Source organism: Streptomyces sp. S063, assembly GCF_002832675.1.
Classification (GTDB): Bacteria; Actinomycetota; Actinomycetes; order Streptomycetales; family Streptomycetaceae; genus Streptomyces; species Streptomyces sindenensis.
Genome location: NZ_CP021707.1, coordinates 2,336,535 through 2,449,976 on the forward strand (window position 1 = coordinate 2,336,535; position 113,442 = coordinate 2,449,976).

Consider the following 113,442-nt stretch of genomic DNA (forward strand, 5'->3'; position numbering starts at 1 on the left):
GTTCCGGGCGACGGTGGAGGCGCTGTCCGGCCGGAGCGCATCCGCGCTGGAGCTGCTCGGCCGGGCGGACGCGGCGGCCCGGCGCACGGGGGCGGCCGGGATGCGGACGGCGGTGGCGCTGGACGCGGCCCGCCTGGAGCTGGACGAGGGCCGGGAGGACCGGGCGGCGGAGCGGCTGGCGGGCGTCGGCGACGCTTCCGGGCTGAGCCGGGCGGACGCGGTGGACCTGGCGGGGCTGCGGGCCCGGCTGACGGCGCGGGACCGGCCCGAGGAGGCGGCCGGGTGGGCGGAGCAGGCGGTGCGGGCGTCGCTGCTCACCGATTCCCCGCTGGTGCAGGCGACGGCCGAGCTGGACCGGGCGCACACGCTCGCCGTGCTGGGCCGGCATCCGGAGGCCGGGGCAGCCGCCCGTGCGGCCGGGGCGCACTTCACGGACAAGGGGCATCTGCCGGGGGTGCGCCGGGTCTCCGGGTTCCTCGCGCGCCCGCCCCTGCCGATGGCCACGACGAGGGAGAGGAGCTGACCGATGACGACCACGGAACCGGCACGAGCACCGGCACAGACACGGGCGGAATCGGTGCGGACCGGGGCGCGTGCGGCCCCGGGACAGGGCCTGACCTGGAGTCTGCGCGGGCGCGGTCCCGACGACGTACCGGTGCTGGCGGACGCCGGGCCGCCGCTCGGCCGCCCCGCCGGGCCCGCCACCGGGCGCGGCGTCCGCGTCTGCGTCGTGGACTCGGGCGTGGAGCGCGACCACCCGCTGGTCGGCCCGTTGGCCGGCTCCTGGGTGGTCGTCAAGGACGGGGAGAGCGGCGGGATCACCGTCGAGCCGACCACGACCGGCGACACCTGCGGCCACGGCACCGCGTGCGCGGGCATCATCCGCCGGACCGCCCCGGAGTGCGAGATCCACAGCGTGCGGGTGCTCGGGGAGCGGTTCTCCGGCACCGGCGACATCCTGATGGCCGGGCTGCGGTGGGCGGTGGAGCAACGGTTCGACGTGGTCAACCTCAGCCTGTCGACGACCCGTACCCGGTTCGCGCAGGAGCTGCACAGTCTGGCCGACAGCGCCTACTTCGCCCGTACGGTGATCGTCGCCTCGGCGCACAACACCCCGGTGGAGAGCTTCCCCTGGCGGTTCGCCTCCGTGATCTCGGTGGGCAGCCACCAGGAGGACGACCCCGAACTGCACCTGTACAACCCCGAGCCCCCGGTGGAGTTCTTCGGGCCGGGCCAGAACGTGACCGTGCCCTGGCTGGGCGGCCGGACGATCCGCACCACGGGGAACAGCTTCGCCACGCCGTACGTCGCCGGGCTCTGCGCCCGTGTGCTGTCCGCGCATCCGCGGATGACGGCCTTCCAGCTCAAGAACGCCCTCTATCTGTCCGCGGCCAACGTGCGCCACGCGCCGCGTCCTTCTTCCCCTCCGGCAGGAGATACAGGAGATACCCGTGATGACTCAGAGAACTGATTCCGCCCTGTCCCCCGTCTCCCCCGCCTCTCCCGTCATCGACGCGCCGCGCAGCGAGCTGCTCCAGTCGGTCGTCGACGTGGCCCGCGCCATCTTCGGGGCCGAGGCCAGTTCGGTGTTCCTGCTCGACGAGGAGGCGGACGAGCTGGTCTTCCAGGCCGTGTCCGGGCAGGGCGAGGAGTTCCTGGTGGGCCGCCGGTTCCCGGCCGGGCGCGGGATCGCCGGCTGGGTGGCGACCTCCGGCGAGCCGATGGTGGTCGACGACCTGAGCGCCGACCCGTCCTTCGACCGCTCGCTGGCGGAGTCGACGGCGTACGTACCGAACGCCCTGATGGCGGCCCCGCTCATCAGCGACGCCCGGATCCTGGGTGTCCTGGAGGTGCTGGACCCCTCCCCGCAGGCCCGGTCGGGGGTACGGGAGCTGGATCTGCTCGCGATGTTCGCCCGGCAGGCCGCCGCCGCCCTGCGGGTGATCACCCCGGAGCGGGTACGGGAGGCCGGGGAGCACCCGGTCCTCGCCGGGCCCACGCTGGCGGGCGCGCAACGCGAGGACGCGCTGAAGCTGCTGGGTAGCCTGGAGCGGCTGCTGCGGGGCGTCGGCTGAGGCGGAGCGGTACGGAACCGCGCGCGGGAGTAGCCACCGGCCCGGCGGGCAGGAGCGGGACGTCGGCACAAGGGAAGGACACGCACGATGAAGCTCGCTTTCTCCACCCTCGGGGTGCCGGGGACGCCGGTCGCCGAGGTCGTCCGGCTCGCCGCCGAGAACGGCTACCAGGGGGTGGAGCTGCGCGTCCATCCCGAGGAGCCCGTGCACCTGGGGCTCTCGGCGCTGGAACGGGCCGACGTGGTCGAGGCGTTCAAGGCGGGCGGGGTGGAGATCCTGGCTCTCGCCGGGTATGTTCGGGTGGCCGCCGAGGGGGACGACGAGCCGGTCCTCGCGGAGCTGTCCGAGCTGGTGAAGCTCGCCCGGGACCTGGGTGCGCCCTTTGTCCGGGTCTTCCCCGGCGGCGGCGACCAGGAGCGGGAGGAGGCCGACGCGACGGCCGCCCGGCGGCTCGGTTCGGTGGCCCCGGCCGCCGCCGACATGGGCGTGAGCATCCTGCTGGAGACCCACGACTCGCACCGAGCGGGGCTCGACGTCGCCCGGGTCGTCGCCACGGTCGGGCACCCCCGGGTCGGCGCGATCTGGGATGTGCTGCACACCTGGCTCGCCGGTGAGGAGCCCGCGGCCGCCCGGGCGGTGCTCGCTCCCCACCTGGGCTACATCCAGGTGAAGGACGTCGCCTCCGCGGAGGACCTCACTCCGCTGCCGCTGGGCTCCGGGGTGCTGCCGCTGGCGGAGTGTCTGGACGAGCTGGGTCCGGACACGTGGGTGTGCTGGGAGTACGAGAAGCGCTGGCACGCGGGGGCGGCGGAGCTGCCGGGCCTGCTGGACGCCGGACGCGACCACCTGCTGCGGCTGGGAGCCCCGAAGCAGTAGCGGATCCGGCGGTCGTCGCAGCGGCCCCGGCGTCCGGCTCCTGCCGGGGCGCCGCGGTCCGGAGTCCGACGCCCGAGGTCAGCGCCACCCCGCCCACCAGCAGCGCCGCCGCGCACCAGCGCAGCGGGCTCACCTCCTCGCCCAGCGCGAGCGCCGCCGAGGACATCCCGAAGACCGGCACGAGCAGGGTGAAGGGCGCCACGGACGAGGCGGGGTACTGGCGGAGCAGGAAGCCCCAGGCGCCGAAGCCGAACACCGTACTGACCCAGGCGACGAACAGGATGATGCCGACCCCGCTCCAGTCGAGGGCGGCCAGCGCCTCCGCGTCCCGGTCCGGGCCCTCGAAGAGGAGGGACAGGCCCAGCAGCGGCAGCACGGGAACGGCCGAGACCCAGACCATGAAGGTCAGGGCGTCCTCGGGCGCCGCCCGGCGGGTGAACACGTTGGACACGCCCCAACAGGCCGCAGCCCCGACGACGAGGACGAACGCGAGCACCGGCCCGCCCGCCCCCTCGTCCACGGCGGCCACCGCGATGCCCGCGAGCGCGACCGCCATGCCCGCCACCCGGATCCGGCCGGGCCGCTCGGAGAGGGCGAGGGCGGCGAGCAGGGCGGTGAAAACGGCCTGGACCTGGAGGACCAGGGAAGAGAGCCCGGCGGGCATCCCCTGGTCCATGCCGATGAACAGGAGCCCGAACTTCCCCACCCCCAGGACGAGTCCGACCCCCACGACCCACTTCCAGGCGACCGACGGCCGGCCCAGGAGGAAGATCGCGGGCACGGCGGCGGCGAGGAAGCGCAGCGCTGAGAAGAGGAGCGGCGGGAAGTGGTCGAGCCCCAGCTCGATCACGACGAAGTTCACGCCCCAGAGTGCCGCGACGAGCACGGCCAGGGCGATATGGCGTGGACGCATGCGGCGAGCATTCAGCAGGATGACCGTGTAGCACCAGCGCGGGCTTCTTCATGGTGGGGTTCAGCGCTGCTGAAGAATGCCCCCGAAGGAATTGAGGTCACCGTGCTCGATCTGGCCCGGCTGCGCGCCCTGCACGCGGTCTTCGTCCACGGCTCCGTCGCGGGCGCGGCGACCGCCCTCGGCTACACCCCGTCCGCGATCTCCCAGCAGATCACCAAGCTGGAACGGGAGACCCGGACCACGTTGCTGGAGCGTCGCGGGCGCGGGGTGGCACTGACCGAGGAGGCGTTGCGGCTGGCCGACACGGCCCAGCGGCTGCTGGCCATCATGGAGCAGGCGGAGACGGAGCTGGAGGAGCGCCGGGGGCTGCCGACGGGCCGGCTGACGATCGCCGCGTTCGCCTCGGCCGCGCGGGGACTGCTGCCGGGGGTGCTGGCCGAGCTGGACCGGGACCATCCGGCGCTGGACGTCCGGCTGGACGAGGTGGACCCGCATCTGTCGGTGGACCTGGCCGCGAAGGGGGTCGTCGATCTGGCCGTGGCACACGACTGGGACATCGCGCCGCTGCCCGCCCCGGAGGGCCTGGCCCAGGCGGTGATCGGGCTGGACCGGTGCGATCTGCTGGCCCCCGAGGGGCATGCGCTGGCCGGGCGGGACGGGGTGCGCCGCGAGGAGCTGGCGCGCGAACGGTGGATCTGCCAGCCGCCGGGGACGGTGTGCCACGACTGGCTGGTGCGGACGCTGCGCACGGCGGGGTACGAGCCCGACATCCGGCACCGGGCGGAGGAGAACCACACCCAACTCGCCCTGGTGGCGGCCGGTCTGGGCATCGCGATGATGCCCAGGCTGGGGCGGGGGCCGCTGCCGGACGGGGTGGTGGCGGTGCGTCTGGACCCGGTGCCGGAGCGGCGGCTGTACGCGCTGTGGCGCAGGGAGGCGGCGAGGCGTCCGGCGATCACGGCGGCGGTGGACGCGCTGCGGGCCCACGGGGCGGCGGCCGGACTGGCGTGAGACGAGTCCGGCTACGGACGCGGAATCTTTTGGCGGCACGTCACCCCGGGCCCCGGCACGGCCTCTTGACCGGAAGTTATTTTCCCTATAAGCGTACTTCCTTGGAAGTTTCTTTCACCCCGGGAAGGAGCTCACGTGCCCCACCGCACCTCAAGACGCACCCTCCTCACCGCCACTGCGGCCGTCACCGCCGCGGCGGCGACCGGCGCCCTCACCCCGCCCGCCGTCGCCTCCGCGCACCCCACGAACGCCTCCACCGACCGCCGGTTGCGGCGGATCATCGCCGGGATGAGCCTGGAGGAGAAGGTCGGCCAGCTCTTCGTGATGCGGGTCTACGGGCACTCCGCCACCGACCCCGACCAGGCCGACATCGACGCGAACCTCAGGGAGATCGGGGTCCGCACGGCGGCCGAGCTGATCTCCACGTACCACGTCGGCGGCATCATCTACTTCACCTGGGCGCACAACACCCGCGACCCGCACCAGATCGCCGACCTCTCCAACGGCCTCCAGCGCGCCGCGCTCGCCGAGCGCCACCGGGTGCCGCTCCTCGTCTCCACCGACCAGGAGCACGGCATCGTCTGCCGGGTCGGCGAACCCGCGACCCTGCTGCCGGGCGCGATGGCCCTCGGCGCGGGCGGCTCGCGCTCCGACACCCGGCGGGCCGCCTGGATCGCGGGCGCGGAGCTGGCCGCGCTCGGCATCAACCAGAACTACGCGCCGGACGCCGACGTCAACGTCAACCCGGCCAACCCGGTCATCGGCGTACGGTCCTTCGGATCCGACCCCGACGCGGTGGCCGACCTGGTCGCGGCGCAGGTCAAGGGCTACCAGGGCGCGGGCATCGCCTCGACCGCGAAGCACTTCCCCGGTCACGGCGACACGAACACCGACAGCCACACCGGACTGCCCGTCATCAACCACACCCGCGCCCAGTGGGAGGAGCTGGACGCCCCGCCGTTCCGCGCCGCGATCCGGGCCCGGATCGACTCGATCATGACCGCGCACATCGTGGTCCCGGCCCTGGACCCGTCCGAGGACCCGGCCACGCTCTCCCGGCCGATCCTCACCGGCATCCTCCGAGAGGAGCTGGGCTACGACGGGGTGGTGGTCACGGACTCGCTCGGCATGGAGGGGGTGCGCACGAAGTACGGCGACGACCGCGTGCCGGTCCTCGCCCTGCTGGCGGGCGTGGACCAGCTGCTGAACCCGCCGAATCTCTCCGTCGCCTGGAACGCCGTGCTGGAGGCGGTCCGCGGCGGCGAGATCAGCGAGGCGCGGATCGAGGAATCGATCCTGCGGATCCTGCGGCTGAAGAGCCGACTCGGCCTGTTCCAGGACCCGTTCGTCAGCCACCGGGGCGTCGAGCGCACGGTCGGCAGCCGCGCCCACCGGGCCGCCGCCGACCGGATCGCCGAGCGCACGACGACCCTGCTCTCCGATCCGGGCGCGCTGCTGCCGCTCTCCCGGCGCACCCACCGCAACCTGCTGGTGGTGGGGGCCGATCCGGCCTCCCCCTCCGGGACGACGGGCCCGCCGACCGGCACCCTGGCCCATACCTTCGGCGAACTGGGTTTCAGCGCACGGGCGCTGTCCACCGGTACGGCCCCGAACCGGGCGAAGATCGACGAGGCGGTCGCCGCCGCCGAGGGCAAGGACGCGGTGGTCGTGGCGACGTACAACGTCACGGCGAGCAGCTCGCAGCGCACCCTGGTGACCGCGCTCGTGGCGACCGGCGTCCCCGTCGTCACCATCGCGATCCGCAACCCGTACGACATCGCCCACCTCACCGCGGCCGGCGTCGCGGCGAGTCTCGCCGCGTACTCCTGGACGGATGTCGAACTGCGGGCGGCGGCCCGGGTGATCGCGGGCCGCGCCGAGCCGGAGGGCACCCTGCCGGTCCCGGTGCAGCGCGCGGACGATCCGACGCAGGTGCTGTACCCGGTGGGCCACGGGCTGTCGTACTAGCCCTACGACGACCGGACGGCCCCGGCCTCCGGTCATCGGCGCAAAGCACCCCCGCACCTGGCGTGGCCCCGCTCCGGCGGGCCGCGCCGGGTGTACGTCTTTGAAGACGTATTGGGGAGTTTCATGGATGACCACACGTCCTCGGGGGCCCGGAGCCGACGGCCCGCCGCCGCCCCGTTACCGGCCCGCGTGTTCCTGCCGGCCCGCGTCGCGCCGGCCGTGGCCGCCTTCTTGGTCGTGGTCGCGCTCCTGCTGACGACGGCCTGCGAGGCCCCGGGCCGTACGGTCACCGACGACCGGGGGCCCGCCCCCGCCTCGCCCGGGCCGTCCCCGTACGGAGTGGTGTTCCTCGGGCCCGGGGACTGCAGTTCGCGGGGCCCGGTGATCCGGGAGGTGTTCTGCCGCAGCGAGAAGGCCGCGGCCACCGTCCTCGCCCGGCACCTCGGCACCCCGTCGTCGGGCCCGCCCTGCCCGGACGCCACCGACTTCGTCCTGCACGTGTCCGAGACGGGCACCGGGGCCCGTTCCCGGCTCACCACCGGCTACGCCTGCATGCGGAACCTGGAGCCCCCGCACCCGGGCGACCCGGGACAGGGCGGCGGACCGCTGACCGTCGCCGGCGACTGCGTCACCGCCCCCCGCGCGGGCGAGGTCACGGAGACCGCGTGCGCGGACGCGGGCGGCCGCGCACCGCGCTACCGCGTGGAGTCGGCGGTGCGGCGGCGGGCCCAGTGCCCGGGCGACACGGACCTGTTCGTCTCCCTGCGCGGGGAGAAGCCGGTGGGCTGCGCCCGCCGGTCCACCGGATGGTGACGGTGACCGACGGGCACAGCCCGGCACGAGCGGCTACGACAGCCGCGAGCGACTACGGGCGCAGCGTGGCCTCGTCGCGGTCGACCTCGCCGTTGCGCTGGTCCAGCCTGGTGTCGAACGTGGCCAGCGGCTTCGCCTTCGCCGGGTCGTTCTCGACGGCCGCCGGGGCGACGCCCGCCCAGCGCAGGATGTCGGCGGTGGCCTTGGCCCGCTGGGCCTCGGGGAGACCGGAGACCCGCGCGCCGTGGTTGCCGCCGGGGACGGTGTAGACGGCGCTGTCCTTCGCGCCGCCGCCGAGCCGGAACGGCTCCGCGCTCCACGGGTCGTTCTCGCCGTTGACGTACATCATCCGCCGGGCGTTGTGCTTGACCCAGCTGTCGATGTCCCGCATCGCGCGCCGGTCGAACTTCATGGGGATGGAGCGGGGCACGAAGTTGCGCGGGGGCTGGTAGCCGTAGCGGCTCAGGTTGCCGAGCCAGGGCTGCTTGATGTCCGGCGAGCCGAGCTGGGTGCCCGCCTGGTAGTAGTACGGGGTGTACCTCTCCAGGCCCTGGTCGGCGTAGGCGGAGAAGCCGGAGATGGCGTCGACGGAGTTCCAGATGTCGTCGTCCGTGGCCTTCTTGGCGTCGGCCGGGATGTCCACGCAGTCGGCGACCAGGCTGTACTGCCAGAAGGCGAACACGTAGTCCAGGACCGTGGCCTCGTAGGCGCGGTCGAGGGAGCCGACGGTGTTGAAGGTCCAGCCGTTGGCGGCGGCCTGCTCCTTGTACTTCTTCTGGAGCGGGGCCCGCCGGATCAGCGCCTCGCGCTGCACGCCGGCCAGCTTGTCGCGGCACTCCTTGGTGCCGACGTTGCGGAAGAACCGGTCGTAGGCCGAGTCCTCCTTGTCGTTGACGTCGTTGGGCGCGACGTAGGCGACGACGCCGTCCATGTCCTTCGGGTAGAAGCGCTCGAAGTACGTGGCGGTCATGCCGCCCTTGGACCCGCCGGTGGCCAGCCACTTCTTGTCGTAGATCTTCTTCAGCGCGGTGAACACCCGGTGCTGGTCGCTGGCGGCCTGCCAGATGTCCAGCTTGGACCAGTCGGCCGGGGCGGGGCGCGACGGGGTGAAGAAGCGGTACTCCAGGGAGACCTGGTTGCCGTCGACGATCTGCGTCGGCTCGCTGCGGCTGGGGTTGGTCGAGACGTTGTAACCGCTGGTGAAGAAGACCGTCGGGCGGCTCACGTCCTTGTGCAGCAGGGTCAGGCGCTGCTGGAACGTGCCCTTGGACGGGCGCCGGTGGTCGACCGGCTGGGTGTAGTTGAGGACGAAGTAGCGGTAACCCGCGTACGGCTTCTCCTCGATCAGGCTCATGCCCGGGATCGCCAGGATGCGGTCCTTGATGTCCTCGGTGCCCGCTTCGCTGCCGGCCGCAGCTCCGCTGCTCCGGATGGCGGCCGGTTCCGCGGCGGTGGCCGCACCGGCCGAGGCCCCCGTGGCTCCGACCGTGCCTATGAGCACGGCGAGCGAGAGAACCCCTGTGAGTGACTTGCGCATGCACGCTCCCCTTGATTCACGACAGTCGCCGTGAACTTATCGGGGCAACACACGGCACGCCAGACCCGGTTGTCCGTGTCATCCGTGTCAGCAGAGGATCCATCCGGTGGAGACGGACTTCTTGCCGATCGCGCCGGTGGCGCGGACACAGCGGTTCAGCGCGTTGACCGTGACCGGGCCGGCCATCTTCGTGTACGAGCCCTTGTCGGAGACCACGCGACCGCCGCGCGCCTGGAGGGTGACGCTCATCGTGCGTCGCTTGCCGGGCTTCTTGGCCACGGTCACCGCGCAGGCGTGGGCGCGGGACTTGTAGACGCGCAGCTCTCCCGTGGAGAACTCCACCGTCTTCGCCGGGCGGCCGGAGCAGCCGGAGGCGGCCTGGGCGGGGCCGGGGGCGGCGAGGAGAGGAACGAGTCCGCCCAGCAGGGGCAGGACGAGGAGGCCGACGAGCGGCAGCCGTCGCCGTCGTATCGGCTTCACCGCTCCGGCCGGTCCCGCGGCCCCGTCCCGGCTCACCGACCCCAGCGTTGTGTCGAACACGTTCGCCCCCACCTGACATCTGTACGCCCATGCGTCCCTGGCTACGACGCAGCAGACGCCCGAGAGGTTGCACGGGCGTGTCCGGCCCCCGGCGGCAGACCACCGGGGCGGCAGCCCACCGGGGCCACCGGGCCCTCAGACGGCCGCAGGCTCGTCCTCCCCCAGGCCCTCTATGCCCTCGCCCATGAAGGTGCGCCACAGCCGGGCGTACTGCCCGTCCAGGGCGAGCAACTCGGCGTGCGTACCGTCCTCGGCGACGCGTCCGTGGTCCATCACCACGACCCGGTCGGCGCGGGCGGCCGTCGTCAGCCGGTGGGCGACCACCAGCGTGGTCCGGCGGCCGGTGAGCCGGTCGGTCGCCTGGTTGACGAGGGCCTCGGTGGCGAGGTCGAGGGCGGCGGTGGCCTCGTCCAGGAGCAGGACGTCCGGGTCGACCAGCTCGGCGCGGGCCAGCGCGATCAGCTGGCGCTGTCCGGCGGAGAGGTTGCGGCCGCGCTCGGCGACCTCGTGGAGGTAGCCGCCCTCCAGCGTGGCGATCATCTCGTGCGCGCCGACCGCGCGGGCCGCGGCCTCCACCGCGGCGTCGGTGGCGTCGGGCAGCCCGTAGGCGATGGCGTCGCGGACCGTCCCGGCGAAGAGGTACGCCTCCTGCGGGACGACACCGAGGCGGTGCCGGTAGGCGGTCATGTCGAGCTTGCGCAGGTCGGTGCCGTCGGCGGTGACCCGGCCGCCCGTGGGGTCGTAGAACCGGGCGACCAGCTTGACCAGGGTCGACTTCCCGGCCCCCGTCTCCCCGACGAAGGCGACGGTCTGACCGGCCGGGATGTGCAGGTCGATCCCGGTGAGGGCCTCCTCCTCGTCCCCGTACGCGAAGGAGACGTCCTCGAACGCGATCTCGCCGCGCAGCGAGGGCACGTCGAGCGGCTCGTCCGGGTCGGCGGTCGAGGTGGGCTCGCGCAGCAGCTCCTGGATGCGGCCGAGGGAGACGGTGGCCTGCTGGTAGCCGTCGAAGACCTGGGAGAGCTGCTGGACGGGGGCGAAGAACAGGTCGATGTAGAGGAGGTAGGCGACCAGGGCGCCGACGGTCAGCGTGCCGTTGTCGATCCGGCCCGCGCCGACGATCATCACCGCGGCGGCGGCGACGGAGGCCAGCAGCTGGACGAACGGGAAGTAGACGGAGATCAGCCACTGGCCGCGCACCCGGGCCTCGCGGTACGCGTCGCTGCGCTCGGCGTAGCGGGCGGCCCCGTCGTGCTCGCGGCCGAAGGCCTGGACGATACGGAGACCGGCGACGGACTCCTGGAGGTCGGCGTTGACGGCGCTGATGCGGGTCCGGGCCAGTTCGTACGCCTTGACGCTGCTGCGCCGGAAGAAGAAGGTGCCGATGATCAGCACGGGCAGGGTGGCGAAGACGACCAGGGCGAGCTGGATGTCCAGGACGAGCAGCGCGACCATGATGCCGAAGAAGGTGACCACGGAGACGAAGGCGGTGACCAGACCGGTCTGGAGGAACGTGGAGAGCGCGTCCACGTCCGTCGTCATCCGGGTCATGATCCGGCCGGTCAGCTCGCGCTCGTAGTAGTCGAGTCCGAGGCGCTGGAGCTGGGCGAAGATCTTCAGGCGGAGCGAGTAGAGGATCCGCTCGCCGGTCCGGCCGGTCATCCGGATCTCGCCGATCTGGGCGGCCCACTGCACGAGCACGACGACCAGCGCGATCGCGGAGGCCGCCCACACCGCGCCGATGGAGAGCCGGCTGACGCCGTCGTCGATGCCGTGCCGGATCAGGACCGGCAGCAGCAGGCCCATCCCGGCGTCGACGGCGACGAGCCCGAGGCTGATGAGCAGGACCGCGCCGAAGCCGCGCAGCAGCCGGCGCAGCCCGTACGACTCCTCCGGGCGGACGGCGGCGGCCTCGTCGACCTCGGGGGTGTCCGTGGCGGGCGGCAGCGCCTCGACCTGGGCGAGCAGCTCGGGGGTGGCGGGCATACCGGCGACGGTGGTGTCCCGCTCCTCCTCCCTGCGGATCCACAGCTCGGGGGTGATGCCGCGCTCCGCGTCGAACTCGGCGTCCAGTTCCTCCTGGAGGACGCGGTCGTCCTCGGGGCCGGCGTCCGGGCGCGACGGCCGGTGGCCGGGCGAGGTGGCGCCCAGCTCGTCCGGGTCGGTGAGCAGGCGGCGGTAACGGGCGGAGGTGCGCTCCAGCTCCTCGTGGGTACCGATCGCGGCGAGCTTCCCGCCGTCGAGGACGGCGATGCGGTCGGCGAGCTGGAGGGTGGAGCGGCGGTGGGCGATGAGGAGGGTGGTCCGCCCCGCCATCACCTGCTTCAGCGCCTCGTGGATCTCGTGCTCGACGCGGGCGTCGACGGCGGAGGTCGCGTCGTCGAGGAGGAGGAGCCGGGGGTCGGTGAGGATGGCACGGGCGAGGGCGACGCGCTGGCGCTGGCCGCCGGAAAGGGTGAGCCCGTGCTCGCCGACGGTGGTGTCGTAGCCGTTCGGCAGGTCGGAGATGAACCCGTGGGCCTGGGCGGCGCGGGCGGCCGTCTCGATCTGCTCCTGGGTGGCGTCGGGGAGGCCGTAGGCGATGTTGGCGCGGACGGTGTCGGAGAAGAGGAAGCTGTCCTCGGGGACGAGCCCGATGGCGGCGCGCAGGGAGGCCTGGGTCAGCTCGCGGACGTCGTGGCCGCCGATGAGCACGGCCCCGTGGGAGACGTCGTAGAAGCGGGACAGCAGGAGCGAGACGGTGGACTTGCCGCTGCCGGAGGCGCCGACGACGGCGACGGTCTCGCCGGGTTCGACGGTGAGCGAGAACCCGTCGAGGACGGGGCGTTCGGAGGCTCCGCTTCCAAGGTCCGTTTCTGTGGCGGAGGCGGAGCGAAGCGGAGCGTAGCCGAACCGTACGTCGTCGAACTCGATCCCGGCCGGGGCGTCGGCGGGCAGCTCCTTCGTCCCGTCCTGCAGGGAGGGCTCGGTGTCGATCAGCTCCAGGACGCGTTCCACACCGGCGCGGGCCTGCTGGCCGACGGTGAGGACCATGGCGAGCATCCGGACCGGGCCGACGAGCTGGGCGAGGTAGGTGGAGAAGGCGACGAACGTGCCGAGGGTGATCTCGCCCCGGGTGGCCAGCCAGCCGCCGAGGGCGAGCATGGCGACCTGGCCGAGGGCGGGCACGGCCTGGAGGGCGGGGGTGTAGCGGGAGTTCAGCCGGATGGTGCGCAGCCGCCCGGCGAAGAGGCGTCGGCCGACCTCGCGCAGCTTGCCGGTCTCCTGGTCCTCCTGCCCGAACCCCTTGACGACCCGGACCCCGGAGACGGCCCCGTCGACGACTCCGGCGACGGCGGCGGCCTGGCTCTGGGCGTACCAGGTGGCGGGGAAGAGGCGGGTACGGGAGCGGCGGGCGATGAACCAGAGGGCGGGGGCGACGGCGAGGGCGACGAGGGTGAGCGGGAGGGAGAGCCACGCCATGATCACCAGGGAGATGAGGAAGAGCAGCACGTTCCCGATGGTCATCGGGAGCATGAACAGCAGCCCCTGGATCAGCTGGAGGTCGCTGGTGGCCCGGCCGACGACCTGCCCGGTGGACAGCTCGTCCTGACGTTTCCCGTCGAGCCGGGTGATCGTCGCGTACATGTCCGTACGCAGATCGTGCTGGACGTCCAGGGCGAGCCGGCCGCCGTAGTAGCGGCGGATGTAGGTGGCGATGTAGACGAGGACGGCCGCGCCGATGAGCAGCCCGGTCCAGACGGCGAGGGAGCGGGTGTGGTCGGTGACCACGTCGTCGATGATCACCTTGGTGATGAGCGGCACGAGGGCCATGACGGCCATGCCGGCGAGCGACGAGCCGAGGGCGAGCACGACGTTCCGCCGGTACCGCCACGCGTACCCGGTCAGCCGCCGGCCCCACCCCTGTTGCTCTGCGCCCGTCACGCGTTGCCTCCCCGTCCCGTATCGGTCTTCCGGAAGGCCGTCCCGTATCGATCTTCCGGAGGCACCAACACGGCGGGGAGCGGATTTCATCCCTCCGCAACCATGCCTCGCCGATTGCCGGGTCAACGAAGCGCGCCCCCGCCACTCGGCCGACGGACTTCCCTCCCGGAAGGTCGCCGCGAGCATCACGGAGGGCGAGGACAGCGCCGAGCCCGCTCCGCGCTCTCGGCGGCGCCGGGAGCTCGATCTCGCCTGGGACCTCGGGCAGGCGGTCTACGACCGCCGTACGGCGTTGGGGCTGGCCCAGACCGAGCTGGCGCGGCGCGCGAACATGCCCCAGCCGCAGGTCTCGAAGCTGGAGCTGGGCGGCTCCATGCCCACCGTGCCTCTGCTGGTCCGGCTCGCCCGGGCGATGGACGCGGACTTCAGCCTGCGGCCCGACGCGGAGGACGTCGTCCGGATCTCCTTCGTCCCCCACACGGCCACCGGGGAGGAAGCCACCCCGGAGCCGCCCTCCGCGGAGCCCCTGTCCGCCGCCGAAGCAGGGGAGGCGGACGCGGGCACGGAGAGGACGACGGCCACCGGCTGAGGGGGCCGAGGCCTGGTCCCGCCCGCCTACAGATGCGTCGGCTCGAACATCCGCAGCAGCGCCGGAAGCACGACGACCGAAGGCCCCGGGGCCGCCAGCGCCTTGCCCAGGTCGGCGGCGAGCGACTCCGGACCGGTCCGGACGGCGGGCACGCCGAAGGACTCGGCGAGGGCGACGAAGTCCGGGCGGGCCAGCTCGGTGCCGGTGGTCTCGCCGAAGGCGTCCGTCATGTACTCGCGCAGGATGCCGTAGCCGCCGTCGTCGACGATCAGCCAGGTCAGCGGCAGATCGTACTGGCGCGCGGTGGCCAGCTCCGCGATGGAGTACATCGCGCCGCCGTCGCCGGAGACCGCGAGCACGGGCTTCGTCGGGTCGGCGGCGGCCGCCCCGATGGCGGCCGGGAAGGCGTAGCCGAGGCCGCCCGCGCCCTGGGCGGAGTGCATGGTGTTGGGGTGCCGGGCGTCGAACGCGGACCAGGCCCAGTACGCCAGGATCGTCATGTCCCAGAAGCTGGGCGCGGCGTCGGGCAGCGCCTCGCGGACGGCGGCGAGGACCTGCTGCTCCAGGGTGAGTTCCTGGGCCTCGATCCGGACCCGTACCTTCTCCAGCACCGTACGTACGCGATCGGCGGCGGCCGGGTCCTCGCGGCGCTCGACGGCCTCCAGCAGGTCGGCCAGGGCCTCGCGGGCGTCGGAGTGGATGCCGAGGGCGGGGTGGTTGGACTCCAGCTTCCCGGCGTCCGCCTCGATCTGGATCACCCGTCCGCGCGGGCGGAAGGTGTGGTAGTTCGAGGAGAGTTCGCCGAGGCCGGAGCCGACGACGAGCAGGACGTCCGCGTCCTCCAGGAAGTCGGTGGTGTGCCGGTCCTCCAGCCAGGAGCGCAGCGACAGCGGATGCTCCCAGGGGAACGCGCCCTTGCCACCGAAGGTGGTGACGACCGGCGCGTCGATCTTCTCGGCCAGGGCGCGCAGTTTGCCGGAGGCGTCGGAGCGTACGACTCCGCCGCCCGCGATGATCACGGGCCGCTCGGCGTTGGACAGCAGATGCGCGGCGGCGATCGTCAACTCCGGCCGCGGGTAGAGCTCACGCGGGGTGGCGTCCATGGCGCTGACGACGGGGAGAGCCGTCTCGGCCAGCAGGACGTCCTGCGGGATCTCCACCCAGACCGGCCCGTGCGGGGCGGTCAGCGCGGACTCCCAGGCGGCGGCGATCGCGGAGGGGATCTGCGACGCGGCCCGCACCGTGTGCACGGACTTCACGATGTCGCGGACGGACGCCTGCTGGTCGCGCAGCTCGTGGAGATAGCCGTGCCGCCCGCCGCCGAGCCCCGCCGTCGGGATCTGGCTGGAGATGGCGAGGACGGGGGCGGAGGCGGCGGCCGCCTCCTGGAGCGCGGCGAGCGAGGTGAGCGCGCCGGGACCGGTGGAGAGCAGCAGCGGGGCCGCCTCCCCCGTGATCCGGCCGTACGCGTCGGCGGCGAACCCCGCGTTGTTCTCGACGCGGAGCCCGACGTACCGGAGCGGGGAGCGGCGCAGCGCGTCGAACATGCCGAGCGCGTGCTGACCGGGCAGGCCGAAGACGGTGGTCGCGCCGAGCCCCTGGAGGGACTCGACGACGAGGTCACCGCCGTTGCGGCCGGCCGGCGGGTTCAGTACGGCGGCGGCCTGGGCGGCGGTGAGCTGCGGCCGGTCGTCGTGGTCGTGACTCACTTGGCGCCCTCGGCGCTCCGGGGGCTCCTGGAAGCCGCGATCTGCCGGGACATGATCGTCGTCAGCTCGTACGCGGCGTGGGAGGCGGCCACGGAGGTGATCTCGGCGTGGTCGTACGCGGGGGCGACCTCGACCAGGTCGGCCGAGACCAGGTGGCAGGAGGAGAGCCCGCGCAGGATCTCCAGCAGTTCGCGGGAGGTGAGGCCGCCGGCCTCGGGGGTGCCGGTGCCGGGGGCGTGCGCGGGGTCGAGGACGTCGATGTCGATGGAGATGTACAGCGGCCGGTCCCCGATGCGCTGCCGCAGCTGGTCGGCGATCTCGTCGACGCCGCGCCGCATGACGTCGGCGGAGGTGACGATGCCGAAGCCCATCTTCTCGTCGTCGGTCAGGTCCTGCTTGCCGTAGAGCGGGCCGCGGGTGCCGACGTGGGAGAGGGCGGAGGTGTCGAGGATGCCCTCCTCGACGGCCCGGCGGAACGGGGTGCCGTGGGTGTACTCGGCGCCGAAGTAGGTGTCCCAGGTGTCCAGGTGCGCGTCGAAGTGGAGCAGGGCGACGGGCCCGTGCTTCTTGGCGACGGAACGCAGGAGGGGCAGCGCGATGGTGTGGTCGCCGCCGAGGGTCATGAGGCGTGCGCCGGTGCCCAGCAGGTCGTCGGCCGCGCCCTCGATGGTCTCGACGGCCTCGTTGATGTTGAACGGGTTCGCGGCGATGTCGCCGGCGTCGGCGACCTGGGCGAGCGCGAACGGGGAGGCGTCCTGAGCCGGGTTGTAGGGGCGCAGCAGCCGGGAGGCCTCACGGATGGCGTTGCCGCCGAAGCGGGCGCCGGGCCGGTAGGAGACCCCGGTGTCGAAGGGCACGCCCACCACGGCGACGTCGGTACGCCCGACCTCGTCGAGCCGCGGCAGCCGGGCGAACGTCGCGGGCCCGGCGTACCGGGGGACGCGGGAGGAGTCGATGGGGCCGCGCGGCGAGTCGGTGCTGCTCATGGGGGGTGTGCCTTTCCGTGGTTCGGTCCGTACGGACGGTTCGTGTCGGTTCCGCTTCCGTGCGGCCTCCAGTGTGCGGGGTGCCGTGCACTGCTCGCCGGACGCGGGCGCGAGGACGACGGTAGGTGGCCGGGGAGCGGGACTGAAGTGTACATTTCCTCCACTTGCACCACCATGAATGGACGAATCATCCATGACCTCCGCCCCGACGGCCGCCCCCGGCCCGCCGACCCCGCCCGTCCCCCTGTCGGAGCTGCTGGCGACCAAGGACCTGGGCCTGCGCCGGATCGCGGGCCCGGCCGAGACCGAGCTGCTCTGGGTGCACACCTCGGAGATGGCGGACCCGTACCCGTACCTCCTCGGCGGCGAGCTGCTGCTGAGCGCCGGGGTGCTGCTGACGGATGCGGACCACTACGTCGGCCGCCTGGTGGAGGCGGGGGCGGCGGCGCTGGGGTTCGGGGTGCGGCCGGTGCACGAGACCGTGCCCGGGGCGCTGATCGATGCGTGCGACCGGCAGGGCCTGCCGCTGCTGGAGGTGCCGCCCGAGACCCCGTTCACGGCGATCGCGCGGACGGTGTGGCGGCTGATGGCCGAGGCGCGCCACCGCGAGCTGCGCCGGGTGACCCGCGCCCAGCAGGCCCTGGCGACGGCGGCGGCCCGCCCCGACCCCGTACCGGCGGTCCTGCACCAGCTCGCGGCGCAGCTGGGCGGCCGGGCGGTGCTGCTGACGGCGCGGGGCGAGGAGATCCACGCGGCGGGCCGCCGCCTGCCTCCGGAGGCGGCCGGAGCCCTGACCCGCCTGGCCCGGGTGGTGGCCCGGGAACGCCCCGGCTCCCCCGCGTCGGCCACGGACACGCACGGCGACACGCACGTGTCGGCGTACGCGCTGGGCGGCGGCGAGGGCCTGGTCCTGGCGCTGGCGACCCGGCAGCGGGAGTCCGGCGACCACACGGTGGCGGGCATCGCGGTGGTCCTGCTGTCGCTGCTGGCCGCCCCGCACCAGGGCGCGGACGCGGCAGGCCGTTCGGCGGCCCTGGTCCGCATGCTGCTGGGCGCCGACCCCGCCGAGGTGGCCCCGCTCCTCGGCGCCACCGGGCCCTGGACGGTGGTCCACGCCCGCCGCACGGACGGCACCCCGGCGGACGCCCTGACGGCCGGCGCCCTGGGTGCGTCACTGGGCACGGCCCTGGTCGACGCGAGCCGCAGCGGCGGCGAGGCGGTACGGCTGCTGCTGCCGGGCGCGGCGGCGGAAGGCAAGGCGGGCGACGACGAGACGGCGAAGACCGAGGCGGTGGAGGCACGGCCCGGGTCGGAACCGGCACGGCCCGGGTCGGAACCGGCACGGCCCGGGTCGGAACCGGCACGGCCCGGGTCGGAACCGGCACGGCCCCCGAAGCCCGTGTCGATCACCCCGCAGCCCGGCTGGACGCTCGGCGCGTCCGCGCCCACCCCCGTCACCGCGCTCGACGCCGCCGACGCCCTGGCCGCCCGCGCCCTGGCCCACGCACGGGCGACCCGCGCCCCGCTGACGGTAAACGCCCCCGTGAGCGGCCTAGCCGCCCTGGTCCCGCCCGAAGATGCGGCCGCCCACGCCCGCGCCCTCCTCGCCCCGCTCACCGCACCGCTGGCCGACACCCTGCGCTGCTGGCTCTCCCTGCACGGCAGCTGGGACCGTACGGCGGTGGCGCTCGGCGTCCACCGCAACACCGTGCGCCAACGCATCGGGCGGTGCGGGGAGTTGCTGGACGCGGACCTGGACGACATGGACGTGCGGGCGGAGCTGTGGTTCGCGCTGCGGCAGGGGTGAGCGGGAGGACCGGGCCTACGAGTCACCGATGAGTTCCGGTGCCCGCCCCCGTCCCACTGGTGAACACCGCGACGAGCCGCGCCGCGGGCTCACGGACAGGCGGTACGGACCATGGACAAGGAATTCACCGCGACTCTGCGGAAGAGCCCGAGCAAGGGCGGCTGGACCTATGTGGTGTGGCCCGAGTCGGCCGAGTTCTTCGGCACCCGTGGCCTGGTGAAGGTCCGGGGCACGGTCGACGGCCACCCGTTCCGGAGTTCGTTCATGGCCCTGGGGGACGGCACGCACAAGCTGCCCGTGAAGGCGGACGTACGCAAGGCGATCGGCAAGGAGGAGGGGGACACCGTGACCGTCCGCCTGGAGGAACGCATTTCCGGCTGACCCCGGGGGACGGCCGGGAGCCTGCCCCTCTCCCCGGCCGCCTCCCGCTTCGGCGAGATCGCGTTCGCTGTCGGGGCCCTTCTCGTGGGGGTCGCCGCGGCCGTGGCGGGAGGGATCCTGATCGCAGGCTGACGCCCGCCACCCCTGACAAGCCGGCCCCGCGGCTGGGGCGCCGTCGGGCTCCGTTGCGAGCAACCAGCTCAGCCCCGCGTCGCGTCGCCGTCCAGCTCGCGGCGTTCCCGCTTGTTGGGGTGGCGGATGACCACGCCCGCCATGCCGCCGGACCCGGTGAGCCGGATCAGCGGAGTGCCCGGGAGGCGGTCGGACGTGGTCTTGTCCTTCAGGCCGCCGAAGCCGGGGTCCATGCCGGTGGTGTCCGCGGCCCAGCCGTCGGGGATGACGATCGTGACGCCGGAGGTCTCCCCGTACGCCTCCACCACGACCTCCACGAGGCGGCACTCGACCCGGGTGAAGTCGAGGCTCACGCCTCCCATACCCGCGTGAGCGATCACGTGGCCGGGCACGTCCCAGCGGCCGGGGCCCCGGGACGCGCCGTACATGCCGCCCTTGAGCACCAGCGGTGGCAGGTTCTCCGCTGCCGACGACGGCGACTTCGGCAGGTCGGCTGTCAGGACGGCCAGTTGGGCGTACGTCTTCGACGTCAGCGCCTGTTCCAGGCGGGAATCCAGCTCATCGAGGTCGATGCGCCCCTCGGCGGCGGCATCGCGCAGTTGCTCCACCACTGCTTCCCGGTCGTCGTGGGAAGCGCGGAGTTCTCCTGATGGGACGGGGCGCGGAGAAGGCTCCGGGGGCTGGGCAGTCATGATCCCAAGAATAGGCAGTCGGCGGGCCGGGCGACCAGGGTCCGCGCAGCGTCAGCGCCGCCCCCGGGCGGGCGCGCCGCAGGGCGGCGCGCCCGCATCCGCCGGTGACCGACGGCTCCCGGGGAGCGGAACCGTCAGCCCAGCCAGTTGCCGAAGCGGACCGCCGACGGTGTCACGCCCAGGCTCGCCTCGCCGAAGGAGACGCTGCCCTTGGTGACCGGGCCCGTGCCGCTGCCCTTGAAGAGCCAGACGCCGCCCTGGTCGGTGTTCTCGCCGGGGGCGGCCACCGACGTCGTGGCCGGTACGCCCTTGGCTCCGGCCACGACGTGGACCTCGCCGCCGAAGGCGTCGCCCTGCTCGTCGACGCCGGGGACGTTCGCCGTGGACTGGCCGATCACCTTCGTGTCGGCGCCCGTGATGCCCGTGGCGCGCCCCTTGAAGATCAGGACCCCGCCGGCGTTCTTCGCCGTGCCCACGTCCTCGCCCGGCAGGCCCACGACGACCTCGCCGTAGCCGTCGCCGTCCAGATCCCCCACCGCGGCGCTCGCACCCATGGCGTCGCCCGGCTCGTCGGCGCCCGGCACCCCGGCGGTGGCCTGGGTGATCCACTTCGGCTTCACGGAGGTGTTCTGCCCCTTGGGTCCACCGAGGGCGACCGCCACCGCGCCGCCCTTGCTCGGGAAGTCCACGTCGCTGTCCAGGCCGGTGGGCTGCCGGGTGAAGACCAGGTCCGGGTACGCGTCACCGTTGACCGAACCCACCGTCACCGAGGCGTGGTGGAGATACGTTCCCGGCGCGGTGACGATGGGGGTGTGGGTGAAGCCCGTGCCGGTCGACAGGTACAGCGACGTCCCGCCGCAGTCCGGCTCCTCGCTACAGCCGGTGCTGACCAGCAGGTCGTCCTTGCCGTCGTTGTTGATGTCCGCGGCCCGTACGCCCTCGTAGGTCTCGACGCCGTCGGCGGTCAGCGCCGTCCGGGTGCTCCCGACCGAGCCGTCCGCGCCGATCTTCTCGCTCAGAACGACCTTCCCGGCCCAGTCGGCGTTGTCGATCCCGGCCACGTCCGCCCGGCCGTCGCCGTCGAAGTCGCCCACCGCTTCGCCCTGGCCCCGGCCCTGGAACTCGACGGCCCGGGTGCCGAGACCGCTCTTGCCGCCGAACAGGATGATCGGCCGGCCGTTGCCGGCCGAGACCAGCAGGTCGGTGTAGCCGTCGGCATCGATGTCGGCGGGCGCCGACCCGCCGAAGCGGGCGTTCGCGGTGGCCGAACCGGGGATCCCGGCCGTGTTCTGGCTGATCACCTGGTGCCGGGCCGGGTTGATGCCCTTCGCGTCGCCCGGGTAGACCGCCAGGTAACCGGCCTTCTTGATGCCGGACACGGTCCCGTCGGGCACCGAGGCGACCATGTCCTCGTACCCGTCCCCGTTGAAGTCGACCGGCTGCCGTACGACCGAGGTCGGCGCGGCCGCCACCGCCGTACCGGAGAGGACCGGGGCGGCGGTCGCCGTGGCGGCGAGCGTCACGAAGATCGCCGAGACGGTACGGAGTCGAGAAGTCTGCATGGGTCATCCCCCGGATGTGCGCGTGCGTACTGCGAGCGGGCCCGCTGCCCGCCATCTGCCCAGAGAGACGATCCGTGCGGCGAATGGTTGTACACCTCGGCCCCGGACCCTCACCTGCGAGTTCCCCGCGCGTTGCCTGCGCGGCCGACTTCGACGCCATCTCCTTGCGTTATAGGCAAAGTCGCATGCGTCAGACGCAGGAGACCGTACGCTCGATCGCATGGCTCACGCACACCAGCACCACCACGAGGTGCCCCACGCCCCCGCCCGTACCCACGCCCACGACTCCGGCGCGACCCCCAACGGCCTCCCCGAGATCCTCGATCTCGACGCCGCCCTGTTCGCGCCCCAGCTGACCGCGCTCACCGGACGCATCGCCTGTCTGGCCGGTGACGACGTCCGGCACATCGTCGACCTCGGCTCGGGTACCGGAACCGGCACGTTCGCCCTGCTGGAGCAGTTCCCGACCGCCCGCGTGACCGCCGTCGACAGCTCCCCCGCGATGCTGGAGCGGCTCGTCTCGGCGGCCCGCGAACGGGGGCTGGGCGACCGGGTGCGCACGCTGGAGACCGACGCCGGTGCGGGGCTGCCGGGAGTGGTCGACGCCGACCTCGTCTGGGCGTCGGCATCCCTGCACCACCTGGACGACCCCGCGACCGCCCTGGCCGGCATCCGCGCCGCGCTGCGCCCCGGAGGGCTGCTGGCCGTCGCGGAGGTGGACGGGATGCCGTACTTCCTGCCCGCGGACGGGGAGCCGGGCGAGCTGGAGGCCCGCTGCCGCGCGGCGCTCGACGGCCTGCACGCCGAGCGGATGCCGCACCGGGGCGCCGACTGGGGCCCCCTGCTGACGGCCGCCGGCTTCTCCGTCGAGCAGGAGCGCGCCGAGCCGTGGGAGCTGCGCGCGCCGCTGCCCGAGGGGGCGGGGCGGTACGCCTTCCTGGTCTTCGAGCGGATCCGCGGCTCGCTCGACGGGCGCGTCGACACCGGTGACCTGGCCGCGCTCGACCGGCTCGTCGACGGCGGGCCCGAGGACGTACGCCACCGCGACGACCTCGTCGTACGCTCCACGCGCCGGACCTGGATGGCCCGCCCCGCCCGGGAAGACATGAAGGGGTAGTCGCGACCAGGCGGCCGGACCGCCAGGGCGCAATGGTCTCCCGACGCCCAGGACGGCGGGGCCGGTCATGACCGGCCCCGCCGTCCTGTCACGGCTTGTCGATCAGTTCCTGTACCTCCGGCGGGAGTTTCGTGCCGGAGTAGGAGACGACGAGCACCGCTTCGTCCGGTGAACTGCCCACGGCGATGGCTGTCTCCGGGGACAGACCCTTCACCGCGTAGGCGGGTTCCTCGGTCTCCTCCGCCTCGGCCTCCTCCCGGCCGCCGGTGTCGTCGCAGGGAGGCAGGGTGGCGGTGCCCAGCTTGTCGGTGACCGTGAAATCCACATTCGCGACGTCCTTGTAGGTCAGCCCCTCGTAGCTGACCTCGAATGCGCAGCTTGCCTCCCCCTCGCCGCCGCTGTCGGCAGTGCACCCGGTCACTGTCAGTACCATGGCCGCCGCCAGTAGGGCGCCCGCAGATCGTCCGGACCAGCTCATGTGCGTGCTCCTTCAGTAGATGCTGCGAAGGGCGAGGACGTCGCCCTTGCCAAGAGTGCTCGCCTTCGTCGTGCAGGTGAACGAATTCGTGTACAGGGTGAGGTTGTGGTGTCCTGATCCACCTCCCTCACGGCAGCGCCGCTAGCATCCGGGTGAGACCCGAGCGGATGAGGAGCGGCACCATGCGATTCGCCCTGGAAGCACTGTTCGTGGACGTGCCCGCCGAGCAGATCGCCGAGGCCCGGGAGTTCTACCGGTCGCGGGTGGCAGGCCGTGGGCCCGCCGACTTCGCGGAGCTGGAGGAGGCCCGGACGAAGAAGCCCGCGCCCCGGGCCGTCGTTCCACCACCCCTCGAAGAGACGGTCGAGGCCGCCGGCGTACGCGTCCCGGTCCGCGTCTTCCTGCCCGCCGACGGCCCGCCCCGGGGCGTCTACCTCGGCATCCACGGCGGCGGCTTCTACATGGGCACCGCCGCCCAGGGCGACGAACGCCACCGCGCACTCGCCGACGCCCTGCGGATCGCCGTCATCGGCGTCGACTACCGGCTCGCGCCCGAACATCCCTGGCCCGCCGCCCCCGACGACTGCGAAGCGGTGGCGCTCTGGCTCATCGAGCAGGCCGAAACCCGCTTCGGGACCACGCGGCTCGCGATCGGCGGAAGCTCCGCCGGAGCCACCCTCGCCCTCGCGACCCTCCTGCGGCTGCGGGACCGGGGCGTCGCCGACCGGTTCGCCGGGGCCGCGCTCCGCTTCGGCACCTACGATCTGAGCGCGCACACCCCGAGCGGCCGCCTCATCGCGGACGAGTACTTCATCCAGGCGTACGTCGGCCACGTGCCGGACGGCGACCGCACCCTTCCCGACATCTCGCCCCTCTACGCCGACCTCACCGGCCTGCCCCCGGCGCTGCTCGTCGTGGGCGCCGAGGACATCCTGCTGGAGGACAACCTGACCATGGCCGGGCGGCTGTCGGCCGCCGGGAACGACGTCGAGCTGCGCGTCTACCCCGCCTCGCCCCACGGCTTCACCGGCCACCCCACCGCCCTGGCCGCCACCGCCATCGACGGCGTCAACTCCTGGCTGAACGAGCGGTTCGGCTGAGCGAACGACTCAACGGTCGCCCCTGATCCGGGCGTGCAGGTGCATGGCGTGCCGTCCGTCGTCGTGCACCGCCGAGCTGCGCTTGGTGCCCTCCAGCAGGTAACCCGCCTTGGTCGCGACCCGGCAGGAGCCCTCGTTACGCGTCGAGTGGTCCAACTCCAGCCGGTGGAAGCCGATATCGTCCAGCGCCCAGGCGCTGACCGCCGCGAGCGCGCGGGAGGCGATCCCCGCGCCACGTGCGGCCGGGAGCACCCAGTACGCCGCGTTCGCGACGCCGTCGGCGAAGTCCACGCCGCGCAGGGCCATCCGGCCGAGTACCTCGCCGCTGTCGCGGGCGACGGCCCAGTGGCAACCCTTCTCCCGCTCCCAGTCCTGGCGGTACCCGTCGAACCACTCCTCCACCTGGGCCACGGTCGAGGGCCGGTGCGTGTGCCAGCGGCGGGTCTCTTCGTCCTCGTACGCGGAGAAGAACGCCCGCGCGTCGGCCCGCTCCCATGGACGCAGCAACAGCCCGCCGCCGCCGGCCACCGGGAGTACGGGTTGCGGGGCTCCGGCGAGGCAGCCGGGGGCGAGGGTGGGCGGCGTCGACAACGTACGGTGCATGGCGTCATGATCGCCTGCCGGGGAATCGGTTCGTCAAGGTCACGGGTCCGCCGGTACCCGGCCGACAGCCAGGAGACACCCCGCGCGAGCGGGCGGCGGCGAAGGACCGGCTGCTGTCCTGCCCGGGCCGGAGGACGCCGCGATGACCTCGTGCGTACGTCATCGGGTGGTGGACGCCCTGCCGTACTGCGCCGGGTGCGTGTTCTGCGCGGCCGGGGTCTGAGGCCTGGCCCCAGCAGCCCCGGCGCCCCGGCAACCTGGCAGCCCTTACAGCCCCAACAGCCCCGGCCGGTGTGTCAGTTCCGTCCGCCACGCTCCCAGCGCTGCGCCGTGAGAGCCGCGGGAAGTCCGCCGGCCAGCCCCTCCGCGAACGGCCGGACCAGGTCCCGCGCCTCGTCCGGGAGCGCCCGCACGGCCGCGACCACTCCCGTCGTGCCGGTCCCCCCGTCGTCGACCAGAGCGGCCATGAAGACGAGCCGGCTGTCCGCCTCCGCGCCCGACAGCCCCCGGGGCCCGACATCACCCGGTGCGCCCGCCGACAGCGGCCACTGAGCGGTGACGAGGGTGTAGGGGACGTCCGCCTCGGGTTCACGGCTCAACAGCACGTCCGCCGCGACGATCGTGAGGTCGCGGTAGAGGCCCGCCTTCCAGAACGGCTCCTCCCGCGCGAACCGCTCTGCCGCCGCCCGGTCCGCGAGGTCGACGACGTGGACGCTCCCCGTGTGCTCCTCCCCGTCGTCGGACACGGTCGGACCCCGGAGTATCAGCCGGTCGTCGAACCGGTCCATGTAGGACCAGTGCTCCTCGCACCACTCCATCAACTGGTCCGCGACATCGGGCTGGTCCTGGGCGTATACGTAGAACGGCATGCCGCGACCGTACCGAAGACCGGGCGACCGCCGCCGCGGGCGGGTCAGGGCCGCAACGGGGCCAGCCCCGGGCCCGACGGGTGATCCGGCTCGAACACGTCGGGAATCCCCAGCCGCAGGCCACGGCTCCGGGCGACCCGGTGCACGTCCCGCAACGAGTGCGCCAGGGCGGCGGCGACATGGCGGAGCTGGACGGCCGTGGACCCGTCGTCCGCGACCAGGTCGTCGGCGTGGTCGAGAAGGTCGTACGCCATGCCGAGCTGCATGGCCTCGACCTTGTCGGCCTCACGCGAGACCTTGCCGTCGCCGTTGCCGACGACGTAGCAGGGCCTGCCTGCCGTACCGGCCCAGGGGAGCAGGCGAACGGTGTTCATCGGCTGTTCTTTCATGGGGGCGTCAACTCCGTGAGCAGTGGGGGTGAATTCTTCGCTGCGTAGCGATCCACTCACAGCGTGCGAGCGGCGCGGCTAGGCTCGCCAGGGGTCTGTGGTGACACCGCGTTCGTCACACGGGAGTTGGCTGTGAGTAATACCTATGGCGAGCGGTTGAAGGCTCAGCGGGAAGCGGCCGGGCTGACCCAGCAGGAGCTTGCGGAACTGGCGCTGATGACGCGGTCGCACATCTCGCACATCGAGGCGGGGCGCCGCATGCCGAGCGAGGAGGACGCCCGGCGGTTGGACAAGGCACTGGGCACGGGGAATGTGCTCACGAGCTTCCGGCCGGGAGCGGAGGACGACGGAATCCTCGCGGACTACTTCGGCGCGGCGCGGCACCTCGAACAGCAGGCGACGATGATCCGGGAGTTCGCCCTGTCCTTCCTTCCGGGCATCCTCCAGACCGAGGCGTACGCGCGCGCCGTCCTCGGCATGGCGTTCCCACCATTGAGCCCGACGGAGTGTGACAAGGCCGTCGTCGCACGACTGAATCGCGCAAAGATCTTCCAGAGCGCCAAGCCACCTGTGGTCTGGGCGATCCTGGACGAAGCATCGCTCCGACGTCCGATCGGTGGGCCGAAGATCATGGCGGAGCAGCTGGACCACATCGTCGAGCTCACCGAAGCAAAGCTCATCCGCACGCACGTGCTCCCCATGTCGATCGGGTTCCACTCATTACTGGAAAGCATGCTGACGTTGATGTGGTTCGATGACCAGCCGCCAGTCGCCTACAGCGAAGGAGTGCGGGTAGGAAAGTTGCACGACTCGCCAGCCGTGGTCGAGGCACTTCAGAGCCGTTACGCTCTCTCCCTGAGCGACTCCCTGTCACGAGACGACTCTTTGGCAGTGGTGAAGGCAACAGCGAAGGGCTACAGAGAACATGGCCAGGCGGAGTACCCCGACCAACTTCTCGCCCACCCGCTGGCGTAAGTCCTCCTACAGCGGTAGTGAGTCGGGCAGCTGCCTCGAAGTCCAGGACCACCACCCCACCGCCGTCCCCGTCCGCGACTCCAAGGTCCCCGGCGGGCCCACCCTGATCGTCCCCGCCGCCGGGTGGACCTCCTTCGTGGACGCGGTCAAGCGCGGGGCTCTCTCCGCCTGACCCGGACGGGCAGGCGGAGAGAACGCGGGCCTCACTCCCCCACGTACTCCGCGAGGTGTTCGCCCGTCAGGGTCGAGCGGGCCGCGACCAGGTCGGCGGGGGTGCCCTCGAAGACGATCTTGCCGCCGTCGTGGCCCGCGCCGGGGCCGAGGTCGATGATCCAGTCGGCGTGGGCCATGACCGCCTGGTGGTGCTCGATGACGATCACCGACTTTCCGGAGTCGACCAGGCGGTCCAGCAGGCCGAGGAGCTGCTCCACGTCCGCGAGGTGCAGGCCGGTGGTCGGCTCGTCGAGTACGACGACCTGCCCGCCGCCGCCCTTGTCGCCCATGTGCGTCGCCAGCTTCAGGCGCTGGCGTTCGCCGCCGGACAGGGTGGTGAGCGGCTGGCCGAGGCTCAGATAGCCGAGGCCGACGTCCACCAGGCGGTCGAGGATCTTGTGCGCGGCCGGGAGGGCCGCCTCGCCGGAGCCGAAGAACTCCTCGGCCTCGGTGACCGACATGGCGAGGACTTCGCTGATGTCGCGGCCACCGAGGTGGTAGTCCAGGACCGAGGCCTGGAACCGCTTGCCCTCGCAGTCCTCGCACGGGCTGGAGACGCTCGCCATGACGCCGAGGTCGGTGAAGATGACGCCCGCGCCGTTGCACGTGGGGCAGGCGCCCTCGGAGTTGGCGCTGAACAGGGCGGGCTTCACGCCGTTGGCCTTGGCGAAGGCCTTGCGGATCGGCTCCAGGAGGCCCGTGTACGTCGCCGGGTTGCTGCGGCGGGAGCCCTTGATGGGGCTCTGGTCGACCGAGATGACGTTCTCGCCCGCCGGGATCGAGCCGTGGACGAGCGAGCTCTTTCCGGAGCCGGCGACGCCCGTGATGACGGTGAGGACGCCGAGCGGGATGTCGACGTCGACGTCCTGGAGGTTGTGCGCCGTCGCGCCGCGGATCTCCAGCGCGCCGGTGGGCTTGCGCACCTCGTCCTTGAGGACGGCCCGGTCGTCGAGGTGGCGGCCGGTGACGGTGCCGGAGGCGCGGAGCCCTTCCAGGGTGCCCTCGAAGCAGACGGTGCCGCCCGCCGTACCGGCCCCGGGGCCGAGGTCGACCACGTGGTCGGCGATGGCGATGGCCTCGGGCTTGTGCTCGACGACCAGGACCGTGTTGCCCTTGTCGCGCAGGCGCAGCAGGAGGTCGTTCATGCGCTGGATGTCGTGCGGGTGGAGTCCGATGGTCGGCTCGTCGAAGACGTAGGTGACGTCGGTGAGGGAGGAGCCGAGGTGGCGGATCATCTTGACGCGCTGGGCCTCGCCGCCGGACAGGGTGCCGGAGGGGCGGTCCAGGGCCAGGTAGCCCAGGCCGATCTCGACGAAGGAGTCCAGGGTCTGCTGGAGGGCTTCGAGGAGCGGGGCGACCGAGGGTTCGTCGAGGCCTCGGACCCACTCCGCCAGGTCGCGGATCTCCATCGAGCAGGCGTCGGCGATGGAGATCTTCTTGATCTTCGAGGAGCGGGCGCCCTCGGTGAGCCGCGTGCCCTCGCACTCGGGGCAGGTGGCGAAGGTGACCGCACGGTCGACGAACTCCCGGATGTGGGGCTGCATCGCCTCGCGGTCCTTGGACAGGAACGATTTCTGGATCTTGGGAATGAGCCCTTCGAAGGTGAGGGTGGAGCCCTCGACCTTCACCTTGGTCGGCTCCTTGTAGAGGAAGTCCTGCATCTCCCTCATGGTGAACTTGGCGATCGGCTTGTTCGGGTCGAGGAAGCCGGACTCGGCGTAGATCCGGACCGTCCACCAGCTGTCCGACTTCCAGCCGGGGATGGTGAACGCGCCCTCGGCGATCGACTTGGAGTCGTCGTAGAGCTGGGTGAGGTCGATGTCGGAGACCGTGCCCCGGCCCTCGCAGCGCGGGCACATGCCGCCGGTGCGGCTGAAGGTCGCCTTGACCGCCTTCTTGTTGCCGCGCTCGACGGTGATCGCGCCGCTGGCGGTCACCGAGGGGACGTTGAAGGCGAACGCGCCGGGCGGGCCGATGTGCGGCTTGCCGAGCCGGCTGAAGAGGATGCGGAGCATGGCGTTGGCATCGGTGGCGGTGCCGACCGTGGAGCGGGGGTCGCTGCCCATGCGCTGCTGGTCCACGATGATCGCGGTCGTCAGCCCGTCGAGCACATCGACGTCGGGGCGTGCCTGGGTGGGCATGAAGCCCTGGACGAAGGCGGGGTAGGTCTCGTTGATCAGCCGCTGGGACTCGGCGGCGATGGTGGCGAAGACCAGCGAGCTCTTGCCCGAGCCGGAGACCCCGGTGAACACCGTCAGCCGGCGCTTCGGCAGCTCGATGCTGACGTCCTTCAGGTTGTTCTCCCGCGCACCGTGCACGCGGATCAGGTCGTGGCTGTCGGCAGCGTGCGGCGCGGGCGGCTGCGGGGTCTTCGTTCTCGGAGCCATGCTCGTCGTCTCTCCATTACCGGATTACTGGTGCGCACTGGATTGCTGGATCACGGACTGCTGGACCGCTGGTGCGCGGAGCCTACTGTCCGTGCGTGGGGGCCGGGGCCTGAATGACCGGCTCCGGCCCCCGGGGCGGGTGCGGGTGCTACTTCTTGGCCTGGGTGATGCGCAGCATGTTGCCGGAGGGGTCCCGGAAGGCGCAGTCGCGGATGCCGTACGGCTGGTCGATCGGCTCCTGGAGGACTTCGCCGCCCGCGGCGCGGACCTGCTCGAAGGCCGCGTCCACGTCGTCGGAGGTGAGGATGACGCCGCGGAGCATGCCCTTGGCGAGCAGCTCGGCCATGGTCTGCCGGTCGGCGGCCGGGGCGTTCGGGTCGGCGAGCGGGGGCTCCAGGACGATCTCCACGTCCGGCTGCGCGGGGGACCCGACGGTCACCCAGCGCATGCCTTCGAATCCGACGTCGTTGCGCACCTCCATTCCCAGGGCGTCGCGGTAGAAGGCGAGCGCCTTGTCGTGGTCGTCGACGGCGATGAAGCACTGCGAGAGCTTGATGTCCATGGGTTTCACGCTACGGGCGGGGCTTTCGATCCGCTTCTCCATTCCTGACCGGTCGGGTGAGCATCTTGGCGACGCACGCGGGGATGGTCTCGCCGGCCTCGTGAGGGCGGGCCCGGTAGGCGCTGGGGCTCTCCCCGACCAGCTCCGTGAAGCGGGAACTGAACGAGCCCAGCGAGGTACAGCCGACGGCGAAGCAGACGCCCGTGACCGACAGGTCGCCCCGGCGCAGCAGCGCCTTGGCCCGCTCGATGCGGCGGGTCATGAGATAGCTGTACGGGGTCTCGCCGAAGGCGGCACGGAAGCTGCGGGAGAAGTGGCCCGCCGACATCAGGGCGTCGCGGGCCAGCGAGGGGACGTCGAGCGGTTCGGCGTACTCGCGGTCCATACGGTCGCGGGCCCGCCGCAGCCTGACCAGGTCCTCCACCCTCACGTCCTCACCTTCCTCCCGCCGCCCTCGCCGTCTCCCTTCGATCCTCCCCCACGCCACTGACAATCGGGCCGCCTCTTGGCCTCCGCCGGTTCGACGCGTGCCGAGCATCACCCTGGACAGCGCCCACAACCGGCGGGTAACTTCGAAGGAAGTCTGAGCAAGCGCTTAGCCATGTTCCGCGAGTTTCCGCGAATCGACCGCCGATCTAGGAGGCATTCCGTGCGCCGTACGGTATTCAACGAGGACCACGAGGCGTTCCGGGAGACCATCCGCGCCTTCATCGCGGCCGAGGTCGTGCCGGTCTACGACGAGTGGTTCGCCGCGGGCCAGGCTCCGCGCGACTTCTACCTCAAGCTCGGTGAGCTGGGCGTCTTCGGCATCGAGGTCGACGAGGAGTACGGCGGCGCGGGCATCGAGTCGCACAAGTACGAGGCCGTCATCTACGAGGAGACCGCCCGCGCAGGTGTCTCCTTCGGCGGCTCCGGTGTGCACACGCTGCTCGGCCTCCCGTACATCAAGATGCTCGCCACCGACGACCAGAAGAAGCGCTGGCTGCCGAAGTTCGCGACCGGCGAGGAGATGTGGGCCCTCGCGATGACCGAGCCGGGCACGGGCTCCGACGTCGCGGGCATGAAGACCACCGCGAAGCTCTCCGAGGACGGCACGCACTACGTCCTCAACGGTGCGAAGACCTTCATCACCGGCGGCGTCCACGCCGACCGCGTCATCGTCTGCGCCCGTACCGCCGCCCCGCGCGAGGACGACCGCCGCTTCGGTATCTCCCTCTTCGCCGTCGACACGAAGTCCGAGGGCTACTCGGTCGGCCGCAAGCTCGACAAGCTGGGCCTGAAGGTCTCCGACACCGCCGAGCTGGCGTTCGTCGACGTCAAGGTCCCGGTCGAGGACCTGATGGGCGAGGAGAACAAGGGCTTCGGCTACCTCGGCACCAACCTGGCCTCCGAGCGCTGGGGCATCGCCTTCGGCGCGTACGCCCAGGCCGCGGCGGCCGTCCGGTTCGCCAAGGAGTACGTCCAGGACCGCACGGTCTTCGGCAAGACCGTCGCCTCCTTCCAGAACACCAAGTTCGAGCTGGCCGCCTGCCAGGCCGAGGTGGACGCGGCCCAGGCCGTCGCCGACCGTGCGCTGGAGGCCCTGGACGCCGGGGAGCTCACGGCGGCGGAAGCCGCCTCCGCGAAGCTGTTCTGCACCGAGGTCGCGCACCGCGTCATCGACCGCTGCCTCCAGCTGCACGGCGGCTACGGCTTCATGAACGAGTACCCGATCGCCCGCCTCTACGCGGACAACCGCGTCAACCGCATCTACGGCGGCACCAGCGAGGTCATGAAGTCGATCATCGCCAAGTCCATGGGTCTGTAAGGGATTACCTTTCCCCCATGAACGAGAGTCCCGATCCCTTGCTCGATCTGCTCCACCTGCTCGACCTGGAGCAGATCGAGCGGGACATCTTCCGGGGCGAGAGCCGCAGCGCGCTCGTGCCCCGGGTGTTCGGCGGCCAGGTAGCGGCCCAGGCGCTCGTCGCCGCGGGCCGCACCGTCCCGGCCGACCGGGCCGCCCATTCTCTCCACTCGTACTTCCTGCGGGCCGGCGACCCGGGCGCGCCCATCGTCTACACCGTCGACCGCATCCGCGACGGGAAGTCGTTCACCACCCGCCGCGTCGTCGCCGTCCAGCACGGGCAGCCGATCTTCCACCTCTCCGCGTCCTTCCAGACGCACGAGGAGGGCATGGAGCACCAGGCTCCCATGCCCGCCGCCCCGGACCCGGAGACCCTGCCGACGGCCGCCGAGATGCTCCCCCGGTACGCGGACCGCTTCAGCGACCCCGGTGTCGTGGACCGGCTGATCGAGGCGCGGCAGGCGGTGGACCTGCGGTACGTGGACGCGCCGCCGTTCGGCACGGTGGGCGAGCCGCGCGAACCCCGTTCCCAGGTGTGGTTCCGGACGAACGGCAAGCTCGCCGACGATCCGCTGCTGCACGTCTGCATGGCGACGTACGTCTCGGACATGACCCTGCTCGACTCGGTGCTCCTCGCCCACGGGCGGGGCGGCTGGGCGGTCGGGGACGTGGTCGGGGCCAGCCTGGACCACGCGATGTGGTTCCACCGGCCGTTCCGGGCGGACGAGTGGCTGCTGTACGACCAGGAGTCGCCCTCGGCCTCCGGCGGCCGGGGACTGGGCCAGGCCCGTATCTACACCGCCGACGGCCGCCTCGCGATCACGGTCATCCAGGAGGGCGTCGTCCGTATCCCGCGAGGATGACCGGCATCCGGCGAGGATGAACGGCCCCCGGAGCCGCGTTTCCGACATACTCCCCACCATGAGCGACGCGCGGGCGGACAAGGGAACCGACGGTGGGGAGTCCACCTTCACCGTGATCGTGGCAGCCCTCGCCAACCTCGGTATCGCCGTGGCGAAGGCCGTCGCCGGGCTGATCAGCGGCTCCAGCGCGATGCTCTCCGAGGCGGCCCACTCGGTGGCCGACACCGTCACCGAGGTCATGCTCCTCACCGCCCTCAAGCGGAGCGGGAAGCCGGCCGACGAGGACCACCCCCTCGGTTACGGCCCCGAGCGCTACATCTGGGCGATGCTCGCCTCCATCGCCACCTTCGTCGGCGGGGCCGTCTTCTCGATCTACGACGGCGTGCACACCCTGGTCGCGGGCGAGGAGCTGGGCGACCCGCTGATCTCCTACATCGTCCTGGCCGTCGCCTTCCTGCTGGAGGGCTACTCGCTGCGCACCGGGGTCAAGCAGGTGCGGCGCGAGGCGTCCCGGCTGCGGGTGCCGGACACGTACTACCTGCGGCACACCCCCGACACGGCCGTGAAGGCCGTCGTGATGGAGGATTCGGCGGCCCTGATCGGCCTGCTGCTGGCGGCGGGCGGGCTGCTGGGCGGGCAGCTCTCCGGCTCGGGCGTCTGGGACGGCGTCGCGTCCTGTCTGATCGGCCTGCTGCTCGTCTACGTGGCCTGGGTGCTCGGCCGGTCCAACGCCCAGCTGCTCATCGGGCGGCCGCTGCCCCTGGCCGTGCGGTCCGGGGTGCGCGAGGAACTGCTGTCGGTGCCGCACATCGTGGAGGTCCTGGAGCTGACCACGCTGATCCAGGGGCCGGACGAGATCCTGATCGCCGCGAAGATCGACTTCCGGGACATGGCCACCGCGGCGGAGGTCGAGTGGGCCTGCGAGGAGGCGGAGGCCCAGTTGCGCGAGCGGTTCCCATCGGTCCGGCGGGTGTATCTGGACCCGACGCCGGGGCGGGCGCAGCGGCTGCGGCGCGGCGGTTCCTGAGACCTACGGCGTCAGCTCCCCCACCGCCTTCGCGATCCGGCGCTCCCGCGTCTCCTGCGCCTTCGCGCCCTCGATCGAGGTGACGTACGCCTTCTGGCGGCTGGGCGAGAGCGCGGCGAACGCCTCCGCCGCACCGGGGGCCGCCGCCAGTGCCACCGCCAGGTCCTCGGGCGGCTCGACCGTGCGCGGCGCGGTGTCGAGGGTCAGCTCCACCTCGATGGCGTCACCGCCCCCGATGCCGGTCTCCTTGCGCTTGTCGGAGCTGAACGGGATGAGGTACTGCCCGCCCATCGGGGCGATCGTCGAGCGGTACGCGTAACCGTTCACCGTGACGTTCACCGGTGGGCGCTTGCCCGCGCCGAGGGCCTCGACCACGTCCTCGGGGACCTCGATACCCGTGTTGTTCCCGGCCTGGAACATCGTCGTGCTGAACTTCATGACCCGCACCCTTCGTCGCCGTCGGCGTCTTCGTCGGCTGTTGTCAGTGCAGACGTCCGCGGTGCCGGAAACTCATCGCCGACGGGGTCGCTACGCGGCAGGCTCCCCGACGACCGGTTCCGCGGGCTCGTCCTCCAGCAGCCCTGCCGCGTGCAGCAGGTAGTCCGTCATCGGGTCGTAGAAGCGCGGGTCGGTGACATGGTCGTCCAGCGGGACCGTGACCTGGAGCATGCCCTCCGATTCGCCGAGGAAGAGGGCCGGGTCGTTGCAGTCGGCGTAACCGATCGCGTCCAGCCCCCGCCCGCCCGCGCACCCCGCCCAGCCGTGGTCGGCGACGACGAGGTCGGGCAGCGGGCGGCCCAGGTGGGCCGTGGCGTCCAGGATGGCCGCCATCGGGGCCGGGGAGTGGGTGTGCCAGAGGGTTGCCCCGCGCTCCAGCATGGCGACATCGGCGAACTGGACGACCAGGCCCTCGTCCGCGATCAGCCCCGACGGGATGCGGACGATCTCGCAGCCGGCCCGGCGCAGCGCGTCCGCCGTCTGCCGGTGCACGTCCAGCAGGCCGCCGGGGTGCCCGGTGGCGAACAGCACCCGTTCCCGGCCGTCGGCGGCCTTGCGCAGGCGGGCCGCCATCCGCTCCAGGGCGTCGACCGTCAGCTCGGGGTCGATGGTGTCCTGGCCCTGCCGGTGCGCGGGGTCGTCGTTCACCCCGCAGCGCTCGGCCATCACGGCGAGGACGTCCTGCTCGTCGGTCCAGCGGTCGCCGAGCTCCAGACCGAGCCAGTAGTGGCGGTCGCCGTTGGCGAGCTTGCGGTAGTGGGACAGGTTGTTGTCGCGTGGCGTGGCGACGTCCCCCGCGATGCGCGTACGGACGAGGTGGTCGACGAGGGCGGCGCGGCTGGGTATCGGCATGGACCCATTGTGCCGTCCGGTGTGCGGGGCGTGCCCGGTGTCCTGATCAACGGACGGGGCGGATCCGGCGAGCCGGCCGGCAGGCGGGCCGGCGGACGGACCGACGCGCGGATCGGGGAGCGGACCGGCGAGCGGTCCGGCCCAAGGCTCGGCGAACGGTCGCCCCTCCGGCCCGGCGGTCCCCCCGCCGCCCGGCCCGCACGCACCCCCGTAACTCTTCCAGGACTGTTCACCCCCGCGTGACCTGGCTCTTCCTTCACCGGGCGGGCGGCGGGCTCGAATGGAACCACCCAGAGGTCTGGACCAATCGAGTCGCGCCAAACCGGTGTCCGATTCCCTTCGGTGCACCACTCTCGGGCAACTGGTCTATACCTTTGGCATTAAGGTGGGCCATCGGAGACGGGAACCGAAAAACAGGCACATACACAGCCGTGGGGGGCTTTATGACTGTGCATCACCTTCCGCAACCACCGTCCGACGACGAGCTGTACTGGTACTTCGGGCCGCAACGCCGCTGGGTGCTGGTGAGCAGTTCGCTGGCCTTCGTCTTCACGGCGGCGACGATGTTCACGTTCGCGTTACGGACCCCGGCGCTCTGGGCGTTCCTCGCGATCCTCGGACTGAACGTGGTGGCGCTGCTGCTGTCCTCGGCGAACAGCCTGCGGCAGCGCCGGCTGACCCGGGCCTCGCACGACACGCTGGTCCGCGCCTGGCGGCCGGCCGCGCTGCCGACCGTCGACCTCTACCTGCCGACCTGCGGCGAACCCCTCCCCGTCCTCGCCAACGCCTACCGCGCGGTCGCCGCCCTCGACTGGCCCGGAGCGCTCACCGTCTCGGTGCTGGACGACGCCGACCGGGCCGAAGTGGCGGCCCTGGCGGCCGAACACGGCTACCGGTACGTCGTGCGGCCGGACCGAGGACACCTGAAGAAGGCGGGGAACCTCAACCACGCCCTCACCCTCTCCGACGCCGAGTTCATCGCGATCCTGGACGCGGACTTCGCGCCCCGGCCGGACTTCCTGCGCCATCTGGTCCCCTATTTCGCGGACCCGGCCGTCGGCATCGTGCAGAGCCCGCAGTGCTTCGACACCGACGCGGGCATGGACTGGATCCAGCGTGCCGCTGGGGCCGCGCAGGAGTGGTTCTTCCGCTGGATCCAGCCCTCCCGGGACGCCGCCGACGCGGCGATCTGCTGCGGCAGCAACGCCGTCTACCGGCGCTCCGCGATCGACCTGGCGGGCGGTTTCGCCCGACTCGACCACAGCGAGGACCTGTACACCGGACTCGCCCTGCACGAGCGGGGGTTCCGCACCCAGTACGTCCCCGTCCTGGTCGCCAAGGGCACCTCGCCGGACACCGTCACCTCGTATGTCAACCAGCAGTACCGGTGGGCCATGGGCAATCTGCACCTCCTCGGCACCCCGGTGCTGAAGCGGATGGGCGCGCCCTGGCGGATGCGGCTGTGCTTCTACGAGGGCATCGTCGGCTACCTGACGACGGCCGTGAACACCTTCGCCGCCCCGCTGCCGCCGCTGGTGATGATGTTCGGATACCCGGACGACGTCCGCCCCTGGCACGTCCTGCCGCTGCTCGCCCCGCTGTGGCTGTGGCACGTGCTGCTGCCCCGGATCAGCCGGACCCGGTGGCGGGTCGAGGTGATCCGCGCGGGCGTCCTCACCAGCGTGGCCGCCGCCACCGCGTTCTGGCACACGCTGCGGGGCCGCAGTGCCGCCTGGGTGCCCACCGGGGTGCGGAGCAACGGGAGTCCGGGCTCGATGGCCCGCCGGGTCGTGGGCGTCTCGCTGGTCTGGCTGGTGCTGTCCAACGCGGCCGCCGCAACGGGCCTCGCGCTGACCGTGGCCCGTAACGGCTGGGCGCCCACCTGGGGGCTCGGCCTCTACGTCCTGGTCCAGCTGCACATCAACGTGCCCCTGATCCGGGACCTTTCGGCCGAGCTGCGGCGGGCCGGACGCACACCCGCCGGGGCCGGGGCCGCTGCCGGGGCCGGAAAGCGGCTCGCCGGTCTCCGTTCGCGGACCGGGACGGACCTGCTGCCCCGTCGCTGGCCCGAGGCCCTCGCCGCTTCCGCCGTCCTCCTGCTCACCGGTCTGCTCGCCTCGGGGTGGGTCGACCCGATGCTGCCGTGGCTGAGCTGAGCCGTCCCGAAAGGCGCCACCCGATGCCCCTCCTTCTCGCACCCGGCCACCGCCGAAAGCGGTCCGCCATCCCACCCGCCCCGCCCACCGCTCACCACCGCCCGGGCGGTGAGTCCGGGCCCAGCCCGCACCGGGCCGCGTTCCGGCCCGACATCGAGGGGCTGCGCGCGGTCGCCGTCCTCGCGGTGCTCGCCTTCCACGCAGGGATACCGGGGGCGGCGGGCGGGTTCGTCGGCGTGGACGTCTTCTTCGTCATCTCCGGCTATCTGATCACCGGGCTGCTGGTCCGGGAGGCGATCACCACCGGCCGGATCCGGCTCGGCGACTTCTTCTCCCGGCGGGCCCGGCGGCTGCTGCCCTCCGCCGCCGTCGTCCTGGCGGCGGTCGCGGTCGCCGGGGCGTGGCTGACCGTACCGCTGCTCCGCACCGACCTGGAGCACGACGTCCTCGCCGCCGCGCTGTCCGTCGCCAACTGGCGGTTCGTCTCGCAGCAGACCGACTATCTCGCCGCCGGGCACGACCAGAGCCCACTGCTGCACTTCTGGTCGCTCGCCGTCGAGGAGCAGTTCTATCTGGTCTGGGCCCCCCTGCTCGCGGTGATCGTGCTGACCGCCGCCCGCGCGGTCCGCCGGGGCCGGGCCGTGCGGGCGGTCGTGGCGCTGGTCACCGCCGGCGCGGCCGTCGCCTCGTTCGCGCTGTCCCTGCACTGGACGCGGGACTCGGTCTCGCTCGCGTACCTCGGAACACCGTCGCGTGTCTGGCAGTTCGCGGTCGGGGCGCTGCTGGCGCTGCTGCCCTGGCATCTGCTGCGCGGGCCGCGTCCCCTGCGGCCGACGTGCGGGTGGGCGGGGGCCGCGGCGATCGTCTGGTGCGTCGCGTCCTACGACGCGTCGACCCCGTACCCCGGTTGCGCGGCACTCGTCCCGACCCTGGGGACGGCCGCGGTGATCCTGGCGGCGACACCGGGGCGGGGCGAACGGGACGTCCAAGGTGCTTACGGGGTGGGCCGGTTGCTCGCCGGCCGGGCCCCCCGGGCCGTCGGGCGGCTCTCCTACACCCTCTATCTGTGGCACTGGCCGGTGCTCGTGTTCGCCGAGGGCCGGCTCGGGGCGCTCGACTGGCCCGCGAAGACCGCGTGGACGCTGGCCGCCGTGCTGCCCGCGCTCGCCACCATGCGGTGGGTCGAACAGCCGCTGCGCCGCAGCCGTACGGTCTCCGAACTCCCGCGCCGGGGGCTGGCGGTGGGGGTCTCCGCCGTGGTCCTGCCGGTCGTGCTCGCGCTGGTCGTCGGCACCACGACCCTGCGTCTGCTGGGCCCGGCCGCCCCCGTCGACGTCGGAAGCCTCCCGCCGGGCGCGGCCGCCGGGCCGTCCCTGCTGGCCCGTGCCGAGGGCCCCGCGCTCGCGGCCGGGCCCGTGGTGCCCAGACCGGCCCAGGCCCGCGCGGACTTCCCGCCGGACGGGGGCTGCCAGGCGGCCCCGGCGGTGACGAGCAGCCCGCCGTGCCTGTTCGGGGCGGTGGACAGCCCGGACCGCGTGGTCCTGCTCGGCGACTCGCACGCCGGGCAGTGGTTCTCCCCGCTGCTCGCCCTGGCCTCCCGGCGCGGGTGGGCGCTCCAGGAGCTGGTGAAGCAGGGCTGCCCGCTGCCGGAACTGACCGTGCAGAGCCCTCAGTTGGGCCGGACCTACCGGGAGTGCGACACCTGGCGGGACGACGCCCTGGACCGCCTGCGCACGGGGCCGAGGCCCCGGCTCATCGTGATCGCCTCGCTCAACCGGTACACCGCCGACCGACGACTCCTCACCTCCGCCTGGGAGAAGACGTTGGCGCGGCTCCGGGCGACCGGCGCGCCGATCGTGTATGTCGAGGGCACTCCCGTACCGGGGACGGACATCCCGGCGTGTGTCTCCGGCGCTCCGGACGAGACGGCGGCCTGCGCGTTCGACCGGGCGAAGGCGCTCCCCCCGGATCCGCTGGCGCAGCGGATCGCGGCGGGCGCGGTACCGGGCGTGCGGTCCGTCGGTGTGAACGCGGTGCTGTGCCCGGGCGACGGGCCGACGTGCCCCGCCGTACGGGACCGGATCCTGCTCTACCGGGACGACACCCACCTGACGAACGTGGCGGCCGTCGTCCTGGCCCCGAGGCTGGAGAGGCTGCTGACGGAGTCGGGCGCGCTGCCGGTCACCGCTCCCGGCGAGCCCGGGAAGCCGGCCGGCCCCGCACGGTGACGGTGCGCGGGGCGTCCTACGGCACTGCGGAGAGGACCGTCACCACGGTCACCGTGGAGATCGCCGCCTGGAGGTTGCGGATCGCCTCGCGCACGCTCACGCCCACCCAGTGGCCCTCGGCGATCTCGGCCATGCGCGGGGCGACCTGCTTCTTCGGGAGGTCGGGGAAGGTCTGGCGGTGCATGCCCGTGGCGTGCACGAGGGCCACGAGCGCGCTGGTGCGGGCGTCCGGCTCGGCCCCTTCCAGCACCACGGCGGCCAGCCGGGCGCGCAGCTCCCGTTCGACCGTTCCGTCGGTCTCCGGGTAGCGGCGCACCGGGAACACACCGAGGGCCCGGTGCTTCTCCTCGGTCACCAGGCCGCGGGCGACGAGGCTGTCCACGACGTCCTGGGAGCCCTTGGCGTGGTCCCGGGTCAGCCAGGCGACGACCTTGCGGCTGCTGGAGGCCCCGTGGACCCAGCGCGTGAGCCGGTCGAGGCGGCCGTCCAGCAGGGCGTCGCCGGTCGGGGAGGGGTCGAAGACCTCGACGCACCCGCCCTTGACCGTGACGCGCCCCGCCATGACCAGCTCCAGGAGCATGCCTGCCGCCACACCCCAGCGGGCGGCGCTCTCCCCCTTCGCCGCGCCGGTCTCGTCGTCCAGCGACAGCAGCATGATCTCTTCGCCCAGTGAGACGGTCATGGTGCGGCTCCCCGATGTCGTAGCGTGTGGACCGGTCGTGGCGTCCTGACCGGAGAGACGTACGTACCCCGCCCGTGGTTGCCCGGAACCCCCGAGGGCCCGGGCGGGAAAGCCGCTGCTCAGGACGGTTCCGCCGCGGCGAAGGCGCCCCGGGCCAGCCGGTGCAGCAGGGCGGCGGTCGCCGCGCGGCCGGGCAGGGCGTCGGGGCGGGCCAGGTGCGGGGTGGAGTTCAGCAGGCCGAAGACGGCGTGCACGGTGACGCGGGCCCGGTTCTCCGGCAGCGACGGGTAGAGGGCGCGGACGACTCCGACCCAGACCTCGACGTACTCGCGCTGGAGCCGGCGCACCCGCTTGCGGTCCGTGTCGCGCAGCCGGTCCAGCTCCCGGTCGTGGAGGGTGATGAGGGGGCGGTCGTCGAGGGCGAAGTCGATGTGGCCCTCGATGAGCGCGTCCAGGAGTGCCTCCGGGGAGCCGTCGCCCCGGGCCTCGTCCTCCGCCACCCGCTGCCGTCCGCCCTCCAGGAGGCGTTCACTGATGCCCACCAGCAGCTCGGCGAGCATCGCGTCCTTGCCGGGGAAGTGGCGGTAGAGGCCGGGGCCGCTGATGCCGACGGCGGCGCCTATCTCGTCGACGCCGACACCGTGGAAGCCGCGCTCGGCGAAGAGGCGGGCGGCCTCCCGGAGGATCTGCTCGCGGCGGGTGGGGGCCGCGACGCGGGCGGCGGCATGGGTGCTCATGAGCATGCATTCTAGACAGGGTCGTTAGCGGTCGTTAACCTGAGGGAAACGCGTTAACGCTCATTAACAGCACGTCAACGCTTTTCACCACTGCGGTACGGGCAAGGGGGCTCGACACGATGCAGCAGGCACCGGTCCTGGGGAGCGCGGCCGATCCCGCCTCGGAGGCCTGGCAGGCCAACGAGGCGGCGCATCGCGCGCTCTCCGACGACCTGGCGGAACGCCTCGCCACGGCACGGCTGGGCGGGGGTGAGAAGGCACGGGCCCGCCACGAGGCGCGCGGCAAGCTGCTCCCCCGGGACCGGGTGGACACCCTTCTCGACCCGGGCTCGCCGTTCCTGGAGCTGGCCCCGCTGGCGGCGAACGGGATGTACGGGGACCAGGCGCCCGCCGCGGGCGTCATCGCGGGCATCGGGCGGGTCTCCGGCCGGGAGTGCGTGATCGTCGCCAATGACGCGACCGTCAAGGGCGGCACGTACTACCCGATGACCGTGAAGAAGCATCTGCGCGCCCAGGAAGTGGCGCTGGAGAATCGTCTCCCCTGCCTGTATCTGGTCGACTCGGGCGGCGCGTTCCTGCCGATGCAGGACGAGGTCTTCCCCGACCGGGACCACTTCGGGCGGATCTTCTACAACCAGGCCCGGATGTCGGGGGCGGGCATCCCGCAGATCGCGGCGGTGCTGGGCTCCTGCACGGCCGGCGGGGCGTACGTCCCGGCGATGAGCGACGAGGCCGTCATCGTCCGCAATCAGGGCACGATCTTCCTCGGCGGACCGCCGCTGGTGAAGGCCGCCACCGGCGAGGTGGTCACGGCCGAGGAGCTGGGCGGCGGCGAGGTCCACTCCCGTACGTCGGGGGTCACCGACCATCTCGCGGAGGACGACGCGCACGCGCTGCGGATCGTCCGCAACATCGTCGCGACCCTCCCGGACCGGGCCCCGCTCCCCTGGTCGGTCGAACCGGCCGAGGAGCCGAAGGTCGACCCCGCCGGGCTGTACGGGGCGGTCCCGGTGGACTCCCGCACCCCCTACGACGTGCGCGAGGTGATCGCGCGCGTGGTGGACGGCTCCCGCTTCCAGGAGTTCAAGGCGGAGTACGGCCAGACGCTGATCACCGGCTTCGCCCGGATCCACGGCCACCCGGTCGGGATCGTCGCGAACAACGGCATCCTGTTCTCCGAGTCGGCCCAGAAGGGCGCGCACTTCATCGAGCTGTGCGACCAGCGCGGCATCCCGCTCGTCTTCCTCCAGAACATCTCCGGCTTCATGGTCGGCCGGGACTACGAGGCGGGCGGTATCGCCAAGCACGGCGCGAAGATGGTCACCGCGGTGGCCTGCACCCGGGTACCGAAGCTGACGGTCGTCGTCGGCGGTTCGTACGGCGCGGGCAACTACTCGATGTGCGGCCGGGCCTACAGCCCCCGCTTCCTGTGGATGTGGCCGAACGCCAAGATCTCGGTCATGGGCGGCGAGCAGGCGGCCTCCGTCCTGGCCACCGTCAAGCGCGACCAGCTGGGCGACGACTGGAGCGCCGAGGACGAGGAGGCGTTCAAGGCCCCGATCCGCGCCCAGTACGAGACCCAGGGCAACGCGTACTACGCCAGCGCCCGGCTCTGGGACGACGGTGTGATCGACCCCGTGGACACCCGGCAGGTCCTGGGCCTCGCCCTGACCGCGTGCGCCAATGCCCCGTTGCCCCAGAAGGACCCGGCCGGGCCCGGCTTCGGCGTCTTCCGGATGTGAGGAACAGATGACGACGATGTTCGACACCGTTCTGGTCGCCAACCGCGGCGAGATCGCGGTCCGGGTGATCCGGACCCTGCGGGAGCAGGGCGTGCGCTCGGTCGCGGTCTTCAGCGACGCGGACGCGGACGCCCGGCACGTCCGGGAGGCGGACACGGCGGTACGGATCGGCCCGCCGCCCGCCGCCGAGAGCTATCTGAACGTGCCGGCACTCCTGGAGGCGGCCCGCCGCACGGGTGCGCAGGCAGTCCACCCGGGGTACGGATTCCTCGCGGAGAACGCCGAGTTCGCGCAGGCGTGCGCGGACGCCGGGCTGGTCTTCATCGGCCCGCCCGCCGCCGCGATCGCGCTCATGGGCGACAAGATCCGGGCCAAGGAGACGGTCGCGGCCTACGGGGTCCCGGTCGTCCCCGGCTCCTCGGGCAGCGGCCTGACCGACGCCCAACTGGAGGAAGCAGCACGGGGGATCGGCACCCCGGTCCTCCTGAAACCCTCCGCGGGCGGCGGCGGCAAGGGCATGCGCCTGGTCCGCGACGCGGCGGTGCTGGGCGAGGAGATCGCGGCGGCGCGACGGGAGGCCCGTGCCTCCTTCGGCGACGACACGCTCCTCGTCGAGCGCTGGATCGACCGCCCGCGCCACATCGAGATCCAGGTGCTGGCCGACGCCCACGGCAACGTGATCCACCTGGGCGAGCGCGAGTGCTCGCTCCAGCGCCGCCACCAGAAGATCATCGAGGAGGCGCCGTCCGTCCTGCTCGACGAGGCGACCCGGGCGGCGATGGGTGAGGCAGCGGTCCAGGCGGCGCGCAGCTGCGGCTATGTCGGCGCGGGGACGGTGGAGTTCATCGTCCCGGGCAACGACCCGTCCGCGTACTACTTCATGGAGATGAACACCCGCCTCCAGGTCGAGCACCCGGTGACCGAGCTGATCACCGGCCTGGACCTGGTGGAGTGGCAGCTGAGGGTGGCGGCGGGCGAGCACCTCCCGTACGCACAGCAGGACATCAGCCTGACGGGCTGGGCGATCGAGGCGCGCGTCTGCGCCGAGGACCCGTCCCGCGGCTTCCTGCCCTCCGGCGGTACGGTGCTGGCGCTGCGCGAACCGCAGGGCGGCGGGGTGCGGACGGACTCGGGACTCAGTGAGGGCGTGCCGGTCGGCAGCCTGTACGACCCGATGCTGTCGAAGGTCATCGCGTACGGCCCCGACCGCGCGACGGCCCTGCGCAAGCTGCGCGCGGCCCTGGCGGACACGGTGATCCTGGGCGTCCCGACCAACGCGGGCTTCCTGCGCCGCCTGCTGGCCCACCCGGACGTGGTCGCGGGGAACCTGGACACGGGCCTGGTGGAGCGCGAGGCGGAGGGGCTGGTGCCGGACGGCGTCCCGGACGAGGTGTACGCGGCGGGCGCGGCGGTCCGCCTCGACGCGCTGGCGCCCCGGCCCGACGCGGGGGGCTGGACGGACCCCTTCTCGGTGCCGAACGGGTGGCGTACGGGAGGTGTGCGGGCGCCACTGGTGTTCCCGCTGCGGGTGCCGGGCGCGGACCCGGTGACGTACGGGGCACCGGCGGGAGCGGTGGTCGGACCCGACCGGGTGACGGTCGAACTCGACGGCACGGTGGGCCACTTCCACCGATCCGGCGACTGGCTCGGCCGGGACGGTGACACCTGGCACGTCCAGGACCACGACCCGGTGGAGGCGGCCCTGAGCGGGGCGGGCCGGAGCGGGGCGGACACGCTGGCGGCCCCGATGCCCGGCACGGTCACGGTGGTGAAGGTGGCCGTCGGGGACGAGGTCGAGGCGGGCCAGAGCCTGCTCGTGGTGGAGGCGATGAAGATGGAGCACGTGATCTCGGCCCCGCACGCGGGCACGGTGACGGAGCTGGACGTCACCGCGGGCGCGACGGTGGCGATGGACCAGATCCTGGCGGTCGTGGTCCCGGTGGCCGAGGGGGAGGACGCATGAGCGCCCAAGGACTCCCCATGAAGGTGCCGGCCCCCGGCCTGCCCTCCCGGGTCCGGATCCACGAGGTGGGCGCGCGTGACGGCCTCCAGAACGAGAAGGAGACCGTCCCGACCGAGGTGAAGGCGGAGTTCATCCGCCGCCTGGCGGTGGCGGGCCTGACCACCATCGAGGCGACGAGCTTCGTGCACCCGAAGTGGGTGCCCCAACTGGCGGACGCGGAGCAGCTGTTCCCGCTCCTCGGCGATATCGCCGACGTGGGGGACGTATCCCTCCCCGTCCTGGTCCCGAACGAACGGGGCCTGGACCGGGCGCTGGCGCTCGGGGCGCGGTCGATCGCGGTGTTCGGTTCGGCGACGGAGACGTTCGCGGCCCGGAACCTGAACCGCACGGTCGACGAGTCGCTGGCGATGTTCGAGCCGGTGGTGGCGCGCGCGAAGGCGGACACGGTCCAGGTGCGCGGGTATCTGTCGATGTGCTTCGGCGACCCGTGGGAGGGCGCGGTCCCGGTCGCCCGGGTGGTGCGGGTGGCCAGGGCCCTGATGGACCTGGGCTGCGACGAACTGTCGCTGGGCGACACGATCGGGGTGGCGACGCCGGGCCACGTGACGGCGCTGCTGACAGCGCTGAACGAGGCGGGCGTGGCGACACCCGCGATCGGCGTCCACTTCCACGACACGTACGGCCAGGCGCTGTCGAACACCCTGGCCGCGCTCCAGCACGGCGTGAGCACGGTGGACGCCTCGGCGGGCGGCCTGGGCGGCTGCCCGTACGCCAGGAGCGCCACGGGGAACCTCGCCACCGAGGACCTGGTCTGGATGCTCGACGGCCTGGGCATCGAGACGGGCGTCGACCTGGCCGAACTGACCGCCACCAGCGTCTGGCTGGCCGGACACCTGGGCCGGCCGAGCCCGTCTCGCACGGTCCGCGCCCTGACCCCTCCCTCTTCTTCCGCCTCCCACAAGGAGTGAGCAACCCATGCCCTTGGACCACCGGCTGACCGCCGAACACGAGGAACTGCGCCGCACGGTCGAGGCGTTCGCACACGATGTGATCGCGCCGAAGATCGGCGACCTGTACGAGCGCCATGAATTCCCGTACGAGATCGTGCGCGAGATGGGCAGGATGGGCCTGTTCGGGCTGCCGTTCCCGGAGGAGTACGGCGGTATGGGCGGCGACTACCTGGCGCTCGGGATCGCCCTGGAGGAGCTGGCCCGGGTCGACTCCTCGGTGGCGATCACGCTGGAGGCCGGGGTCTCGCTGGGCGCCATGCCGCTCCATCTCTTCGGCACGGAGGAGCAGAAGCGCCAGTGGCTGCCGAAGCTGTGTGCGGGCGAGGCGCTGGGCGCGTTCGGCCTGACCGAACCGGACGGCGGTTCGGACGCGGGCGGCACGCGCACGACGGCGGTGCTGGACGAGGCGACGGACGAGTGGGTGATCAACGGCTCGAAGTGCTTCATCACCAACTCGGGCACGGACATCACGGAGTTGGTGACGGTCACCGCCGTGACGGGGCGCAAGGAGGACGGCCGCCCCCTGATCTCCGCGATCATCGTCCCGTCGGGCACCCCCGGTTTCACGGTCGCGGCCCCCTACTCCAAGGTCGGCTGGAACGCCTCGGACACGCGTGAGCTGTCCTTCACGGACGTCCGCGTCCCGGCGGCGAACCTCCTGGGCGAGCAGGGCCGGGGCTACGCCCAGTTCCTGCGCATCCTGGACGAGGGCCGCATCGCGATCTCGGCCCTCGCGACGGGCCTGGCGCAGGGCTGCGTGGACGAGTCGGTGAAGTACGCCGCCGAACGCCACGCCTTCGGCAGGCCGATCGGCGCGAACCAGGCCATACAGTTCAAGATCGCCGACATGGAGATGCGCGCGCACATGGCCCGCATCGGCTGGCGTGACGCCGCCTCCCGCCTGGTGGCGGGCGAACCGTTCAAGAAGGAGGCGGCGATCGCGAAGCTGTACTCCTCGACGGTCGCGGTGGACAACGCCCGGGACGCCACACAGATCCACGGCGGGTACGGCTTCATGAACGAGTACCCGGTGGCCCGGATGTGGCGTGACTCGAAGATCCTGGAGATCGGCGAGGGGACGAGCGAGGTCCAGCGGATGCTGATCGCCCGGGAGCTGGGGCTGCCGGGCTGATCCGTCGGCTGCCGCTCCGACTGCTGCCGCCCCGGCCGCCGTGGACTCACACACGGCGGCCGGGGCGGTCGTGTCAGTGAGGAGCGCCCGTCGGGCCTCTCGTGTCGGGCCCCGCCCGGGTCCGGTCCCGGAGAATTCACTGTCCGAGAGAGGGGTCCGTGCGGGAGGCTGCACGGGTGATCGAGCGAGAAGCCGCCATCCGGACCGTCGAGGCCGAGCTGGAGCGCGACCGCCTGCGGTGGCGGGCCACCGGAGTCGACGCGCTGCGGATGGCCGTGGTCGACGTCGAGGAGCACGAGCTGGTGTGGATCGTCTCCTGGACCTCCGAGGAGTTCGTCCGCACCGGGAACCCGGAGTTCATGCTGGCCGGTAACGGGCCGTACCTGGTCGACCGTGTCGACGGCGGGCTGCATCAGATCGGCGTCGTCGCCGCGGTGACCGGGGAGTGGGAGGCCGACTACCGGGCCCGGATTCGCGGGCTGCCGGTGCGCACCGCGGTGGACGACCTGCACGATGCGCTCTGCGAAGCCGCCGCCGCGCGCGGACGCATGCACGCGGCGCGGATACTGCGCCGGAGGCTGCCCGTGCTCTCGCCCGCGGAGGCCCTCGCCTACGTCAGCGCGTTGCCGGCGGGGGACGCACCCGCGCATCTCGTGGCCGTGGCCACCAGGGAGCTCGTGGAGCCTCTCAACCCGGTATTCGCGGTGGAGACGATAACGAGGGGCGAGCAGTCGTGATCACCCCCCCCGGTCCCGGCCGGACGGCCGGCAGCATGCCGCGCGGCGAGGCCCTGCACCACCGGGAGCGGGCCGTTGAGCTGGGCGTACCGGAATCCGCCGTACTGGTCGAGGCGAAGGCCCGTAGCACCGGGGAGGACATCCTCTTCGCACGGGCCCTCCTGGCCCGTCCTCCATCACGTGTGCGCCGGGCAGGCCGGGTGCCTCAGCGCCAGGCGTGGCGGATCTTCAGCCGCCCGTACCCCATCTCCCCCGAGATGCGGATGCGCGGCGCGTCGGGGCGGGACGGCTGCCGGGGGCGGTAGCGCAGGTCCTTCCACCCGGTCGTCAGGCCCTCGACCTCGACGACCGCGTCCCTCGGCACCGTGACGCCCGCGTTGCCGACGCCGAGTCTCAGCTCGATGTCGACGACCGGGTACGCGATGACCGCCCGGGACAGATCCAGGTGCACCCGCCCGTAGGCCGACTCGACCTTGAGGGTCCTGGGCACCTGCCACACGCCGCGCCGCTTGATCCGCCCCCCGGCCACGGAGATCGTCGCCGTGGCACCCGGGTCCTCCGCCGGGAGCGCGCCCAGGGCCACGGTGAGGTCGCCGTACGTCGTGGCGGCGAGCACCCGGTCGAGCCGGCCGTCCATCTCCTCGTGCGTGATGCGCTGTTCGGCGTACGCCTCCCGCACACGGCGTACGGCGTTCTCGCGGTCTTCTTCGCCCACGCGCGTCGAGGCGCTTCGCTGAGGTGAGGTCACTGGTTCACCTTAGCGCCGCGCCAACCCCCCGCACATGGAGCGCGCATGGGGCCTCAGGAGGCCGACGCCTCCCCGCTCTGCCGGGCGTCGTAGTCGCTCCGCGCCTTCGCGATCTCCTGCTGGTGGCTCTCGGTCCAGTCGACGAGCGACCTGATCGTGGTGTGCAGGGTCGCGCCCAGTTCCGTCAGCTCGTACTCGACCCGGGGCGGGACGACGGGGTACACCGTGCGCCGCACCAGACCGTCGCGTTCGAGCTGGCGCAGGGTCACCGTCAGCATGCGCTGGCTGATGCCCTCGATGAGCCGTCGCAGCTCGGAGAAGCGCAGGGTGCGGCGTTCCAGGTGGGCGATGGCGAGGAGCGACCACTTGTCCGCGACCCGGTCGAGGATCTGCCGCACCTCGCAGCCCTCGCGGACGTCCCACTGGCTGATGTCGTAGTCCGGACCGGCGTCGGTACCGGTGTCGGTATCGGCGCAGTGACTCGGTGACTTCGAAGTGCCTTCTTCCATACCGCCTCACGGTGCCGCACGCTTTGAGTGGTTACAAGAGGGAACCGACCATCGGCTCGGTAACTCGCTTTCCCCTCGCACTGTTTGAGGCCTCTGCACACGAACCCCGACCCTTTCCGCCGCTGTCGCGGTGGCTCGTCATGCCCACTTCGCCCGTGCACAAGGAGCATTCCCATGTCCGCATCACCGTCCCCGTCCGGACCGAGCAGTGACCGCATGACCGGGCGCGCCTGGGGCGTGCTGCTCGTCCTGTGCGGCGCGATCTTCCTCGAAGGCATCGATGTGGCCATGCTGAACGTGGCCCTGCCCGCGATCCGGGAGGATCTGGATCTGTCCACCGGCACCCTCCAGTGGGTGATGAGCGCGTACGTCCTGGGCTACGGCGGATTCATGCTGCTGGGCGGACGGGCGGCCGATCTCTTCGGCCGCCGCCGGATGTTCGTCCTCTGGCTCGTGGTGTTCCTGCTCTTCTCCGGGCTGGGAGGACTGGCCACCGAGGGCTGGATGCTGATCGTCGCCCGCTTCGTGACGGGGGTCGCCGCGGCCTTCATGACCCCGGCCGGCCTCTCGGTCATCACCACCGGTTTCCCCCAGGGGCCGCAGCGCGACAAGGCCCTGCTCGTCTACGCGGGTACCGCCGCCGGGGGCTTCTCGATCGGCCTGGTCGTCGGCGGGCTGCTGGCCGCCGTCGACTGGCGCTGGGTGTTCTTCGCCCCGGTCGTCCTCTCGCTGGGCATCCTGCTCGCCGCGCTCGCGCTCATCCCCGCCTCGCCCCGCCCGGACCGCGCCGGTAAGGGCGTCGACCTGGCCGGAGCGGTCACCGTGACCGCCGGGATCCTGCTGCTCGTCTTCGGCGTCGAGCGGGCCACGCACGTGCCGGCCGCCTGGACCGCCGGCACGGTCGGCACGGCGCTGCTCCTCTTCCTCTCGTTCGTGGCCATCGAGCGCGCCTCGTCCTCGCCTCTGGTGCGCCCGGGCATCTTCCGCAGCGGGTCGCTGGTCCGCGCCAACGCGGCGGGGCTGCTGTTCGCCGCCGGGTTCTTCGGCTTCCAGTTCATCGCCGTGCTCTATCTCCAGGAACTGCGCGGCTGGTCGTCCCTGCGGACCAGCTTCGCGCTGCTCGTCGTCGGCGTGGACGCGGTGCTCTCGCCGCTCCTGACCCCGAAGCTGGTGGCCCGGTTCGGCCACGCCCGGGTCATCTTCGGCGGGCTGCTCGTCGCGTCGCTCGCGTACGCCCTGTTCCTGCCGCTCGGCGCGGACTGGACGTACGCGGCGATGTTCCCGGGTCTGCTCCTGCTGGGGGTGGCCTTCTCCCTGGTCTACGGGCCGCTGACCATCGTGGCCACCGACGGCGTCGCCGAGGAGGAGCAGGGAGTGGCCGGCGGACTGCTCTACACCTCCTTCCAGTTCGGTGCCGCGCTGGGGCTGTCCGCGGTGACCGCCGTCAACATCACCGCGACGGACGGGACGTCACCGGCGGCCCTCCTCGACGGCTACCGGGCGGCCCTGATCGTCCCGTTGGCCGCCGCCCTGATCGCCGCCGCCGTCAGCGCGTTCGGGCTCCGGACCCGGCGGGCGGGGGCGGGCAGTGCCCCTGTCGGCGGCCCCGGGGGCGTGCCGGAGGGGGATGACACGCCGGGCGGGGTCGAGCAGCCCGCCGGGCTCGCGTCCTGATCCGCCACACGGCAGCGGGGGCAGGGGGCGCCGGAGGTCGCCCCGTTCCGGCTCTTCGGTCTGACCGTCGTACGGACCAGGCGGCTCGGCCCGTCCATTGTGCGGATCACACGCGGCGGGCCGGGGTCCGAGGGGCTCCGCGGCGGTGACCGGGGCGAGGGTCCGGATCCGCCGGCTGGTCCGGGGCGAGGGGGTCATAGGGGATCCAAAGCGGACAACCCGCACACTCGCGAGGGGTGAGGCGGTGATCGACTTTGGATTAGGTTAGGCTCCCCTTACTTCGAGATCGCGCCCTCGTACCCTCTTCCTGCCCGGAGGGACGCGATGAAGTTCCCCTCACCCGGGAGGACCCCTTCATGCGTTCCCACCTGCTCAACAACACGACTGCGGAGCACTATCGGAGCACCGTCTCCGCGGGCGTGGAACGGGTCGCGGCCACTCTCGCCGCCACCGAGCGCCCCTTCAGCGGGATCGGTGTCGACGAGCTCTCCCCCGTCGTCGACGCGATCGACCTCGACCGGCCCCTGGGCGACGCCGCCGCCGCCCTCGACGAACTCGGCGAGGTCTACCTCCGCGACGCCGTCTACTTCCACCACCCCCGCTACCTCGGCCACCTCAACTGCCCGGTCGTCATACCCGCGGTGCTCGGCGAGGCCGTGCTCTCGGCGATCAACTCCTCCCTGGACACCTGGGACCAGAGCGCCGGCGGCACCCTCATCGAGCGCCGGCTGATCGACTGGACCACTGAGCGCATCGGGCTCGGCCCGGCCGCCGACGGGATCTTCACCAGTGGCGGTACGCAGTCCAACCTCCAGGCCCTGCTGCTGGCGCGGGAGGAGGCGAAGGTCCGGCCGGAGCACTTCACCCGGCTGCGGATCTTCACCTCCGAGTGCAGCCACTTCAGCGTGCAGAAGTCCGCCAAACTCCTCGGACTCGGCGCGGACGCCGTCGTCTCCGTCCCCGTGGACCGCGACAAGCGCATGCAGACCGTGGCGCTCGCCCGCGCGCTGGAACAGTGCGTCGCCGAGGGAGCCGTCCCGATGGCCGTCGTCGCGACCGCCGGCACCACGGACTTCGGGTCCATCGACCCACTGCCCGAGATCGCCTCGCTCTGCGACCAGTTCGCCACCTGGATGCACGTGGACGCCGCGTACGGCTGCGGGCTGCTGGCCTCCCGCGAGCGGAACGGACTGCTCGAAGGTATCGCGCACGCCGACTCGGTGACCGTGGACTACCACAAGTCCTTCTTCCAGCCCGTGAGTTCGTCCGCCCTCCTGGTCCGTGACCGGGTGACCCTGCGCCACGCCACGTACCACGCGGAGTATCTGAACCCGCGCCGGATGGCCGAGGAGCGGATACCCAACCAGGTCGACAAGTCCCTCCAGACGACCCGCCGGTTCGACGCGCTCAAGCTGTGGATGACGCTGCGCGTCATGGGCGCCGACGGCATCGGCGAGCTGTTCGACGAGGTCTGCGACCTGGCCGCCGAGGGCTGGAAGCTGCTCGCCGCCGACCCGCGCTTCGACGTGGTGGTCCAGCCACAGCTCTCCACGCTCGTCTTCCGCTACATCCCCTCCGGCGGCGCCTCCCCGGACCGGATCGACCGCGCCAACCTGCACGCCCGCAAAGCGCTGTTCGCCTCCGGCGAGGCGATCGTCGCGGGCACCAAGGTGGGCGACCGCCAGTACCTGAAGTTCACCCTGCTCAACCCCGAAACGACCGTGCACGACATCGCCACGGTCCTCGACCTGATCTCCGGCCACGCCGAGAAGTACCTGGGAGACTCCCTTGACCGCGCTTCCTGACCCCCACGACTTCATCGGGATCGGCCTCGGCCCGTTCAACCTCGGTCTCGCCTGCCTCACCGACCCGATCGACGAACTGAACGGCGTCTTCCTGGAGTCGAAGCCGGACTTCGAGTGGCACGCCGGAATGTTCCTCGAAGGCGCCCATCTCCAGACGCCGTTCATGTCGGACCTCGTCACCATGGCCGACCCGACCTCGCCGTACTCCTTCCTCAACTATCTGAAGGAGCGCGGCCGGCTCTACTCGTTCTACATCCGGGAGAACTTCTACCCGCTGCGGACCGAGTACAACGACTACTGCCGCTGGGCCGCCGGGAAGCTGAGCAGCATCCGGTTCGGCGAGACCGTGGAGACGGTGACGTACGACGAGGGCACCGAGCTCTACACCGTGCGCACCGCGTCCGGCGAGGAGTTCCGGTCCCGGCATCTCGTGCTCGGCACCGGCACGCCGCCGCACATACCCGAGGCCTGCCAGGGGCTCGGCGGCGACTTCATCCACAACTCCCGCTATCTGGACGGGAAAGCCGAGCTCCAGAAGAAGAAGTCGATCACCCTGGTCGGCAGCGGGCAGAGCGCCGCGGAGATCTACTACGACCTGCTCTCCGAGATCGACACGTACGGCTACCGGCTCAACTGGGTCACCCGTTCCCCGCGGTTCTTCCCGCTGGAGTACACCAAGCTGACGCTGGAGATGACCTCCCCGGAGTACATCGACTACTTCCACGCACTGCCCGAGGAGACCCGCTACCGGCTGGAGACCGGGCAGAAGGGGCTGTTCAAGGGCATCGACGGGGAGCTGATCGACGCCATCTTCGATCTGCTCTACCAGAAGAACCTGCCGGGTCCCGTGCCGACCAGACTGCTCACCAACTCCGCCCTCGTCAGCGCGCGTTACGACGAGGATGGCGGTGCGTACAGCCTGGGGCTGCGCCAGGAGGAGCAGGGCAAGGAGTACGAGATCACCACCGAGGGCCTGATCCTCGCCACCGGCTACCGCTACGAGGCGCCCGCCTTCCTCGCCCCGATCAGCGGGCGGCTGCGCCACGACAGCCGGGGCCGCTTCGACGTGGCCCGCAACTACAGCATCGACACCACCGGGCGCGGGGTCTTCCTCCAGAACGCCTCGGTGCACACCCACTCGATCACCTCGCCCGACCTCGGCATGGGCGCCTACCGCAACGCGTACATCATCGGCGAGCTGCTCGGCCGTGAGGTCTACCCGGTCGAGAAGTCCATCGCCTTCCAGGAGTTCGCCGTATGAGCCGCCCCGACGAACAGCGTCCCTACGAACAGCGCCCCGGCGCCATCGGCGCGTTCACCGTCCGACCGCTGGACCCCGCCGCCGACGCCGAGCTGGTGCACGGCTGGGTGACCCACCCCAAAGCCGCGTTCTGGCTGATGGGGGACGCCCGACTCGAGGACGTGGAGCGGGAGTACCGGTCCATCGCCGCCCACCCGTACCACGACGCGTTCATCGGGCTGCACGACGGCGAGCCCGCCTTCCTGATCGAGCGGTACGACCCCACCGAGGTCGAGCTGAAGGGGCTGTACGAGGCGGAGCCCGGCGATACCGGGATGCACTTCCTGGTCGCCCCCACCGACACCCCGGTGCACGGCTTCACCCGGGCCGTGATCACCGCCGTGATGGATTTCCTCTTCGCCGACCCGTCGGTGCGCCGCGTCGTCGTCGAGCCCGACGTGACCAACAGCGCCGTACAGGCCCTCAACAAGGCCGTCGGGTTCGAGGTGCTGCGCGAGATCGCCAAACCGGAGAAGGACGCTCTGCTCAGCGCCTGCACCCGTGAGCAGTTCGAAGCAGCAACCGGAGGTAACGACCGATGACGACCGCCCTCACCGACAGCGTCGCCCATCTCTCCCCCGGGCGCTGGGCCACCGCAAACCGACTGCTGGTCCGCAAAGCACTGGCGGAATTCAGCCACGAACGGCTACTGACCCCCACGCCGCTCGGCGACGACCGCTACACCGTCCGTAGCGACGACGCCTCCACCGAGTACCGCTTCACCGCGCGCCTCTTCGCCCTGGACCACTGGCAGGTCGAGGCCGACACCATCACCCGGCACCGGCACGGCTCCGAAATTCCGCTGGACGCAGTGGAGTTCTTCATCGAGCTGCGGCACACTCTGGGAATCTCCGAGGAGATCCTGCCGGTCTACCTGGAGGAGATCTCCTCCACCCTGGCCGGAACCGCCTACAAACTCACCAAGGAACCGGCCACCTCCGGCCAGCTCGTCGCCGCCGGTTTCCAGGCCGTCGAGACCGGGATGACCGAGGGCCACCCCTGCTTCGTCGCCAACAACGGGCGCCTCGGCTTCGGCGTGGACGAGTACCGGGCGTACGCCCCCGAGGCGGCGTCCCCGATCCGGCTGGTGTGGCTGGCCGCCCGGCGGGAGCGGGCCACCTTCACGGCGGGCGCCGGGCTCGACTACGACGCGCTGATCAAGGACGAGCTGAGCGAGGCGACCCGGGAGCGGTTCGCCGGCGCGCTGCGCGGGCTCGGCCTCGACCCGGACGACTACTTCCTGCTGCCCGTCCACCCCTGGCAGTGGTGGAACAAGCTCGCGGTCACCTTCGCCGGGGAGCTGGCCGAACGGCATCTGGTGGTGCTCGGGGAGGGCGAGGACGGCTATCTCGCCCAGCAGTCGATCCGTACCTTCTTCAACACCGACCACCCCGAGAAGCACTACGTCAAAACGGCGCTGTCGGTCCTCAACATGGGCTTCATGCGCGGGCTTTCGGCCGCGTACATGGAGGCCACGCCCGCGATCAACGACTGGCTGGCCGGGATCGTCGAGCGGGACGACCTGCTGCGCGGGGCCCGGTTCTCGATCATCCGGGAGCGGGCCGCGATCGGCTACCACCACCGGTCCTACGAGGCGGCCACCGTCAAGGGCTCCCCGTACCGGAAGATGCTCGCCGCCCTGTGGCGCGAGAGCCCGGTGCCGGGCCTCCAGCCGGGCGAGCGGGTCGCGACGATGGCCTCGCTGCTCCACACCGACCACGAGGGCGACTCGGTGGCCGGGGTGCTGATCGCCGAGTCGGGCCTGGACCCGCAGGTGTGGCTGCGGCACTATCTGGACGCCTATCTGGTGCCGGTGCTGCACAGCTTCTACGCGTACGACCTGGTCTACATGCCGCACGGCGAGAACGTGATCCTGGTCCTGGAGGACGGGATCGTCACCCGCACGATCTTCAAGGACATCGCCGAGGAGATCGCGGTGATGGACCCGGACGCGGTGCTGCCGCCGAAGGTCGACCGGATCCGGGCCGAGGTGCCCGAGGACATGAAGCTGCTGTCGGTCTTCACCGACGTCTTCGACTGCTTCTTCCGCTTCCTGGGCGCGGGCCTGGCCATCGAGGGCATTCTCGACGAGGAGACCTTCTGGCGGACGGTCGCCGCCTGTGTGCGCGACTACCAGGAGTCGGTCCCGTATCTCGCGGAGAAGTTCGCGCGATACGACCTGTTCGAGCCGGAGTTCGCGCTCTCCTGCCTCAACCGCCTCCAGCTGCGCAACAACCAGCAGATGGTCGACCTCAACGACCCGGCCGGAGCGTTGCAGTTGGTGGGCCGCCTGAAGAACCCGATCGCCGGGTTCTGAGCCCCGGCCGCCGTGGTGCGGCGGCCCCCGGACGGTGAGCGCCCGAGGACGGTCCCTCGGGCGCTCACCCCTTCCCCCGGGGCGGCCTGCTGGCAGAATCGGGGCCATGGCAGAAATCATCCAGCGGGACGGAACGTGGACGTTCGACGGGGACACCGTGCGCATCGTGCCGGGCGGAAAGGCGCATCCGGTCCGGCAGGAGCTGGGTGAGATCGCTGTTCCGCTGGAGGCCGTGGGGGGCGTCTCGTTCGAACCGGAACGCAAGGGCGGCCGCCTGCGGCTGCGGCTGCGCGGGGGCGCCTGCCCGGTGCTGCGGGCCGCCGACGGCCGTCTGAAGGAGGACGCCGACCCGTACGCCCTGACTGTGGAGAAGAGCCGCACGGGGGTCGCGGAGTACTTCGTCGAGGAGGTCCGCAACGCGCTGCTGATCGAGCAGGTGCCGGAGGGCCCCGTGGACCGCTTCCTGCTGCCCGGGCCCGCCCTGCCGGTCTCCGGCGGGGGCGGCGACGGCACGGCGTCCTTCGACGGCGAGACGGTCAGGCTCACCTGGAACTGGAAGGCGGAGGAGTCCAAGACCTCGGCCGGCCCGTCGTCCTTCCCGCTGTCGCGGATCGCGGGCGTGCGCTGGCTGCCCTCGATCGGACTGGAGTACGGCTATCTGCGCTTCGAGCCGCCGGAAGGCCCCTCCTCCGCGCCGCCCAAGCACGACGTGTACTCCCTGGCCCTGTGGGGGTTGTCGAAGAAGGAGTACACCGCGCTCCTGGTGGCGGCGGCGGTGCTGATGCGGCTGCCCGGGGCCCGTACGCCGCTGGACGCCCCGGAGGGTCCCCCCGCCCTGGCCAAGGCGGCCGAGCCCGCCGCACCGCCCGCGAGCGACCACGACGCGCTGCTGCGGCGGCTGCGGGAGCTGGGCGAGCTGCACCGGGCCGGGGTCCTCACCGACGAGGAATTCAGCACCGCGAAGCAGGCCGTTCTGCGCAGCATGTGACGCGATCGGGCGAGTTTCCCCACACCCCCTGCCCGATATCGGGCAGATTTCTTGCGTAAGCGCGCCCCGGCACGCAATATCGACGGGTGCTTGAACGCCGCTCGTCGCACGACGACCTCATCGACCACCTCGTACGCTCCACCGCGCTCCAGCGCGGCGAAGCGGCCCGGGTGATCCTCGACGTGCTGGCGTACTTCGACGAGAGCACCGACGACTTCGTCCGGCGCCGCCACCGCGAACTGCAGTCCGGCGGCCTGGTCAACACGGAGATCTTCGAGCGGATCGCGGCCGAGCTGCCGCACCGCGCCGTGGCGCCGCCGGAGCTCTCGCTCCGCCAGCTGCGCCGCATCGTCTACGGCTGAGCGGGGCCGGGCGCCCGTGCGCGGGGCGCCGCACCGCGTGTGTACGTGTACGTCGATGGAGGGGCAGAGAAACCCATGTGCGGAATCGTCGGATACATCGGGAAGCGTGACGTCGCTCCGCTGCTGCTGGAAGGGTTGCAGCGGCTGGAGTACCGGGGCTACGACTCCGCGGGCATCGTGATCACCGGCAAGGCGGCGGCGGGCAGGCCGGGCACGCTGAAGATGGTCAAGGCCAAGGGCCGGGTCCGCGAGCTGGAGGCCAAGGTCCCCAAGCGGTTCGCGGGCACCACCGGTATCGCCCACACCCGCTGGGCCACCCACGGCGCCCCGAGCGACGAGAACGCGCACCCGCACCTGGACGCGGAGAACAAGGTCGCCGTCGTCCACAACGGGATCATCGACAACGCCTCCGAGCTGCGCACCCGGCTCACCGCCGACGGCGTCGTCTTCCTCTCCGAGACCGACACCGAGGTGCTGACCCACCTGATCGCCCGCGCCCAGGCCGACACCCTGGAGGAGAAGGTCCGCGAGGCGCTGCGCCACGTCGAGGGCACCTACGGCATCGCCGTGCTGCACGCCGACTTCAACGACCGCATCGTGGTCGCCCGCAACGGCTCCCCGGTCGTCCTCGGCATCGGCGAGAAGGAGATGTTCGTCGCCTCCGACGTCGCCGCCCTGGTCGCCCACACCCGCCAGGTCGTCACGCTCGACGACGGCGAGATGGCCACGCTCAAGGCCGACGACTTCCGTACGTACACGACGGAGGGTTCGACCACGACGGCCACGCCGACCACCGTGGAGTGGGAGGCCGAGTCGTACGACATGGGCGGCCACGACACGTACATGCACAAGGAGATCTCCGAGCAGGCCGACGCCGTGGACCGCGTCCTGCGCGGCCGGATCGACGACCGGTTCTCCACCGTGCACCTGGGCGGCCTCAACCTGGACGCCCGCGAGGCGCGCGGGGTGCGCCGGATCAAGATCCTCGGCTGCGGCACCTCGTACCACGCGGGCCAGATCGGCGCCCAGCTGATCGAGGAGCTGGCCCGGATTCCCGCCGACGCCGAGCCGGCCTCCGAGTTCCGCTACCGCAACCCGGTCGTCGACCCCGACACCCTGTACGTCGCGGTCTCCCAGTCGGGCGAGACGTACGACGTGCTGGCCGCCGTCCAGGAGCTGAAGCGCAAGGGCGCGCGCGTGCTGGGCGTGGTGAACGTGGTCGGCTCCGCGATCGCCCGGGAGGCCGACGGCGGTACGTACGTCCACGCGGGCCCGGAGGTCTGCGTGGTCTCCACCAAGTGCTTCACCAACACGGTGGTCGCCTTCGCTCTGCTCGCGCTGCACCTGGGCCGGATCCGTGACCTGTCGGTCGCGGACGGCAAGCGGATCATCGACGGGCTGCGCCGGCTGCCGGAGCAGATCAGCGAGATCCTGGCGAACGAGGACGAGATCAAGCGGCTGGCGGCGGAGTACGCGGATGCCAAGTCGATGATGTTCATCGGCCGGGTGCGCGGCTATCCGGTGGCCCGCGAGGCCTCGCTGAAGCTGAAGGAGGTCTCGTACATCCACGCCGAGGCCTACCCGGCCTCCGAGCTGAAGCACGGCCCCCTCGCGCTGATCGAGCCCGCGATGCCGACCGTGGCGATCGTGCCGGACGACGATCTGCTGGAGAAGAACCGCGCCGCGATGGAGGAGATCAAGGCCCGCAGCGGCCGGATCCTCGCCGTGGCCCACCAGGTGCAGGAGAAGGCCGACCACACCATCGTCGTGCCGAAGAACGAGAACGAGCTGGACCCGATCCTCATGGGCATCCCGCTCCAGCTGTTCGCGTACCACACGGCCCTCGCGATGGGCCGGGACATCGACAAGCCGCGCAACCTGGCGAAGTCCGTGACGGTCGAGTAGACGGCCGCGCACCACCGTCGGCACGACGTTGGGCCCCGTACCGCGACGGAAGCGGTACGGGGCCCGACGTGTGCCGTCACAGGGCCTTCTGGCGGCCCCTCAGAGGATGCGGCCGCTCAGGGGATGACGACCACCGGGCGCTGCGCGCGGCGGGCCAGGCGGCCGGCCACCGAGCCGAAGATCCGGCCGACGATGCCGTGCGTGGAGCCCACGACGATGGCGTCGGCGGCGTACTCCCGGCCGACCTCCTCCAGCTCGTGGCAGATGTCGCCACCGCGCTCGACCAGCACCCAGGGAACCTCGGAGAGATAGTCGGCGCAGGCCAGCTCCAGGCCGAGGACCTCGGTGCGGTGATCGGGGACGTCGACGAAGACGGGGGGCTCGCAGCCCGCCCAGACAGTGGTCGGCAGCCGGTTGGCGACATGGACGATGATCAGGCCGGAGCCCGAGCGGCCGGCCATGCCGATGGCGTAGGCGAGGGCCCGTTCGCTGGAGGTGGAGCCGTCGAAACCGACCACGACTCCGTGGCGGAAGGCGGGATCGCACGCATGGCGTGCTTCGTCGACCGTGCGCGGCTCCGACCCTGGGTCGGCCAGCGGCTTGCGGTCTTTGGGTTCAGGGATTTCGTGACCGGCCATCGGTGTCTCGGCGAAGAGAGTCCTCGTGAGGAGGGAACGGTTTCGATGTGCATCAGGCGCGTCGGCTGACGGTGAAGCTCTGTCCGGGAATCATCTTCCCAACCCCATACCCCCAAGGGTACGGCGTCACTCCTCCATCGCCCAGACCCCCGCAAAAGCGTGCGCGACGCTGGAGGGAGCATGCCCGAGCCCGTCCGGTATGGCAATGCCGGTTGTGTCGTACACGGGCCTTCGGGACGGCGAACACCGTCGGGCGTCCTGTTTTTCGCGACACCCCCCGACCGTCCACCGGAGGCGGTGACGGAGCCCGCACCCGGTCCCTGTTGGCCACGTTGCCGAGGACCACCCGAAACCCCTCGCTCGCGTGTTCCCCGGCACATCGGACGACGGCGCGGCCCCCCGGGGCCTCGGCCCCGTCCGCCCGGCAACGCCCGTCACACCCGCCCTTCCTGACCCGAACACGCCATGCGACCTCGACCGCGAGGGAGCGCACCGGCGCGGTCGCCATGCGTCGGTTGTGCGCCCGGCGTGACCGGATACAGCACACACAACCGATGCTTTTCAGCCAACTTCACGCGAGGGGTGATCCCTTCGCGGGATGGCCGGACAACCCACCGCCCACCAGGCAGGAACGGACCGCGCGGTACGCTTTCACCCGACGCGGACGGGCCACGTTGGCGAAGGGCACTTCCCTGTGCGCTTCGCAGGTGGAACGCTTCGTGATCGAACGCTTCACGCCACGTTTCCTTATCGACATTGAGCTGGTGGGGGAAGGTGTCACGGCAGGACCACGCGACGCAGTAGATTCGATCTTGAAAATCGGGGGCTGGGGAACCGTGCGAAACCGAGGGGAAACGTGCAGGAGCGGCAGGCCCGTAAGGACCAGAAAGACGCGAACACCGAGGGGGGCTTAGCGTCATGAGCCAGGACTCCGCCACCGCGACGGAGGCCGCACGCAAGCTGACCGGGCGGCGACGCCGGGAAGTCGTTGCCGTGCTGCTGTTCAGCGGCGGCCCTATCTTCGAGAGCTCCATCCCGCTCTCCGTTTTCGGGATCGACCGGCAGGACGCGGGAGTTCCCCGCTACCGCCTGCTGGTCTGCGGGGGCGAGGAAGGTCCGCTGCGCACCACCGGCGGGCTCGAACTCACCGCGCCGTACGGCCTGGAGGCGATCAGCAGGGCCGGCACCGTGGTGGTGCCCGCCTGGCGGTCGATCACCTCGCCGCCGCCCGCCGAGGCACTGGACGCGCTGCGGCGCGCCCACGAGGAGGGCGCCCGCATCGTCGGTCTGTGCACGGGAGCCTTCGTGCTCGCGGCCGCCGGCCTGCTGGACGGCCGGCCGGCCACCACGCACTGGATGTACGCGCCGACGCTGGCCAAGCGCTATCCGTCGGTGCACGTCGATCCGCGCGAGCTGTTCGTGGACGACGGCGACGTGCTCACCTCCGCCGGCACGGCGGCGGGTATCGACCTCTGCCTCCATATAGTCCGCACCGACCACGGCACGGAGGCCGCCGGGGCGCTCGCCCGCCGGCTCGTCGTGCCGCCGCGGCGCAGTGGCGGGCAGGAGCGCTACCTGGACAGGTCTTTACCGGAGGAGATCGGGTCCGACCCGCTCGCCGAGGTCGTGGCCTGGGCCCTGGAGCATCTGCACGAGCAGTTCGACGTGGAGACGCTCGCGGCGCGCGCCTACATGAGCAGGCGGACCTTCGACCGCAGGTTCCGTTCGCTCACCGGCAGCGCACCGCTCCAGTGGCTGATCACCCAGCGGGTGCTTCAGGCACAGAGGCTGCTGGAGACCTCCGACTACTCGGTCGACGAGGTCGCCGGCCGCTGCGGATTCCGCTCCCCGGTCGCGCTGCGCGGGCACTTCCGCCGCCAGCTCGGCTCCTCCCCCGCCGCGTACCGGGCCGCCTACCGGGCCCGCCGTCCGCAGGGGGTGGCGGAGAGCGCCGCGACGGTGGTCGAGACGACGGTGCCCAGCCAGGGGCCGCCGCCCGGACGCCGGGGCACGCCCGTGTCCGCCGCACCCGTCGCCATGGCGGCGTCGGTGGGGCCCGGGGAGCACTCCCTGCCGGGTCCTGACGCGTTCGTTCCCGGACGCCCGGCCCTGCCGGGACAGCGGAGTGCCCCGTAGGGTGGGGCCCATGAACGACCGCATGGTGTGGATCGACTGCGAGATGACCGGGCTCTCGTTGACGGACGACGCACTCATCGAGGTGGCCGCCCTGGTCACCGACTCGGAGCTGAACGTGCTCGGCGAAGGGGTGGACATCGTGATCCGCCCGCCGGACGCGGCCCTCGAGACCATGCCCGAGGTGGTGCGGCAGATGCACACCGCCTCGGGCCTCCTCGACGAGCTGGCCGGGGGCACCACCCTGGCGGAGGCCGAGGAGCAGGTCCTGGCCTACGTCCGCGAGCATGTGAAGGAGCCCGGCAAGGCCCCGCTCTGCGGAAACTCGGTCGGTACCGACCGCGGCTTCCTGGCGCGGGACATGCGGGACCTGGAGAGCTACCTCCACTACCGGATCGTGGACGTGTCCTCGGTCAAGGAGCTGGCCCGGCGCTGGTTCCCCCGGGCGTACTTCAACAGCCCGGACAAGAACGGCAACCACCGGGCGCTGGCGGACATCCGTGACTCCATCACGGAGCTCCGCTACTACCGGGAGGCGGTCTTCGTCCCGCAGCCCGGCCCGGACTCGGAGCGCGCCAAGGAGATCGCGGCGCGCCTGGCGGCCCCGGCCGCACCGTAGGAACCCGCTGGTCACGGGCGTGCGAGCGCCCGCGGACCGGCCCCGGGAAACGGGGGCGCGAGCACCCTCCCGGACCCTGTACACTTTTTCTCGGCCGGTCGGAAACGAGCGGGCGACATGGTGGGTATAGCTCAGCTGGCAGAGCACCTGGTTGTGGTCCAGGATGTCGCGGGTTCAAGTCCCGTTACTCACCCTTTCAGGGAAAGCCCCTGATCTGCGAAAACGCAGGTCAGGGGCTTTTTCGTGCGCGCGGCCGCCGAGGCGGGGGAAACCTCGGGGGAAGTTCGCCATCCGCGGCGGGTCCCCGTGGCGCCGGACATACGGTGGTGGCCATGCCATCCCACGACGTCAACCCGTCCGGTCCCCGTCCGTCCCCGATCGAGGGGACCGACTGGGCGAGGGTCTCCGAGGAGATGAACGCGCACGGATTCGCGGTCACCTCGCCCCTCCTCAGCCCCGAGCAGTGCCGGAGCATCGCCGAGTTATACGACGACACGACAAGATTCCGCGCCACGATCGACATGCAGCGCTACCGGTTCGGTGCCGGGCAGTACCGGTACTTCGACCACCCGATCCCCGAGCCGGTCGCGGAGCTGCGCGAGGCCTTCTACCCCCGGCTGCTGCCGATCGCCCGCGAGTGGGCCGAGAAGCTGAAACGGCCCGCGCCCTGGCCCGACAGCCTCCAGGAGTGGCTCGCGATGTGCCACGCGGCCGGGCAGACCCGGCCGACGCCGATCCTGCTGCGCTACGGGCAGGGCGACTGGAACGCCCTGCACCGGGATCTGTACGGGGACCTGGTCTTCCCGCTCCAGGTGGTCATCGGGCTCGACACGTACGCGACCGATTACACCGGCGGCGAGTTCCTCATGGTCGAGCAGCGGCCCCGGGCGCAGTCCCGAGGCAGTTCGGCGGTCCTCCCGCAGGGCAGCGGCCTGGTCTTCACCACCCGTGACCGGCCGGTCGCCTCGGCCCGCGGCTGGTCGGCCGCGCCCATGAGGCACGGAGTGAGCACCGTACGCTCCGGTCTCCGCCGCACGCTCGGGCTGGTGTTCCATGACGCCGCCTGACGCCCCGCACACCGCCGCCGAGCTGGCAGCGCTCCTGCGGCTCATCCCGTCCTCGGTCCGGGACGTCGCCGTCGGGCACGGGCGGGACGGGGACGGTGTCCACCGGGCCGCCGCCGAGGCCTTCGTCACGGCGTGGGAGGCGACCGGGCGCACGGTCACGGCGGTCGTGGACTGGCCCGAGGAGGCCGCCTCCTGGCTCCGTCCCGCGCGGCGGTTCACCGCCGGGGCCCCGGACGCCTGGGTGGTGGCCGGGGCGCCGCCGGGCTGGGCGCGGATGAGCCGACGGCTGGCGCAGAGCACCGACTGGGCGGCGGAGCGTACGTACGCCTTCGCCTCGCTCGACTCCCCGCGGCTGGCGGAGCTCGCCGGCGCCTCGGTCCTCGACGGGCTGCGCGGTGCCACGGCGGACGGCGGCACCTGGCAGATCGACGACGGCCGCAGTACCCGCTGGCCTCCCCCCGCCCCGGCCGCCGCGGTCTCGAAAGGTGGGCCGGTGCTGGGTCCGGACGGGCGCAGGCGCTGTCCGTGGGCCGTCGGCCATCCGCTCAATCTGGCGTACCACGACAGCGAATGGGGTCTGCCCGTCCACGGCGAGCAGGCGCTGTTCGAACGGATCACGCTGGAGGCGTTCCAGGCCGGGCTGAGCTGGCTGACGATCCTCGCCAAGCGGCCCGCGTTCCGTGCGGCGTTCGACGGGTTCGCCCCGGAGAAGGTGGCGGCGTACACGGACGCCGACGTGCTGCGGCTGATGGCCGACGCCGGGATCGTCCGCAACCGGGCCAAGATCGAGGCGACCGTCCGCAACGCCCGGGCGGTCCTGGCGCTGCGCGAGAGGGGCGGCCTGGACCGGCTGATCTGGTCGCACCGGCCGGCCGAGACCCCCCGGCCGCGCACGGCGGCCGAGGTGCCGACGAGCACCCCCGGCTCCAAGGCCCTGGCCCGTGAGCTGCGGGCGCACGGGTTCGGGTTCGTCGGCCCCACGACGAGCTACGCCCTCATGGAGGCCATCGGGATGGTCGACACCCATCTCGTGGAATGCCATCGCCGGGGCTCGGCGCTCCACGCCGGCGGTCCGGCCGGCGGCTGAGCGCGCCCGCCTCCCCGGTCAGCGGGCGGGTCCGAACCAACGGGTCAGGGAGTCCCGCAGTTCGGGCCCGTCCCGCCGGTCGCCCCGCCCGCTCCAGGCCGTGTAGCCGTCGGGCCGCACGAGCAGGGCGGTCGTGCCGAGCGGCTCGTCGGTCGTGGCGGTGACGACGTCCACCCGGTCGTGCCACGGGGCGGCGGACTCGCGCAGCCCGGCGTGGTCGGCGAGGTCCAGGAGCACCGGGCGCGCGGTGTGCAGCAGTCCGGCGAGGGTGGTGGTGCCCCCGGCGGTCGTCAGCGTGATGTCGGGGGCGAGCCGGCCGACCAGCGGCGCGTCCCGGCGCAGCCCCATGTCGTACACCAGCGAGGTGCCGGTGATCATGCTGCTGAGGTGGTCGTTGACCTCGTCGAAGTGCATCAGTTCCGCGAAGAGCTCGCGCAGCGCGTCGGTGCGCGGGGCCGGGTCCATCAGCGCGACCTGCGCGCGCACGTTGTGCAGGACGGCGGCCGCGTCGGGGTGGCGCTCGGCCTGATAGGTGTCCAGCAGGTCGGCCGGGGCGCCGCCGCGTAGGTGTGCGGCCAGCTTCCAGCAGAGGTTGAAGGCGTCCTGGAGGCCGAGGTTGACACCCTGCCCTCCCGCCGGGAAGTGCACGTGGGCCGCGTCCCCGGCGAGCAGGACGCGGCCGTGGCGGTAGGTCTCGGCCTGGAGCGCGGCATCGCTGAAGCGGGTGAGCCAGGCCGGCGAGTCCATCGGGATCTCGCGGCCGGCGATGCGCGCGACCTCCCCGCGCAGCTCCTCCAGGGTGACCGGGGAGTGCCGGTCGGGGTGCGGGCCGCGGAAGTCGTACGTGCACACGCGGCTGCGGCCGGACGGCGACACCCACAGCAGGGTCCAGCCGTGGGGTGTGCGCTGCCACCCCGAGGGGGCGTTCCACGGGTCGAGGAGGCGGACCTCGCCCATGAGGGCGGAGACCGTGGCGGGCGTGCCGGTGAAGGCGATACCGGAGAGCCTGCGGACCGCGCTGCGCGCCCCGTCCGCGCCGACGACCCAGCGGGCCGTGACCGTACGGGTGTCGCCGGCCGTGTCGCGCAGGACGAGCCGGACGTGGCCGCATTCCTGGTGGATGCCGATGAGCTCGCTGTCCCGTTCGATCCGGGCGCCGAGCGTACGGGCGTGTCCGGCGAACACCTCCTGGGCCCAGGCCTGCGGGCTGGCGATCATGGCCGGGCCCTCGTCGACCACCCGGGACAGGTCCAGGTCGAACAGCGCGCCGAAGTGGAAGCGGACCCTGCCCCGTTCGTCCCGCCGGGCGGGGGGCCCGGGCTGGACCGCGTCCAGGATGCCCCGCCGGTGCAGGAGTTGCGCGGTCCGCGCGTGCAGGGTGCTCGCCTTGGAGACGGGCGAGGGGGCGGGCAGCTTCTCGTACACCGTCGTGCCGACGCCCAGGAGGGCCAGCTCTCTGGCCACCAGCATGCCGACCGGTCCACCGCCCACCACGGCGACTTCTGTGTCGACGGTGGTGGGAAGCGTCTCCCGGGGGCTCGCGGGCATGGCAGCTCCGTCTGTCGTCGGTGGTGGGGGGCGCAGGGTCAAACCCCGGGTGAACAGTCCGGGTTGCGCGGGGCGGGGGGCCGGTGGCCGATTCTCGCGGCGGGCCGTCGCGCGGATCTCTGGCTCGATTCTTCAGCGGCCGCTGCGACAGTGCAGCGAGGAGAGCGGCCACCACGGCTTTCGACCTGTTCCTCTCCGGTCGCGCAGAGATCACGATGGAAGAGGTGTGTCATGTCAAGCATGCCGCTGAGTGGCAAGGCACTGCGCCTGGCACGACTGTCCAGGCGGGGTGACGGGCGCTATCTGTTCGTTCCCCTCGACCACTCCGTGTCCGACGGCCCCATCGCCAGCGGTGCGGGCTTCCGCGAGCTGGTCCGCAGCATCAGCGAGGGCGGCGCGGACGCGGTCGTCGTCCACAAGGGCCGGGCGCGGATGATCCCTCCGGGGCTGCTCACCCGCACCGCGCTCGTGGTGCATCTGAGCGCCAGTACCGCCCATGCCCCGGACGTCGACGCCAAGGTCCTGGTCGGCGATGTGGAGGACGCGGTGCGGATCGGCGCGGACGCGGTCAGTGTCCACGTCAACATCGGTTCGCCCACCGAGGCGGCCCAGCTCGCCGATCTCGGCGCCGTCGCCTCGGCGTGCGACCGGTGGGGCATGCCCCTGCTGGCGATGATCTACCCGCGCGGGCCGCGGGTGGAGGACCCCGGCCAACCGGAGCTGGTCTCGCACGTCACCGGCATCGCCGCCGACCTCGGCGCCGATCTCGTCAAAACGGTCCTCGCCTCGCCGACGTCCCGGATGTCGGAGGTCGTGGCGAACTCCCCGCTGCCGGTGCTGGTCGCCGGGGGCGGGGGCAGTGGTCGTCCCTTGCACCAGTTCGCGTCCTCGGCCCTGGCCGCGGGATGCAGCGGACTGGCTGTCGGGCGTCGGGTCTTCGCGGGCCCGTCCCCCCGGCAGACGGTCCGGGAGCTTGCCGAAATCGTCCATGGCCGGGTGCTCGCGACCGAGCCGACGCCGCCCTCACACATGGCAGGTGTGCTGTGAAATTCGCCTGGATCGACATCCGCAACGTCCGCGCCGAGCACCGGGAATCGGTGATCGACGCGGCCATCCACGCCCGGGTCGACGCCGTCGTCGACAGCGATGCCGCCACGCTGGCGACCTTGCCGAACACGGTCAAGCGGGTACTGGCCGGGGCCCCGCGCCCGGCCGATCAGCCCCTCGACGACGTGATCGTCCTGAACGAGATAGCCGACAGCGGCCGGCTGGGCGAGCTCCAGGCCCTCCACCGCAACGGCCAGAAGGACACCGCCGGTCTGGTCAACGTGGTCGACGACCCGTCCCTGACGCTGGCCTGCGACACGGCGATCGCGCTGCCCTACACCGTCGTGGAGTTCAAGGACCCGACGAAGATCCCGCTGGAGATCGTGATCGCGGCGGCCGACAGTTCGCCGGGCCAGCTGATCTGCCGGGCCGACGACCTCGAAGAGGCCCAGGTCATCGTCGACGTGCTGGAGAAGGGCTCGGAGGGGGTGCTCCTGTCGCCCCGGGACGCCAACGACGTCTTCGCCCTGGTGGAGATGCTCCAGGTGAAGACCCCGGCGCTCCAGCTGTCCACGCTGACCGTCGAATCCATCGAGCATCTCGGGCTCGGGGACCGGGTGTGCATCGACACCTGCACCCACTTCGAAAAGGACGAGGGAATGCTCATCGGCTCGTACGCCCACGGGTTCATCCTGTGCGTGAGCGAGACCCACCCCCTGCCGTACATGCCGACCCGCCCGTTCCGTATCAACGCGGGTGCGCTGCACAGCTATGTCTTCGGGCAGGACAACCGCACCAACTACCTCAGCGAGCTCAAGGCGGGCAGCGCCGTCCTCGCGGTCGGCGCCGACGGCCGCACCCGTCGCATCGTGGTGGGCCGCATCAAGCTGGAGTCCCGGCCGCTGCTGAGCATCAGGGCCCGTTCGGCGGAGGGGGTCGAGGTCAACCTCATCGTCCAGGACGACTGGCACGTGCGGGTGCTCGGCCCCGGTGCCGCCGTGCTCAACGTCACCGAGCTGAAACAGGGCGACCAGGTGCTGGGGCATGTCGCGACCGACAAGCGGCACGTCGGCTGGCCGGTCGGCGAGTTCTGCGTCGAGAAGTAGGACCGGGGTCCGGTCCGGGGCCGCCGCGCGGGCCGCCCGGGACCGGACACCGTCGCACGACGGACCGTCCGGCCCGTGGGAGGGGACCATGTCGCAACAGTCCTGGCCAGCTCCGCTGTCGTCGCTGGTGCGCCGCGCCCGGGGCCCGGTGTGGGTCCAGGCCGGGCGGCCCGGCTCCGAGGTCGACGCGACCGCGCTCCGGGCCCGGACGGACCGGCTGGCGCACACCTTTCGCTGTCACGGGATCGGGCCGGGCAGCACCGTCGCACTGCACGGCACACCCAGCTTCACCCAGTTGTGGTCGCTGTTCGCGCTCTGGTCGCTGGACGCCCAGGTGGTGCTGCTGGAGCCGCGATCGGGGCGGGCGGAGCGCGAGGCGCTGCTGGAGCTGTGCGCTCCTCAGTACGTCATCACCTTCGGCGAACTGTACGGGCGCGAAGACCTGTTCGTCGGTGAGTGCGAGGTGCTGGTACGCCGCAGGCGCACCGGCCGCCCGGCGCTCACCGGCCACTGCCTCGTGCAGTTCTCCTCCGGAACCACGGGGCGCCCCAAGGCCGTGGGCCGTACCGCGCGGTCGCTGCTGACCGAACTGGAGCGGCTGCGGTCCCTTTCCCGGATGCCCGGGGAAGGCGAGCGGGTCGCGGTGCTGGGGCCGGTGGCCCACTCCTTCTCCCTGGTCGCGGGGGTTCTGTACGCCCTCGACGCCGGCGCCACCGTGGCCTTCCCCACGGCGCAGACGCCGGGGGCGCTCGCCGACGCGGCCCGGGGGGCGCAGGTGGTGATGGGCGGCCCCCGGCATTTCGCGGCGCTGGCCCACGCGGACGAGCGGCTCACCCTGCCGGATCTACGGCTCGCCGTCTCCGGCGGGGACGTGCTGGACGCCGGGGACGCCGGGGCCTTCGCACGTCGCTACGGCGTGCTGGTGGGCCAGGGGTACGGGACGACGGAGACCGGCATGGTGTCCACGGATCTGTCCGGCGCGGCCGGGCCGGGGGCGATCGGCACACCCGTGCCCGGTGTCCGCGTCCGCCTCCTCGGTGGCGTCCTCGGCGTCCATCTCCCCGAGTCCCCCTATCTGTACGAGGATCTGCCGCCGCACGACGGCTGGCTGTCCACGCAGGACCTGGTGACCCGCGATCCGGCGACCGGCGTGCTGCACCTGCGCGGCCGGGTCGAGAGCCTCACGCCGGGCGGTGTCGACGCGCTGCGGATCGAGGCGGTGCTCCGGGCCCACCAGGACGTCACCGACGCGGTGGTGCTGGGGGCCGACCCTCCCCAGGCCCTGGTCGCGTGCGGGGACGGGCTGACGCGCACGGACCTGGCCGCCTGGTGCCACCGCTTCCTCGGCCCGTCCGGGGTCCCGCCGCGCTTCCACCTGGTGCCCGAACTCCCCCGCACGGCCGGCGGGAAGGTGCTGCGCGACCGCGAATGGCTGAACGGGCGCAGTTGGTTCAGCCGTCCTGCCGCGCGGCAGGACGGGCGGCGACAAGAGAGACGAGAGCGACGATGACAGGCGCCGTTGCGTACGGACGTGACGTCACCGGGACCGACGAGGCCGGCCCCAACAGGCTGCACGCCCTCGCGGTGACGCGGGCCTGCCGGCTGATGGAAGAGTCCGCGGCCCCGCCGAACCTCCAGGAACTGGCGCACTCGGCCGGGTACAGCCGGTTCCACTTCCACCGGATGTTCAAGACGTTCACCGGGGTGACCCCGCACGCGTACGTGTCGGTCGTGCGGGCCCGCCGGGTCCGTCATGAACTGACGCACGCCCCCACGGTGTCGGACGCCATCTACCGGTCGGGCTTCAACTCCAACGGGCACTTCTACTCCGCGTCCCCGGCGATCCTCGGCATGACGCCGCAGGAGTTCCGCTCGGGCGGTCGCGGGACCGTGATCCGGTACGCCTGCGCCCCGTCGTCGCTGGGGCCGGTGCTGGTCGCGGCGGCGGACAAGGGTGTGTGCGCGGTGCTGGCCGCCGCCGGGGCGCCGGGCCGGGAGGTCCTGGCCCGGCGGTTCCCGCTCGCCCGGCTGACGGTGGGCGACGCCGGGTTCGCCGCGCGGGTGCTCGCCGCGGTCCGCCGTGCGGAGCCGCCGCCGGCCGGCCGGGCCCTGCTGCCCGCGGATCTGCTGGAGGTGTGCCTGCACGAGCGGGTGCGCCGGGAGCTTTCGGGGCCCGGCGCGGCCGTCCGGGGCGCGGCGCCGGGCCCGTCCTGACTCAGCCGGAGCTGCCCAGGTTCCCGCGCACGCCCTTGAACTCCTCGAACGAGTCGAGGTCGGGGACGGTCCAGCCGTCCAGGTCGTACTCCTGGAGGCACTGCTCGGCGAAGCCCTTGTAGGCGGCCACCTGGCCGCTGGCCTCCTGCGCCTGGAGGATGTCGGTGCGCACCGCCTCGTGGTTGCCCGAGTAGTTGCGCTCGTACAGCTCGTGGCGGCCGCCGAACTCGGTGCCGACCGCGTCCCACAGCAGCTTCATGAGCTTGACGCGGCTCACCGCGTCGTGGCCGCCCGAGCCGCGTACGTACTTGTCCAGGTACGGGCGGATCTCGGGGTTCTTGAAGTCCTCGGCGCCGGAGGTGGTGTAGATCAGTCCGCTGGCGACGTCCTGCTGGATGATCTCCTTGATGCGGGGGTAGCCGATCGTCATGAACCAGCGGTAGGCCATGCCGTAGTCGAGGCGGGGCAGCAGTGCGCCGTTCTTCCATTCCTGGGGGTTGCGGGCGGCGGCGTCGCTCAGGGCCCAGAACATGTTCCGCCAGGCCAGCACCTCCCCGACCCGGGCCTGGACGCCCCGGAAGTCCTTGGTGCCGGTCATCTCGACCGCCTTGAGCAGCAGCCCGGCGATGAAGTCGATCTTCACGCCGAGGCGGATGGCGCCGTGGAAGGTGAGGCGCTCCAGGAAGCCGGACTGCGGCGCGAACCCGTTGACCCGGTCCACGTCCCCGTACAGGAAGACGTTCTCCCAGGGGATGAGGACCTTGTCCATGACGAAGATCGTGTCGTTCTCGTCGAACCTGCTGGAGAGCGGGTAGTCGAAGGGGGTGCCCATGACGCCGGCGGTCGCCGCGTACGACGGGCGGCAGATCAGCTTCAGTCCCGGCGCGTCCATGGGGACGGTCGCGACGAGCGCGAACTCCTTGTCCTTCAGCGGCAGTCCGTAGTGCGAGACGAAGTTGAAGTGCGTGATCGCCGATCCGGTGGCGACCACCTTGGCGCCGCTGACGATCAGCCCGTTGTCGGTCTCCTTCTCCACGTGGACGTAGACGTCCCTGACCTCTTCCGCGGGCCGGTTGCGGTCGACCGGCGGGTGGATGATCGCGTGGTTCCAGAAGAGGACCTTCTCCTGGGACTCGCGGTACCAGCGCCGGGCGTTCTCCTGGTAGGGCGCGTAGTAGTCGCTGTTGGCGCCCAGGGTGCCGAGGAACGCGGCCTTGTAGTCGGGGCTGCGGCCCATCCAGCCGTACGTCATCCTCGCCCACTCCGCGATCGCCTCGCGGTCCTCGACGAGGTCCTGGACGCTGCGGGGGGTGCGGAAGAACTTGTGGGTCCAGCCGTCGGAGCCGGTGTCGGTGGGGGCGGTGAGGACATCGCGCCGGGCCGGGTCGTGGAGGGCGTCGTAGAGCCGCGCGGTCATCAGCGCGGAGTTGCGGAAGGCGGGGTGGGACGTGACGTCCTTGACCCGGTCGCCGTAGAGGTGGATCTCCCGGCCGTCGCGCAGCGACTCCAGGTACTCGTCGCCGGTCAGCGGGCGCGTCACCCGGCGCGGGGAATCCGGGGCGCCGGCCGCTTTCGCCGCTTCTGCCGTCTCGCCCTGTTCAAGCGTCATGTCGGTGTCCTTTTCCGGTCGATGAGTCCCCGTCGGGGGCGGACGGTGAGGGAGGCCCGGCGTCAGCGGCGGGCGGATCCGAGATCGGCGGCCGACCGCAGCGCGTGGAAGGCGCCGCTGTGGAACACCAGGGGCTCGCCGCCCGGGGCGTCGAAGCTCAGCACCTCGCCGACGTACAGCAGATGGTCGCCGCCGTCGTAGGAGGCCCAGGGCCCGCAGGCGAAGTGCGCGACGGAGCCGGCCAGCCGCGGCGCGGGGCCGGTGTCCTGCCACTCGATGTCCTCGTGGGGCGCATCGCTCCTGCCCGCGAAGCGGAGCGCGAGGTCTCCCTGGTCCGCCGCGAGGACGTTCACCCCGAACGGCCCGCCGGTCAGGAGGGCGCTCAGCCTGGAGCGCCGGTCCAGGGACACCATGATCAGCGGCGGCCGGAGGGAGACGGAGGTGAACGAGCTGACGGTGGCACCGTGCACCGTTCCCAGGTCGCCGTGGAGGGTGGTGACGACGGTGACACCGGACGCGAACTGTCCCAGGCAGTCCCGGAAACTTCGCTCGCCTGCGCTCACGAGAATTCCTCCACATCGGGAATGCGAGTACATCGAAATGTGAGACACAAAGGAAATGCGCTGCACATTCCCCAGCGATACACGACCAGTGTCGCAGGGGCGTCTGAAGAATCAATCAAGGAAGTACCGCACCCCCTTTCACACTTGACAGGAATACATACCGCAGTTTAGATGACCGAACAGTAGAGGTATTTCGTCGAAGGGATCAGGTGTGAGAATCCAGGTCGATTTGAGCGATGCCATTCAGGACTATGTCGCCGATGTCTCCCTGCGTGAGCCCGACCTGCTGGCCGAACTGCGGGAGAAGACGTCCGAGCTGCCTCTGCATCTGATGCAGATATCGCCCGAGCAGGGTCAGTTCCTGTCGCTGCTGGTGAAGGCGATCGGGGCGAGGCGCACGCTGGAGGTCGGCGTCTTCACGGGCTACAGCCTGTTGTCGACGGCGCTGGCGCTGCCGGCGGACGGCTCCGTGGTGGCCCTGGATCTCGACGAGGGCTGGGCGGCGACGGCGCTGGAGTTCTGTGAGCGGGCCGGCGTGGCCGACAAGGTGGACTTCCGGCTCGGCGACGCGCGCGAGACCCTGGCGGACCTGTTGCGCGAGGAGGGCGCGCCGGGTTCGTTCGACTTCGTGTTCATCGACGCGGACAAGGAGGGCTATGCCGAGTACTACGAGGCGGCCCTGAAGCTGCTGCGCCCGGGCGGCCTGGTCGTGGTGGACAACGTGCTGTGGCACGGCGCGGTCATCGACCACGAGGTGCAGGACTCGGAGACGCGGGCACTGCGCGAGTTCAACGCCAAGCTGCACGACGACAAGCGCGTGGAGCTGAGCCTGCTGCCGTTCGCGGACGGTCTGACCTTCGCGTTGAAGCGCTGACACGGCCGTACCGGAGCCGCGGCCCTCGCCCGATTCCGCGGGCGAGGGCCGTGGTGGGTGCACGGCGGGTCAGGACGGCAGCTCGATCGACTGCCGGTGGCGGAAGACGTTCCTGGGGTCGTAGGCCTTCTTGATCCGCTGGAGCCTGGGGTAGTTGCCCTTGTAGTAGAGCTCGTGCCAGGGGACCGAGGACGTGTTGTGCCGGGGGTCGCTGAGGTCGACGTCCGGGTAGTTGACGTAGCAGCCGTCGGTGACCGCGTCGGGGACGGGGACGCCGCCCGTCTCGACGTACAGGTCCTCGTAGAACTCCCGGATCCAGCGTACGGACGCGGCCTCGTCCGCCGGGTCGGTCCACCAGATCATCCAGGCCATTTTGAACGCGGAGTCGCGGTGGGCGTAGGCGGTGGCGGTGGCGGGAACGGCGTTGGACTGGCCGCCGTGGGAGCTCAGCATCAGGGAGGCGGTCGGGTTGCCGAGGTCCTCGCGCGACAGGTGTTTGTAGAGCTTCTTGATATGCCGGGCCGGGAAAGAGGAACGCATGTAGGCGGACTTGAAGTCGCCTTTCAGGGTCGGGTTGTTGGTCGTCGCGTTCGCCGTTCCTATGTACTGGGTCGCCTGCATCCAGGGCAGGCGGCGCGGCTCGGCGAATTCCGGCATGGGCTTGAACTCGCCGATCGGGGTCACGGCCGGTCCGGTCCTGGCTCCGACACCCTTGGTCACTGCGGCCATGAAGTCCGCGTGCAGTTTTTCGGCCCGGGGGACGGAGGCGTCGACCTGCGTGACGATATTGACGGCCCCGTTGGAACGGTGGTTGAGCGAGAGAAGGCTGCATATGGCGGAATTGGGGTCGTCCGGCTCGCTGTGGGCCACGTGCCAGTCCGCGAAGTTCTTCACCAGCGTGACGAAGTCGGCTTCCGTCAGGTCCTTCCAGGCCCAGGCGGCGGCGCTGATCAGCACCTCGGCGGGCGGCTTGGGCAGGAGGCTCTCGGGGGTCCGGCCCGGCGCTCCGGGGCTGCGGAACCAGTAGCGGGTGACGATGCCGAAGTTGCCGCCGCCACCCCCGGTGTGCGCCCACCACAGATCGCGGTTCGGGTCGTTCTGCTCCCGGGTGGCCACGACGGTCCGCACCTTGCCGGAGGCGTCCACCACCACGACCTCCACCGCGTACAGGTGGTCGACGACCAGGCCGTGCTTGCGCAACAGCATGCCCCAGCCGCCGCCGCTGACGTGACCGCCGACACCGACGGAGTAGCAGGTGCCCGCCGGGATCGTGACCCCCCACGGCCGGTACAGCCGTTCGTACACATCCAGCAGACGTGCGCCGGCCTCGACGGAGAACGCGTGCATCCGGGGGTCGTACCCCACCGTCGCCATCTCCGACATGTCGACGATGACTTCGACGTCCGCGTTGAAGACGAAGTCCTCCCAGCAGTGGCCGCCGCCCCGGACCGTGATCCGCTTGCCCTTGTCCACCGCCAGCTGGACGACCTGGGCCACCTGCTCGGTCGTCTCGACCACATAGACGGCGTCCGGCGTGCCGACCCACCGCTGGTTCCAGCCGCGCACCAGGTCCGGGTAGCGCTTGTCGGCCGGAGTGACCGCCACGGCCGAGGCGGGCCGGGCGGCCGGGGCGGCGACCGCGACCGGTTCGGCGGCGGTCGCGGCGCCCGCGGTCGCCGCCCCTCCGACGACGGCGGCGCCCGCCACGCCCGCGCCGGCCGTCAGGAATCTGCGCCGTTCAAAACCGTCTGTATCACGCACTTTTCAAGCCCTTCCCACGCGTCGATGCGGACGATGCTAAGTGCCGTCCCAGGGCGGGGAACTCTCATTCTTGCGGTCTTTCGGCCGGCTCGGAGAAAGATGAACACGCTTGACAGGCCGAGGCCGCCTGGCTCTAATTATCGCCACGTCGGCCGAAACATGACGCGAGCCCGCCGGCCCCTCGACAAAACGTCCATGGGCACCGGCAATCCCCCCTCGCCGGAGGCGACTCCACCCTTGCGTATGCAATCGGGTGCCCGCCGACATCCCCCCTCAGAACCTTACGTTCCGCTCATTCCCGCGGAACCGCCGGGGACATCAGGGCGTCCCTGGAAACCAGCAATGTCTTTCGGCTTCGAGAAGGGTGAACACGATGAAGCGGTCAACGGGTCTCGGTCGGCGGAAGTTCCTCACAGGCACCACGGCCGGCCTGGGCGGGGCGGCATTACTCTCGGGCGGCGGCAGCGCTTTCGCCGCCACCGCGAAGCCCGGTCCGCGCGCGGCGAATCCGTCGATCGGCCCGGTCACGGTCACCCCGGGCGACCAGCAGTACCAGGATTCCGTCAGAGCGTTGAACGCCCGGTATGTCGCGCGCCCGGATTCGGTGCACTTCGTGGACGCCCCCGAGCAGATACCGGCCATCGTGGAGCGGGCCGTGAGAGAGGGGAAGCGGCTCAGCATACGCAGTGGCGGGCACTGCCTGGAGGACTTCGTCTACCACGCCGATGTCCGGGCCGTGATCGACGTCTCGCACATGAACGGCGTGTACTACGACCCCGCTCGCCGGGCCGTCGCGGTGGAGTCCGGCGCCACGCTGCTCGACCTGTACGAAACGCTCTACCAGGCCTGGGGCATCACCGTCCCCGGCGGAATCTGCTACTCCGTCGGGGTGGGCGGCCATGTCAGCGGCGGCGGCTGGGGCATGCTCGCCCGCAGGGACGGCCTGGTCGTCGACCACCTGTACGCGGTCGAGGTCGTGGTGGTCGACGCCTCGGGCCGGGCCAGAACGGTGCTGGCCACCCGGGAGAAGGACGACCCCCACCGGGAGCTCTGGTGGGCGCACACCGGGGGCGGCGGGGGCAACTTCGGTGTCATCACCCGCTACTTCTTCCGTTCCCCGGACGCCGTCGGCGACGACCCCCGCACGCTGCTGCCCAAGCCGCCGGCCGAGGTCCTGCTCAGCGCGGTCTCGTGGCCCTGGGCCAAGCTCAGCGGGAACGGGTTCGCACGGCTGGCCCAGAACTACGCCTCCTGGCATGTCGCCCACGGGGCGGCGGACGGTCCGCAGCGCTTCCTCACCAGCTTCCTGATCCTCAACCACCAGGCCAACGGCCAGATCGGCCTGGTCACCCAGGTCGACGCGGCCGCGCCCGGCGCGCAGAGGATGCTGGAGGAGTACCTCGCGTACATGGGCCGGGGCGTCAGCGTCGGGCGGGGCGCCCTCACCCGGCAGATGGGCGACATCGGCCCGATGCCGCAGTTCGCCGCCGCGCGCCGGCTGCCGTGGCTCCAGGCCACCCGCTTCGTGGGGACGACGAATCCGCTGCTCAACGACCCGACGTTGCGCGCCGAGTACAAGTCGGCCTACATGCGGGCCGAGTTCCCCCGGGCCCACCTCGACGCCATGTACAAGCACCTCACCCGGACCGACATCGCCAGCCCGAACCTGAACATCCAGCTGACGCCGTTCGGTGGCGCGGTCCGCAGGGTGGGCCACGACGCGACCGCGGCCGGGCACCGGGACGCCGCGTTCAAGATGCTCTGGTCGGCGCAGTGGAACGATACGGCGGACGACGCCAAGTACGTGGCGTGGACGCGGGAGAGCTATCAGGAGGTGTACGCGAGGACGGGCGGCGTGCCGGTGCCCGACGGCGTCACCGACGGCTGCTACGTGAACTATCCGGACGCCGATCTGAGCGATCCGCGGTACAACACGTCCGGTGTGCCCTGGCACGAGCTGTACTACAAGGACGCCTACCCGCGGTTGCAGCGGATCAAGAAGGTCTACGACCCCCGGAACGTCTTCCGGCACCGGCAGTCCGTCGAACTGCCGAACTAGACCGCGTATCGCATCCCTTGTCGTCGTGCCCGGCCCCGGTGCGCCGGGCCCGGGCACGACGGCGCGCGCAGGTCAGCGATGCCCCTGGGCCGGCTCGCCGCCGTGGAGGTGCGCCAGGACCTCGTCCGGCAGCTCCTCCAGCTCGGCCGTCTCGAAGGGGCGGCGCTCAAGATATTCGGGATTGCATCCCTGATAGCCGAGAAGCCGCGCGACGGGGGAAAGGACACCGTTGATCACCCGCTGCACCGGCCAGGGGCGGTCGGTGAACCGGAGCACGTCGGAGAACTCGCTCATGGTGACGGCGCTCTGGAGCATATTGGGCCGCCCCTCCTTGTTCGTCTTGCCGTCCTGGGCAAGACCGAAGAGCTGCCGGCATATCAACTGCTCGAAGCGGTCCGCCCGGTTGTTCAGCTCGACGACGACAAACGTCTCTTCGGTCTCGCTGTGGGCGAACCAGCGATGGACGGTGCCGGGAGGCACGAGAACACTCTGCCCGAGCTTGTCGAGAATGATGTCCCGGCCCGCGACGTGCACCCGCAATTCTCCCCGTACGAGAATGAAGCGCTCCGAGCTGTAGGGGTGCGTGTGATATCCGGCCGCAAATCCTCCGGGCTCGACATACATGTCCATCACGGCGCGTTCGCCCTTCGTACGGGCGGCCGGCGTCCGGATGACGAGTTTCTCCCGGCACAGCGGGTTGTAGTAGGCCTCGCCCGGGTGGACAGTCATGGCGTTCCTCCAGTGAATTCGGTTTTCCGAGCACTGACGTGGAGCCTGTTGTCACGCACTCCCCACAAAGAGGATTTCGCAGCCGCCCTCCCCTGGCACCGCCATTCTTTGCTCTTTCACATACGGGTTCCGCCACTGGCGTCGATGTGCTGACCCGTGATCCAGCGCCCGGCGTCGGAGGCGAGGAACGCCACCGCGTCGCCGATGTCCTCGGGCTCCCCGACCCGGCCGAACACGGACTTCGCCGCGGTCTCCTCCCACGCGTCCTTGTCGTGGCGCAGCCAGTCGGCGTTGGAGTCGGTGTCCACGTATCCGGGGGCGACCACATTGACCGTGATGCCCCGGGAGCCGAGCTCCTTGGCGAGGATGCGGCTGAAGCTGTCGAGCGCTCCCTTGGTCGCGCCGTAGGCGATGACCTCGGGCAGGCCCAGGCGGGTGACCGCCGAGGAGATGTTGATGACCCGTCCGCCGTCGCGGAGGCGGTCCAGCGCGTGCTGCACGATGAAGAACGGCGCGCGGATGTTCACGGCGACCATCCGGTCGAAGTCGGCGACGGTCGCGTCCTGGAAGTGGTCCCGCAGCGCCACCGCGGCGTTGTTCACCAGGATGTCCACCCCGGTGTCCCCGTCGTCGGAGAAGGCACGCCGCTGTACGTCGAACTCCGCCCAGAACCGCTCGGCGTCGCCCTCGTGGCCCAGCTCGGTGCCGAAGGCGAAGGCCTGGCCGCCCGCCTTGCCGATGGTCTCGACGACATCCTGCGCGGCCGTGGCGTTGGTCGCGTAGTGGACCGCGACCAGCGCGCCCCGGGCGGCCAGCCGCTCGGCGATTCCACGGCCGATGCTGCGGCTGCTCCCGGTGACGACAGCAGTCTTGCCCTTCAATGTCTCCATGAGAGGTCTCCGCTCAGGTCGATGAGAAGCCCAGGGCCGTGGAGCCCGGGACGGTGGGTCCGGCGCGGGACCGGAGGGCGCGGCAGAGCGTGGTGGGCCGCCGGCGTCACGCCGGGGGCCCACCACGCGGCACGTCCCACCGATCCCGCGCCGCCGGGATCAGACGCTCTTGAGGAACCCTCCGTCGACGGCGAAGTCGGCACCGGTCGTGCTCGCCGAGCGCGGCGAGGCGAGCAGGAGGATCGCGTCGGCGACCTCCTCCGGCGTGACGAGCCGCTTGGTGACCAGGTTCATCATCTCCGGCGCCACGTTCTCCATGACGTTGTCCCGGTCCGTTCCCGCCATCCCGGCGATCACGTCGGCCGCACCGCCCTCGTCGGTCCACCAGGCGGTGAGCACCGGGCCGGGCGAGACCGTGTTCACCCGGATTCCCTGGGGGCCGAACTCCTCGGACAGCACCTGGGTGAGGTTGGTCAGACCGGCCTTCGCCGCCCCGTACTCGGGGTTGGCGGGCGCGGGCTGACGGGCGAGGCCCGTCGAGACGTTGATGATCGAGCCCTCGCCCTGCTGGAGCATGTGCGGGATCGCGGCGCGGATCGCCCGGACGACGGCGAAGAGGTTGAACTCGAAGATCGCGCGCCATTCGGCGTCGTCGGCGTCGAAGAAGCCCGTACGGGGCAGCGTGATGCCGGGCGGCGGGCCGCCCGCGTTGTTCACCAGGATGTCGAGCCGGCCGAACTCCGCGATGGCGCGCTCGACCACCTGGCCGGGCGCTTCGGGGTCCATGAGGTCGACCGAGGCATGCACCAGGTTCGGGCCGGCCAGCTTCTCGAGCTCCGGGGTGATCTTGCGGGAGGCGGCCACCACGCGTGCCCCCTCCTCGATCAGGGAGCGGGTGACGGCCAGGCCGATGCCCTTGGACGCCCCGGTGACGACAGCGACACGGCCGGAAAGCTTCAGGTCCATGAATGTCCTTCTGGTGATGGGCTCTCGTCCGGGGGCCGGGCGGAGCCGTCTCTTGCACTCTCATAGGTCTGAACACCACGTCCCCCGAAGGGGTTGCACGACCGGACTCACCCGGGGAGCCCGGCCCCGCTCCACGTGGGTGCGGGCGGCTTTGCCGGTGAACAGGGGTCGACGAGGTCGAGCGAGAGCCGCCATCGCGGCATCGACGGCGCGTCGAGGCGCGGATGGGCGGCGAGGATGTCGGTGTTGAGCTGCTGCATACGGGCGGAGGGCGATGCGCCGTGCTCGTCGCGCAGCGCGTGCCGCAGGCGGTGGAAGACGGCCAGGGCGTCCACCCGGCGGCCCGACCGGTACAGCGCGAGCATCAGCTGGGCAGCGAGCGTCTCGTCGGCGGGGTGTTCCAGCGACAGGGAGCTCAGTTCGCCGATCAGCGTGTGATGGCGGCCCAGGTCCAGGTCGGCGGATATCCGTCTGCTGAGCGCGTCGAGCCGGTTGCGCTCGACGACCGCGATGGCCGCGTGGAGGAGCGGCCCGATGGGCACGTCGACCAGGATCTGACCGCGCCATCGCTGCTGTGCCGCGCGCAGCTCCCGGGCGCCGCGGCTCAGCGCGCCGCAGTCCAGGCTGTTCCGGGCGGCGCGGACCTCGTCCTCGTACACGTCCAGATCCAGTTCGCCCGGCTCGACCCGCAGGACGTAGCCCTGGTCGCGGGTGGTCAGCTGGCCCGGTCCCGCCGGACCGGGCGAGGCGCTGTTCGGCCGTCCGCCGAGAGTGCGGCGCAACTGCATGACATAGGTGTGCACAGCCGCGACGGCGCTGGAGGGCGGGCTGTACTCCCAGAGCTCCTCGACAAATTGCGACATGGACACGACATGATTGGCGTTCATCAGCAGCAGTGCCAGCATCTGGCGCTGCTTGGGGGCGCTGGGAGTCCGGTCGATTCCGTCGTCGACAACAGAGAGCGGGCCGAGCACACAGAAATCCATTGATCCTCGTATTCGTCGCGGCCGCCGGGAGATCATCCCGTAAGTGGTCGTAGCGAAAACCTCTGCGGTCGGTATGCGGAGGCCGTTCCGCCGTTTCTTCCGAGAATATTTCCGTGTTTCAACAAACGTGAGCGCGGCGCGGTCAGCCCGCTCCGGACCGGATTTCAGCGGAATTCACCAGAACGCTTCACGCCGGCCATGTCCCGTCACCCGGTCCAGCAGAGCTCCGGGGTCGGCGGGCGGCCGCGCGCCGCGCCACGCCACGTGTCCGTCGGGCCGGACGAGCACCAGCCCGGCCCCGTACAACTCGCGAGCCGCTCCGTCGGGAAGGTCCAGCCGGGTGAGCGGCACTCCGCGGTCCCGCGCGGCGCGGGCCAGGGCGCCGGAGTCCGCCACGCGGTCGCCCACCCGCAGCAGGGTGAAGCCGGTACCGAACCGGTCGAACAGCGAGCTGCCCGGGCCGTGTACGTCGTCGAGCCAGAGGTGCGGCGCCCGGCCGCCCGGTACGGCGGAGGGGGTGTACGAGACGAACGCGTCCGGGGGCGGGGCGCCGCCGCCCGCGTCGATGACCGGCGACCCGTCGTAGCGCGCGCCGAGCTGGACGCCCAGGGTGTCCAGGGTGCGCTGCCCGTACTCGGCGAGCGCCAGGCCGGTCTTCTCCCGGGCGGCCCGCCCCTCGGCCGAGTCGTCCTCCAGGGCGTCGGGCCGCTCGACCGCGCCGAGGCCGACGGCCAGCTCGCGGGCGGCGGCGGTGTTGCGCAGCGCGACCGGCCGGCGTTCCGCCTCGTAGGAGTCGAGCAGGCGTGGGCCCGCCCAGCCCTGTACGGCGGCGGCCAGCTTCCACGCGAGGTTGGCGGCGTCGTCGACGCCGGTGTTCATGCCGAAGCCGCCGTTGGGCGTGAACAGATGGGCGGCGTCGCCCGCCAGCAGGACCCGGCCGTCGGAGAACCGCTCGGCGACCAGGGCCGCCCCGGCCGTCCACGGGCGGTGGCCGAGCACCTCCACCGGCAGGTCGGCGCCCGCCGCCCGCCGCACGAGCCGCACCAGCTCCGGGGCGTCCACCGTGTCCGGGTCCACGGAGCTGGTCAGCAGGAAGAACTCGTCCACGCCATTGAGGGCGATCAGATTGAGCGCCAGTTCGCCGTTGAAGACCCAGTTGCTCCAGGCCGCGCGGTCCCCGAGGAACTCCCCGTACAGCGTGGGTACGCGCAGGTGCGCCGCGGTCGCCCGGCGGCCGAGGACATCCTGGTCGAGCGCTCCCTGCCCGCTGTACGAGATGCCGAGGCGGCGCCGGACGAAGCTACGGCCGCCGTCCGCACCGACCGCGTACCGGGCGTGCCAGGTACGCGGGCCCGCGGGGCCCTCGGCGCTCACCACGACCCGGTCCGCCCGCTGTTCGAGGCCGGTGACCGTGGTGCCGAAGCCGAGGGTGATGCGGGGACGGGTGCGGGCGTGGTCGAACAGCAGGCGCTCCACGTACATCTGGTTGGCCCGGTGCATCGGTTCCGGCACCTGGTCGGTGCGGGCCGCCGTCGCCGTCCGCGCCCGCACCTGCCCGGAGCCGGGCCACGGCAGCAGGCACAGGCTGTGGCCGCCGTACCGGGTGGAGAAGGAGATCCCGGCGTCGTGCCCGGCGGGAAGGCCCAGGGCCCGGACGCGGTCGGCGAGGCCCAGGGTCCGGTAGTGCTCCATGGTGCGGGCGTTGTGCGTGCTGCCCCGCGGTGTGTCCGGCACCGATTCCCCGGAGTTGAGCACCACCGACCCGACGCCGTACCGGTCGAGGAAGAGAGCGAGCAGGAGTCCGACGGGACCGCCCCCCACAATGACGATCGAGGTCGTCGACGATCGCTCCATCCGGCAATCCTCCAGCCGTAGTCCCGGTGCGTACGGCGAATGCGCCGTACGAATGCGTCCTTGCACGGTGGTTATGCTCAGGGCCTTTGCCCAACTGCCGTCGGACAGACTCCCAGCGGTGCCTGAAGGATGGAGCGAGATCGCCCGGCACCGGTGCTGCCGAATACCTGACGACCTGCGAAATCGCGTCCGTGGACCGAATCTTTAGAAGGATCTCACAGACTTCCCAGGGCCGGGGTGGCAATCGTCCACCGGGCACCCCGGAACACCGCCCTCCTTAATGCGGCTCTCCCTGCGGAGCGAGAGGTAGTTCTATGTTCCTCTTCGGTACACACCGGTCCCCGGCCCAGCGCCTGCGGCTCTTCGCCGACCGCGGGCTGGGCGCCGGGAACTTCTTCTGGCATGCCTGGAAGGTCGCGTCCGACCGCGACCGGCCGCTGCTTTTCCACCCCGACGTGACCTCCCCCTCCTGGCCGGAGGAGAAGCTGGAGGGCCTGTCCCTCAACGACATCCGCGTCGCCGCGATCCGGTACGCGAACTGGTACCGCGGGCAGGGGGTGACGGCCGGCAGCCACGTCGGCGTCATCACCGGGCACGGGCTGTTCGGACTGATCCACCACATCGCCCTCACCGGACTGGGCGCCGCGGCCGTGCACTGCAATCCACGGATGGAACCGGCCACCGCTGCCGAGTACTTCCTGCGCACAAAGTCACAACTCGTCGTCGGAGACACGGTGTTGCTGGACGCGTGCGCCGAGGCGTGGGCGGCGGCCGGAACGAGGGACACTCCCCGGCTCCAGGACATCCACGTCCTGGACACGACCGCCCGCTTCCCCGCGCGGCCGCTGCCCCGGTTCCCGCACCGGCACTCCGCCGACGACCTCGTGATGATCTCCCACTCGTCGGGCACCACCGGGCGGCCCAAGGCGCCGGTCTTCCACCACGGTTCGTTCTTCGTCGGCAAGCGCGAGCGGCTGTGGACCTTCCCGTCGCTGCGCTCCGACCGGCTGCTGACCGCCCTGCCGCACAGCCACTCGGCCGGCATCAGCTACCTGAGCATGGCGATCCTGCTCGGGATCCCCACCCTGATCCTGGACAACGCCGACGGCGAGAAGGTCGTCCGGGCCATCAACGCCTTCCACCCCAGCACCGTGCTCGGCTTCCCGCTGACGCTCGCCGAGATCGACCCCGACCGGATCCGCCCGGAGGCGGCCCAGCACATCCGGCTCTGGAACGGCATGGGCGACGCCTCGCACGAACGCCATGTCCGCCCGCTGGTCGCGCTGGGCAGCCGGGGCCGTGGGGCGAAGAGGACCGCGGGCTCCGTCTACCTGGACGGGCTCGGCTCCTCCGAGATGGGCATGGTCCTCTTCAAGCAGGCGTACACGGCGCAGACTTCGCGGTACGGGCGGCTGATCGGCACCCCGGCCCGGGTGGTGCGCGGCGCGGCCGTGCTGGACGCGTCGGGCCGCGAGGCGCCCGCCGGTCAGGCCGGCCGCCTGGGCGTCCGCACCCCCAGCGTCACGCCCGGCTACTGGGACGACCCCCGGCTGAACGAGGAATCGCTGGTCGACGGCTACTTCCTCACGGGTGACATCGTGCGCCGGGACACCGAGGGCCGCTGGTACCACCTGGACCGCACCCCCGACGTCATCAAGACCGCCGACGGCGAGGTCTACAGCCTTCCGCTGGAGGAGGTCGTCCTGCTGACCACCGGGGCGCTGGACGCGGCGGTGGTGGCCGTCGACGGCCCCGGCCCGTCGGACGCGTCGGTACCCGTCGCGGTCGTCTACCACGCCGACGACGTCGAGCGGGTGCCCGCGGATGTGCTGCGGGTCTGCAACGAGGCCCTCGACCGGGCCGGCCTGGCCCGGCTGCACGCACTGGTGCTGGCCGCCGGACGGGACGAGCTGCCGGTCGGGGTGACGGGCAAGGTCCTCAAGCGCCGGCTGCGCGAGAAGCACCGCCGGCTGCTCCACGAGCCGACCACCGGCGCCGTGGCCGTGGCCGCCCCCGACGGTTCCGCGCACACCGGCTGACCCCTCCGGCCGGCCCTTCACCGCCCCGTCCCACAGAAAGGCCCTCCCCATGGCCGACCGGAGCGCAGCCCGCCGGGTCGTCGACATCGTCACCGGCGCCTGGCAGTCCCAAGCCCTGTACGCGGCGGTGGCGTTGGGCCTCGCCGACCACATCGCCGCCGGACACCTCACCGACGAGAAGCTGGCGGCCGCGGCCGGAGCCGACGAGGACGCCATCACGCGGCTGATGCGGCTGCTGACGGCCATGGAGGTCTTCGGCGGCAACGGGCGCGACGGCTACCGCCCGACCGCCGTCAGCGAGTGCCTGCGCGAGGGCGCCGACCAGTCCATGAGCGACATGGTCCGCATCTACGGCGAGGAGTTCCACCGGGCCTGGGGGTCGGTGGTCCCCGCCGTCCGCAGCGGCACGTCCGGGTTCGCCCACGCCTTCGGGACCACGCTGCACGCGTACCTGCGCGACGAGCCGAGCGCCGGGCCGAAGTTCCAGCGGGCGATGAACGCGGGCAACGTGTTCTTCCCCGACGTCCTGGACGCCTTCGACTTCGGCGGGGTGAGGACCGTCGTGGACGTGGCCGGTGGCAGCGGATCGCTGCTGGCGACGGTGATGCGGGCCCACCCCGGGGTGCACGGCGTCCTCTTCGACCAGCCGCACATGCTGCCGATCGCCGCCCGGTACCTCGACGAGGCCGTCGGCCCCGGCCGCTACGCGACGCGGGGCGGCGACATCTTCCACGAGGTGCCGGGCGGCGCCGACGTCTATCTGCTCTCGCGGGTCCTCCAGGACTGGGACGACGAGCACTGTGTGCGGCTGCTGTCCACCGTCCGCCGGGCCATGCCCGACTCCTCGCGGCTGCTGATCGTCGAGCGGGTCATCCCCGAGGACGGATCGCACCTTCTGCCGCTGCTGTGGGACCTCCATCTGCTGATGGCGGCCGGCGGCCGCGAGCGGACCGGGCCGGGCTACGCGGCCGTACTCGGCGCGGCCGGGTTCCGGACGGAATCCGTGCACCCCCTCGCACTGGAGACCAGCCTCCTGGTCGCCGCCCCGGCCTAGGGGTGTCCGCCCGGCGGGCCGCTGGTGCGGCCCCTTCGAGACGTAACGGAGAATCCGGATGAGCAGCGGGTACCTCGCAGTCTGCATTGTCGGTGCCGGGCCCCGCGGCCTGGCCGTGCTGGAGCGGATCTGCGCCAACGAACGGCAGGCCGCCTCCCGCACGGCGGTGACCGTTCACGTCGTGGACCGGGCCAGACCCGGCCCGGGCCGGGTCTGGCGGACCGACCAGTCACCGCATCTGCTGATGAACACGGTGGCCTCGCAGGTCACCGCGCACACCGACGCCAGCGTGGCGATGGAGGGGCCGGTCCGGGCCGGGCCGAGTCTGTACGAGTGGGCCGTGTCCCTCGCGAAGAACGGAAGCCCACGGTCGACCGCGTCCGGCCGTGAGGACGGGTTCCTGGCCGAGGCGGCGTCCCTCGGCCCTGACTCGTATCCCAGCCGGGCGCTGTACGGCCGCTATCTGGAGGAGGCCTTCGACCGTACGGTGGCGACGGCCCCCGGCCACGTCCGCGTCGTGACGCACCGCTCCCTCGCCGTCGCGCTCGACGACAGCACGGACTCCGGGGCGCAGACGCTCACCCTCGCGGACGGCACCCGCATCACCGGCCTGGACGCCGTGGTGCTCGCCCAGGGCCATGTCCCGGCCGAGAACTCGCCGGCCGAGGAGCGCCTCGCCCGCGAATCGCGGGCGCGCGGCCTCGTCCACATCCTGCCGGCCAACCCCGCGGACGTGGACCTGTCCGCCGTCCGGCCCGGCGAAGCCGTGCTGCTGCGCGGTCTCGGGCTGAACTTCTTCGACCACATGGCACTCCTCACGCTCGGCCGGGGCGGCCGCTTCGAACGCTCCGGCGCCCGCCTGGTCTACCGGCCCTCGGGTCGTGAGCCGCGCCTGTACGCGGGTTCCCGACGCGGTGTCCCGTACCACGCGCGCGGCGAGAACGAGAAAGGCGCGCACGGCCGTCATCTGCCGGTGCTCCTCACCGAGGAGGCGATCGCCCGACTGCACCGGCGCGCCGTGGACGGTGAGCGCCTGTACTTCGGCACCGACCTGTGGCCGTTGATCGCGAAGGAGGTGGAGAGCGTGTATTACGCCGCTCTGCTGCGTGCGCGGGACGAGCGGCCGGGGGTCCGGTCCGGGGACCGGTCGGGGGCCGAGGAGTTCGCCGCCCGTTATCTGGCGGCGCCCCCGGGCCGGGCCGAACAGGATCTGCTCGACGCGTACGCCGTCGCTCCCGCCGATCGCTGGGACTGGGAGAGGATCTCCCGGCCTTACGGCGACCGGGTGTTCGCGGGCCGGGACGACTTCCGCGACTGGCTGCTCGGGCATCTGGCCCGGGATGTCGCCGAGGCCCGTGCGGGCAATGTGAGCGGGCCGCTGAAGGCCGCGCTGGACGTGTTGCGGGACCTGCGCAACGAGATTCGGATCGCGGTGGACCACGGCCGCGTCGAGGGCAACTCCTACCGCGACGAACTCCAGGGCTGGTACACGCCGCTCAACGCGTTCCTGTCGATCGGGCCGCCCCTCTCGCGCATCGAGGAGATGATCGCGCTGCTGGAGGCCGGGGTCCTGGACGTCCTGGGGCCCGGGATGAGCGTGGTCATCGAGAGCGGGAGCCCGGATTCCGGAGGCGGGGCGTCCTTCGTGGCGGCCTCCGACCGGGTGGGCGGACCGCCGGTGCGGGCCGCCGTGCTGATCGAGGCCCGGCTGCCCGAGCCGGACGTGCGGCGCACCCGTGACCCGCTGCTGGCCTATCTGCTGGCCACCGGTCAGGCGAGCCCCTACCGCATCGACGGCGCCTGCGGCACGCGTTACGAGACGGGCGGTCTGGCCGTCACCGAGCGGCCCTACCGGGTGGTGGACGCCGAGGGACGCGCCCATCCGCGCCGGTTCGCGTACGGCGTGCCCACCGAGGCCGTCCACTGGGTGACCGCGGCGGGCATCCGGCCGGGCGTCAACTCGGCGATCCTGGGGGACGCGGACGCCCTGGCCCGGACGGTGCTCCGCCAGGAGCCGGCGGGCGGCGCGGCGGACGAACCGGCCCAGGACAGCGACTTCTCGCAGGCGCTGGCATGACGGCGGCCGAGCCGGGGCCGGACGCCGGACTGCTCGCTCCGGTGTGCGCGGGCACCCCCGTCGAGGCGGCCGTCGACGACCGGGCGTGGCTCCAGGCCATGCTGGACGCCGAAGCGGCCCTGGCCCGCGCGCAGTCGACGCTGGGCACCGTGCCGCCCGGCGCGGCGTCCGCCATCACCGAGGCGGCGCGCGCCGAACTCTTCGACGTACGGGCGCTGGCGCTGGCCGCGCGGGAGACGGCGAACCCCGTCGTGCCGCTGGTGCGCGAGCTGACCCGGCTGGTGGCGCTGAGCGACCCGGCCGCCGCCGAGTACGTGCACCGCGGCTCGACGAGCCAGGACGTCTTCGACACCGGTGCGATGCTGGTGTCCGCCCGGGTGGCACGACTGCTTCTGGCCGATCTGCGGCGCACCGCCGACGCGCTGTACGCCCTGGCCGCCGCGCACCGGGACACGCCGATGGCCGGCCGGACCCTGGCGCTGCACGCGGTGCCGACCACGTTCGGCCTCAAGGCGGCCGGCTGGCGCGATCTGGTGCTCGACGCGGCCGACCGCGTGGCCGGGGTGCTGGCGGGCGGGCTGCCCGTGTCGCTCGGCGGCGCGGCGGGCACCCTGGCCGGCTATCTGGAGTACGCGGCGATCGCGGCGTCGGGCGGCACACCCGCCGGGCTCGATCGCGGCGCGTATCTCGACGCCCTGAACGGCGCGTTCGCGGCGGAGACCGGCCTGGCGCGGCAGAGGACGCCGTGGCACTCCCTGCGTACGCCGGTCGCGGACCTGGCCGCCGCGCTCGCCTTCACCACGGGCGCGCTCGGGAAGATCGCCGTCGATGTGCAGTCGATGGTCCGCACCGAGGTCGACGAGGTGGCCGAACCGGCCGTCGCGGGCCGCGGCCGCTCGTCGGCCATGCCGCACAAACGTAATCCGGTTCTCGCCACTCTGATCCGCAGCGCGGCGCTCCAGGTTCCGTCGCTCACGGCCGGACTGACCCAGTGCATGCTCGCCGAGGACGAGCGCTCGGCGGGTGTCTGGCACGCGGAGTGGCCGCTGCTGCGCGCCTGCCTGCGGCTGGCCGGCGGCGCGGCCCACACCGCCGTCGAACTCGCCGAAGGGCTCGTGGTCAGGCCGGAACGCATGCGCGGCAACCTGCGGGTGACCGGGAGCCAGATGGCCTCCGAACGGGTCGCCGCCGCGCTGGCGTCGGGGCTGGGACGAGGCCGGGCCCAGGAGCTGCTGGCCGAGGCCTCCGCGACCGCCCGGCACACCGGCCGCCCGCTGGCGGAGGTGCTCGCCGCGCTTCCCGGGGTGGCCGCGTGCCTGGACCCCCGGGAGCTGTCGGTCCTGCTGGATCCGCTCGGCTACACCGGGGCGGCCGGCCCGTTGGTCGACCGGGCGCTGGAGCGTCCCGCCCGTCCGGCCTGACCGGCGGGGCGCCCGGCGGCCCGCAAGCCCTTTCCCCTTCCGATCCCTTCCCGACGCACCGCATCGCCAGGTCCAAGGAGAAGCCGCCGTGCGCATCGCCGTGACCGGTTCCATCGCCACCGACCATCTGATGGTCTTCCCCGGGCGCTTCGCCGATCAGCTGATCACCGAGCGGCCCGCCCGGCTCTCGCTGTCCTTCGCCGCCGACTCGCTGGAGATCCGCCGGGGCGGTTCCGCCGCCAACATCGCCGTCGCTCTCGGCCGGCTGGGCCTGGGCCCGGTGCTGGCCGGTGCGGTCGGCGCGGACTTCGCCGGCTACCGGGCCTGGCTGCATGACAACGGCGTGGACACCGAACTGGTACGGGTCAGCGAATCGCTCCACACCGCGCGCTTCGTGTGCACCACGGACGCCGACCAGAACCAGATCGCCGCGTTCTACTCCGGTGCGATGGCGGAGGCCCGGGAGATCACCCTCGCCTCGACGGCGCGCCGGGTCGGCGGCATCGACCTGGTGGTGATCGCGCCCAACGACCCCGAGGCGATGCGCCGCCACACCGACGAGTGCCGCCGGCTGGGACTCGGCTTCGCCGCCGACCCCTCCCAGCAACTCGCCCGCCTGGACGGGAAGGAGACCCGCCGGCTCGTGGACGGGGCGCGCTTCCTCTTCACCAACGAGTACGAGGCCGCCCTGCTCCTGCAGCGGAGCGGCTGGTCCCGCGGCGACGTCCTCGCCCGGGTCGGCACCTGGATCACCACCCGGGGCGCGGACGGCGCCACCGTGGCGCGCACCGACGGGCCGACCTTGCGGATCCCCGCCGTCCCCACCGAGAGGCCGGCCGACCCGACCGGGGTGGGCGCCGCCTTCCGCGCCGGGTTCCTCGCGGGCGTGGGCTGGCGCTGGCCGTACGAGCGCGCCGCCCAGTTCGGCTGCGCGATGGCCACCACGGTGCTCGAATCGGTGGGGCCGCAGGAGTACACGCTTTCCCTGGCCGTCCTCGTCCGCGGGATCAAAGAGGCATACGGGCCGACAGCCGCGTCGGAGATCGAAGAGCGGCTGGCCTGCGTGCGCGCATGAGTTCCCGGCCGCTTCGGGGAAACACCCCGACGGCGGCCGGCTCAGAACGGCTCGATTCGTTTCCATGGAATTGACGTGCCCGAAACCGGGTGCCTAACGTCGGCCATCGCGAGTACCGGAGTCTCCCGAAGATACGGAGAAGGCAATGGAAATGGGCGTTTTAGGTTCTTTGGTCCTGGTCAGCGGCCGGGTCGACCTGACCCCGAGCGCGCCGAAGCCGCGCCAGCTGCTCGCCTTCCTGATGCTCAACGCGAACCGCATGGTGCGGGCCAGCGACTGCATCAAGGAGTTGTGGGACTCCCATCCTCCGAAAAGTTCGATGTCCACGCTCCAGACCTACGTACTCCACATAAGACAGGCTCTCCGCTGCACAGCGGCCGAAGTCCACAGCCGGACCCTGGTCACCCAGAACCACGGCTACCAGCTGAACGTCGCACCGCACTCCTTCGACCGGTTCCGCTTCGCGCACATGGACCGGCTCGGCCAGGAGGCCGCGGCGGCGGGCCGCTTCCAGCAGGCGTCCGACCGGTTCTCCGAAGCCCTCGCCCTGTGGCGTGGACCCGCGCTCCAGGACGTGCGGACGGGCCCCCTCAGCCGGACCCATCTGGTCGAGCTGGAGGAGACGCGCAAGTGCGTGCTCGAACGCCGCATCGAGGCGGACCTGCGGGTCGGCCGGCACCGTGAGCTCCTGGACGAGCTCGCCGCCCTGGCCGTACAGCACCCGACGCACGAGAACATCCACGCCCAGTACATGCTCGCCCTGCACCGGTCCGGGTACCGGCCGCGGGCGGTCACCGTCCACCACGCGCTGAGCAGCGCGCTGCGCGACACCCTCGGCATAGAGCCCACGCCGCGCATGCAGGACCTCTACGAGGCCATCAGGTCCGGCGCCCCCGAACTGGACGTTCCGGCGCTCACCCCCCGGACCGTGTGAACACTCCACGGCCGCTTGGGGCCCGCGGCTTCGCCACCCTGGCAACCCTATTCATCGGGACGGTGTTTCCTCAGTGATGGACGACGAGGCGAAGCAGCTGACCGAATTACTCGCCACGGATCTGGACGGCGGTTTCACCGAGCTGGTCCGGATCCACGCGCAAGTGGTTCACATCTTCCTGTTGCGGGTGACCGGGTCCGCCGCCGAGGCGGACGACCTGGGACAGGACACGTTCCTGCGTGCCTACACGGCGCTGCGGGGCTACTCCGGCGATCGCCGGAGGGCCCTGCTGCCGCGGGCGTGGCTGCTGACCATCGCGGCCAACGTGTGGCGCAACCACGTGCGCACCAGCGTGCGGCGCCCGGTCTCGGCGATGCGGGTGGAGGACGCGGAAGACCTGTGGAGCGACGGGAGGCCCGGGCCCGAGGAGCGGGCCGCGACGGCGGAGGACCGCGGCCGGCTGGTCGAGGCGTTGTCCCAACTGCCGGAGATCTACCGCGTACCGGTGGTGCTCCGGCATGTGATGGGCCTGAGCTATGGGGAGATGGCTCAGGTGCAGGGGTGCCCGGTGGGCACGGCGAAGGCACAGGTGTCCCGAGGTCTGGGTCATCTGCGCCGACTGCTCGAACCGCAGGAAGCGGTGCGGAAGGATGTGGCGATGTGAACCACGACAACGAGGAGATCTTCTCCTCGTACGGCGACCTGGGGCCCCGGCTGGCCGCCCTGGGCCCGCGTGGAGCGACCACTCCGGAGGACTTCGCCCTGCGGGTCCTGCGGCGCGCGGGCATCTCTCAGAGCCGTTACGACACGTACGTACGCCTGGAGACGGCCGGGGGCGGGCTGTTCGTCGCCTTCGGTCCGGAGGCCGTCACGGGCGCCGCGCTGGAGGCCCGGCACGGCCCGGGGCGGGAGCGTCTGGCTCCGCAGCGGTTCGAGGAGGCGCACCGCCGTCGCGTCGGCCGTTCCGCGATCCCCACCGACAGAACGCCCGCCGGTCTGCGGCCCGCCCTGCGCACCGGCCGCGCCCGGCAGCTGACGATCGACCTGTCGGGACTGCCCGCGGACGAGCGTGCCGTGCTGGAGGCGGTGCGCTCCATTCCGCCCGGCCAGCTGCGCCCGGTCACCTGGATCGCGCGGGAGGCGGGGTCGCCGACGGGGTCGGACGCGCGGGCGGTGGTCGGCTTCCTCGCGAGGAACCCGGTGACCGTGCTCGTCCCGTGCCACCGCGCGACCCACGACGACGGCACCCCGTGCGACGCGGCGTACGCCCCCGAGGTGGGCGACGCGCTGCGCGGCGCGGAGGGCGTCGACATGGTCGCGGTGCGGCAGTGGGCCCGGGGCGGCGACACGCTCCTCGGCAGCGACACCACCCATATCTACTGCCATCCCACCTGCGCGCACGCCCGGCGGATCACCCCGGCGCACCGCGTCCCGTTCCGTACGGCCAGGGATGCCCGCGGCGCGGGCTACCGGGCGTGCAAGAGCTGCCGCCCGGTCGCTGTCTGACCCGGCCCGGCCGGGCCGGCACCACCCCGACGACCCACGGAGTACCCACCATGCCCACGAGCGCTTCCGCAGCCGGACGGACCGGCACGAGCACCGTGTCGCTCACCGTCCTCCCGACCCCCCTCGGCGACCTGAGACTCGCCGCCACCGCGGACGCGCTGGTCTACTGCGGCTTCCAGCCCCTGGCCGAGGTCCGGGCCCGGCTCGCCCGCGCGGGTCTGCGGGAGGCCGGGCGGGACGGTCAGGACGGCGGGGGTGCGCGCCGGGCCGTCCTCGACGAGGCCGGCGCCCAGCTGGACGCGTATCTCACCGGGCGGCTGCGCTCCTTCGGCCTCCCGCTGGACCTGTGCCTGGCCACTCCGTTCAGCCGGGAGACGGTGTCGAGCCTGGAGGCGTTCGTCCCGTACGGGAGCACGGCGACGTACGGCGCGCTGGCCCGGGCGCTGGACCGGCCGCGCGCCGCCCGGGCCGTGGGCACCGCGCTCGGCGCGAATCCGCTGTGCGTGGTGCTGCCCTGCCACCGCATCGTGGGATCGACGGGAACGCTCACCGGATACGCGGGCGGGGTCGACGCCAAGAAGTACCTTCTGGCGCTGGAGGCGGGCGACGGCCCCGGAGCCGACGGCCGGTGAGCGGCCGGTGAGCGGAAGCCCGGGCGTACCGGCGCTCCGTCACGACGAGTCGCGGACCACCAGCTCCGTGGGCAGGACCACCGAGGGGCGCTCGTCGCCCGGGGTGCGGCCCGCGATCTCGTCCAGGAGGAGCTGGGCCATGCGGCGGCCCATCTCCTCGATCGGCTGGCGGACGCTGGTGAGGGCCGGGTGCATGTGGCGGGCGACGACCGAGTCGTCGAAGCCGACCAGGGCCACGTCCTCGGGAATGCGGCGGTCCGCCTCGCGCAGGACCTGACGGGCACCGGCGGCCATCACGTCGGAGGCGACGAAGACCGCGTCCAGCTCGGGGCGGCGGGCCAGGAGGTCGCGCATGGCCCCCGCGCCGCCCTCCTCGGTGAAGTCGGCGGGGGCGATGAGGCGTTCGTCGGGGGCCAGCCCGGCGGCGGCGACCGCCGCGCGGTAGCCGTCCAGGCGGCGCTGGGCCCCGTACACCTCCAGGCGGCCGGTGATCGTGGCCACCTGGCGGCGGCCCCGGGAGACCAGGTGCTCCACGGCGGCACGCGCGCCCTCGAAGTTGTCGGAGTCGACCGAGGGCAGCGTCTCGGCCGCGTGCCGGGCGCCGCTGATCACACAGGGCATGCCCAGCTGCTCCAGGAGCTCCGGCAGCGGGTCGTCCGCGTGCACGGCGACCAGGAGGACCCCGTCGACGCGGTGGGCGGTGAGGTACTGGGCGAGACGGCGGCGCTCGCGGTCGTTGCCGACGAGGGTGAGGAGCAGTTGCATCTCGGTGTCGGCCAGGGCGGCCCCGACGCCGCGCACTATGGCGGAGAAGTACGGTTCGGCGAAGAAGCGGGTCTCCGGCTCGGGCACCACCAGGGCGATGGCGTCGGTGCGGTTGCCCGCCAGGGCGCGGGCGGCGCGGTTGGGGACGTATCCCAGCTCGGCCACGGCCGCCTCGACCGCCTGCCGGGTCGCGTCGCTGACCCGGGGCGAGCCGTTGATGACCCGCGAGGCGGTGCCCCGGCCGACGCCGGCCCGTGCCGCCACCTCTTCGAGCGTGGGCCGCCCGCCGCTCCGTACTCGCGCTGCCGCCATGGCCGCCTCCCCGTTCCCGGTCAATTTCTCACAGCCGTAACGTCAATCCAAGTCCTGGACCGATCACCTCGACGAGCGTACGGACAGGGTAATGGGAGCGCTCCCAAACGGGGTGGCGAAACGGCGGTGGGCCCGGTCACGGGGATGACCGGGCCCACTGCTGACGAAAGGGTCAGGCCTGCGGGGGCAGCGCGTGACGGGCGATCACGTCGCCGTACCAGAGGGCGCTGGACTTCGGTGTACGGCGCTGGGTCTCGTAGTCGACGTACACCGCGCCGAAACGCTTCGCATAGCCGTAGCCCCACTCGAAGTTGTCCATCAGGGACCAGAGGAAGTAGCCCCGCACGTCGGCCCCGTCGGCCACCGCCCGGCGGACCGCCTCCAGGTGGCCGTGCAGATAGGCGATCCGCTCGGGGTCGTGGACCCTGCCGTCCGCGTCGGGGGCGTCGTCGAAGGCGGCACCGTTCTCGGTGACCATCAGCGGCAGGTCCGGATGTTCGCGCGCGACGTCCATGAGGAGGGCGTGCAGACCGTTCGGGTCGACCGACCAGTTCATGGCGGTACGGGGCTTGCCCTCGGCCAGGTGGAAGGCCACGTGCTCGGAGCCGGGCCACGGGGAGTGGTCGCTGCTGCCGTGACCGTCGTTGCGGGTGTCCCCGGCGCCGTCCGCGGGGGTCGAGACGATGGTGGGTGTGTAGTAGTTGACGCCGAGGACGTCGATGGGGGCCGCGATGGCGTCGAGGTCGCCCTCGTGGATCAGGCCGTCCCAGTTCACGATGCGCTCGGTGTCGGCCAGCAGGTCTTCCGGGTAGGCGCCCTTCAGCATCGGACCGGTGAAGACCCGGTTGCCGACCGCGTCGATCCGGCGGGCCGCGTCCGCGTCCGCCGCGCTGTCGGTCAGCGGGCGCACCTGGTGGAGGTTGAGGGTGACCGAGGTCTGCGCGGCAGCGGGGAGGTTCGCGCGCAGCGCCTCGGTCGCCCGGCCATGGGCGAGGTTGAGGTGGTGGGCGGCCCGCAGCGCGGCGGCCGGTTCGGTGCGGCCGGGGGCGTGCACCCCGGAGCCGTAGCCGAGGAAGGCCGAGCACCAGGGCTCGTTCAGCGTCGTCCACATCGAGACCCGGTCGCCGAGCGCGCGGGCCATGATGGCCGCGTAGTCCGCGAACCGTTCGGCCGTCGCCCGTTCGGGCCAGCCGCCCGCGTCCTCCAACTCCTGCGGCAGATCCCAGTGGTAGAGGGTGGCGACGGGCTTGATGCCGGCGGCCAGCAGCTCGTCGACGAGCGAGCGGTAGAAGTCCAGGCCGCGTTCGATCGCGGGGCCCCGGCCGGTGGGCTGGACCCGGGACCAGGAGACGGAGAAGCGGTACGCCTGGAGGCCGAGGCGCTTCATCAGGGCGACGTCGTCGCGGTAGCGGTGGAAGTGGTCGGCGGCCACGTCCCCGGTGTCGCCGTTCAGGACCTTGCCGGGGGTGTGGCTGAAGGTGTCCCAGATGGAGGGGGTGCGGCCCCGCGCGGCGGCCGCGCCCTCCACCTGGTAGGCGGCGGTGGCCGCGCCCCACAGGAAGCCGGTCGGGAAGGGGGCCTGGGCGGCGGGTACCTGCTGCGGGACCGTGTCGGGTCGGACGGCTGTCATGCGGGAGCGCTCCCTGAGAGGTGAGAAGGCGGGGAAAGGAGGAGGGGTAAGCGGGAGTGGTCAGCCCTTGACCGCGCCGGACATGATGCCGCCGACGATCTTCTTGCCGAAGAGGACGAACACCACCAGCAGCGGCAGTGTGCTGATCAGCGCGCCCGCCATCACGATGGACTGGTCGGGGGTGTAGGAGGCGCTGAGCTGGCCGAGGGCGACCTGAAGGGTCGGGTTCTGCTGGTTGAGGGCCAGGTAGGGCCAGAAGAAGTCGTTCCACGCCTGGACGAAGGTGAGCATCCCGAGCACCATCATCGCGGGCCGGGCCACCGGCAGCACCACGCTGCGCACGATACGGAAGTTGTTCGCGCCGTCGATCTTGGCCGCCTCGATCAGCTCGTACGGCAGGGCCTCGATCAGGTACTGGCGCATGAAGAACACCCCGAAGGCGCTCACCAGGGTCGGGAAGATCACCGATTCGAGCTGACCGCCCCAGCCGAGGCCGGACATCATCATGAACAGCGGGACGACACTGAGCTGCGGCGGGATGGTGAGGGTGGCGATGACCGCGGTCATCAGCCAACCACGGCCCCGGAAGCGCATCTTGGCGAACGCGTAGCCGGCGAGCGTGCAGAAGAAGAGCGTGGCGAGGGTGATCGAGGACGAGACGATGACGCTGTTGAGGATCGCCTTGCCGAGGTTGGCCTGCTCCCATGCGGTCTGGACGTTCTCGATCAGCTTTCCGCCGGGGAAGAACGGCGGGGTGGACGCGAGGACTTCGTCCTGGGTGCGGGAGGCCGCGACCAGGGTCCAGTACAGCGGCAGCAGGGAGCCGAAGCCGACGACGGCGAGCGCGGCGTAGGCGAACGGGCCGCCCTTCAGATGCTGTCCGGCGCCCATCCGGAAGCGGCTCGGACGGGAGGGCCCGCCGCTCCTCGGGGTCGGCGCGAGCTTCACGGGGGTGGTCGGCGTGGGGCTGGTCAGGGTCATGAAGGCGCTCCCGGTCGGACCGCGGACGTGCGGAAGAATCGGCCGACGATCCAGTTGGCCGCGGCGATGAGCAGCAGGAGGGCGAGCATCGCCCAGGCGACGGCGGCGGCGGGGCCGAGATGTCCGAGGTTCCAGCCGTAGTTGTAGAGGTAGATGCTGAGCGTCTCGTACTGGTTCTCGTTGCCGCCGGTGGCGCCCAGCGCACCGCCCTCCAGCAGCAGCGGTTCACCGAAGAGCTGCATGGAGCCGATGGTGGAGATGACGATGGTGAACAGGATCGTCGGGCGCAGGGAGGGGATGGTGACCTTGAGGAACTGCTGCCAGCGCGACGCCCCGTCCAACGAGGCCGCTTCGTAGAGGTCGTTGGGGACCGCCTGCATGGCCGCCAGGTAGATCAGCGCGTTGTAGCCGGTCCACCGCCAGATGACGATGATCGAGATGGCGAGCTTCGACGTCCAGTGCCCGTTGGCCCAGTTGACCGGGTCGAAGCCGACGAGGCCGAGCGTCCAGTTGAGCAGTCCGCCGTCGGCCCGGAACACCAGGGCGAAGACGAGGGCCGCCGAGGCGACGGAGGTGGCGTACGGGGTGAGGATGATCGTGCGCCAGAACGTACTGCCCCGCAGGCGGTAGTTGAGGAGATGGGCGAGGCCCAGGGCCATCAGGAGCTGCGGGACGGTCGAGATGACGCCGATCAGGAAGGTGTTGCTGACCGACGTCCAGAACTCGGGGTCGTTGAGGATCTTGTCGAAGTTCTCCCAGCCGACCCACTCCATCGAGTCCAGACCGGTCATCGAGACCCGGTGCAGGGCGATCCAGCCGGTGTAGAGCAGCGGATAGAGGCCGAAGGCCCCGAAGATCAGGAAGAACGGGGCGATGTAGGCGTACGGGGACGCCTTGTCGTCGAACCGCCACAGCCGGCTGCGCCACAACTGCCGCCGCTCGGGGGTCGGTTCCTTCTTCGATGTGCGGGGCGCTTGCGCGTCCGCGTCCCGGGTGGGGGTCGAGGTTGCCACGGGCGGGGAGTCCTTCCCTGGGGGCGGCTGGGGAGTCGGGCGGGCGGGCCGGGGCGGGCGGGGGCGGGACAGCTGCCGCCCGCCCCGGGGGGCGATGAGGGCCCGGATCAGGTCAGCCGATGGCCTTTTCGATCGTCCGGACGGCCGCGTCCCAGGCCTTGTCGGGGCTGGTGCCGCGCTGCTCCATGTTGTTGATCTGGGTGGAGATGGAGTCCTTGATCACGCCGTCCTTCGGGCCGAGGACCGCCTCGGGGATGGACTTCGCGCCGTCGGCGTAGATCTGGCCGATGGGGGCGTTGTTGAAGTACGGCAGGGTCGCGTTCTTCACGTCGGGCAGCTCGTACGCGCCCTTGTTGGACGGGAAGACGCCGATCGCCTTGAAGACGGCGGCCTGCTGCTCGGGGGCGGTCAGCCACTTGACGAGCTTGGCGGCCTCGTCCACGTTCTTCCCGGACTTGGGGACGGCGAGGAAGGAGCCGCCCCAGTTGGCGGAGGTGCCGCCGGGGGCGCTGGTGATGTCCCACTTGCCCTTGTTGGCGTCACCGGCGTACGTGGAGATCTGGCCGGCCATCCAGGCGGGGCAGACGACGGTGGCCACGGTGCTCTTGCGCAGGGCCGCCTGCCACTGGTCCTCGAACTGGGCCAGGCCCTGCGTCAGCTTCTTGGACGCGGCCTGGGCGGCGAGGTCCCAGCCCTTCTGGACGCTGGCGCTCGTCTCGTAGACCGGCTTGCCGTCCGCGTCGTAGTACTGCTCGGGGCTGGAGCTGACCACGGCGTTGAACATGGCGCTCGCGGAGTCCATGAAGTACGTGCCGGCGGGGGCCTTCTTCTTGTACTGCTCGCCGAGGGCGAGGTAGGCCTCCCAGCCGCCCTCGGTCAGCTTCGCCACCTCGTCCCGTTCGGTGGGCAGCCCGGCCTTCTCGAACAGTTCGCGGTTGTAGCAGAGGGACATGGGGCCGATGTCGGTCCCCGCGCCGATGACCGCGCCGCTGGGGGCGGTGGCCTGCTTCGCCTTCCAGGACACCCACTCGTCCACGCCGATGACCTTGGAGAGGTCGGCGAAGGAGTCCGCCTTGGTGTCGACGATCTCCTTGATCCGGCCGACCTCGATGCCCTGGACGTCGGCGAGGCCGCTGCCGGAGTTCAGCTGCTGGAGGAGCTTGGGGTAGTAGTTCTTCTCCTCGGCGGTGGTGTCCTCCTTGACCGTGATCTTCGGGTTCAGCTCGTGGTACTTCTCGAAGAGTCCGGCCTCCTTGTAGCCGAACTGCCCGAAGTCGGCGACGGTCAGCGTGATGTTGCCGTTCGCGTCGGCTCCCTTGTCCGAGTCGGACGAGCCGCCGCATCCGGTGAGGAGGAGGGCTGTGACCGTGAGGCCCGTGCTGGCCACGAGGGCGGTTCTGTGGCGTCGACCGGCAACGCTGCGGGTGATGCGCATTCCACTGCTCCTTGTTCCGGGGATCCGGCAATGGCGCATGGGAGCGCTCCCATGCATCGATGCCGGAAGGTTCCTGCCTCCAGGGGGTGGGTGTCAAGAGTTGAAGACGATTCCGTTGCCGAGGGATGTCCGGCGCGTCACGGAGGGGGGTTCCGGACAGCCCTCCCGTCGGAAGGTGAAGGGGGCACCCAGGGGCCGGGCGAGGTGCCGGTGGACATCGCCCCTGCTAATTTCTCCCTTATGCTCCTTTTGATCATCCTGGTCGCCGACCCCGGCCCCGGTGAGTGAGGCGAGATGGGCGTCCTGCGCGACCATCCCGAACTGGCCCTCTTCTTCTGCCTCGCGGCCGGCTATCTCGTCGGTAAGCTCCGCGTAGGCCCGATCACACTCGGCGGTATCTGCGGCACCCTGATCGTGTCGCTGCTGATCGGCACCCGCCACGTCAGCGTCGACGACGACGTCAAAACGGTCTTCTTCGCGCTGTTCATCTTCTCGCTCGGCTACCTGGCAGGACCGCAGTTCTTCGCCAACCTCAACCGCAGGAGCCTGCGCTTCTTCGCGCTCTGCCTGATCGAGCTGGTCTGCGTCCTCGGCATCGCGTTCGGGCTGGCCAAGGCCTTCGACCTGGACGTGGGCACGGCCTCCGGCATCCTCGCGGGCGCGGCCACCGAGTCCGCCGTCGTGGGCACGGCCAGCGAGGCGATCGGGAAGCTCAGCGATCTGACCTCCGAGCAGATCACCCGGTACCAGGGGCATGTGGCCACCGCCTACACCGTCTGCTATCTCTTCGGCCTGATCACGATCGTGCTGTTCACCAGCCAGATCATGCCGATGCTGCTGCGCATCAACCTGGCGGACGCCTCGCGCGAGCTGTGGGAGAAGATGCGCGGCGGGCAGGCAGGTCTGGAGTCCGACGAGCGCGAGGCGCTGCCCGGCACGGTCGGTCGTACGTATCTGGTGACGCGGGCGGACGGCCGGACCGTCGGTGATCTCCAGAGCGCCATGGGCGGCCGGATCACCGTCGAGGGCGTCAAGCGCGGCAGCGGGCTGCTGACGCCCTCCCCCGGCCTGAAGCTGACGCTCAGCGACCTGGTCCAGGTGGTCGGGGTGCGGGCGGCGATCATCGACGCGGGCCGGGAGATCGGCCCGGAGACCCCGGCCGTGCCGGGACTCGACACCCCGCTGGCCACCAGCCAGGTCGCCGTCACCGAGAAGGAGACGGTCGGCGCGACCATCGACCGGCTGGAGAAGCGGCACCCGGAGTTCCGCAAGGACGGCGTGTACATCACCGATGTGCTCCGCAACGACCAGCATCTGCCCGCCAGCGGGGAGACGGTCCTCGCCCGGGGCGACGTCCTCACCCTCGTCGGCGCCCGCGGCGGACTGAACCGGCTGGTCGCCAAGCTCGGCGCGGTGGTCAAGAACGACGCCACCGACTTCGTCTACCTCGGCTTCGGCATCGTGGCGGGATCGCTGCTCGGCCAGATCGTCGTCAAGCTCGGCGATGTCCCGATGTCGCTCGGCACCGGCGGCGGCTGTCTCATCTCGGGTCTGGTCTTCGGCTGGTTCCGCTCCCGCAGCCAGACCTTCGGAGCGTTCCCGCCGCAGGCCGCGACCACGCTCAAGGACATGGGTCTGGCCGTCTTCATCGCCTGTACGGGACTGGCGGCGGGCCCGCAGGCCTGGCCGCTGCTGAAGGAGTACGGGGCGTTGCTGCCGTTCGCGGGCATCGCCATGGTGCTGGTCCCGGCGACGATCTCGCTGATCGTCGGGACCAAGCTGCTGAAGATCGAGAAGCCGCTCCTGATCGGCGCCATCGCCGGCCAGCAGTGCTCGACCCCGGCGATCACCTCCATCACCCAGGTGGCCCAGAGCTCCGTCCCGCTTCTCGGCTACACGATCACGTACACGCTCTCCAACTTCCTGCTGCCGCTGACCGGGCCGATCCTGGTCGGCGTCCTGGGGTCCTGACGTGACCGCCCTTCGCGCCCCCGCCCCGTACGGAACGGACACCACCATGCCGAAGACCAGCCTCAGCCGTGACCAGATCCGGTCCTACGCCCAGCTCTCCCCCTTCGAGCTGAAGGACACGTTCATCCGGATCGCGACGGACGCGCAGAGCGACCGGCCGGGCCAGAAGGGGAAGACGACCCGGGCCATGCTCAACGCCGGCCGGGGCAACCCGAACTGGGTCGCCACCGGCCCCCGCGAGGCGTACCACGCGCTCGGCTACTTCGCGATCTCGGAGTCCCGGCGGGTGTGGACGGCCGACCACCTGGGCGGCATGCCGGAGGAGGCGGGGTGTGCGGAGCGCTTCGACCACTTCGTCCGTACGCATCCGGAGCTGCCGGGCATCGAGCTGCTGAAGGCGAGCGTGGACCTGGCGGTGAAGCGGTTCGGCTTCGACCGGGAGGCGCTCCTGCACGAGCTGGCGGACTCCTCGATCGGGGACAACTACCCCGTGCCGGACCGGATCCTGCGCCACACCGAGGAGATCGTGCGCGGCTATGTCGCGGACGAGATGTTCGACCACCGGCCGCCGGAGGGACAGACGCTGAGCCTGTTCGCGACCGAGGGCGGCACGGCGGCGATGTGCTACATCTTCGACTCGCTGGTGAAGAACGGGATCCTCCGCAAGGGCGACCGGATCGCCCTGATGGTGCCGGTGTTCACCCCGTACCTGGAGATCCCCGAGCTGGACACGTACGACTTCGACGTGGTGCACGTGGAGGCGAGCCTGTTCACCGAGACCGGGGTGCGGCAGTGGCGCTACCCGGAGGAGGAGATCGCGAAGCTCGCGGACCCCTCGATCAAGCTGGTCTGCTGCGTGAATCCGAGCAACCCGCCCTCGCTGGCGCTCTCCTCACGGGTCTCCGAGCAGATCGTGTCCATCGTGAACGGCCACAACCCCGACCTGATCATCGTGACCGACGATGTGTACGGGACCTTCGTCGAGGGCTTCCGCTCGCTCGCGGCCGACCTGCCGCGCAACACCCTCCTCGTCTACTCCTACTCCAAGCACTACGGGGCGACCGGCTGGCGGCTCGGGGTGATCGCGCTGCACGACGACAACGTGATCGACGCGATGCTGGCGGAGCAGGACCAGGAGCAGAAGGATCGGCTCAACAGGCGTTACGGCTCGCTGGCGTTGGAGCCGGAGAAGATGCGGTTCATCGACCGGATGGTGGCGGACTCCCGACAGGTGGCACTGAACCACACGGCGGGGCTCTCGCTGCCGCAACAGGTGATGATGGCGCTGTTCTCGCTCTTCGACATGCTGGACGAGGGACAGGCGTACAAGCACCGGATCCGGGCGATCGTGCGGCAGCGGCTCGAACTCCTGCTGGAGGGCGCGCACATGAAGATCTCGGAGGACCCGAAGCGGGCGGCGTACTACATCGAACTGGATCTGCTGGCCGAGGCGGAGCGGGTCCACGGAAGGCCGTTCGCCGAATTCCTGGAGCGGAACTACGAGCCGGTGGACCCGCTGTTCCGGCTGGCCGAGCAGACCTCCGTCGTCCTGCTCAACGGCGGCGGCTTCGACGGGCCTCAGTGGTCGGTACGGGTGTCGCTGGCCAACCTGGACGACCTGGACTACCTGAAGATCGGCCACCATCTGCGGGCCATCTTCGACGCGTACGCGGAGGAGTGGCGGGCGGGCGGCACTTCCGGCCCGTCCGGCGTCTGAGGACATCTTCGGGGCCCGGGGCGGAACGCGTCCCGGCCGGAGGTGGGGTGGGGTGGGGTCCGGCCGGGACGCGCGGTGGGGGGGCGTGCGTGTCCGGTACGGCGATGGGGCCTGCCTGGTCCGGTACGGCGGTCGGGGGAGCCGGTGTCCCCGCCGCCACCGGGGCGAACGGTGGCGGCGGGGGCCGACGTGGGGGCCCCGGGGGAGGTGGGGGTTCGACGACTTCCCGGGGTTGCTTCAGGAAGAACGCTAGCGCCTGCGCAACGGGCGAAGCGGGCGTTACGGACAGGGGCGGGTGTTCTTAGGTTCCGCTTAAGGAACGCATCGGAGCCGGTTAATGCTGGGCCCCCGGGCCGGTCGTGGTCCGGGCGTCCTTCCGCCGCCGCCACCCGATCCGGCGGCCCACCCGGCGGCCGTGGCCGCGCCGGCCGCGCTCGGCGCGGTTGCCGTGCAGGCCGATCCAGATCCGGACCTCGGTGCCGCCGAGGACGGACCGGCCGATGCGCAGGTCCCCGCCGGTGGACTCGGCGACCCGGCGCACGATGTCCAGGCCGAGGCCCGTGGAGCCGACGGAGCCGCTCGCCCCGGTGCGCCCGCTCGTGCCCCGGGCCAGGGCCGCCTTCGGGTCGTCGATCCCCGGGCCGGCGTCGGAGACGAGGACGATGACCGCGTCGCCGCTGTGGTGGACGTCGACGGCGAAGGCGGTCCCCTCGGGGGTGTGGCGGAAGACGTTGCCGAGCAACGCGTCGAGCGCGGCGGCCAGTTCGGTCCGGGCGACGGGGATGCGTACCGTACGGCCGACTCCCGCGAGGCGCACCTCGCGGCCCTCGTCCTCGGCTAGCGCCGACCAGAAGCCCATGCGTTCGCGGATCACCTCGGAGGCGTCGCAGCCCGCCTCCGCCTGCCCGCCCTGGGTCTGCGGGCGCTGTTCGCGGGCGGTGCGGATGATCGTGTCGACCTCGTGCTCCAGCTGCTGGACCGCCGCCCGGGTCTGTTCGGCCGCCGGGCCCTCGCCGAGGGACGCGGCGTTCAGCCGGAGCACGGTGAGCGGGGTGCGCAGCCGGTGCGAGAGGTCGGCGGCCAGCTCGCGTTCGTTGGCCAGGAGCTGGACGACCTGGTCGGCCATGGAGTTGAACGCGACGGCGGCGGACCGCAGTTCCGTGGGCCCCTCCTCGGGGACCCGGGTGCCGAGGCGCCCCTCCCCCAGGTCCTGGGCGGCCCCGGCGAGGCGCTGGGCGGGCTGCACCATCCGCACGCCGAGCCGGTCGGCGACCGCGACGGAGCCGACGATCAGGGCGACGCCGACGCCCGCCAGCATCAGCCAGGCGGTGGCGACCCCGTGGGAGACCTCGCCCTCGGGGACGAACACCTCGACGACGGCGATCTCGCCGGTGCTCAGCGCGGTCGGCTGGAGGAGCGCGAACCCGCCGGCGACCTCGGTGATGGAGGCCCGTCCGGCCTTGCGCACGGTCTCCACGTCCTTGGGCGTGGCGCGCCGGGTGCCGATGTCCAGCGCCTCGCCGCCGGTTCCGTCCGCCGCCTTCCCGGGGGCCGGAACGTGGACGGCGAGGTGGCCCCGGTCGCCCGGTTCGGTGGACAGGACGGCCCGGGTCAGCTCCTCGCGGTCGGTGGTGATGGAGAGGGTCGGGGCGATCGTCCCGGCCTGGCGTTCGGCGTCGGAGAAGGCCCGGTCGCTGGCCATCTCCCGGATGACGAGTCCGAGCGGTACGGCGAAGGCGATGACGACCATCGCGGTGACCGCCAGGCAGACCTTGACCAGGGCCCATCTCATGCGGGCGGCTCCGTGACCGGCGCACCGGCGTCCGGGGCGCCGGCCGGCGGCTGGAGTTTCACGCCGACGCCGCGCAGGGTGTGCAGGTAGCGCGGGCGGGCGGCGGTCTCGCCGAGCTTGCGGCGCAGCCAGGAGAGGTGGACGTCGATGGTCTGGTCGTCGCCGTAGGACTGCTGCCAGACCTCGGCCAGCAGCTCCTTGCGGGCGACGACCACGCCGGGCCGCCCGGCCAGGAAGGTGAGCAGGTCGAACTCGCGCCGGGTCAGGTCGAGTTCGGCCCCGTCCAGTTCGGCGCTGCGGCGCAGCGGATCGATGGAGAGCCCGCCGACGCGGAGGACCCGGGGCGGCGGCGCCTCGCCCCCGGCGGCGCGCGAGCGGCGGAGCACGGCGGCCATCCGGGCGGAGAGGTGCTCGACGGAGAACGGCTTCGTCAGGTAGTCGTCGGCGCCGTCGTTGAGCAGCCGGACGATCTCGCTCTCGTCGTCCCGGGCGGTGGCGATGATGACGGGGACGTCGGTGATGGACCGCAGCATCTTCAGCGCCTCCGCCCCGTCCAGATCGGGCAGCCCGAGGTCGAGGATGACCACGTCGAAGCGGAAGTGCGCGACCTCGCGCAGCGCTTCGAGCGCGGTGCCCACGCTCCGTACCGTGTGGGAGGCCTCACTGAGGTGCCGGATGAGGGCGGAACGTACGAACTGGTCGTCCTCGACCACGAGCACACTTGCCATGGGCGGCACCGTACGCCATGGCGAGGGGCCCGGTCCCGGCCCCGTCGGAATCCTCCGCAAAGGCCGGAGAAGGGCGTTCGCCCCGTCGGCGCGACGGATTCCGAGGCGGTCCGTGCCGGGCCCTTGGGGGGTCCGGAGCGGACCGCGCGGTTCCAGGAGCGGGCCGGGTGGTGCAGGATGTGCCCGATGCAACGAGGACTCGTACACGCGCTGGCGTGGTCGCTCGCCACCGGCGCGGCGGTCACGCTCTCGTGGTGGGGTGTGCACACGGTCATGACGGGGACGGCGTACGACCCGCCCCGCGCCGTGCCGATCTCGGTGGGCGCGGGGGCTCCTCAGCGCATCGGGCAGAGCACCGAGGCACCGCTCGTCTCCTCGACGCACCGGACGTCGCCCTCCCCCTCCGTCCCCGCCTCGCCGAGCACCGGCGGCGCACGCCCTTCGAAGTCGGCCCCGAGCCCTTCGCGTACGCCGTCGGCCAAGCCGCCCGCGCGGACGACTCCGGCGAAGGCTTCGGGCCGGGTGAAGGGCTATCGGACCGACGGCGGCCGGGTGGTGTTCGAGCTGGGCGCCGACTCGGCGAAGCTGGTCTCGGCGACGCCCGAGCCGGGCTGGTCGATGCAGGTGTGGACGAACGACGCCTGGATCCGGGTGGACTTCAGCGACGGGGGCGGGACGAACGGCACGACGTATTCGGTGTTCTGCACCTGGAACGGGACGCCGCCGACGGTGCAGGTCGTCGAACCGTAGGCCGTGGTGGCCCGGTCAGGGGTTCTCGAAGACGGACGGCGGGGGCGCGGGCGACGGCTTGGCCGCCGCGTCGGTGACGACGGCCGCACCGCCGGTGAAGTCGGTGAGCGCACGGCCGTGTTCGACCCGGCCGGGGTGCGGATCGCTCGCCACCCGCCGGGTGAACTCCGCGACCGGGAGCGGCAGGGCGGAGGCGAGCAGGACCGCGTTGCCGAAGCGGCGGCCCCGCCACACCACCGGGTCGGCGGCCAGCGCCAGTTCGGGGAAGACGGCGGCGGCAGTGGCGACCTGGCCGCGCAGATGGGCGAGCGGGGGCCCGTCGGCGAGGTTGGCGGCGTAGCGCCCCTCGGGTTTCAGCACCCGGCGTACCTCGCCGAGGAATTCGGCGGAGGTGAGGTGGGCGGGGGTACGGGCCCCGCCGAACACGTCCGCGATGACCAGGTCGGCCCAGCCGTCGGGGAATCTGCCGAGCCCTTCGCGGGCGTCGGCCGCCCGGACCCGGACGCGGGCCTGGGGGTCCAGCGGCAGGTGGTCGCGGACGAACTGGACGAGCGGCGCGTCGAGTTCGACGATCTGCTGGGTGGAGCGGGGCCGGGTGGCGGCGGTGTACCGGGCGAGGGTGAACGCGCCGCCGCCCAGGTGCAGGACGTGCAGCGGCTGGAGCGGGGGCGCGGCGAGGTCGATGATGTGGCCGAGGCGGCGCTGGTAGGCGAACGACAGGTACGTGGGGTCGTCGAGGTCCACGTGGGACTGCGGGGCGTTGTCGATCAGGAGCGTCCAGCCGTGCGGGCGCTCACGGTCGGGCCGGAGCTCGGCGACGCCGCCGCCGACCGGCCGGGAGACGGCTTCGCGCTCACCCCGGCCCCCGCCGCGCCCGGAGCCCGGGCGTTCCTGACGGCCCTTGGCCTTCGCGCTCCCGGTGGCGGCCTTCTCCGCGCCTTTCCCCTTGCCCCGGCCCGGCGTTCCTCGACGTGCCACGTTCGCTGGTCCTTGCTGGTGGGGGCCCGGGGTCGCCGGCCTGGCGGAGACGCGCGGAGGTGTTCCGCCCGTCCGGCCATTATGGGCTCAGCGACAGCTGTCGGCCGCCTCGATCAGCCGGGCCGCCTGGTCGAGGGCGGCGCGCAGCACGGCCGGATCGGTGACCGGGGCGTCCTCGGCGGGCGGGAGCAGCCAGCCGGATCCGGAGACCGGCGGCTCGGTCGGGATGCGCAGCCCGCGGCCGTCGGTCCGCGTACAGGCGCTGCCGGGTACGTCCCAGCCGTCGGCGGTGCCCGGCGGTACGAGGAAGCCGAGGGTGTCGCACGTCCCGTCGTGCAGGACCGGGCCGACGGCCTCCTGGTACCGGCCGCGGCGGAGGATGTCGACTGCTTCGAGGCCCTGCCGCGCCGGGACCGTGACGAGGTCCAGGGGCGGGCCCGCCGGGGCGGGGGTCGTCGCGGTCGTCCGTGAGCCGGTCTCCCTGCCGAGGTGCAACAAGGGAACCCCTCCTCTCATCGCCGAACGGAGCCACACTCCGTCTCCGCAGGGACCAACGCGCGGGCGCGTCAAGGGCTACGGGCTCACACCGCCGCAAAGGGTGGCAGTTCATGGCGGATCACGGGCGGTATGACCGATTTCGCACCGAAACGCTGTGTGTGCGACTCGTCACAGCAGGTACGTTCTTGCTCCGCCGGGACACCGGAACTCCGGGGAGGCCGGGGCGACCGGGGAGACCCGGGGACGCCGGGTGGCACGACCCCCGGCCTGCACCAGAGAGGGGCCGGACATGGCGTCGACAGGGGCAGTTCCCAACCTCGCCTTCCGTCAGCTGCGCGGCCGGCGCTCCGCCGGGGAGTTCGCGGCGGCCGTCCGCAGAGCGGCCCGGGAGATCGGGGAGCAGGTCGCGTGCGACGCCCGGTACATCGGACGCGTGGAGTCCGGGGAGATCCGCTGCCCCAACTACGCCTACGAACGCGTCTTCCTGCACATGTTCCCCGGCTCCTCCCTGACCGACCTGGGGTTCTCCGCCCGCGAGAGCGTACGGGGCCGGGGCGCCCGGGTCGTATCGGAACCCCCGCCTCCGTGCCCGCCCACGGCCGCCCCGTCGCCCCGCGACACCGATCCCGACGACATCCCCGAGGAGAGCGACGTGCTGCGTCGCGTGTTCATGACGAGCGGCACCGCCACGGTGGCGGCCGCTTCCCTGGGTCTCGGCGGGGCGCCCGCCTCCGCCGCCCGGGTCTCTCTGCCCACGCAGCGCCGGGTCGGCGAGGCGGAGGTGATCGCCGTCGAGAAGGCCGTACGCCAGATCCGGCTGCTGGACGACCGGCACGGCGCGGACGGGCTCTACCGGCGGGCCGCACAGCCGCTCCGCGCGGCGTACGAGCTGCTGGACGCCGGGAGCACCGCGCGGCGCACCACCTCGGACCGGCTCCACGCGGGCGCGGGCGAGCTGGCCATCTCGGTGGGGTGGCTGGCCCATGACTCGGGCCGCTTCGACGACGCCCGCTCGCACTACGCGGAGGCACTGGCCACGGCGCGGCTGGCGGGGGACGCGGGTCTCGAGGCCCACGCGTTCTGCAACACGTCCTTCCTGGCCCGGGACGCGGGGCGGCCGCGCGAGGCGGTACGGGCCGCGGAGGCCGGTCAACGGGCGGCCCGCACGCTGGGGTCGCCCCGGCTGCTGGCGCTGCTCGCGCTGCGGGAGGCGGGGGGCCGGGCGGGGCTCGGTGACCGTACGGGGTGCGACCGGGCGATCGGGCGGGCCCGGGCGGCGTTCGACCGCGGGCCCGCGTCCGGCGACCCCGAGTGGATGAGCTTCTTCCGGGAGGCCGAACTGGAGCTGCTGGAGGCGCAGTGCTGGTCGGCGTTGGGCGACTGGTCCCGGGCGGCGCGGCACGGGCGGCGGGCGGTGGTGCTCCAGGACGCGCACTTCACCCGGAACCTCGCCCTGTACCGGGCTCAGCTCACGGGTGACCTGGCCCGGGCGGGCCGGGCGGACGAGGCGGCGGCGACGGGGCACCAGGTGCTGGACCTGCTGACCCGGGTGCAGTCGTCGCGGATCCGGGGGATGCTGGCGGGCGCGGCGCGTGTGCTGGGCCCTCGGGCGGGGGCGCCGGAGGTGTCGTCGTTCCTGACCCGCCACGCATCGAGCCCGTAGAGCGACGACCGGGGCCGCCGCCCCCAGCCCGTCGAGCGGCACCCACCCAGCCCGTCCGGCAAGGGAGGACGGAACCGTGGAGCACGTTCCCGGGTGCGCATCAGGGTCTCCCCCGTCCCCGGGGCCCGCGAAGCTCCCGCCCGTCGGCGAACGGTTCCGAAAGCCGGTCAGCGGTCCAGGTGGCCCGTGTCGTTCCAGCGTTCCACGGCCGGCAGGCCGTACGCCCAGCCCAGAACCGACAATGACGTGGGCTCGAGGCGGATCCGCGCGCCGAAGGACAGGTCCTCACCGAGCCACCGGGCTCCCAGCGCCCGCAGGATGTGGCCGTGCGCGAAGACCAGCACGTCCCGGTCCGAGGACCGCGCCCACGCGACGATCTCGTCCGCACGGGCGGTGACGTCGGCGACGGACTCCCCGCCCGGCGCCCCGTCCCGCCAGATCAGCCAGTCCGGCCGCTCCGCCTTGATCTCGGCCGGGGTCAGCCCCTCGTACGCTCCGTAGTCCCACTCCATCAGCGCGTCCCACCGCTCCGCCCGCTCCCCGAAACCGGCGAGGTCGCAGGTGTCCGCGGCCCGGACGAGCGGGCTGGTGCGGACCTCGACCCCGGGCAGCCCGGCCCACGGCGCCCGGTGCAGCCGCTCGCCGAGCAGCTTCGCGCCCTCGCGCCCGCTGTCGAGGAGCGGGATGTCCGTCCTGCCGGTGTGGTTGCCCCGGACCGACCACTGGGTCTGGCCGTGCCGGGCGAGCAGGATGCGCGGTGCCATGAAGGCTCTCCCTGGAACGCTGGTGCTGGGTCCTCCATCATCCCGCACCGGCCCGCCAGGCAACCTCCCGGGCCCGGCGGGCGTCCCACCCTGCGCAGTCCCCCGTGCCACGGAACGGGCCACGGCGGGAGCGCTGCGTACGGGACGTCCGGAAGGGGACCCCCGGGGGACGCGGTGGCACGGCGCCGCCGTACGGTTGAACGTTCGTCGTCGGCCGCATGAACATGGGGGAGCTACCGGATGCCGCACGCCACCGCGCCGCCCGCGACCGGTCATCGGCCCCGTTGGTGGACGGAACTGCCACTGATCGCGGTGGTGTACGCGCTGTACTCCGTGGGCCGCCTCCTGGTGCGCGGCGACGTGTCGACGGCGGTCGACCACGGACTGGCGATCCTCCGGTTCGAACAGGCGCTGTACCTCAACGCCGAGCACCCCCTGAACCGTCTCTTCACCAGCACCCCGTCCATCGGCATACCCGCCGACTTCGCCTACGCCTCCCTGCACTACGTCATCACTCCGGCCGTCCTCGTCTGGATGTTCCGGCGCAGATCGGCGGCGTACCGGGCGGCCCGGGTCTGGCTGATGAACTCCACGCTGCTGGGGCTGGTCGGCTTCACGCTGATGCCGACCTGCCCGCCCCGGCTGCTGGACGCGAGCCACGGTTTCGTCGACACGATGGCGCAGTACAGCGCGTACGGCTGGTGGGGCGAGGGTGCGAGCGCGCCGCGCGGCCTGAGCGGGATGACCAACCAGTACGCGGCGATGCCCAGCCTGCACGTCGGCTGGTCGCTCTGGTGCGGGATCCTGCTGTGGCGGCACGGCCGCCACCCGCTGATACGGGCGGCGGGAATCGCCTATCCGCTGATCACCACGATCGTCGTGATGGGCACCGCCAACCACTACTTCCTGGACGCCGTCGCGGGCGCGGCCGTGATGGGCGTCGGGGCCCTGCTGGTCAAGCCCGTCATCCGGTTCGCCGACGGGGCCAAGGCGCGGCTGGCCGGCGTCCTGCCGGGCGGTCTTGCCGGCGGCCGGAAGCAGGGCGGCGCGAGCGCCGCCGTCGCGTCGATTCCGGCGACCGTGTCCCCGGATGTCAGTGCCGGGTGCAAGACTTCCCCGGGTGAGCGAATCCCCGGCCAGCGGACCACCTCCGCAGATCCCCCCGGCACGGCAGTCGGCGGCCCGGCGGCCAGAGACGCCGCCGACGCGGACGCGAGCGACGACGCTGCGGCAGCGGCTCGCTGAGCTGCGCGGTCCGTCCGTCGCACCGCATCCGCTCGACGCCAGAGCCCTGGCCGCCCTCGCCGCCAACCCCGGCTGCAAGCGGCGGGCCCTGCTGGACGGCGCCGGGGTGGACAAGGGCGTGCTGGCCACCGCGCTCGGCTCGCCCGCCCCCTTCGGGCAGTCCCAGTTCGCCTTCATGCGGGGCAACGCCTTCGAGGCGAAGGTCAAGGCCGACGGCGGCGCGGAGCTGCTGCGTCTGCTGTACGAGCGCCTGGGCGGCCCCTCCGCCGCCCCCGGCCCGGACGTCGCGACCCCCGATCTGAGCGCCGCCGGTCCCGAGGGCCGGGCGGCGCGCACCGCGCTCGCGCTGCGCGAGGCCACGGCGGCGGGCGGCTGGGCACTGCTGGACCATCCGATGCTGGCCCTGGAGGTGGCGGGCTCCCCCGCGTATCTGGAGCCCGACGCGGTGGTCGTGCACCCCGACGGCCGGTGGACGGTCGTCGAGATCAAGTCGTTTCCCATGATCGACGCGTCGGCCGACGCGTCGAAGGTCGGCGCCGCCGCCCGGCAGGCCGCGGTGTACGTGCTGGCGCTGGAGCGGGTCGCGGCGGTCACGGAGGGTGCGGAGGTGGGTCAGCGGGTGCTGCTGGTCTGCCCCAAGGACTTCTCGAACCTGCCGACCGCATCCGTCGTGGACGTACGCAAGCAGCGTGCGGTGACCCGGCGGCAGCTGACCCGGCTGACCCGGATCGAGGACATCGCGGCGGGGCTCCCGGAGGGGACGACGTTCGATCCGGCGTGCCCGTCGGAGGAGCTGGACGCGGCGGTGGCGGCGGTGCCACCGGCGTACGCCCCGGAGTGCCTGGCCGCCTGCGAGCTGGCCTTCCACTGCCGGGCGAAGTCCCGGGCCGAGGGGGCGGTGGAGGCGCTGGGCCGGAGTGTGCGCGGTGAGCTGGGCGGGCTGACGACGGTGGCCGGGGTGCTGGCCGCCGCCGCGGGCAAGGAGGGCGATCCAGCCGATCCGACGGTCGCGGCGCTGCGCCGGGCCGCCGCGCTGCGGGCCGAGGCCCTGGAGAGCGCCGCCGCCCTGCGGGCCGAGGCGGGGGAAGCCGCCTCCGTCGCACGCGCCGGAGCGCCGGAAGGTGCGGCCGCATGTCGCTGATCACCACCCTGGCCCGGCTGGAGGCCGTCGACACCGGCCGTGCCCAGCCGCTCGCGACCGTCCGCCACCGGCATCTCACCGACCGGCCGCTGGTGCTGGTGCCGCTGACCACCGCCGGTGAGGCCGGGGCCCCGCTCGGGGCGCTGGTCGGCACGGACCGGGAGGCGCCCCGGCTGCTGGCCGTCGCCCAGCCCCGGGACCGGGACCTGCGGTTCGCGTTCCTGGCCGAGCTGGCGGAGGCGGTCCTGCCGCACATCGAGGCGTACGCGGACGTCGTCGAGC

Annotated in this window: 97 protein-coding genes, 1 tRNA gene and 2 pseudogenes (2 of these 100 running past the window's edge); 59 read left to right on the forward strand and 41 right to left on the reverse strand. The window is 72.1% G+C overall.

The window, feature by feature from the left end:
- The 4 genes and pseudogenes from CCZ36_RS36505 to CCZ36_RS10530 form a co-directional block, all read left to right on the forward strand.
- Positions 1-523, forward strand: a pseudogene (locus CCZ36_RS36505) (adenylate/guanylate cyclase domain-containing protein); it begins 2,794 nt to the left of the window's first position.
- Positions 524-526: 3 nt separating this feature from the next.
- On the forward strand, positions 527-1,471 hold the full coding sequence (locus tag CCZ36_RS10520) for a S8 family peptidase (RefSeq protein ID WP_237302624.1): 945 nt from the start codon (positions 527-529) through the stop codon (positions 1,469-1,471).
- Complete coding sequence (locus CCZ36_RS10525; protein WP_206515720.1) at positions 1,455-2,075, forward strand: GAF domain-containing protein; 621 nt, start codon at positions 1,455-1,457, stop codon at positions 2,073-2,075. Before CCZ36_RS10520 ends, CCZ36_RS10525 begins: the two co-directional genes overlap by 17 nt.
- An 87-nt stretch (positions 2,076-2,162) precedes the next feature.
- Positions 2,163-2,834, forward strand: a pseudogene (locus CCZ36_RS10530) (sugar phosphate isomerase/epimerase family protein); the annotation flags it as partial.
- Here the strand turns inward: CCZ36_RS10530 and CCZ36_RS10535 are convergent.
- Entirely contained in the window at positions 2,770-3,864 is a 1,095-nt protein-coding gene (locus CCZ36_RS10535; protein ID WP_443069800.1) for an EamA family transporter, read from the reverse strand. The pseudogene CCZ36_RS10530 and the gene CCZ36_RS10535 sit on opposite strands and share 65 nt — an antisense overlap.
- A gap of 102 nt (positions 3,865-3,966) precedes the next feature.
- Between CCZ36_RS10535 and CCZ36_RS10540 the strand changes: the two genes are divergently transcribed.
- From CCZ36_RS10540 to CCZ36_RS10550, 3 genes are all read left to right on the forward strand, one after another.
- A complete protein-coding gene (locus tag CCZ36_RS10540; RefSeq protein WP_069740423.1) occupies positions 3,967-4,875 on the forward strand; it encodes a LysR family transcriptional regulator in 909 nt (302 codons plus the stop codon).
- 135 nt (positions 4,876-5,010) lie between these two features.
- Positions 5,011-6,843, forward strand: coding sequence for a glycoside hydrolase family 3 protein (locus CCZ36_RS10545; protein ID WP_128817526.1), 1,833 nt, complete (start codon positions 5,011-5,013; stop codon positions 6,841-6,843).
- A 123-nt stretch (positions 6,844-6,966) separates the two neighbouring features.
- On the forward strand, positions 6,967-7,656 hold the full coding sequence (locus CCZ36_RS10550) for a hypothetical protein (protein ID WP_206515721.1): 690 nt from the start codon (positions 6,967-6,969) through the stop codon (positions 7,654-7,656).
- A gap of 52 nt (positions 7,657-7,708) precedes the next feature.
- Here CCZ36_RS10550 and CCZ36_RS10555 read toward each other — a convergent pair whose 3' ends face one another.
- From CCZ36_RS10555 to CCZ36_RS10565, 3 genes are all read right to left on the reverse strand, one after another.
- Positions 7,709-9,193, reverse strand: a complete 1,485-nt coding sequence (locus tag CCZ36_RS10555; RefSeq protein WP_128817527.1) for a S28 family serine protease — start codon at positions 9,191-9,193, stop codon at positions 7,709-7,711.
- Positions 9,194-9,280: 87 nt separating this feature from the next.
- Complete coding sequence (locus tag CCZ36_RS10560) at positions 9,281-9,673, reverse strand: hypothetical protein (protein ID WP_069740431.1); 393 nt, start codon at positions 9,671-9,673, stop codon at positions 9,281-9,283.
- 195 nt (positions 9,674-9,868) lie between these two features.
- Positions 9,869-13,657, reverse strand: a complete 3,789-nt coding sequence (locus tag CCZ36_RS10565; RefSeq protein WP_069740427.1) for an ABC transporter ATP-binding protein — start codon at positions 13,655-13,657, stop codon at positions 9,869-9,871.
- Between the two features lie 292 nt (positions 13,658-13,949).
- Here CCZ36_RS10565 and CCZ36_RS36920 point away from each other — a divergent pair, with 292 nt between their 5' ends.
- Positions 13,950-14,246, forward strand: a complete 297-nt coding sequence (locus tag CCZ36_RS36920; protein WP_443069801.1) for a helix-turn-helix domain-containing protein — start codon at positions 13,950-13,952, stop codon at positions 14,244-14,246.
- Between the two features lie 26 nt (positions 14,247-14,272).
- Here CCZ36_RS36920 and CCZ36_RS10575 read toward each other — a convergent pair whose 3' ends face one another.
- Both CCZ36_RS10575 and speB read right to left on the reverse strand, forming a co-directional pair.
- Positions 14,273-15,955, reverse strand: a complete 1,683-nt coding sequence (locus CCZ36_RS10575) for a thiamine pyrophosphate-binding protein (protein WP_069740428.1) — start codon at positions 15,953-15,955, stop codon at positions 14,273-14,275.
- Positions 15,952-16,941, reverse strand: a complete 990-nt coding sequence (gene speB, locus CCZ36_RS10580) for an agmatinase (RefSeq protein ID WP_069742582.1) — start codon at positions 16,939-16,941, stop codon at positions 15,952-15,954. Before speB ends, CCZ36_RS10575 begins: the two co-directional genes overlap by 4 nt.
- A gap of 178 nt (positions 16,942-17,119) precedes the next feature.
- On the opposite strand from speB, the gene CCZ36_RS10585 reads away from it, so the two are divergent.
- Positions 17,120-18,748, forward strand: a complete 1,629-nt coding sequence (locus tag CCZ36_RS10585) for a PucR family transcriptional regulator ligand-binding domain-containing protein (RefSeq protein WP_128817528.1) — start codon at positions 17,120-17,122, stop codon at positions 18,746-18,748.
- Between the two features lie 111 nt (positions 18,749-18,859).
- Positions 18,860-19,129 (forward strand): DUF1905 domain-containing protein, encoded by a 270-nt coding sequence (locus tag CCZ36_RS10590; protein ID WP_032774799.1) that lies wholly within the window; start codon positions 18,860-18,862, stop codon positions 19,127-19,129.
- A 200-nt stretch (positions 19,130-19,329) separates the two neighbouring features.
- Here CCZ36_RS10590 and CCZ36_RS10595 read toward each other — a convergent pair whose 3' ends face one another.
- On the reverse strand, positions 19,330-19,953 hold the full coding sequence (locus CCZ36_RS10595) for a DUF1707 SHOCT-like domain-containing protein (protein ID WP_128817529.1): 624 nt from the start codon (positions 19,951-19,953) through the stop codon (positions 19,330-19,332).
- Positions 19,954-20,087: 134 nt separating this feature from the next.
- Positions 20,088-21,515, reverse strand: coding sequence for an FG-GAP and VCBS repeat-containing protein (locus CCZ36_RS10600; RefSeq protein ID WP_128817530.1), 1,428 nt, complete (start codon positions 21,513-21,515; stop codon positions 20,088-20,090).
- A 220-nt stretch (positions 21,516-21,735) separates the two neighbouring features.
- On the opposite strand from CCZ36_RS10600, the gene CCZ36_RS10605 reads away from it, so the two are divergent.
- Positions 21,736-22,632 carry a class I SAM-dependent methyltransferase gene (locus CCZ36_RS10605; RefSeq protein WP_069742588.1) on the forward strand — a complete coding sequence of 299 codons (897 nt, stop codon included), beginning with the start codon at positions 21,736-21,738 and terminating at the stop codon, positions 22,630-22,632.
- Between the two features lie 88 nt (positions 22,633-22,720).
- Here the strand turns inward: CCZ36_RS10605 and CCZ36_RS10610 are convergent, their stop codons facing one another.
- On the reverse strand, positions 22,721-23,053 hold the full coding sequence (locus tag CCZ36_RS10610) for a DUF6281 family protein (RefSeq protein WP_237302626.1): 333 nt from the start codon (positions 23,051-23,053) through the stop codon (positions 22,721-22,723).
- A 239-nt stretch (positions 23,054-23,292) separates the two neighbouring features.
- Between CCZ36_RS10610 and CCZ36_RS10615 the strand changes: the two genes are divergently transcribed.
- Positions 23,293-24,210 (forward strand): alpha/beta hydrolase, encoded by a 918-nt coding sequence (locus tag CCZ36_RS10615; RefSeq protein WP_128817531.1) that lies wholly within the window; start codon positions 23,293-23,295, stop codon positions 24,208-24,210.
- Positions 24,211-24,219: 9 nt separating this feature from the next.
- Here CCZ36_RS10615 and CCZ36_RS10620 read toward each other — a convergent pair whose 3' ends face one another.
- From CCZ36_RS10620 to CCZ36_RS10630, 3 genes are all read right to left on the reverse strand, one after another.
- Positions 24,220-24,813 carry a GNAT family N-acetyltransferase gene (locus tag CCZ36_RS10620; protein ID WP_128817532.1) on the reverse strand — a complete coding sequence of 198 codons (594 nt, stop codon included), beginning with the start codon at positions 24,811-24,813 and terminating at the stop codon, positions 24,220-24,222.
- A 296-nt stretch (positions 24,814-25,109) separates the two neighbouring features.
- The gene (locus CCZ36_RS10625) at positions 25,110-25,682 is read right to left on the reverse strand and encodes a YciI family protein (RefSeq protein ID WP_128817533.1); all 573 of its coding nucleotides are present in this window, start codon (positions 25,680-25,682) and stop codon (positions 25,110-25,112) included.
- 44 nt (positions 25,683-25,726) lie between these two features.
- Complete coding sequence (locus CCZ36_RS10630) at positions 25,727-26,071, reverse strand: hypothetical protein (protein ID WP_069742592.1); 345 nt, start codon at positions 26,069-26,071, stop codon at positions 25,727-25,729.
- A gap of 132 nt (positions 26,072-26,203) precedes the next feature.
- Here CCZ36_RS10630 and CCZ36_RS10635 point away from each other — a divergent pair, with 132 nt between their 5' ends.
- Entirely contained in the window at positions 26,204-27,046 is an 843-nt protein-coding gene (locus CCZ36_RS10635) for a helix-turn-helix domain-containing protein (protein ID WP_128817534.1), read from the forward strand.
- Positions 26,997-27,218 carry a DUF397 domain-containing protein gene (locus tag CCZ36_RS10640; protein WP_069739567.1) on the forward strand — a complete coding sequence of 74 codons (222 nt, stop codon included), beginning with the start codon at positions 26,997-26,999 and terminating at the stop codon, positions 27,216-27,218. Before CCZ36_RS10635 ends, CCZ36_RS10640 begins: the two co-directional genes overlap by 50 nt.
- Before the next feature lie 31 nt (positions 27,219-27,249).
- Here CCZ36_RS10640 and CCZ36_RS10645 read toward each other — a convergent pair whose 3' ends face one another.
- The 3 genes from CCZ36_RS10645 to CCZ36_RS10655 form a co-directional block, all read right to left on the reverse strand.
- Positions 27,250-29,646 (reverse strand): excinuclease ABC subunit UvrA, encoded by a 2,397-nt coding sequence (locus tag CCZ36_RS10645; protein WP_128817535.1) that lies wholly within the window; start codon positions 29,644-29,646, stop codon positions 27,250-27,252.
- A 148-nt stretch (positions 29,647-29,794) separates the two neighbouring features.
- Positions 29,795-30,208 (reverse strand): VOC family protein, encoded by a 414-nt coding sequence (locus CCZ36_RS10650; RefSeq protein ID WP_128817536.1) that lies wholly within the window; start codon positions 30,206-30,208, stop codon positions 29,795-29,797.
- A gap of 10 nt (positions 30,209-30,218) precedes the next feature.
- A complete protein-coding gene (locus tag CCZ36_RS10655; RefSeq protein WP_128817537.1) occupies positions 30,219-30,638 on the reverse strand; it encodes a helix-turn-helix transcriptional regulator in 420 nt (139 codons plus the stop codon).
- Between the two features lie 219 nt (positions 30,639-30,857).
- Here CCZ36_RS10655 and CCZ36_RS10660 point away from each other — a divergent pair, with 219 nt between their 5' ends.
- From CCZ36_RS10660 to CCZ36_RS10670, 3 genes are read left to right on the forward strand one after another with little or no spacing between them, the layout of a single operon-like run.
- Positions 30,858-32,015, forward strand: coding sequence for an acyl-CoA dehydrogenase family protein (locus tag CCZ36_RS10660; protein WP_069739564.1), 1,158 nt, complete (start codon positions 30,858-30,860; stop codon positions 32,013-32,015).
- 17 nt (positions 32,016-32,032) lie between these two features.
- On the forward strand, positions 32,033-32,917 hold the full coding sequence (gene tesB / locus CCZ36_RS10665) for an acyl-CoA thioesterase II (RefSeq protein WP_069739563.1): 885 nt from the start codon (positions 32,033-32,035) through the stop codon (positions 32,915-32,917).
- Between the two features lie 58 nt (positions 32,918-32,975).
- The gene (locus tag CCZ36_RS10670; protein WP_069742596.1) at positions 32,976-33,944 is read left to right on the forward strand and encodes a cation diffusion facilitator family transporter; all 969 of its coding nucleotides are present in this window, start codon (positions 32,976-32,978) and stop codon (positions 33,942-33,944) included.
- A 3-nt stretch (positions 33,945-33,947) separates the two neighbouring features.
- Here CCZ36_RS10670 and CCZ36_RS10675 read toward each other — a convergent pair whose 3' ends face one another.
- Together CCZ36_RS10675 and CCZ36_RS10680 are read right to left on the reverse strand one after the other, a co-directional pair.
- A complete protein-coding gene (locus CCZ36_RS10675) occupies positions 33,948-34,382 on the reverse strand; it encodes a YdeI/OmpD-associated family protein (protein WP_128817538.1) in 435 nt (144 codons plus the stop codon).
- A 90-nt stretch (positions 34,383-34,472) separates the two neighbouring features.
- Positions 34,473-35,294, reverse strand: coding sequence for a phosphatase (locus tag CCZ36_RS10680; RefSeq protein WP_128817539.1), 822 nt, complete (start codon positions 35,292-35,294; stop codon positions 34,473-34,475).
- A gap of 443 nt (positions 35,295-35,737) precedes the next feature.
- Here CCZ36_RS10680 and CCZ36_RS10685 point away from each other — a divergent pair, with 443 nt between their 5' ends.
- Together CCZ36_RS10685 and CCZ36_RS10690 are read left to right on the forward strand one after the other, a co-directional pair.
- The gene (locus tag CCZ36_RS10685) at positions 35,738-37,450 is read left to right on the forward strand and encodes a glycosyltransferase family 2 protein (RefSeq protein ID WP_128817540.1); all 1,713 of its coding nucleotides are present in this window, start codon (positions 35,738-35,740) and stop codon (positions 37,448-37,450) included.
- Between the two features lie 23 nt (positions 37,451-37,473).
- Positions 37,474-39,678 carry an acyltransferase family protein gene (locus tag CCZ36_RS10690; protein ID WP_128817541.1) on the forward strand — a complete coding sequence of 735 codons (2,205 nt, stop codon included), beginning with the start codon at positions 37,474-37,476 and terminating at the stop codon, positions 39,676-39,678.
- 16 nt (positions 39,679-39,694) lie between these two features.
- Here the strand turns inward: CCZ36_RS10690 and CCZ36_RS10695 are convergent, their stop codons facing one another.
- Positions 39,695-40,360: a GOLPH3/VPS74 family protein gene (locus tag CCZ36_RS10695; RefSeq protein ID WP_069739558.1), complete on the reverse strand. Its 666-nt coding sequence runs from the start codon at positions 40,358-40,360 to the stop codon at positions 39,695-39,697.
- A 119-nt stretch (positions 40,361-40,479) separates the two neighbouring features.
- Entirely contained in the window at positions 40,480-41,097 is a 618-nt protein-coding gene (locus CCZ36_RS10700; protein WP_069739579.1) for an SACE_7040 family transcriptional regulator, read from the reverse strand.
- Between the two features lie 119 nt (positions 41,098-41,216).
- On the opposite strand from CCZ36_RS10700, the gene CCZ36_RS10705 reads away from it, so the two are divergent.
- The 5 genes from CCZ36_RS10705 (at position 41,217) to CCZ36_RS10725 (ending at position 47,681) form a co-directional block, all read left to right on the forward strand.
- Positions 41,217-42,839, forward strand: a complete 1,623-nt coding sequence (locus CCZ36_RS10705; RefSeq protein ID WP_069739557.1) for a carboxyl transferase domain-containing protein — start codon at positions 41,217-41,219, stop codon at positions 42,837-42,839.
- A gap of 7 nt (positions 42,840-42,846) precedes the next feature.
- Positions 42,847-44,802 (forward strand): acetyl-CoA carboxylase biotin carboxylase subunit, encoded by a 1,956-nt coding sequence (locus CCZ36_RS10710; RefSeq protein WP_128817542.1) that lies wholly within the window; start codon positions 42,847-42,849, stop codon positions 44,800-44,802.
- Positions 44,799-45,770, forward strand: a complete 972-nt coding sequence (locus CCZ36_RS10715) for a hydroxymethylglutaryl-CoA lyase (RefSeq protein WP_128817543.1) — start codon at positions 44,799-44,801, stop codon at positions 45,768-45,770. The genes CCZ36_RS10710 and CCZ36_RS10715 overlap by 4 nt, the downstream gene beginning before the upstream one ends.
- Positions 45,771-45,777: 7 nt before the next feature.
- A complete protein-coding gene (locus CCZ36_RS10720) occupies positions 45,778-46,944 on the forward strand; it encodes an acyl-CoA dehydrogenase family protein (protein ID WP_069739554.1) in 1,167 nt (388 codons plus the stop codon).
- Between the two features lie 176 nt (positions 46,945-47,120).
- A complete protein-coding gene (locus CCZ36_RS10725; RefSeq protein WP_069739553.1) occupies positions 47,121-47,681 on the forward strand; it encodes a YrhB domain-containing protein in 561 nt (186 codons plus the stop codon).
- Between the two features lie 205 nt (positions 47,682-47,886).
- On the opposite strand, the gene CCZ36_RS10735 is transcribed toward CCZ36_RS10725, so the two are convergent.
- A complete protein-coding gene (locus tag CCZ36_RS10735; protein ID WP_234427798.1) occupies positions 47,887-48,396 on the reverse strand; it encodes a DUF1707 SHOCT-like domain-containing protein in 510 nt (169 codons plus the stop codon).
- An 86-nt stretch (positions 48,397-48,482) separates the two neighbouring features.
- On the reverse strand, positions 48,483-48,938 hold the full coding sequence (locus CCZ36_RS10740; protein WP_069742607.1) for a winged helix-turn-helix transcriptional regulator: 456 nt from the start codon (positions 48,936-48,938) through the stop codon (positions 48,483-48,485).
- 216 nt (positions 48,939-49,154) lie between these two features.
- On the opposite strand from CCZ36_RS10740, the gene CCZ36_RS10745 reads away from it, so the two are divergent.
- From CCZ36_RS10745 to glmS, 8 genes are all read left to right on the forward strand, one after another.
- Complete coding sequence (locus CCZ36_RS10745) at positions 49,155-50,612, forward strand: MFS transporter (RefSeq protein WP_069742608.1); 1,458 nt, start codon at positions 49,155-49,157, stop codon at positions 50,610-50,612.
- Positions 50,613-50,968: 356 nt separating this feature from the next.
- Positions 50,969-52,417 (forward strand): pyridoxal phosphate-dependent decarboxylase family protein, encoded by a 1,449-nt coding sequence (locus tag CCZ36_RS10755; RefSeq protein ID WP_069739549.1) that lies wholly within the window; start codon positions 50,969-50,971, stop codon positions 52,415-52,417.
- On the forward strand, positions 52,401-53,678 hold the full coding sequence (locus tag CCZ36_RS10760) for a lysine N(6)-hydroxylase/L-ornithine N(5)-oxygenase family protein (RefSeq protein ID WP_128817544.1): 1,278 nt from the start codon (positions 52,401-52,403) through the stop codon (positions 53,676-53,678). Before CCZ36_RS10755 ends, CCZ36_RS10760 begins: the two co-directional genes overlap by 17 nt.
- Positions 53,675-54,259: a GNAT family N-acetyltransferase gene (locus CCZ36_RS10765; protein WP_128817545.1), complete on the forward strand. Its 585-nt coding sequence runs from the start codon at positions 53,675-53,677 to the stop codon at positions 54,257-54,259. The genes CCZ36_RS10760 and CCZ36_RS10765 overlap by 4 nt, the downstream gene beginning before the upstream one ends.
- Positions 54,256-56,034 (forward strand): IucA/IucC family protein, encoded by a 1,779-nt coding sequence (locus CCZ36_RS10770; RefSeq protein ID WP_128817546.1) that lies wholly within the window; start codon positions 54,256-54,258, stop codon positions 56,032-56,034. Before CCZ36_RS10765 ends, CCZ36_RS10770 begins: the two co-directional genes overlap by 4 nt.
- A 106-nt stretch (positions 56,035-56,140) precedes the next feature.
- Positions 56,141-57,022 carry a DUF4429 domain-containing protein gene (locus CCZ36_RS10775; RefSeq protein WP_069739545.1) on the forward strand — a complete coding sequence of 294 codons (882 nt, stop codon included), beginning with the start codon at positions 56,141-56,143 and terminating at the stop codon, positions 57,020-57,022.
- A gap of 86 nt (positions 57,023-57,108) precedes the next feature.
- Complete coding sequence (locus tag CCZ36_RS10780; RefSeq protein WP_003968990.1) at positions 57,109-57,384, forward strand: hypothetical protein; 276 nt, start codon at positions 57,109-57,111, stop codon at positions 57,382-57,384.
- A gap of 75 nt (positions 57,385-57,459) precedes the next feature.
- On the forward strand, positions 57,460-59,289 hold the full coding sequence (gene glmS, locus CCZ36_RS10785) for a glutamine--fructose-6-phosphate transaminase (isomerizing) (protein ID WP_069739544.1): 1,830 nt from the start codon (positions 57,460-57,462) through the stop codon (positions 59,287-59,289).
- 116 nt (positions 59,290-59,405) lie between these two features.
- Here the strand turns inward: glmS and CCZ36_RS10790 are convergent, their stop codons facing one another.
- On the reverse strand, positions 59,406-59,927 hold the full coding sequence (locus CCZ36_RS10790) for a universal stress protein (RefSeq protein WP_069739543.1): 522 nt from the start codon (positions 59,925-59,927) through the stop codon (positions 59,406-59,408).
- Between the two features lie 918 nt (positions 59,928-60,845).
- Here CCZ36_RS10790 and CCZ36_RS10795 point away from each other — a divergent pair.
- The 5 genes from CCZ36_RS10795 to CCZ36_RS36925 all read left to right on the forward strand — a co-directional run bounded on the left by CCZ36_RS10795 (position 60,846) and on the right by CCZ36_RS36925 (position 64,833).
- The gene (locus CCZ36_RS10795) at positions 60,846-62,063 is read left to right on the forward strand and encodes a helix-turn-helix domain-containing protein (protein ID WP_069739542.1); all 1,218 of its coding nucleotides are present in this window, start codon (positions 60,846-60,848) and stop codon (positions 62,061-62,063) included.
- A gap of 10 nt (positions 62,064-62,073) precedes the next feature.
- Positions 62,074-62,679 carry an oligoribonuclease gene (gene orn / locus CCZ36_RS10800; RefSeq protein WP_069739578.1) on the forward strand — a complete coding sequence of 202 codons (606 nt, stop codon included), beginning with the start codon at positions 62,074-62,076 and terminating at the stop codon, positions 62,677-62,679.
- Positions 62,680-62,799: 120 nt separating this feature from the next.
- Positions 62,800-62,872: transfer RNA gene (locus CCZ36_RS10805), tRNA-His, on the forward strand.
- Between the two features lie 139 nt (positions 62,873-63,011).
- Positions 63,012-63,746, forward strand: a complete 735-nt coding sequence (locus tag CCZ36_RS10810; RefSeq protein WP_128817547.1) for a 2OG-Fe(II) oxygenase — start codon at positions 63,012-63,014, stop codon at positions 63,744-63,746.
- A 493-nt stretch (positions 63,747-64,239) separates the two neighbouring features.
- A complete protein-coding gene (locus CCZ36_RS36925; RefSeq protein ID WP_069739577.1) occupies positions 64,240-64,833 on the forward strand; it encodes a DNA-3-methyladenine glycosylase I in 594 nt (197 codons plus the stop codon).
- A gap of 18 nt (positions 64,834-64,851) precedes the next feature.
- Here the strand turns inward: CCZ36_RS36925 and CCZ36_RS10820 are convergent, their stop codons facing one another.
- The gene (locus CCZ36_RS10820; protein WP_069742614.1) at positions 64,852-66,381 is read right to left on the reverse strand and encodes an FAD-dependent monooxygenase; all 1,530 of its coding nucleotides are present in this window, start codon (positions 66,379-66,381) and stop codon (positions 64,852-64,854) included.
- A gap of 240 nt (positions 66,382-66,621) precedes the next feature.
- On the opposite strand from CCZ36_RS10820, the gene CCZ36_RS10825 reads away from it, so the two are divergent.
- From CCZ36_RS10825 to CCZ36_RS10840, 4 genes are all read left to right on the forward strand, one after another.
- Entirely contained in the window at positions 66,622-67,428 is an 807-nt protein-coding gene (locus CCZ36_RS10825; RefSeq protein WP_069739539.1) for a 2-amino-3,7-dideoxy-D-threo-hept-6-ulosonate synthase, read from the forward strand.
- Positions 67,425-68,534: a 3-dehydroquinate synthase II family protein gene (locus CCZ36_RS10830; RefSeq protein ID WP_069739538.1), complete on the forward strand. Its 1,110-nt coding sequence runs from the start codon at positions 67,425-67,427 to the stop codon at positions 68,532-68,534. Before CCZ36_RS10825 ends, CCZ36_RS10830 begins: the two co-directional genes overlap by 4 nt.
- An 88-nt stretch (positions 68,535-68,622) precedes the next feature.
- Entirely contained in the window at positions 68,623-70,044 is a 1,422-nt protein-coding gene (locus tag CCZ36_RS10835; protein WP_234427799.1) for a class I adenylate-forming enzyme family protein, read from the forward strand.
- The gene (locus tag CCZ36_RS10840; protein ID WP_069742616.1) at positions 70,041-70,748 is read left to right on the forward strand and encodes a helix-turn-helix domain-containing protein; all 708 of its coding nucleotides are present in this window, start codon (positions 70,041-70,043) and stop codon (positions 70,746-70,748) included. The genes CCZ36_RS10835 and CCZ36_RS10840 overlap by 4 nt, the downstream gene beginning before the upstream one ends.
- Before the next feature lies 1 nt (position 70,749).
- Here the strand turns inward: CCZ36_RS10840 and CCZ36_RS10845 are convergent, their stop codons facing one another.
- The gene (locus CCZ36_RS10845) at positions 70,750-72,357 is read right to left on the reverse strand and encodes a 4-hydroxyphenylacetate 3-hydroxylase family protein (RefSeq protein WP_069738599.1); all 1,608 of its coding nucleotides are present in this window, start codon (positions 72,355-72,357) and stop codon (positions 70,750-70,752) included.
- A 62-nt stretch (positions 72,358-72,419) separates the two neighbouring features.
- On the reverse strand, positions 72,420-72,920 hold the full coding sequence (locus tag CCZ36_RS10850; RefSeq protein ID WP_234427800.1) for a flavin reductase family protein: 501 nt from the start codon (positions 72,918-72,920) through the stop codon (positions 72,420-72,422).
- A 229-nt stretch (positions 72,921-73,149) separates the two neighbouring features.
- Here CCZ36_RS10850 and CCZ36_RS10855 point away from each other — a divergent pair, with 229 nt between their 5' ends.
- Positions 73,150-73,794 carry a class I SAM-dependent methyltransferase gene (locus CCZ36_RS10855; RefSeq protein ID WP_010070852.1) on the forward strand — a complete coding sequence of 215 codons (645 nt, stop codon included), beginning with the start codon at positions 73,150-73,152 and terminating at the stop codon, positions 73,792-73,794.
- A 69-nt stretch (positions 73,795-73,863) separates the two neighbouring features.
- Here the strand turns inward: CCZ36_RS10855 and CCZ36_RS10860 are convergent, their stop codons facing one another.
- Entirely contained in the window at positions 73,864-75,501 is a 1,638-nt protein-coding gene (locus CCZ36_RS10860; RefSeq protein WP_128819438.1) for an FAD-binding oxidoreductase, read from the reverse strand.
- A 427-nt stretch (positions 75,502-75,928) separates the two neighbouring features.
- Between CCZ36_RS10860 and CCZ36_RS10865 the strand changes: the two genes are divergently transcribed.
- Entirely contained in the window at positions 75,929-77,614 is a 1,686-nt protein-coding gene (locus CCZ36_RS10865; protein WP_107474834.1) for an FAD-binding oxidoreductase, read from the forward strand.
- A 72-nt stretch (positions 77,615-77,686) separates the two neighbouring features.
- On the opposite strand, the gene CCZ36_RS10870 is transcribed toward CCZ36_RS10865, so the two are convergent.
- The 5 genes from CCZ36_RS10870 to CCZ36_RS10890 all read right to left on the reverse strand — a co-directional run bounded on the left by CCZ36_RS10870 (position 77,687) and on the right by CCZ36_RS10890 (position 83,039).
- Positions 77,687-78,343, reverse strand: a complete 657-nt coding sequence (locus CCZ36_RS10870) for a cupin domain-containing protein (RefSeq protein ID WP_069738597.1) — start codon at positions 78,341-78,343, stop codon at positions 77,687-77,689.
- Between the two features lie 116 nt (positions 78,344-78,459).
- Complete coding sequence (locus CCZ36_RS10875) at positions 78,460-79,233, reverse strand: SDR family oxidoreductase (protein ID WP_069738596.1); 774 nt, start codon at positions 79,231-79,233, stop codon at positions 78,460-78,462.
- Between the two features lie 159 nt (positions 79,234-79,392).
- On the reverse strand, positions 79,393-80,199 hold the full coding sequence (locus CCZ36_RS10880; RefSeq protein ID WP_069738595.1) for an SDR family NAD(P)-dependent oxidoreductase: 807 nt from the start codon (positions 80,197-80,199) through the stop codon (positions 79,393-79,395).
- 107 nt (positions 80,200-80,306) lie between these two features.
- Positions 80,307-81,185, reverse strand: a complete 879-nt coding sequence (locus CCZ36_RS10885; RefSeq protein ID WP_234427802.1) for an AfsR/SARP family transcriptional regulator — start codon at positions 81,183-81,185, stop codon at positions 80,307-80,309.
- Between the two features lie 174 nt (positions 81,186-81,359).
- Positions 81,360-83,039, reverse strand: coding sequence for an FAD-dependent monooxygenase (locus CCZ36_RS10890; protein WP_069738593.1), 1,680 nt, complete (start codon positions 83,037-83,039; stop codon positions 81,360-81,362).
- Positions 83,040-83,353: 314 nt separating this feature from the next.
- Between CCZ36_RS10890 and CCZ36_RS10895 the strand changes: the two genes are divergently transcribed.
- The 9 genes from CCZ36_RS10895 to CCZ36_RS10935 all read left to right on the forward strand — a co-directional run bounded on the left by CCZ36_RS10895 (position 83,354) and on the right by CCZ36_RS10935 (position 93,777).
- Entirely contained in the window at positions 83,354-85,078 is a 1,725-nt protein-coding gene (locus CCZ36_RS10895) for a class I adenylate-forming enzyme family protein (RefSeq protein ID WP_128817548.1), read from the forward strand.
- Positions 85,079-85,127: 49 nt separating this feature from the next.
- Complete coding sequence (locus tag CCZ36_RS10900) at positions 85,128-86,132, forward strand: methyltransferase (RefSeq protein WP_128817549.1); 1,005 nt, start codon at positions 85,128-85,130, stop codon at positions 86,130-86,132.
- A gap of 58 nt (positions 86,133-86,190) precedes the next feature.
- Positions 86,191-88,209, forward strand: a complete 2,019-nt coding sequence (locus tag CCZ36_RS10905; RefSeq protein WP_128817550.1) for an FAD/NAD(P)-binding protein — start codon at positions 86,191-86,193, stop codon at positions 88,207-88,209.
- Positions 88,206-89,630: a class-II fumarase/aspartase family protein gene (locus CCZ36_RS10910; RefSeq protein WP_128817551.1), complete on the forward strand. Its 1,425-nt coding sequence runs from the start codon at positions 88,206-88,208 to the stop codon at positions 89,628-89,630. Before CCZ36_RS10905 ends, CCZ36_RS10910 begins: the two co-directional genes overlap by 4 nt.
- An 88-nt stretch (positions 89,631-89,718) precedes the next feature.
- The gene (locus tag CCZ36_RS10915; RefSeq protein ID WP_128817552.1) at positions 89,719-90,705 is read left to right on the forward strand and encodes a carbohydrate kinase family protein; all 987 of its coding nucleotides are present in this window, start codon (positions 89,719-89,721) and stop codon (positions 90,703-90,705) included.
- A 145-nt stretch (positions 90,706-90,850) separates the two neighbouring features.
- Entirely contained in the window at positions 90,851-91,639 is a 789-nt protein-coding gene (locus tag CCZ36_RS10920) for an AfsR/SARP family transcriptional regulator (protein ID WP_069738587.1), read from the forward strand.
- Between the two features lie 76 nt (positions 91,640-91,715).
- Positions 91,716-92,303, forward strand: coding sequence for an RNA polymerase sigma factor (locus CCZ36_RS10925; RefSeq protein WP_069738586.1), 588 nt, complete (start codon positions 91,716-91,718; stop codon positions 92,301-92,303).
- Positions 92,300-93,145 (forward strand): MGMT family protein, encoded by an 846-nt coding sequence (locus CCZ36_RS10930; RefSeq protein ID WP_079149634.1) that lies wholly within the window; start codon positions 92,300-92,302, stop codon positions 93,143-93,145. Before CCZ36_RS10925 ends, CCZ36_RS10930 begins: the two co-directional genes overlap by 4 nt.
- A gap of 50 nt (positions 93,146-93,195) precedes the next feature.
- Positions 93,196-93,777, forward strand: coding sequence for a methylated-DNA--[protein]-cysteine S-methyltransferase (locus CCZ36_RS10935; protein ID WP_237302627.1), 582 nt, complete (start codon positions 93,196-93,198; stop codon positions 93,775-93,777).
- A gap of 39 nt (positions 93,778-93,816) precedes the next feature.
- Here the strand turns inward: CCZ36_RS10935 and CCZ36_RS10940 are convergent, their stop codons facing one another.
- The 5 genes from CCZ36_RS10940 to CCZ36_RS10960 all read right to left on the reverse strand — a co-directional run bounded on the left by CCZ36_RS10940 (position 93,817) and on the right by CCZ36_RS10960 (position 99,913).
- Positions 93,817-94,854 carry a LacI family DNA-binding transcriptional regulator gene (locus CCZ36_RS10940; RefSeq protein WP_069738585.1) on the reverse strand — a complete coding sequence of 346 codons (1,038 nt, stop codon included), beginning with the start codon at positions 94,852-94,854 and terminating at the stop codon, positions 93,817-93,819.
- 172 nt (positions 94,855-95,026) lie between these two features.
- Positions 95,027-96,484 (reverse strand): GH1 family beta-glucosidase, encoded by a 1,458-nt coding sequence (locus tag CCZ36_RS10945; protein WP_128817553.1) that lies wholly within the window; start codon positions 96,482-96,484, stop codon positions 95,027-95,029.
- A 60-nt stretch (positions 96,485-96,544) separates the two neighbouring features.
- The gene (locus tag CCZ36_RS10950; protein ID WP_128817554.1) at positions 96,545-97,465 is read right to left on the reverse strand and encodes a carbohydrate ABC transporter permease; all 921 of its coding nucleotides are present in this window, start codon (positions 97,463-97,465) and stop codon (positions 96,545-96,547) included.
- A complete protein-coding gene (locus tag CCZ36_RS10955) occupies positions 97,462-98,478 on the reverse strand; it encodes a carbohydrate ABC transporter permease (RefSeq protein WP_069738582.1) in 1,017 nt (338 codons plus the stop codon). The genes CCZ36_RS10950 and CCZ36_RS10955 overlap by 4 nt, the downstream gene beginning before the upstream one ends.
- 112 nt (positions 98,479-98,590) lie before the next feature.
- Positions 98,591-99,913, reverse strand: a complete 1,323-nt coding sequence (locus tag CCZ36_RS10960) for an ABC transporter substrate-binding protein (RefSeq protein ID WP_069738581.1) — start codon at positions 99,911-99,913, stop codon at positions 98,591-98,593.
- A 294-nt stretch (positions 99,914-100,207) separates the two neighbouring features.
- Here CCZ36_RS10960 and aspT point away from each other — a divergent pair, with 294 nt between their 5' ends.
- Positions 100,208-101,884 carry an aspartate-alanine antiporter gene (aspT, locus tag CCZ36_RS10965; protein WP_128817555.1) on the forward strand — a complete coding sequence of 559 codons (1,677 nt, stop codon included), beginning with the start codon at positions 100,208-100,210 and terminating at the stop codon, positions 101,882-101,884.
- A gap of 46 nt (positions 101,885-101,930) precedes the next feature.
- Positions 101,931-103,601: a bifunctional aspartate transaminase/aspartate 4-decarboxylase gene (locus tag CCZ36_RS10970; protein ID WP_128819440.1), complete on the forward strand. Its 1,671-nt coding sequence runs from the start codon at positions 101,931-101,933 to the stop codon at positions 103,599-103,601.
- Between the two features lie 334 nt (positions 103,602-103,935).
- Here CCZ36_RS10970 and CCZ36_RS10975 read toward each other — a convergent pair whose 3' ends face one another.
- Together CCZ36_RS10975 and CCZ36_RS10980 are read right to left on the reverse strand one after the other, a co-directional pair.
- Positions 103,936-105,393, reverse strand: coding sequence for a sensor histidine kinase (locus CCZ36_RS10975; protein WP_069738579.1), 1,458 nt, complete (start codon positions 105,391-105,393; stop codon positions 103,936-103,938).
- Entirely contained in the window at positions 105,390-106,121 is a 732-nt protein-coding gene (locus CCZ36_RS10980) for a response regulator transcription factor (RefSeq protein WP_079134128.1), read from the reverse strand. The genes CCZ36_RS10975 and CCZ36_RS10980 overlap by 4 nt, the downstream gene beginning before the upstream one ends.
- A gap of 186 nt (positions 106,122-106,307) precedes the next feature.
- On the opposite strand from CCZ36_RS10980, the gene CCZ36_RS10985 reads away from it, so the two are divergent.
- The gene (locus CCZ36_RS10985) at positions 106,308-106,871 is read left to right on the forward strand and encodes a hypothetical protein (protein ID WP_069738577.1); all 564 of its coding nucleotides are present in this window, start codon (positions 106,308-106,310) and stop codon (positions 106,869-106,871) included.
- A gap of 15 nt (positions 106,872-106,886) precedes the next feature.
- On the opposite strand, the gene CCZ36_RS10990 is transcribed toward CCZ36_RS10985, so the two are convergent.
- Positions 106,887-107,849, reverse strand: a complete 963-nt coding sequence (locus CCZ36_RS10990; RefSeq protein ID WP_069738576.1) for a spermidine synthase — start codon at positions 107,847-107,849, stop codon at positions 106,887-106,889.
- Between the two features lie 87 nt (positions 107,850-107,936).
- A complete protein-coding gene (locus tag CCZ36_RS10995; RefSeq protein ID WP_234427804.1) occupies positions 107,937-108,347 on the reverse strand; it encodes a hypothetical protein in 411 nt (136 codons plus the stop codon).
- Between the two features lie 289 nt (positions 108,348-108,636).
- Between CCZ36_RS10995 and CCZ36_RS11000 the strand changes: the two genes are divergently transcribed.
- Complete coding sequence (locus tag CCZ36_RS11000; protein ID WP_128817556.1) at positions 108,637-110,010, forward strand: tetratricopeptide repeat protein; 1,374 nt, start codon at positions 108,637-108,639, stop codon at positions 110,008-110,010.
- Between the two features lie 167 nt (positions 110,011-110,177).
- On the opposite strand, the gene CCZ36_RS11005 is transcribed toward CCZ36_RS11000, so the two are convergent.
- Positions 110,178-110,774, reverse strand: a complete 597-nt coding sequence (locus CCZ36_RS11005) for a histidine phosphatase family protein (RefSeq protein WP_069738574.1) — start codon at positions 110,772-110,774, stop codon at positions 110,178-110,180.
- Positions 110,775-111,014: 240 nt separating this feature from the next.
- Here CCZ36_RS11005 and CCZ36_RS11010 point away from each other — a divergent pair, with 240 nt between their 5' ends.
- From CCZ36_RS11010 to CCZ36_RS11020, 3 genes are all read left to right on the forward strand, one after another.
- Positions 111,015-112,019 carry a phosphatase PAP2 family protein gene (locus tag CCZ36_RS11010; protein ID WP_128817557.1) on the forward strand — a complete coding sequence of 335 codons (1,005 nt, stop codon included), beginning with the start codon at positions 111,015-111,017 and terminating at the stop codon, positions 112,017-112,019.
- A 106-nt stretch (positions 112,020-112,125) separates the two neighbouring features.
- Entirely contained in the window at positions 112,126-113,160 is a 1,035-nt protein-coding gene (locus CCZ36_RS11015) for a hypothetical protein (RefSeq protein ID WP_079149637.1), read from the forward strand.
- A protein-coding gene (locus CCZ36_RS11020; RefSeq protein WP_069742631.1) for a hypothetical protein crosses the window boundary here: on the forward strand, positions 113,151-113,442 show its beginning. 1,325 nt of this gene lie beyond the right edge of the window; only the first 292 of its 1,617 coding nucleotides appear in the window; it begins with the start codon at positions 113,151-113,153; its stop codon lies off the right edge, out of view. The genes CCZ36_RS11015 and CCZ36_RS11020 overlap by 10 nt, the downstream gene beginning before the upstream one ends.

Bases quoted from the DNA above. Each gene is read 5' to 3' on its own strand.
- CCZ36_RS10520 (WP_237302624.1), top strand. From the start codon at position 527: ATGACGACCACGGAACCGGCACGAGCACCGGCACAGACACGGGCGGAA.
- CCZ36_RS10525 (WP_206515720.1), top strand. From the start codon at position 1,455: ATGACTCAGAGAACTGATTCCGCCCTGTCCCCCGTCTCCCCCGCCTCT.
- CCZ36_RS10535 (WP_443069800.1), bottom strand. From the start codon at position 3,864: ATGCGTCCACGCCATATCGCCCTGGCCGTGCTCGTCGCGGCACTCTGG.
- CCZ36_RS10550 (WP_206515721.1), top strand. From the start codon at position 6,967: ATGGATGACCACACGTCCTCGGGGGCCCGGAGCCGACGGCCCGCCGCC.
- CCZ36_RS10555 (WP_128817527.1), bottom strand. From the start codon at position 9,193: ATGCGCAAGTCACTCACAGGGGTTCTCTCGCTCGCCGTGCTCATAGGC.
- speB (WP_069742582.1), bottom strand. From the start codon at position 16,941: ATGAGCAGCACCGACTCGCCGCGCGGCCCCATCGACTCCTCCCGCGTC.
- CCZ36_RS10585 (WP_128817528.1), top strand. From the start codon at position 17,120: ATGGACGAATCATCCATGACCTCCGCCCCGACGGCCGCCCCCGGCCCG.
- CCZ36_RS10590 (WP_032774799.1), top strand. From the start codon at position 18,860: ATGGACAAGGAATTCACCGCGACTCTGCGGAAGAGCCCGAGCAAGGGC.
- CCZ36_RS10595 (WP_128817529.1), bottom strand. From the start codon at position 19,953: ATGACTGCCCAGCCCCCGGAGCCTTCTCCGCGCCCCGTCCCATCAGGA.
- CCZ36_RS10600 (WP_128817530.1), bottom strand. From the start codon at position 21,515: ATGCAGACTTCTCGACTCCGTACCGTCTCGGCGATCTTCGTGACGCTC.
- CCZ36_RS10605 (WP_069742588.1), top strand. From the start codon at position 21,736: ATGGCTCACGCACACCAGCACCACCACGAGGTGCCCCACGCCCCCGCC.
- CCZ36_RS10615 (WP_128817531.1), top strand. From the start codon at position 23,293: ATGCGATTCGCCCTGGAAGCACTGTTCGTGGACGTGCCCGCCGAGCAG.
- CCZ36_RS10620 (WP_128817532.1), bottom strand. From the start codon at position 24,813: ATGCACCGTACGTTGTCGACGCCGCCCACCCTCGCCCCCGGCTGCCTC.
- CCZ36_RS10625 (WP_128817533.1), bottom strand. From the start codon at position 25,682: ATGCCGTTCTACGTATACGCCCAGGACCAGCCCGATGTCGCGGACCAG.
- CCZ36_RS10630 (WP_069742592.1), bottom strand. From the start codon at position 26,071: ATGAAAGAACAGCCGATGAACACCGTTCGCCTGCTCCCCTGGGCCGGT.
- CCZ36_RS10640 (WP_069739567.1), top strand. From the start codon at position 26,997: ATGGCCAGGCGGAGTACCCCGACCAACTTCTCGCCCACCCGCTGGCGT.
- CCZ36_RS10645 (WP_128817535.1), bottom strand. From the start codon at position 29,646: ATGGCTCCGAGAACGAAGACCCCGCAGCCGCCCGCGCCGCACGCTGCC.
- CCZ36_RS10650 (WP_128817536.1), bottom strand. From the start codon at position 30,208: ATGGACATCAAGCTCTCGCAGTGCTTCATCGCCGTCGACGACCACGAC.
- tesB (WP_069739563.1), top strand. From the start codon at position 32,033: ATGAACGAGAGTCCCGATCCCTTGCTCGATCTGCTCCACCTGCTCGAC.
- CCZ36_RS10670 (WP_069742596.1), top strand. From the start codon at position 32,976: ATGAGCGACGCGCGGGCGGACAAGGGAACCGACGGTGGGGAGTCCACC.
- CCZ36_RS10675 (WP_128817538.1), bottom strand. From the start codon at position 34,382: ATGAAGTTCAGCACGACGATGTTCCAGGCCGGGAACAACACGGGTATC.
- CCZ36_RS10680 (WP_128817539.1), bottom strand. From the start codon at position 35,294: ATGCCGATACCCAGCCGCGCCGCCCTCGTCGACCACCTCGTCCGTACG.
- CCZ36_RS10685 (WP_128817540.1), top strand. From the start codon at position 35,738: ATGACTGTGCATCACCTTCCGCAACCACCGTCCGACGACGAGCTGTAC.
- CCZ36_RS10690 (WP_128817541.1), top strand. From the start codon at position 37,474: ATGCCCCTCCTTCTCGCACCCGGCCACCGCCGAAAGCGGTCCGCCATC.
- CCZ36_RS10695 (WP_069739558.1), bottom strand. From the start codon at position 40,360: ATGACCGTCTCACTGGGCGAAGAGATCATGCTGCTGTCGCTGGACGAC.
- CCZ36_RS10700 (WP_069739579.1), bottom strand. From the start codon at position 41,097: ATGAGCACCCATGCCGCCGCCCGCGTCGCGGCCCCCACCCGCCGCGAG.
- CCZ36_RS10705 (WP_069739557.1), top strand. From the start codon at position 41,217: ATGCAGCAGGCACCGGTCCTGGGGAGCGCGGCCGATCCCGCCTCGGAG.
- CCZ36_RS10710 (WP_128817542.1), top strand. From the start codon at position 42,847: ATGACGACGATGTTCGACACCGTTCTGGTCGCCAACCGCGGCGAGATC.
- CCZ36_RS10715 (WP_128817543.1), top strand. From the start codon at position 44,799: ATGAGCGCCCAAGGACTCCCCATGAAGGTGCCGGCCCCCGGCCTGCCC.
- CCZ36_RS10720 (WP_069739554.1), top strand. From the start codon at position 45,778: ATGCCCTTGGACCACCGGCTGACCGCCGAACACGAGGAACTGCGCCGC.
- CCZ36_RS10740 (WP_069742607.1), bottom strand. From the start codon at position 48,938: ATGGAAGAAGGCACTTCGAAGTCACCGAGTCACTGCGCCGATACCGAC.
- CCZ36_RS10745 (WP_069742608.1), top strand. From the start codon at position 49,155: ATGACCGGGCGCGCCTGGGGCGTGCTGCTCGTCCTGTGCGGCGCGATC.
- CCZ36_RS10755 (WP_069739549.1), top strand. From the start codon at position 50,969: ATGCGTTCCCACCTGCTCAACAACACGACTGCGGAGCACTATCGGAGC.
- CCZ36_RS10765 (WP_128817545.1), top strand. From the start codon at position 53,675: ATGAGCCGCCCCGACGAACAGCGTCCCTACGAACAGCGCCCCGGCGCC.
- CCZ36_RS10770 (WP_128817546.1), top strand. From the start codon at position 54,256: ATGACGACCGCCCTCACCGACAGCGTCGCCCATCTCTCCCCCGGGCGC.
- CCZ36_RS10775 (WP_069739545.1), top strand. From the start codon at position 56,141: ATGGCAGAAATCATCCAGCGGGACGGAACGTGGACGTTCGACGGGGAC.
- glmS (WP_069739544.1), top strand. From the start codon at position 57,460: ATGTGCGGAATCGTCGGATACATCGGGAAGCGTGACGTCGCTCCGCTG.
- CCZ36_RS10790 (WP_069739543.1), bottom strand. From the start codon at position 59,927: ATGGCCGGTCACGAAATCCCTGAACCCAAAGACCGCAAGCCGCTGGCC.
- CCZ36_RS10795 (WP_069739542.1), top strand. From the start codon at position 60,846: ATGAGCCAGGACTCCGCCACCGCGACGGAGGCCGCACGCAAGCTGACC.
- orn (WP_069739578.1), top strand. From the start codon at position 62,074: ATGAACGACCGCATGGTGTGGATCGACTGCGAGATGACCGGGCTCTCG.
- CCZ36_RS10810 (WP_128817547.1), top strand. From the start codon at position 63,012: ATGCCATCCCACGACGTCAACCCGTCCGGTCCCCGTCCGTCCCCGATC.
- CCZ36_RS10820 (WP_069742614.1), bottom strand. From the start codon at position 66,381: ATGCCCGCGAGCCCCCGGGAGACGCTTCCCACCACCGTCGACACAGAA.
- CCZ36_RS10825 (WP_069739539.1), top strand. From the start codon at position 66,622: ATGCCGCTGAGTGGCAAGGCACTGCGCCTGGCACGACTGTCCAGGCGG.
- CCZ36_RS10835 (WP_234427799.1), top strand. From the start codon at position 68,623: ATGTCGCAACAGTCCTGGCCAGCTCCGCTGTCGTCGCTGGTGCGCCGC.
- CCZ36_RS10840 (WP_069742616.1), top strand. From the start codon at position 70,041: ATGACAGGCGCCGTTGCGTACGGACGTGACGTCACCGGGACCGACGAG.
- CCZ36_RS10845 (WP_069738599.1), bottom strand. From the start codon at position 72,357: ATGACGCTTGAACAGGGCGAGACGGCAGAAGCGGCGAAAGCGGCCGGC.
- CCZ36_RS10865 (WP_107474834.1), top strand. From the start codon at position 75,929: ATGAAGCGGTCAACGGGTCTCGGTCGGCGGAAGTTCCTCACAGGCACC.
- CCZ36_RS10870 (WP_069738597.1), bottom strand. From the start codon at position 78,343: ATGACTGTCCACCCGGGCGAGGCCTACTACAACCCGCTGTGCCGGGAG.
- CCZ36_RS10875 (WP_069738596.1), bottom strand. From the start codon at position 79,233: ATGGAGACATTGAAGGGCAAGACTGCTGTCGTCACCGGGAGCAGCCGC.
- CCZ36_RS10880 (WP_069738595.1), bottom strand. From the start codon at position 80,199: ATGGACCTGAAGCTTTCCGGCCGTGTCGCTGTCGTCACCGGGGCGTCC.
- CCZ36_RS10885 (WP_234427802.1), bottom strand. From the start codon at position 81,185: ATGGATTTCTGTGTGCTCGGCCCGCTCTCTGTTGTCGACGACGGAATC.
- CCZ36_RS10890 (WP_069738593.1), bottom strand. From the start codon at position 83,039: ATGGAGCGATCGTCGACGACCTCGATCGTCATTGTGGGGGGCGGTCCC.
- CCZ36_RS10895 (WP_128817548.1), top strand. From the start codon at position 83,354: ATGTTCCTCTTCGGTACACACCGGTCCCCGGCCCAGCGCCTGCGGCTC.
- CCZ36_RS10900 (WP_128817549.1), top strand. From the start codon at position 85,128: ATGGCCGACCGGAGCGCAGCCCGCCGGGTCGTCGACATCGTCACCGGC.
- CCZ36_RS10905 (WP_128817550.1), top strand. From the start codon at position 86,191: ATGAGCAGCGGGTACCTCGCAGTCTGCATTGTCGGTGCCGGGCCCCGC.
- CCZ36_RS10910 (WP_128817551.1), top strand. From the start codon at position 88,206: ATGACGGCGGCCGAGCCGGGGCCGGACGCCGGACTGCTCGCTCCGGTG.
- CCZ36_RS10920 (WP_069738587.1), top strand. From the start codon at position 90,851: ATGGAAATGGGCGTTTTAGGTTCTTTGGTCCTGGTCAGCGGCCGGGTC.
- CCZ36_RS10925 (WP_069738586.1), top strand. From the start codon at position 91,716: ATGGACGACGAGGCGAAGCAGCTGACCGAATTACTCGCCACGGATCTG.
- CCZ36_RS10935 (WP_237302627.1), top strand. From the start codon at position 93,196: ATGCCCACGAGCGCTTCCGCAGCCGGACGGACCGGCACGAGCACCGTG.
- CCZ36_RS10940 (WP_069738585.1), bottom strand. From the start codon at position 94,854: ATGGCGGCAGCGCGAGTACGGAGCGGCGGGCGGCCCACGCTCGAAGAG.
- CCZ36_RS10945 (WP_128817553.1), bottom strand. From the start codon at position 96,484: ATGACAGCCGTCCGACCCGACACGGTCCCGCAGCAGGTACCCGCCGCC.
- CCZ36_RS10950 (WP_128817554.1), bottom strand. From the start codon at position 97,465: ATGACCCTGACCAGCCCCACGCCGACCACCCCCGTGAAGCTCGCGCCG.
- CCZ36_RS10960 (WP_069738581.1), bottom strand. From the start codon at position 99,913: ATGCGCATCACCCGCAGCGTTGCCGGTCGACGCCACAGAACCGCCCTC.
- aspT (WP_128817555.1), top strand. From the start codon at position 100,208: ATGGGCGTCCTGCGCGACCATCCCGAACTGGCCCTCTTCTTCTGCCTC.
- CCZ36_RS10970 (WP_128819440.1), top strand. From the start codon at position 101,931: ATGCCGAAGACCAGCCTCAGCCGTGACCAGATCCGGTCCTACGCCCAG.
- CCZ36_RS10975 (WP_069738579.1), bottom strand. From the start codon at position 105,393: ATGAGATGGGCCCTGGTCAAGGTCTGCCTGGCGGTCACCGCGATGGTC.
- CCZ36_RS10980 (WP_079134128.1), bottom strand. From the start codon at position 106,121: ATGGCAAGTGTGCTCGTGGTCGAGGACGACCAGTTCGTACGTTCCGCC.
- CCZ36_RS10985 (WP_069738577.1), top strand. From the start codon at position 106,308: ATGCAACGAGGACTCGTACACGCGCTGGCGTGGTCGCTCGCCACCGGC.
- CCZ36_RS11000 (WP_128817556.1), top strand. From the start codon at position 108,637: ATGGCGTCGACAGGGGCAGTTCCCAACCTCGCCTTCCGTCAGCTGCGC.
- CCZ36_RS11005 (WP_069738574.1), bottom strand. From the start codon at position 110,774: ATGGCACCGCGCATCCTGCTCGCCCGGCACGGCCAGACCCAGTGGTCG.
- CCZ36_RS11010 (WP_128817557.1), top strand. From the start codon at position 111,015: ATGCCGCACGCCACCGCGCCGCCCGCGACCGGTCATCGGCCCCGTTGG.